We start from the raw sequence: 113582 nt of genomic DNA, 5'->3' as shown, positions 1-113582 counted from the left end.
CGCTGGCAAGATGGTTATAGGTGCTCTTCAGGCCGTTGCCATGGTCCACGACGATCCGGTTTCCACTGCCGTAGGGGCTCCACCCAGCCTCGACGACAGTGCCGGAACCTGCAGCGAAGACCGCCGTGGAACACGCGGAGGCCAAGTCAATCCCAGTATGCAGCTCGGCCGCGGCACCAGTAATGGGGCTGACCCTGAAACCGAAAGGCGAGGTGACATTTATCGATGACAACGGAGCACGCAGGCTCTGCGGTCCAGTGACGGCAGCCATGGCGGGGGCAGCTTCGGCCGGCTCTACTTTGGGTGGCTCTGCCGCGGGTTGGGAAGTGACCGGTGACCGGTCAAAAGTCAGCGCCACGCCTGCCGCCGCCGTGACGGGGGCTTCAGCCACCGGCCCTGTCCCTGCCGCGGGAGGGACGATGGCCGTGACCACCGGACCCGAATCGGCGTGACCTGCCGACAGGGCGGTGAAAGCAACCATTCCTGCAACTGTGGCAGCCACCCCCAATTGCGGTCCGCGGAGCTGAAGCAGCATCCGTGTCCCGTTACGGCGCCGTGATGGTACGGGAACTGCCCTGCGACGGCCGCGTGAAGATTGGGCAAACAAGTAAGGTCCTCTCGGGGCCAGTGAAGTTAGCTGTTGCATGCGGAACAGCGGACTGTCCTGCCACCATTGCAAGACGGGAAACGCCTCCGCGGAGGCTGAGCATCACCCACGGGAACCCAGCATGGCCTCCACCCCTGTTGCAGTAAGCGTCCAGCCACCGCCGGGGTTTGACGAGATGTTCTGCTCATCCGCTGATCTGCGAACCACTCAACCTTAGCGAAGCATTCCTGTCCGTTACAAATCCGTTATCGTTTTCGGCTTTGTTGCAGCAGGTCCTCCTGTGTTCCCTGAGCCAGTGGATAATCGTGCGGTGACCATCGTTTCAGAGACAGCCCCTGGTTCTTCCTTTCCCTTTGATGAGCCCGCTGCCCGCGACCTCATGACGCGGTGGCGGGATGACCCCTCCGGCACTTACCGCACCTGGTTCCTCTGGCCTGAGCGGATTAAAAACTTTCGATCCCTGCGCCGCGGGATCGAGCAGGTGAGCGCGGAAATCGAGGCGGGGAGTTTCGGAACGGCCTATAAGGGATCATCACTGGAAACAGTGGTCCATGGGGTCGCGGAGCAGCGCCAAATCTTCAAAGGGGCCGATCATGCCTTCCTGTGGAAGCCGAAGCTGCGCATCCCGGATATTTATGAGGACCGGGAGAACCAACTCGCGTTTGGACGAATGCTCGAAGCGTGCAGGTGCTGCACGGGGGAGGCGCCGCTGCTTTCCGCCGTGCAGGCTTTCGCGGACCGCAAAGTCAAAGGGATGGGCCCGGCGGCAGCAAATCTGCTCTATTTTCTCCACCCAACTCTCATGCCGCCGTTCAATACAGCAATCGTCCGCGGCTACAACGAACTCACGGGGAGCAAAGTGAAGCTTGGCAGCTGGGACGAATACCTGTCGATGCGGCGAGGCATCCTCACCATCAATGAACGTTTCCGGGATTTGCTCTCAAACGACCTGGGCGCCATTGCCGGTCTCCTGTTCGACATCGGCGCCGGGCGCTACCCTGCGCCCCCACGTCCCGGAGTGCCCGAGGCAGGGCTGCTGCAGTGGCGTGCCGAGCTTACGCGTGCCCGCGATGAGGCGAGGATTGACAAGGCGATAGTTGCCGCGGAGCGGGAGGACTTAACGCACGCAGAAGTGCAGGGCTGGCTCCGTGATCTTGGGCTCGCGTTGGGCTTCGATGTCTGGATTGCCAGCAACGACCGGGGGCGCAGTTATGGAGGTGGCCGGTTGGCCGACGGCTGCCTCAGCGTGCTGCCGGAGGCGCTGACGTCCCTGGCCGCAGCGGACGCAGTCCGCCTGATTGACGTCCTGTGGTTGGAAGGCGGACAGGTTTCGGCCGCTTTCGAGGTCGAGCACAGCACTTCAATTTACTCCGGGATAGTGAGGATGCTCGACCTTGCCCTCTCGGGCGAGAGCGCAGCGCTGCAAGCTCTCTATCTGGTCGCTCCGGACAAGCGCGAGGAGGACGTCCGGGCCCAACTCGTCAGGCCGGCGTTCAGCCGTGTTGCTGATCTTCACGTCCGCTATCTTCCCTACAGCGAACTGGATCAGCACCGCAACGCCATCGCACGCTTTGGCCGCGGTCTGCATCCGATCGAACAGCTGGCCAGGAGGCTCTCCTAAGAGGTCGCCCCACTGTTCCTCCTCCCTGGCCCCCGCGCCGGGTAAAAATTCATCAGCAGTCCCTGGCAGTTCATGCGTTCCCACTGTGACTCCATCCAGGGAGACCGTAAGGCAGCGCGTGGATCAGGCTCCCTCTGATCACTGTCACGTCGCTTGGGGGCCCAACACAGAACCAGGCCAAAGCTCCAGGGCAAAGGGGAACATCCTCAGTGGCCTGCAGAGACCGGGAGTCGTGCCTGGTTCTGATTCAAGCCGCAATACCGTCCTGGATCAACCTGCCAGGGCCACCCACTCCGGGCCCAGCGGAGGCCGGATGAATGACAACGTTGCAAACAGGTGAGCGCTTGTAGCTTGCCGACTTTGATGATCTTCGCGAAGAGTGAAACTGCCTCTAAGGTGCAGTTGGGTGCCGGTCCTGGAACTCCGGTGGCAACTCCTGATTCACGCGCGCTGCTGAGTCCGGATCGCAGGTGCGAAGCGCCTCCCGTGTCACCATGAGCAGTGAAAGTGTGGTGCCGGTCTCGTCGTCGATAGGAAAGCTTCCCTCGGGGAACTGCCGGACGAAGGAAACAATCGCGCCGACACCGGAAGCGACGAGGGTTGGGCGTGACTCATCGCCTGTCGACCTGCACAAATCCCCAATTCGGTGCAGGACCTCATGCACCTGCTGCACCCTCTCCGGTGGCGCTGAGCTGACCGCCTGCGGCTGGTTCGCGACGGGTCCTGAAGGTGAGGATTGGGCACGGAGATTAGCCGTGGCGAGAACCCCGAAAGCGAAGACCGACCCAAGAACCAGGGCAGCGAGTAACGCGACCAGCAGCGCCAGTAGGGGACGAGGCCTCCCCCTCGTACTCACAGCCCAGCCTGCTGCCCGCTACCCCACCAGCGCTTCACTCGACTGCCCCTGCATCGTGTCATATCAGGTGTTGGTGGCAGATATTGGGTGTCTGACGATCTCAAACGGGACTCCTTCGGGTCCCTCCAGCCTACCCGAGAGGTGTTACCGGTTCACTCGGACGAACTCGGGCAACCACGATGAAACCACACGTCACACCAGCTTGGCACAGACAGCTCCTGCCTTAGTCCGTGGCACCAGGTAAAGGCCGTCACGAGCCGACACGGTATCCTTGACGGCAGTTAACATCTGCCCGGAAGGAGGAAGGCCATGGTGGCACCAGCAGCGGGCCGGTCCATGGCCTCGGCGTCCTTAGGCCCGGCCGCCCTGATGGCAATGGTGATTGCCCTCCTCGCCGGGATCGTGGGCATGCACGCCCTGTCGGGCACCTATGGTGCGTCAGGAGCGGTCACCGAGCGAGGAATAATTGCCCTGCCAACGCCTGGCCTACAGGCCCCGACAGCCACTGGTTACACGGGCAGCTCAGCAGCCGTGGCAGCGCCTCAGGCATCCACCGAGCCTGCCTCAAGCTTCGAATTCCTGAGCTGTGCCGTGGCGGGAACGGGCGAAGGCTGCATCCTGTCCTCCAATACAACATCTTTCGCAGCTTTTCCTCCCAGCCCTGCATCCCTTCCCGTGATGCACGCCCCCACCGCAATTGGCCCCACTGCCGGAAGACGTGACACCACCCCAGGTCCTTCTCCCGGTGACCTTTCCATCAGCAGAACGTAAACGGGACCAGCAAACAGCGGCCGTTTGCCCGCAGCTCAACGCCAAGCCTACAAATAGATCCCTGGCCCATCTTCCCTCCGGGCCATTTCGCTGACCCCGGCACGTATCTCTTGCCTGCCCCGCCCCAAAAAGACTCCACAAACCCTTCCGCCGGCGCCGACCACCTCATCTTCGATGACGTGGACCTGCAACGAGGAGCACTTCCTTCGCTTTGGGCAGACCTTTCACAAGAGTCTTGTCAGGCCGCTAACTGGTTCCCTCGCCGCCTTTCGGGGAGCGGAGCCATGCTTCTCCCCTCACAAATAGAAAGGACTTTCGTGTCTGGAAGTTCACCACATCCGGAACCCCGCCTGCAGCAGGCCGCGACCGTGACCCTGCCGGCCCTTGGCGCCAGGGGCATGCTGCGCTGGGCGTGGACGCAGCTGACCAGCATGCGCACGGCGCTGTTGCTTTTGCTCCTGCTGGCGGTGGCGGCGGTCCCGGGCTCGCTGTTCCCGCAGCGGCCGGTCAATGCACCCGCAGTGGCGCGGTACCTGAAGGACAACCCCGGTGTCGGGCCGGTGCTCGATGCCCTCCAGCTTTTTGACGTGTACACCTCGGTGTGGTTCTCCGCCATTTACCTGCTCCTGTTTATCTCGTTGATCGGCTGCGTGCTGCCCCGGGCCAGGACGCACTTCAAGGCTCTGCGCTCGAGCCCGCCCCGCACGCCCCGGCGCCTGTCCAGGCTGCCCGAGTACGGAACCGTGGTCCTGCCCGCCGACGCGGGGCGCTCCGCGTCAAGTGTCATCAATGATGCCGCGGCGCTGCTGAAGAAGCGAGGCTACCGGGTGGAGGTGCGCGACGGCGGCGCGGAGCTGCCCTCCCTGGGAGCCGAGCGCGGCTTTGTGAAGGAAGCCGGTAATCTGCTCTTCCATACCTCGCTGATCGGCGTGCTGGTGTGCGTCGCTGTCGGGGGCATGTTCGGATACCGCGGACAAAAGATCATCGTTGAAGGTGACAGCTTCATCAATACCCTTGTCAGCTACGACGCCTTCACCCCGGGGACCAACTTCAACCCGGCATGGCTGAAGCCTTTCGCGGTCACTTTGGATAAGTTCGAGGTCCGCTTCGACCGGGAATCGAGAAAACAATTCGGCCAGCCCATCGACTTCACCGCCGCCCTGACCACCAGGGACGGAACAAACGCACAGCCGCGCCAACAGATCCTGAAAGTCAACGAACCCGTCTACTTCGGTGAAACCGGCATGTTCCTGGTCGGCAACGGCTACGCACCGGTGGTGACCGTCAAGGACGGCACTGGAAAGACCGCCTTCAGCGGCCCCGTGGTCTCCGTCCCCAGCGACTCCGTCTATACGTCCTCCATCGTGATCAAGGTTCCCGACGCTGCGCCCTCCCAGCTGGGCTTCGTCGGGTTCTTCCTGCCCTCGGCGATCAAAAACGACCAGGGCGTTTCCTACAGCTTTGACCCGGACCCCTTGAACCCGCAGCTGAGCCTGAACTCCTATTACGGCGATCTCGGACTGAACACAGGTGCCCCGCAGAACGTGTACGTCCTGGACGTGAAAAAACTGACCCAGCTCAACGGCCGGGACCTGCCGGCGGGCGGCATCACCCTCGCCCCGGGCAGTACCTACACCCTTCCCGACGGAAAGGGCAGCATCAGCTTTGACGGGCTCAAACGCTACGTCGGCGTCGATGTCCGCTCCACGCCCGGGCAGTCCGGCGTCCTCGTGTTCTCGCTGCTCGCCGTCGCAGGGCTCATCACCTCGCTCTACGTGAACCGCCGCCGCGTCTGGATCCGTGCCGGAACACACGACGACGGGCGCACGATGGTCGAGTACGGGCTGCTCGCCCGCGGCGAGGACCACCGCCTGGCCGCCGAGGCCGCAGCCATCCGCGAACTCCTCACCCGCCAGTGGCAGCTTGCCTCCAATCCCTCCGACTCCCTCTCTTCAACCACTACGAAGGACCAGTAATGCTCCCCCTCAACGAAACCATGGGCCAGTACAGCGAGCTGTTCATGCTGCTCGCCGCAGCCACGTACACCTTGGCGTTCATCGCCTTCGCCTGGGACCTCGCCCGCAACTCCAAGACGCTGCACTCCTGGATGCCGTCGACGCACCGGAACTCGCCTTACGCGGCGGTCCGACAGATGGGGAGGCAGAGGGTCCAATGACCCTCGACGGTGCTGCTGCCCACGACTAACCTGTCCCCGCAGGAATCCGACAACAATGACAGAAGGCTCGAAATGGGATCGCAGGAAAACGTGGAACTGGTTCGGCGTGGCTATGAAGCATTCAGTGCTGGCGACATGGATACGCTCCGGGACATCTTCACCGAGGACGCCACGTGGCGCGCCGCTGGAAACGGGCCGATATCCGGGGTCAAGCAGGGCCGGGACGAGATCCTCGCCTATTTCGGCGAGCTTGGATCCCGATCCAACGGATCGATGAACGTCACTGTGGAGGACGTCATCGTGGGCGAGAAGTACACTGTCGGCATTCAACTCACTCGTGCCGAGCGCAACGGCAAGACCCTGGATGAGCGGCAGGTCATTGTTTTCAGCGTCTCGGACGGGAAGGTGACGGAGGGCATTGAAATGGTGGAGGACACGTCCAAGGCCTCCGACTTCTGGTCCTGACATCTGGCGGAGCGGCCAGTGGCGCTGCCCCGCGGCATGCGGAACTAAGGGGCTTGAAAACCCCATCCTAGGCATGCTTACTGGAGGTGTAGCCGCACAGACCGGCTGCAACACCGTAGGAGGTGGAACCGTGGGAGCGGGAGACAAGATTCGCAACGCCGCCCAGAAGGCAGGCGGCAAGGTCAAAGAAGCTGCCGGCGCAGCCACGGGCGACGAGAGCCTGCGGGCCAAAGGCAAGGCAGAACAGACCAAAGCTGATCTGAAGCAGGCCGGCGAAAAGGTCAAGGACGCCTTCAAGAAGCACTAACCTCGACCACGGAATGGGCGCGCCCAGCTGGGTGCGCCTTTTTCGTGCCCTGGAAGGGCCAGCGGGACATCGCTGCTGCTCAAGCGCTCGCCACCGGTTGGGGACCTCCGGCGGGCCGACTGTGTGATTAATTACGTTCTCGGCGTGGTCGCTGAAACTCTCAGGTGCGCGTGGAAACCTTGAAGGTGAAGCGTCAACAGCTCGACGCGATCATTCAGAATGCCGACCTGATCGTCGGCGCGAAACTTCTGCACAAACACAAACATGGGAACCATGATCAACACCGACGATAACAACTCCGAAGGAACATCCAAGAACGCCCCCGAACCCGTGAAGAAGGGCCTTGATCTGAGTCCGACCCAGGTCATCGCCGGCGGAGGCGCGGCGGCCGTGGCCTCCGTCGTAGGCGGAAACCTCGGACTTGGCGGGACCGTCATCGGGGCCTTTATCCTCAGTGTTATCACTGCCGTTGCCGTGCCCCTGTTCCGGGCATCCCTGGAAAGGAGCCACGAGCAGCTCAAGCGCGTCGTGCCCCGCCGCGGTGCAGCCGTGACCAGGACCGCCCCGCAGGAGCCCGCAAACACGGCCAGTATCCGTGCCACGTCCAGCAAGGTGTCCGCGGCCTCTCTGCCGCTGGAGCAAGCGGCTGCACCCGTGGTCACTAAGCCGCGCAGGTCACTGCCGGGCCGGGCCCGGATGGCTTTAGGTGCAGCCGCCATCTTCGTGATCGGGCTTGGGTCCGTTGTTGGTGTCCAGGCAGCCACCGGAAGGCCCCTGTCGAACGGCACCGCCACCCTCCAATCGGGCATTACCCAGGTGGCGTCGAACGCGGCGAACACCCGCAGTACCCCTGAGAGGGATCCGCAGCCGGGCACCAAGGCAGTGGTCCCGAGTACATCGCCGACGGATGATGCAGCGAGCCCCAATGAGGAAAGCACGGCCTCACCCGCTCCCTCGAGCAAGGCAAGCCCCAAGCAAACAAACCCTGCCGGTAAGGCCACGCCGCAACCGTCGACGGCGCCGAGCCAGGCCGCACCGACGGCCGGCCCAACCAGCGAAGGGGACGGACAGGCCGATCCCGGCCTTTCGGTGGCCACCACTGCCCCCGCCGCCAAGTAGGCCACTCCCCCGGTGCCGCCGGCACAAATATCAGCTGTGCGTAGGGACACAGCCGAATCGGAAACGGCTGACACAGGAAAGAATCGGGAAGGGCGCGCTCAGCGAACGGGGCGCGCCCTTTTCGTGCCCAAATACTGCGTCTGCCCGTCGGTCCCCTTGTCCGTCCGAGTACCCTAGGGGGCAACGACTATTGGGGGTGGTTATGGATCCGATTGCGGATCGCCGAGCTGACCGGATCGTTGCAAGCATTGCCTTGAGGCCGACTACCGTCCAACGACGCAGACCAAGCGCAAAGCGCCGAACCCCGAGTGGGTCCTGATGTACCGCAGGGCATCAGCGCGCCACGCATCGATGCGGGTGCCCGGGTGCCCGGGTGGCCGAGTCGCTGGTGCGGTATCACCTGGCTATCGCCGCCAAGCAGGAACCTTCGATTCGGGCCGAGCACCAGGCCGTCCCGCCCTCCCCCCCCGGCCAGGCCGCGGATGACCCGTGCCGGCCAGAGGAATCTGGATGCCGTGCTTCCGTTCTTCGAGGCCGAGGGCCGGCTGCCGGTCAAGGGACGCTCGGCGCAAGAGACCCTTCTGGCCGAGTGGCTTGTCAGCCGGCGCGGGGAAGCCGCCGTCTGTCCCCCGCTTACGCCGCGGCCTTCGACGCCGTCCCCAACTGGCGGGCCTATCCCACGAAGCGGGACGCAGATGCGGCCCGGTGGAAGCTGCGCCTGGCCGAGGTTGCTGCACACTTGGCCGCCGCCAACGATTGGCCACTCCACACTAAGACGGAGGACCAGCACGAACGCACCCTTGGGTGTGGCTGCACACCGGGCGGATCGATTGCCGGGCTGGGAACCTCGACCCCTCCAAAGAGAAACAGCTGCACGAGGTCATCCCGGGCTGGCGGCAAGGAAGACCGCTGCGGGGCGCGAACAGCCGACGAAGCGAAGCCCAGAGGACTGGCTAACCTATCCCGCCTCCTCCGACTGGTCCTACCCAGCCGCTGAACTCTCCGCCTCCCCTCTGGCGCTCATCGTCGTCCTTTCCGCAGCGGAGACAGCGCCTAAGCTGCCGTCTTCGGCGTGTTCGACATGCCATTTATGGCTGATATTCAGCTTGCACAGCAGGACCTTCAACATAGCCTGCTCCCATCCGCGTATCCGGCACCATCAATGATGGCCACGGGCAGCCACGGCGGGCTTATTCGAACAGCTCAACGCGCGGTTCACCCTGTACGCCACTGCGCTGCATCGCGTCACGCAGGTCTTCCCTGCTAAAGAACGCCCTGGCGGTTTCCACATTGTCGAAATGATGGATGACGAGGACGTTGTTCGGATCATCAACCATCCGGTGCACCGACTCCTGGGTCACGCCGCCATCTTTCTGCATTTCACCAACGGAATCGTAGACCTTGCGCCATGCCTCATAGTCAGCGACGCGGTGAAGGATATGTGCAACACTCATGATGCTTCTCCTTGAAGCGTGCAGCGCTGCCACAGAGGCTCGGCCTGGTCTTGGTGTCAGGACGGCGGCCCCCGGACAGTGCATACACATTCCTCTGTGGACGACTCAGGACTGGGCCGCCACTGGCCGTGTTACTCCTGCCCAAGAGGGCTGTCAACAGCCTCCGCAATCGGCTCGCAGGTGTCCATGAGGCCGTGGCGGAGGAGCCGTGAGTCGGCCCCTCCTAAGGCGGATCTTCCCGGTAACAGCAGGCTACTGGGTGGTCAGTTCCGGCAGTTGATCAGGGAACACGGTGCGAGGGTCGAGGCCGACCGCCTCAAGGATCGCGCGGGCCAGGGCCGGAGCGTGATCGGCCCCCTAGGCAACGGAGGCGGTGACACCGTCCGCCTGGTCGATCTGGACTGTAGCCTCCGCTTCTCCGTGAGGGATCGGCTTCCACACATCGAGGTGGTCCTGGGCGATAATTGTGTCCCAGTGGCGGTGTACGAAGAAGGCTTCGGCGGCCATGGCAGTCCTCTCCTGAATATGGTCGAGAGAGTACTATATGCAGGCCCATGCTCCATCTGCCAGTAGTGGTCAACCAACGTTCAGCCCGCCGTCATGTGGGGCTGGTAGGGTCCGGGCATGGCTGAACTTATGACGCGCGAGGCATCAGCCGCAACCGCCCGTGATCTGGCCGGCCGCGCCGGGTACGACGCCGGTTTCCTGGGGGTCCCGGTCCCGATCCCCGAGCTGCCGGGCGTGGAAACCGTCCTGCTCCCCTACACGCACTTCTCGGTCCTTATGCGCCTAGACAAGCGGCTTGCCGCGGTTACGGCCCTGGGCGTGGACGGGAAGAAGCTGATGAACCTGGACCGTGCCGGGGTCCTGTGGCGGCTTGATCCGCGTCTGCCGGCGGACCAGCAGACCGGGGAGCGGGTCTATGCGCACAACGACATCGACCGCGGCCACCTCGTCCGGCGTGCTTCCGCTGTGTGCGGTGATACCCGGGCGGAGGCAGAGCAGGCGAACGAGGACACCTTCCATTACACGAACGCTGCCCCGCAGGCGGCCAAGTTCAACCAGGGCATGCAGCTCTGGCTGGGCCTGGAATCCTACCTGCAGGAGCACGCCGCGGACAACAGCCGGCGCATCGTCGTGTTCACCGGGCCGATCTTCGGCCCCACCGATCCGGTGTGCCGGGGCGTGGACATCCCGCTGAAGTTCTTCAAAGTCGCCGACTTTCCTCCAGGCCGGGAAGCTGGCCGCCACCGGCTACGTCGTGGACCAGACACCCTCCCTGGCCGACCTGCCGGACGTCCCCCGGCCCGGGGTCACCGACGACGCCCCACCACTCGGGCCCTTCCGGATCTTCCGGGTCCCCATCCGGGACATCGCCGCCCTCACCGGACTGGACCTGGCCCAGCTCGCGGCCGTGGACCGGGTGCCGATCGCCTCGGCCCTGCCCGGCGCGCGGGTCACCGAAACTGGCGTGAGCTGCACTCCCCCGAAGACCTGGACCTGGACTTCGACCTCGGCGGCTGATTCTGGGACATCCCCAAATGGGTCGGAGGCCGTTTTAGACCTGTCCGGCCGAGCACGCCATAACAACACCGCACGCCCATACGACAGTCACATGGGGACAAAAGGTAAGTCGACGACGTTTTCTTTTCTCGCGGGACTGGCCGTGGCGACGTTCTCGCTCTTTGCGGCCCTGTGGGTGAACGGAAACATACCTCTGCCGCCGCCATCTCCACTTCCTGCATCCTCGGGGTAGCAACATTTCTGGCTACAGCCTGAGGCACAACACGAAAATCAGGCGAACCGACCAACCGCGGGTAGCCACCGGTCCTCCCCTATCAGGGAACTCTGAAGAAGCCCTTCGGGTCGTCAGCGCCCAGGAGGTCGTGGTGGAAGGCGATGGCGTCGACGGGCCGGGTATCCACGAAAAGGACCGCGACCGTCCGGGAGTGCACCACGGTGTAGCGGGTGAGGTCCTCCACCCAGGAATGGATCCCGGTGTACTCCTCGACGAACAACCCGTCACCGAGCAAGCCCCGCTCCTCGAGCAGGTCGTAGACAAGATTCCAGGCGAGATCCATCAGTTCGTGGATCGCCGCGTCCACTGTTGGAGCCGTCATACCTTCATGGTGCTCCCGGGCGCTGACTGTCCTTCGGACGATGGCGGGGCGTGTCCTGACGAAGCCTGCCTTACGTCGTCGACGGTGAGAAGCTCGTTCGCTCAAAAGTTTTGGAGTGCCTGATGCAACATCCGGTGCCCTTGGGATTCAAACGCCTCATCGCCTACGAAACGGGCCCAGACGGCCGTCCCCACGGCTTCGCGTAGCAGATTCATCCGCCAGACACTCTGGGATCGGGGGTCTTCGCCGTACCCGCGCAGGAAGGCTGCCTCCAGGCTCGGAGCCTGCTGCCACTGCTGGACCGTCAGCCTGCAGAAATCTGTGGCGGCGGGACGAAAGTGGAAGCGGCCGAAGTCAATTGCCTTAACCGTGCCGCGGTCGGTAAGCCAGTTCCTGGGCTGCCAGTCCCCATGTGTGGGAACAACATCTACTGGTTGCGGCCGGTACTCGGCCAGCCGGCAGCGGACTTCCCGTTCCATAGCCGGTTCAATGCGATGCTGCTTGTCCAGCCAGTTGACGGATTTTGCTGTTTCCCGGAACTCGTAGTCTTCGTCGACTCTTCGTTCCTGGGCGTGCAGTGCCTTGAGTAGCCCACCAGCCTGGAAGTGAACGTCTTCGGCGAGTTCGCCGACGGTGTTCTCCAAGGGCTCACCGTCCAGATACTCGAGAACCAAAAGGTTCAGGTCCCGGCTGGAGTGCAGCATCCGCCCTGCCCGCGCCCGTTCGACGAGAGGCCTGGTATAGGACGTGTGCGCGGTGATCTCACGCCCGATGTGGTGATTCGCGGGGCCCGCGGCTTTCACGATCACCATAGAACCAGCTGCCCGAACCTGCAGGACCTGCGTATCCAGCTGCCTCCAAGACAAGTCGGCAATGAGCTCTGGCCTTTGCAGCCATGCGCTCACCACGTCAGCCTGCAGGGCCGATAACCGTCCACCATCCCATCGCAGCATGTGCCGGAGTTTACCAGCGTTGCGTCCGGTCAAGCCGTCAAGGGCCGGGGATAGACTGGGGCGGGTAAGGACGGATTGGGGGATCCAGGGCGGCTTGCCGCTGTTCCGCTGGTCGGTCGTAGCCAGCGGAATCAAAGGATCGACCGTGACCTTCTTCCAGGACTACTCAATACCCGCGCCGCCTCCCCGCCCACGGACTCCTCAGTTCACGCCGCCTCCCTGGGTGGCGCCGCCTCGGTACGAACTTCCCGCGGTCGTTCCTGTAGGACGATTCGTCCACAAATCCCCGACATTTGTGCTGGCTATTGAAGCCGTCAAGGTCTATTCCACCGGATGCATATTTGAGGTGACCTGGATGCTGCGCCGCACCGACCAGGAGGACAGGAAGTGGGCGGAGACCAACGGGGTGTTTCACCGTCCAGCTCCCCAGGTGCGCAACGGCGGGATCGCAGCCGGCTCCGTGCTTCTGTTCGGGGTCCAGTTCCCGGACGGCACCAAGGCCAGCAGTTCATCCCTGGCGATGTATGAGCTCAAATCCCTGGATCAGGAACCTGATGGGCCGGTCTTCGAATACCGGCCCAAGGGCGGCAACGGCGGCGAGGACGATATGTCCGCAAACGGCGCACTGTGGCTGTGGCCGCTGCCGCCGGTCGGCGACCTGCGGCTGGTCGCCCAGTGGACAGACATGGGGATGCCCGAATCCTCCATTACACTCGACGGAAGCCGGCTCCGGGACGCCGCTGCCAGTGCCCTGAAGTACTGGCCAGAAGAGGACGGGCAGGGATGATAGCCCTGGTCCTGCTCGTGGTCTTCGCCGCGGTTGTCTCCTACGTCGGCGGCTACGGGGATGCCGGTTCGACGGCGTCCTGCATCTTCTGAAGTGTCGCTGGACTGGCTGCAATGTCGATGACTCCGCCGTCGGATTCCAGGGTGATGATCTGGTAGCCGCCCGGCACGGCCTGCTTGTTGTCGTTGTGCGTGGCCAGCCGTGGCGGCAGGCCGGTGCTGCGGAGGCCAGTGAGAGTCCGGCTGCGGCCGCTGGGGATCAGCTCGTCGTAGACGGCGGGCTGGAAGTCGATTCGGCCTGGCGCCGGGGTTGCGATGCCCATCTGCCAGACACCGCTAAGGGAACCAGGCAGGCTGTTCGGGTACCGCAGGAACAGGAGCGACTGTCCCTGCTCATCGAGCCTGGCCTTTGTTTTCCGGAGGCGTTTCTGGGTGAAGTACAAGCCGCCGCCAACAAACAGCATGAAGAACGCCATATTGGCAATCGTTGTATCCAGTTCCTGCCCGAGAAGCAGGTCAACAGTCACGGCAACGACGCCGCCAGCCAACACAGCAAGGGTGAAAGCTAGCTCAGGATGCTTGGCGCCCCACTCCCTCATGGCGTTATCATAGGGGCGACCCGGTTCCTCCGCTACGCCCCCCTGCCTCCGACTCCCCATCATCCACGAGCTCGCCGGAGGCGATGCGTTCAGCGGTGCGCCGGTACGCCTCCGCGACGTAGTCCTCGAGATCCTGGCGGCCTATACGCCACAGGCCGCGGCCACAAGCTGTAAGGCCCGCAGCTCCCCTGTCTTGATTAGCGCGTGGATCTGGTTAGGCTTCACGTTCAGCTCGTCGGCCGCCTGTTTCGGCGTCATGAAGCGCGGTGGGGGTCCAGCCGCTGGTAGCCCGGACATGCAGGTAGCCGGCACAGACCCTCAGATAACGAAGGCCCAGACTTCCCGTGGCGTCCCTGCCCCGGGGGTGTGGCCTCGGGCTTTCTCAGCCCAGATGGCGTCGAGCATAAGGGTGAAGGACCAGCTGGTGAAGCCGATGGCCTTGATGCGGCAGGAGAGGGTTCTGGCGGTGCGACGGCACCACTTGCAGTCCGTCCGGCCCCTTGCGGCCGCTCGTCCCACGCACCTATAGGGTGGAGAAATGTGCCCGCGCCACAGCATTACCCCCGTCATTGGTCCCATCCGATGGTTCGGTCTTCCGTTGGCAGCGGCAAGCCTGGTTCTGATCACTGCGTGCTCCCCGGTCGTGGACGTAACATCGGCGAAGGATGCTGCAAACCCCGCTTGCGCACCGATGATGGTGGCCCTCCCGGACGCTATCGAGGACGCGGCGCCGCGCAAGACCAACAGCCAGGCCACGGCCGCGTGGGGAGAGCCCTCCCGCCTGATCCTCCGCTGCGGGGTCAACGTGCCTGGCCCCACGACCGACCGATGCGTCAGCGTCAACGGGATCGACTGGCTGATCAGGGAAGGGGACCCGGTATGGACACTGACCACCTTCGGTCGCGAGCCTGCAACGGAAATCCTGATGGATCCGGACAAGATCAGTTCGGCGGCAGTCCTGGCCGATCTGGCTGATGCGGTTGGGAAGATCCCGGCAACAAGGAAGTGCCTCGGGCAGGAAGACACTGGATGAGCTTGGAAGGGGCTGCCATGGTGAATTGCGCCGACCTCGCCAAAGTCGCCTATCCGGCTAAACGCAGCCCATGGCGTGATGGGTCGGGTCGAAGACATGCAGTGACGGTAGCGGCCCCGGCTTGGGGTCCCCCAGTTGGCTGTGCAGGTGCCCGCGACGGCTGGCTCGCTATACGGGCAGGTCTGCGCCCTAACGGCCGCCGGGGCACAGTTTCGGGATGCTGATTTCACGTTCACTGGTGCCTAAGCCATGATCTGCGCGTTTATGCTGAATTCCCTGGGGCACGGAAGGGCCATGACGGTCAACCAACTCGAAACCAGAGGCGACCTCGTTACCTCGACCGTGCAGGCCGAGCCTGGGAACCTACGACGACGCCGAATCTTCGCGGTCAGGTCGGCCAGGTTTTCGTGCAGTGATTTGGATTGGTGTAGCCGGATAAGCCAACGGCCCGGACCCCATTGTTCGGAAGGTCACACCCGTCTGGCCTGGCTGGATGAGGCCGGGCCGCTGCTCATAGAAAACCGTAACCCCTCCGCCGACCGAGCTGCGTGGCGGACCCTTCCGTGTGGCCGGCTCGTGGGGACCAGAAAATACGCGGCGAAGGAGGCCTGTAGCCTTGTTGGAAAAAGGTCGCACTGACGTGTGTGGTGGGACGGCGCACAGTCAAGGAGAACCCAGATGGCCGGATCCGAAAACCCCCGCAGAACCGTGGGGTCCCCGCGAGACGGCCAGGGGGTTCCGGCGCAACCGCTGACGGGAGCCCATAGTGTCGACGACGACATCGCCGGCCTGCTCCGGGATTCAGTTCCGCCAGCGGCACAAGGTGCGGACGGCGAGGGCTCAAGCAGCGACCTGCCCTCGGGTGCCGGCAGCGTACCTTCGAGGAGGCACGAGGTGGTTCCCGGGCTCTTGTTCGGCCGGTTTCTTCAGGTCGTTGTGGCAGTGTTCTTCCCGGTGATCGTGGTCGCGGGTGCCGTCCGTGCCGTGACTTCGCCGCTGTTCCTTTGGCTCGAATACCAGCGCCCCGGCTTTCCCGTAGACATTTTTGGCTTTACCACTGAAGAGCGCCTCATCTACGGCTCTTATACCCTGGATTTCGTTCTGAACTTGGCCCCGGCCGGCTACCTCGGCAGACTCGTGAACGCAGAGGGCGGCAGGCTGTTCCTTGAGAGCGAAGTGGGACACATGTCAGATGTCAAGGGTGTTCTTTCGGTATCCTTCCTCGTGGCGTTCGTGATGCTGCTGGCCGCTGTCGCCTCGTGTGTGTACCTCGCCCGGAGGTATCAGGGCGCGGTCCGGAGGGCCCTGTTCTCCGGGGCGGTGCTGACACTGGCTCTCATCGCGGCGCTGGCCGTTGCGGCGGTCCTGGCGTGGGAAGCCTTCTTTGCGCAAGTCCATGCGGTGTTTTTCGCCGCGGGTACGTGGACATTCCGAGTAGATGACACCCTGATCCGGCTTTTTCCCGAACAGTTCTGGACCGACGCGGCGATTACGACCGCCGCCCTCGTGTTCATCGTGGCCACACTTACTGTTGCTTTCTGCTGGCCTGTCCGGCAGCCACGGCTTCCCGATGACAGTAACAGCGGCGTGACTGCGCATGCCCGATGAGCTGTCGGCCGGGCGGCGACGGGAATTCCGGCTCCGCTGCCGGGAACGGGAGCCCCGGTGACAGTGTCGATACATCCCGCTGGTCCAGACCTGTTCGACCGGGTTGTTGTCCTGATGGATCAAGCCCTGGATAATGAGGCCTTGGCCGAAGCTCCCGTCCAGCGCATCAAAAACACGGCAGCAAAGCCGCCGCCCCCCAGCACCATTGAACCAAACCTTTTCAGGCGGGGGCGGAGGAACCGAACTTCGGTGCAACAGGCGCACCTTCGGTGAAGCCGGAGTTGAAGCGATATAGTTGAGGGTGCGTCCGGCATCTGTCTTCCTGCGGCCACGGGGCTCACTGCCGGTGGTTGTGGAGCGGGTGGAGACGCAAAAATTGCCTCCGGCGGGCGCCCATACGAAAGCCGGATTTGAGGATTTCGCAGTGCACCTTCACATCGCGGCCGCCGGCCTTTACGCCCTGACGGCAACGCCCGCTCCGAGCCCTGCGGGTGACGGACTTCGGCCAGGCCTTAACGCGGACCAGGTAACCCCCGGGTTTCTTGGTTTCGCGATGACGGCGTTCATGGTCATCGCTGTTGTCATGCTCATGGTTTCCATGACCCGGCGAATCCGGCGTGTACGTTACCGGGAACAGTTCGCACAGGACAGCGAGGCAGCTTCGGCACGCACCGACGAGGCCCGCAACGAGCCTCTGATCAGCCCGGCCGCACGGGCGGGCGCAGCCGAGCCGGCTCATACAGCCGACCCGGGCGGCGAAAGACCGCGACGCGACTGATACGGTGCCCCAATGTTCCTGACCCCCGTAGCGAGGATCAGGCCATGGCAGCCAGCGTGATGTCAACCACCAGAATGAGGCCGCATACCGTGGCGGTCAGTATCCGTCCCCGCCGGGTGTGGGATTGCACCCTCAGTGGAAAGAGCAGCTGGCGGCCCAGTGTGTAGGCCGCGACTGAACCCACGAAAACCAAGCCGGGAATGCGCGGTGGCACTGCAATAGTCCCCATCGTGAGTCGGTAGGGCGCCCGTAACAGCATCGGCTGAAGAAACATCCGGCCCGCCCCAAAGCCATGCCGAAGAAGAGTCCGGCTGCCGTCGCGTCCACTACCCGGCCTGTAGGTAAGCCGAAAACCAGGGATCCGAGGATGATGGTGGACAGGGCTGCGGCCAAAAACCCCTGGATGCACGCACCGGTTTTGAAGTAGCTTTTGAGCGCCTGGCCGTTCAGGATCAGTGACCAGAGCCGGGCACCTGCCGCGCCAACCCCGTTTGCCAGCACGGTCAGCCACATCGGCCCGGTCGGGCCAATGCCCTGCCCGGCCAGGAAAGGGACTGGAGCAGTACAGCCAGGACCGCTCCCAGGCCCACCAGCACAGGCCAGGACACAACATGGAGGCCGGGACCTTGGGCGAGGGCATGAAAACTTGTGTGAACCGTCGTACGTTCGGGTGCGATTCCGGGAAGTGACGGTGCGGCGCCGAGAGTTTCTCCCGGACCGCGGTACGGGTGTCGCAGTGACATCCCATAACCCGCCGACAATACCTGACACGCAGGCCGTGACGGCGATCCGCCCTGTTCCTGCCGTGACCGAATCGATGTCTTCAGACTACGAAACGTTCCGTCACCGCACCGGTTCCTCGACTGGACCGGGTACCGGAAAATTGCACAGACAGGCTCTGGGGGCCATCCCAGCTGCCGGTGTCAATCCAGTAAGTGGCGGCCAGCCCCTGCGGATCAATCGAAGAGCCCGGTGCCGGGATCCGATTGCATGGCGGGCTCAACGCCTCACCCGGCCGCCGTATGAGCACCGCAGTCAGCGCAGCACTCCCGCTCTTCGGTCGACTTAAGTTTGCATAACGGGTCCGACGGGGCGCTCCTTGTTGGGAGCTCGGCCCGGCATCAGCCAAGACCAGGTTCAGGACGGCATATCCCGCTGGGCACTCAAAGCCAGCTCTGACTCACTGGGTTGGATTTGGGGACCTTCCGCCGCGTTCAGGTCGGCTCGCCGGGCAACCCACAGGCCGCCGCCCGGCAACACCGAATCAACAAGAACAATCGCCAGTGTCCTGCCGGTCCATTCATTTTTTCGCCACAGTAAGAGAGCCAGAAGAACGTACGCGATGAACAGCGCACCGTGGAGCGGACCTAATACCTGCACTCCGACCGCCTGTCCGACCCCGTACTTCACCATAGTTGCAAAGATGAGCAGCAGCCATGACACAGCCTCAGCCAGGGCCAGCACTCGAAATACACGCAGAAAGTCCATGGACGCGAAGATAGCAGCCTGTGCTGAAAGAATGCTGGAACGTATGATCGGTCGGGCGAAGGAGACTGCAGCCTGTGCGCCGAAAAGGCGGACCGCGGGTTTTGGAGGTGTGGGGGCCTCCCGCGTTTGTGCCCGGAACGGACGCAAATAGAACCCATTCCAGTCGGGCGACCGGGTGACGGCCAACCTCTGACAGCACGGGCTGAACCGAGCTGGCTGAGGGACCCCACCGGCAGGGGTACAGAGAACGCCGCCGCGGCCATGGGACACTGAAGAGCGATTTCCATCGCCCTTATTATCTGGGAGCTGCCGGCGTGGAGTTTATTAACGAGGCCGTGCTCCATGCGGCTGGTCAATGGTGGATTTACCCCGTACTGCTTGTCTTTTTCTTTGTTGACGGATTCGCGATGGTTGTTCCGAGCGAGACCCTCATAGTCGCGCTGTCTGCCTTCTCCCGGGAAAGTGGGGAACCCAATCTGTGGGTTCTTGGTGTCACCGCCCTGCTCGGGGCGATGGCCGGGGACAATATGGCTTACATGCTTGGCCGGAAAATCGGTTTGGAGCGCTGGTGGTGGATGCGCAAACCGAAGGTCCGGAAGGTGTTTGACTGGGCCCGGTACGAGCTGGAGAAGCGCGGCGCCGTGCTGATTTTTACCGCGCGGTACATCCCGTGGGGGCGGGTGGCCGTGAATTATGTCGCTGGAACCACCGCCTTCCCGCGCCGCCGGTTCTTCTTTCTTGATGCTTTCGCGTGCATTACCTGGGTCGTGTATTCACTCGGAATCGGCATGCTGGCCAGCTCCACGCCCTGGCTGCACCGCAGTCCTCTGCTGAGTGCCGGCATTGCCGTGGTGTTCGCAATCGTTCTTGGTATCGTCATCGACCACGTCCTGCGCTGGTGGCACAAACGCCTCGCCCGCCGTGACGCCACGCCTGCCAGGGAATAGGCCGGCAGCGGTGCCCGGCGGTCTTCGTCCCGGCCACATCGGGCGCCGGTCGGGGTGGTCAGCTGCCGATAAATCAGCAGTTCATGGCTGCGTCCGCCCTTTGCCACTGCGGATTCAGTTCAGAGCCTTCCATGTCCGTCCTTGGTCCGTGCTGGCGAAGACGGCAGCGGCGGTACCTTTGGGCGCTGCGGCATATATCGTTGATCCGTCCGGGGAGAACGTCGCCGCGGCGGCGCCCCTGGGCAGCATCAAGGGGGTCCAGGTCTTGCCGCCGTCGGCACTCAGGGCGCTTTCGGCCATTCCAACGGCAACCAATCGCTGGGTGTTGGTGGGGTCCCATGCCGCCGCCATCGCCCCGCCCGGACCGTCCAGCGGCTTCCAGGTAACGCCGCCATCGGCGCTGGCCGCGAGGCCCGCTGACATGGGGGCGATCAGCCGCTGCGGGTCGGAGGGCTCGACGAGGATCACGCCCATGATCATCCTGCCGGCTTCGGCGTTGCGGTCCTCCCAGCTCGCCCCGCCGTCCTTGCTGGCCACCAGCCCCCGCGCCGCGGTTCCGGCGTAGACCGTGTCTCCGGCGCCGCCGAGCGCGTGAACATCCCCCAGTCCGCCCTGGCCCGTGACCATGCTGAAGGAGGTCCCGTCCGTGGATTTGAACAGGCCGGGGTGCCCGCCGATGAGCGTCGTGTCTCCGCTGGCTGCGGCACCCATTGGATCGGCACCGTTCAACGAGGCCAGCTGAGTCCAGGTCCTGCCGCCGTCGCTGGAGACGGCTCCGCCATCGTGGCCGCCGACGTAGAGCCGGTCCCTGATGGCGGTCAGGACGTGCAGGTCCCCGCCAACATACGGCTTGATAGCAGCCGGCGTCCCGTCCTTCGGCCTACTGCTGGTGGCCAGGAAGATGCCGGTTCCGGCGCCCAGGGCGATCACCGCGGCGATGGCGATAACCACCCAGCGCTGACTGATCATGCGCGCCGTTTTGGGGGCGGTCGGCAGGGGCTTCTTGGTGGCAGCGGGCTTGTGTGCAGCGGGCATGTACTGATCCTTGCAGTTGGCGGGAGGTGCCTGAGGGCGGCCTGTCGGGGTTAAATGGTGTGTGATGAGGGGCAGGTTGCGGCGACAGCGGCAGTTGACCGGGCCGTGGTCGATGTTATTTCTCCGCCGTCAGGTCACGGTGGCGGTCAAGGGGATTCGCGGGTCGGGGTTGCCGCCTTCAGCGCCGTGATCTTTTCGCGGAGGCGCTGAATTTCAGCCTCGCGGTCCCTCACAGCGGTTTCATGTCGCCCGGCCTGGGCCTCCCTTGGCTCACAACTTTATGTGAAGGTCTGCCAAGCGCGGGCCTTCACACTAGACCCCCAGCATGTGGTCCGGGTGCAGGGCGTCCGTGGTGACTTTGACCAGCCTGCGCACAGCCTCATGCGAAGTCAACACAGTTGCAGCACCAAGGGCATGAAGACAGAAAGCCGCCAACTCATCCGGGGCAACGTCGGTGCGGAACACTGCTGCGTCGGCCCCCTGTTCAATGAGCTCCGCCAGGAAATCCTTTAGGTGTTGCTGGGCCCGCCCTACGTGTCCTCCCTGATGCAGGCGTTCCGCCCCGGCATCGTCGTGGCCTGAACGGGACAGGAAAGCATAGGTGTGGAGAACGGCTTCGAGCTGCTGGCGGGCGCCGGCGGCCTGTTCCTTTATACGAAGGAGTTCCTCCAGATGGGTCTGGATCTGGCGTTCATGCCAAGACAGGAGGATGGACTCGACATCCGGGAAGTACTTGTAAAGGGTGGCCCTGCCGATACCGGCTTCCTGAGCGATAGCTGACATAGTCACACCCAACGCGCCATGGCCGGCAAAGAGACGCGCAGCGGCGTCAAGAACAGCACGGCGTACAGCATCCCTATGCGCCTCAATCGTGTCATTCCAAAGCCTGGGCATACCCAAATGCTACAACCCGACGCACAATAGACATAGTGACGCAGTTCAATACATACTGTTTTACAAAACCATTTTGAAGGATCACCATGACGAACCCCGGCCAGCGCCCCGCTGACAGCAGAGAAACCTCACGGCACAAGACGCCTCTATGGGTAAAGGCGTTCTTTGTCGCTGCCGCCGTCCTGGCGGTCGCCTTTGCGGTCATTCACCTTAGTGGCGGAATGGTCATGAACCACACGCCATGAAACGGATGCCCCCAGGCGTGCGGAAAGTGGCCCTGACCGTCCACATCATCTCCTCCGTGGGGTGGCTAGGCGCCATCGCCGCGTTCCTGGTCATGGCCATCGCCGGGCTCACCTCCTCTGATGCTCAGCTGGCCCGCACAGCGTACGTGGGCATGAACCTGGTGGGTTGGATGATCATCTTCCCGCTATGCCTGGCCTCTTTGATCTCCGGAGTCATCCAAGGTCTCGGCACCGTGTGGGGACTGTTCCGGCACTACTGGGTGCTAATCAAGCTTGTCATCACCGCCTTGGCCACGGCCCTGTTACTGGTACATCTGCAACCGGTCACCACAATGGCCGAAATTTCCCTTGCGACAGACTTGGGTCCGTCTGCCATGAGTGGGATGAGGATTCAACTCGTCGCCGACGCCGGCGCAGCGATACTGGCGCTGCTGGTCACAACCGTCCTGTCTGTCTACAAACCCCGCGGACTCACCCGGCACGGACAGAGAGTCCTCGCCGAACAGCAGGTTCAGACCCGGTCGGTCAAAGGCGCAAGGGCCTAAGCAACGTTGATCGGGGCGTGTTAATCGGCTGTGGTGTCGTGCTGTGCTCCTGCTTTCGCTCGCGTTCGGTTTTCCGCTGCGCCCCTGGGCCGAGGGTCCCAGGGGGCAGTGACTCCCGCATTCAACTCCGCCGTATGGCGGTTCAGGGTCTGCAACACGGGGAAGATGTGGAGGTCGAGGACCAGCGGCGCCCGGATCGGAGCATCACGAATTTCCACTAGGAACGGGTGACTATGTCAACCCTTCTTGGCCCCGCCAGGACGGTTATATCTGGCCCCACCGGTCTTTTTAGCTAGTTGACTGTTGGGCGATGGCGGGCGAGTCCCAAGTCAGGCAGAGAGGTTACCCTTCGCGGTTCCATTCCCCCGGTGGCCAGGGTGTGAATGGTGGCGGAGTTGATGTTCGGGTGGATATCGAATCGAAGTCCCCGAGTCACCCGTCCCGGGGAAAGTTCGCTGCTTTCAGGCGGCGGATGGAGGAGTGCCGGTCCCTGTCGTCGCACTCGGCCAGCAGCAGTTCGGTTAGGAAGCCTTGGTACTGTTCCTTCCCTACTGTGGCGAGGGCTTCCTACATTGGGCGAATGGCCAAATGGTCAAAGGAAGATCCATTGACATCTCTTGCTGGCGCTTGCAGAATCAGGGCACGTCTTCGTGCACTCCCGAATAGCCGCCAGATCGAGGCTATTGGGAGGCCTTCGATGGGACCGATTTTCCGTTTGGGGGCTGGATTTTCGAAGCACAAGACACCTTCTCGCGGTGGTTGGTCTTCTGACGCATGGTCATGATCACACTGGGGAAGGGCTGTTGTGATGAATAAGGTCTCTCAACGAGCAAGAATGATGTCATTATCGATGTCACTCGCTTTTGTTTTCAGTACATATCTGATGCCTGCATCGGCGGCTCCTCTTGATTCCGCTACCGATTTCGCGACCCTTGCTGCGCGTGCGGCCGCCGAAACAGATGGGGTGAATGCGTTTCCGGGATCTGTTCCCGGGGCGCCCACGTGCTCTGCCAGCAATTTGGGATATCAGCTGTGCGTCGGACAGGTTCCGCCGAGCCTCGCTCCCCCAGCCGCTCAACTATCGACTTCGTCGAGCACGGGCTCAGTTTTGCCACTTCCAAGCTGGTGCACTCAGGCTCCAGTTGGGACGCGTCTTTCTTCCCGCGTCCAGTCTTGCGAGATCGACGCAGTGTACGTGTCGAAAATCCAGTACGACAGTAACGGCAATGGCCAGGAAGTCGGCCGGGCCTACGTGAACTACTACAACTGGCAGTACACAGCCTTTGATATTCCGACAATCGCCCACCAATTCGGTTTCAGCGTCTACCAAATTCAAGGTGATGTCAGCGGGATGACCCTGTCAGGCACCGGAGCCTGCAATGGCAGCTGCGTCACCCAAACCCTGGCATCGATACCCGATGCGCCGATCGTTTTGGGCCAATGGCAGGAAGCAGCCGGCGGGTATGGCCCTACCGACACCAAGACGGGTTCCGTCTACTACTTATCGACGAACTCGACGCTGAGCGCCACCCTCAACGGCGTAACCTCATCGACCAGCGCGTCTGATTTCTCGGTCTGCTGCGACAACGCTGCCGGCGGGAGCAGTCCGAAACCAGGGTGCGCCATATGGTTCGTCCCAGGGGTCGTGGAGTACTCGCGGACAAAGCTTCCGACCTTCACAACCCATGTCAGTCAATCACTGGCTTCCGGCCTTCACGGAGGCAACGTTTATGATCCGGTCCACCGCACGACCGATGCAACCAGAGTTGCGGCGAACAGGTCCGCCGCGTGCGGCAATCCTCCGTCCGTGCCCAGTCTCTCCTGTGATGAATACCCCTTCGCTTCCACCTACGAAGGAGCAGCGTCCGGGGGCACGGCTCGATCGTTCCCGAACTGCCTGTTCCTTGACCCGCCGGCCACGGGCTCCGTTGGTTACAGCAGATGCATGATCTCAGCAACTGAGAACCTCTCGGCAGGTGCCACGTTGGGGAATGTGTACACCGGCCAGCGCGTCCTGGACGGCGACCCACTGTTCGTGTCGATCATAAACTAGAAGATGCACGAATCGATGTGCGCTGTTCCCGTCACCTATCACCTGTTTTACCTGATTGACTTCCAAGACGAAACCGTTCCTGCACCGAAGGACCTCGAGGAAAGCAACGGGCTCATCTGCCCACTCCGTTCAGGGGCAGTGGTCATCACCGGAACAGACACCGGCAAGGTCACGGTAAGCGTCGATCTCCATGACGCCGAACCGGAGCTGTCGATGGACGGCTGGGACGAAGGTGCTGACGTATCCGTCCACGCCCCCCATGGGAAGTTGAACGTCGACGCCGTTGGGTACGAGTTCCCGGGCCTCCCGGAGCTGAGCACCCAGGGCCCAGGCTGGTATCGCATACGGTGCCTAGCCCGGAACCGGCTTGCGGAACTCAACAGCATCGGGTCCGACCCCCGAAGCGAGGAGTACCTGATCGTATGTTGGCCAGCCCCGCCGGCACCAGAACGAGTGCATGCAATTCAGTGGCATATAAGCGGCAGACCGTACGCGGGAAGCTGATTCCCGATGTTGCGAGAGAGCATTGTCCGGTCCGCGAGGTGAATCCCCCGGGCTGGATGCGGGGTCAGGAATGTTAGCGTTCCGGTCCCCCCGGTATTTACGCCGTTGCGCACGTCCACCGCGGTGCTTTAGCCCACATCCCCGGGTATCTGAAGTTCCCCCGTCTTCGGGTGATGCACTCCGTACGGCCAGGTAGCCGTTGCCCAGGGCAATAAGGGTTCGGGATGCCCTTCACGCCAGCGTCAGAGCCTTCGTAGATGGGTTGCCATGGATCGCCAAGCGCGAGTTCCAGGTCCAATTCACCGACATCGTTGAGGACGGTGCCGGCTCTGGCAGCTTCAAGCCCTCGACGGGTCCCCCAGCGGTCAATCGCCACCACAAGCCCGAATCCGCACCGGTGGGCTGCCTGCAGTCCGGGGACCGAGTCTCAATAACCACCGCGCCGACGGCGTTACTCCCAGCTGGAATGCAGCGGCCAGGAAGACGTTAGGAGCGGATTTTTCCCGCAGCCCCAGGCTGTTCTCCACTCCCCTGGAGGCCAAAAACCTGAGTACTCCCTCCTCCCGGGGGACGCTGTCAACGTAAGTCCGGTAGCCAGTTCTGGAAAAGGGGGACCTGCCGGCCAGTGTCCGGTATCCGGGAGTCCTGCAGAATCATTCAAAAGCCTCTTTCCAGGCGGCCTGATGGACCAGTGCTGTGTTGGTCACCTCCCCCTCCAGACCGAAAATGACGGCAGCGAAGGGATGCCTCACGGCTGCTGCGGCGGGCGAGACGGCCACATCACAGTGCTACCAGCGGGACGGTCACCGCGGACAGTGCCGTTTGGCCTGTCTGCCCAGCCGCTGCTCGGCAACGGCGATGATGGGCAGGTTTTCAGATACGTGCTTTCATATCTGGGACTTATGCCCCTGTCGGCTTGGTCGCCCCCTCGGCCATTCTTGAGGAGATTTATCGTCCAGCACCGTCAAACGAGGAGAAACAGTGAAGGCCATTGTCTACGGCGGACCCGGGAAAAAGACCTGGACTGACGTGCCGAATCCATCGATCCGCAATCCCAGTGATGCGATCGTCAAGGTCGACACCACCACCATCTGCGGGACAGACCTGCACATCCTCAAAGGCGACGTTCCAGCCGTACAGGAAGGGAGGATTCTGGGCCACGAAGGCGTGGGAACCATTACCGAGGTGGGCTCTTGGGACTGCTGAAGGTTTAGTTGACAGCTGTGGTTGATAATTTCTTACGCGGCTGAGGCCGCGTTTTTTATTGTCTCAAACTCGATGGGTGTCAGCCGCCCGAGGGCGCGTTGACGGCGTTTGCGGTGGTAGCTGCGCTCGATCCAGGTCGTGATGGCCAGCCGGAGCTCGGCCCGGGTCTCCCATCGTTTCCGGTTCAGGACGTTCTTTTGAAGCAGGGAGAAGAACGATTCCATCGCCGCGTTGTCACCGCAGGCCCCGACCCGGCCCATCGATCCGCTCAGCCCATAGGTGTTCAGGGCCAGGACGAACTTTCTGGATCTGAACTGGGACCCTCTGTCCGAGTGGACCACCGTGCCCGCCGGTTTCCTGAGGGCCACGGCGTGGTCCAGGGCGGCGACGGCCAGGGACGCTTTCATCCGCCCGTCCATCGAGTATCCGACGATCCGGTTTGAGTGAAGGTCCTTGATCGCGCACAGGTACAGCTTGCCCTCCCCGGTGTGGTGCTCGGTGATGTCCGTGAGCCATTTCCGGTTCGGTGCCGTGGCGCTGAAGTCCCGTTCGACGAGGTCATCGTGGACCGGAGGGCCGGCCTTGAGCCCTGAGCGGCGCCGCCGGTGGATCACCGAGAGGATGCCGTTCTCCGAGCACAACCGCCAGATCCGGCGTTCGCTGGCGGCCGGGCCGGGACCGGCGTTGATCTCATCGGCGATGAACCGGTATCCGAAGGCAGGATCGTCGCGGTGGTGGTCGATGGCCGCGTTGATCAAGTGGGCTTCTTCCCAGTCCCGGGCGGGGACGGGATTGGCGGCCCACTGGTAGTAGGCCTGTCTGGAGAAATTCAGTACCCGGCAGGACACTGCCACGGGAACCCTGATCGGGGCGTCCCTGGCAGCCAGCTCGCGGACCAGCGGGTACATCATTTTTTTGGATTGATGTCCCGGGACAGATAGGCCACGGCACGGCGCATGACTTCGGCTTCCTGTTCCAGGAGCCGGATGCGTTTGTTGGCCTCCCGCAGCTTCGCGGCGTCATCGGACACCGCCCCGGACTTCACGCCATCTTCTCTATCGGCGATCTTCATCCAGCGGTGCAGGGCAGCGGGCGAGACACCGAAGTCCTTGGCGATCTGGGTGATGGGTGCTTCGCCCTTGCGGGCAACCGCGACGACATCGCGGCGGAACTCTTCGGGAAAGGCTTTGGGCATGATGAACATCCTTCCACCCGCGAGGATCAAATCCTCACAGGCAAAGTGTCAATCAAACCTTCAGCAGTCCCCGTCGCACAGAAAAAGCTGCCGGCAGAAAAGTTCGCGACCCACCATTTCCGGTTCGACGAGTTCATGGATGCCTATGACACTTTCGGCCGTGCAGCAGAGACAAACGCCCTGAAAGTAGTGATTTCCGGGTAGTCATAACGTGGTTTGGAAGTGGACCCGACAACAGGGCGAGTGAAGAAGTGACCAGCGGTTGACGGGCCAACAAAGTACGTAGTTGGAAAGCCGCCGGTTGGGTCGGCCGTGGTGATGAAGCAAGACGACGCAGCGGAGGCTCCTGAACGCATGCCAAGGGTCTATGGACCGTGCGGTTAGACGTCGGCCGTGCGACGCCCGTGATGGACGACGCTGTCATCTGAAGAGTACCTCGAGGTGACGATGGCAACGGCGGCCACGAGTACCGGAGTCCCCAAGCCGGCCGGCAGGTAGGAGTGCACCGAATTACGGCACACCCCAGCCTGAGGTCGGCGCCCCACCCGGGTCCTGTCACAAGAGAGTCCATTTCATTCTTTCCTGACAAGGTCACGAGTGGGTCATGGAACTCAACCTGACACGTGGGGGCGAAGACCCTGGGGGTCGATGCAGACGTCCGGAAGGTCGGGTCGAGGCCCAGGGCTGATGGAGTTCAGGACCATCTGAAGACTGGAGACTGCGGTGAGATCGCTTAGCCTGCCGGCCTTCATCGCCACGTCGAGGTCCGCGCTCACCGCTCGCATGTCGCCCACGGCGAACCCGGGAAGCATCTCGGCCGGGTTCGGGCAGGCGCTGCTTCCGTGCGCATGTTGGCCGTAAGTCGGCCATCGCTCGGATGCCTCACGCATACACGGTTACGGACGAAGGCCCGGAGGAATGCGAATAACAGCATGAGCGTCGATCCTTGCATTATCAGGCAGAACGGTGCGAACACCACATTAACACCAGGGTCGGACTTCTGACTTGTTTAGGCGCATGGATCTGCCAGGAGACAGCAGCCGGGGCATGGACGGAAAATGAGCGGCTATGGAACCAAATTCTGAGGTTTCCGCGGTCCCTGCCCAGGGGAAGAGTGGGCCTACAGGCTGCGTGACGATGCGCCGTCCGAGCGGGTGCACATCGTGGCGGTGCACCAGGAGGGTCGAAGATTCCGGGTCGACTTCCGCCACATGCACGGCCATCCACCGGGCAGGGAAGATAACGTCCCTCGCTCGCGGCTCAAGGTGCCGTGGGAAGACGTAGTCGCGTACGACACCTCGATGGATGGCTGGCGGCGGCTCAAGGCAGAGTCCATCGACGACCATGAGGCGTCGGCCCTGTGGACGGCCCTTGAGCTGGTTATACCTTCGGAGGTCGCTGAGCTATCTGTCGCTTCAAGCGACGATTCATCGACGGTCCACGATCACGTTGCCTTCGAAACGCTCACCGGACAGACCGTGGCCGCCTTCCAAGCCCGATTTTCCTGGCTGGTTCACGACGGCGAGGTTCCTGTCGCCGCGTGCGGCGCTGGCTGTAGTGGAGCTGGCCTGCCGCAGGAACCCGGCCCCGGTCCTGGACCTCGTCATGGCCGAGGAAGCAGTGGCACGGGAAAAGTCCAAGCAGGGCGGAACAATTGAAAACTGGGAAACCCGGGAACCGGTAACGACTTCAGCCGAGTTTGAATACGACTATTACCTGCGCCGCCAAAAGCCCGTTCATGAGATCCTCCGCCAATGGTGTGGTTATGGCTCGGTGACGGCTCATGAACGGCTCTTGGCTGCAGAAGCGGAAGTCAATCGTCTCGAAGTGCTCCTGACCTGGGCGGTGGACCACATCCGCAGGACTGACAAGAGTGCCGCAGAAATGATCGAGAGGGACACGAGACGGACCGTATCACCCCTTACACCATCCGCTCGGTTCCCCAACGTCCGCTGAAACCTAACGAAATCCCGCGGATCGAAGTCCCCACCTGCCGCGGCTGGTACCGCAGACACTTACTCAGCCGCCAAAAGTTAGGTCCTAGGGCAACCAAAAAGACCAGCGGCTAGCATGGCCGCTGGCCCGAGTTGCTTTGCTTGCAAAGTAGCCCAGGTCTTTGCGTAGATGTTGCCGATGGGGTGGGCCGGGGTTGCGGCTATGCCCTGCAGTATGGCACGGCAAGAACCGCGCTTCCTTTGGTCCAATCGCTGTTCGCGCCCAGCAACTGTAAGGTTGACGACTGAAGGTCCCGCCGGTCCCCCATCGGCGGGACCTTCACTATCACGAGCGCGTTCAGCCGCTGATGGTTTGACCGCTCAGGGGTCCCCGTCCCCGGGAAGATGTCCTGCTGTGCCGCTACAAGGCGGCCGTCTTCGGCAGCCGCGCTCATGATTTGTCCGGCGAGAGGGAACAAAGCGCCACCTCACAAGCTGAGCGAATGCTCTCAATAACGCCGAGGCCGGGTACGACGTCGGCCGATTTTGCCCACGTGCAAGAATGAAACCATGTGGACTGAAACGAGCGGCGTCATCGGTGTTGGTTACGAAGGGAAGGACATCTCGTCGTTCCTTGAGGAACTGACTGCATGGAAAATCGGGACGGTCGTGGACGTTCGATTGAACCCTATCTCACGGAAAAAGGGCTTCTCAAAGAGGGCATTGACCGAAGCGCTGGCCGAGGCCGGCGTCGGCTACAGCCACATGCCGGCGTTAGGGAATCCGAAGGACAACCGTGAAGGATTTTGGGCTCCGGGCACGGCGGCTGCAAAGGTTGCGGGCGAACGTTTCGAGTCTCTTCTTGACAGTGAAGCAGCTGCTGAAAAGATCATTGAGCTTACCGACCTTGCCGCGCGGCAGCGTGTGGCCGTGCTGTGCTTTGAGGCCAGCGAGTTGTGCTGCCACCGCAAATACGTTCTCGCTCGAGCAAAGGAACGCTTGGCTACCCTGGTGGGTCGCTAACGGGCCGCGGCTGCGTAAACGCCCAAGACACCGAACGCCTGGGGTCTTTTCAGCTGGTTGCCCAGGAAAAATACCGGGCCGCGGGCCGGAGCGCACAGCTGATCCAGGAATTTCTTCTGAATTGCCGCTTTGGCGGCTGCGTCGGTGTCCCCCGTGTGCCGCCGCTGAAGTTCGGTGAATTCCCAATCCAGCAGCCCCTGCCGGTGTCCTTTGCAGCCCTTCCCAGCGCAGCGGTAGCGATAATGACCTTCAAACCTCGGCGGGGACAGGATCGACCTGTCCGTCTTGGGTCCAAAGAGTGTGTCTTGGTTCAGATGGGCTTCCATCTTCGCTTGTTGTTCCGGGGTCCACCCGTCGAAAAGTCGCAACTCCAGCTTGTCGATGTCCGCCGGCACTACGGCAGCCAGGGATGGCCCGGCCGATCCGTTCAAAGCGCGGGAGTTGAGTTCGCAGGTGTTGAACGCACCGATAAGCGGGTCAACGTGGGGGTGCCGTGGCTTCCACGGCTCAAGGTGGGAGTCGATGGTCAAGGAATCAAGGATAGGGGTGTAGCTCTCGGGTCGTCGGTCTTTGGCCGCTGGTGTGAGCTTTAGCTTCACGATGTCGTACTTCTTGAATTTCGCGTCAGCCTGGAGATAGCGGAAAGGGATCGGGTAAAGACGGATCCATTCCGGGCCACCTTCCGTGAGTCTAAGACCTGCAACACAAACAGTGTCACCATGGTTAGCCGAGGGCTGTGGAGCGGCCTTGACCGTAATCAGCACTTTCGCCTCCGTGATACCCGCTCCGAGTTCCTTTTCATACTCAGGCCGGCCGTTGGCGAACAGCCCTTCCCCGAACATCATTTCAGCTGCCCCCAAAAAAATAACCCTCAGTCATGCGACTATCGGGAATACACCCCCCGCTCCCCGCGGTCGGCGCTACTGTGCCTTGGCGTTGCATGGGCCAAGGGCTCACTCGTAGTGATCATATACAGGATCCGCCGGCCGACCTTGAAGATGGCTCCTAACGAGCCGTGCCAGAATGTGGTCTCTGCCATCGAACCCCGGCTCCACAGCCATCGATTCAGCTGAATTTTCCCGAGGGAAGCCCGCCAGCACCTTTCTCGGTGAACCGGCGCCCAAGACCACGACGCTTACCGCCGCGATGCTGCAAGTGTTATGGCTGCATCGGCATCGGCAGGCAGCCTTTTACAGACGAAATTCCCTGCATGGCTCTGAATTAATCGCTCTTCCCCCGGCAGATTCGCGTATATCTCGAGCGCGGCGTTGTCGTGGGCCCTGAACCGGGAGCGATCGGAGTCAGTCTGTATCAGATACGTAACCCCACATTCGCATTCCCTTAGGAATGCGTAGAAACTTCCCCTCATCGCTTCCCTGAGCAAGGCCGCCGGATAGGAGACGACGTGCTTCTTACACATCGCGGGGACCGTAACCTGGTCCTCCACGAGAATGCTCTGCGCCACATCAACCGCTGGACGCCATGGATGTAACTCCAAAGGTTCGACCGTAGATCTGATCATCTTCCCGTCGGCGAAACTGAGGAACGATTCTTCAGTGCAGGGTTGTCCGCCCGGCCATTGCAGCGCCGCGCTGCTTGGCCAAAGTTGCGGCATCTGCAGCTCGGTCGTCACATCCACTTCCAAAGCCGGCGACGTGAAACGAAGCCCCTGAATGACAAGCTGACCGAGCACGATTGTGAAAGCATACCCTTGCGGTACATCTGGTTCCGGGCTCCACGGCACGCGCATGACCAGCGGTGTCACCCGAACGCCGGAAAAACCATCTGTCCCTGCGTAGTTGCCGACCCAAATCCGGCTGGCATCAAGGGGCTGCATCCGTTCCCGCTGTTCGTACAAAGCGGTGTACTCGGATGGCGCCAGGCCGTATCCCTCATCGCGCTGCTTCTCACTGGATAGGAGCATCGCCGTGAGGGCGGTCTTCTGCGCCCACATGGCTATCACTGCCTGGTCTTCGACCGCAATTGTTCCAGGCTTACCGAGGATAAATGGCGTGAGGACACGCTGGGCGGTCTTTTCCAGCTGGCTCATCCACCCGTTGTTGCAGGGTGCACAGAAGTTCTTCACCTGCAGCCGATAAGGAGGCTGCTCCCCCATGTCCCGAGGCAAACCATTCAACGCACCCGCGTGGTGGCGGGCGGGTGTTAGCGGCCATGAAAAACTGCCCATAGGCGGCCACGAAAGTGCCCACTGACGGCCAGTAAAACTGCCCGATGGTGGCCATGAGATCTGCCCACTTCTTTTACTGAACCGACCGCGCCTTAAGCGGCGGGAGCCTCTCCCTGGGGTTTGATGACGGTGTCTAAGCGCACCAAGCGAACCAGGAAGAGGCCCTGTATGAAGTCTGACGGAGAAATCATGGAAATTCTTGCTGCCTACGATCTGACCGGATCGTTGCGCGCCACCGCGGAGCTCACGGGCTGCTCGCACCACACCGTTGCCAAACACGTCGCCGCCCGGGACGCCGGCCGGCCGATCGGGGAACCAACGGCCCGGGGCCGGGTCACCGACCCGTACCTGCCTAAGATCGAAGAATGGGTGGAGGCCTCCAAGGGCCGGATCCGGGCCGATAAGGCCCACGCAAAGCTCCTCGCGCTGGGCTATACGGGTTCGGAACGCTCCACCCGACGGGCGATCGCTCAGGTCAAGGCGGCATGGCGGCTGGGTCACACCCGCGTCCACCGGCCCTGGATCACCGAACCGGGCATGTGGCTGCAGTACGACTTCGGCGACGGGCCACGGATCGGCGGGGTGAAGACCATCCTTTTCGTGGCGTGGCTGGCGTTCTCCCGCTTCCGCATCGTGATCCCGCTCAAAGACCGGACGGCGCCGAGCGTCTTCGCGGCCCTGGACCGGTGCTTCCGAATCCTCGGCGGAGCACCAACGTATGTACTCACGGACAACGAGAAGACCGTCACCACCGCCCATGTTGCCGGGGTCCCGGTGCGGAACCAGCAGACCCTGGACTTCGCCCGGCACTACGGGGTGACCGTGCTGACCTGCCAGCCCGCGGACCCGGCAACCAAAGGCGGAGTCGAAGCGTCCGTGAAACTCGCCAAGGCCGACCTCGTGCCCAAAGACACCAATCTCCGCGACGAATACGCCACGTTCGCCGAAGTCGAGGCCGCCTGCCAGGCGTTCATGGACGAGGTCAATCACCGTGAGCACCGGACGACGCGGCGGAAGCCCGCGGCCATGCTCGCCGAGGAAGCCCCGCGGTTGCACCGGATCCCGGATACTGCTCACACGGTCGCGTTCGGTCTGGCCCGCATGGTTCCGGAGAACACCCCGATGGTCACCTTCGAAAACGCCCAGTACTCTGTCCCGGCCCACCTGCTCGGGGCCCGGGTGTTCGTCCGAACCCACGGGACCGGGCCCGGCGAGCAGGTCATCATCGTCCACCACGGCGCCGGTGGTCCGGTCGAAGTCGCCCGCCACGACCGGGCCCGGCCCGGCAGCCCCGCCATCAACGACGAACACTTCCCCGGAACCCGGACCAGGGTCCCCGGCGATTACGAGGTCAGGGCCCGCAGCGCGGACGAGGCCGCGTTCCTGGCCATCGGCGAAGGCGCCAGAACCTGGCTGATCGAGGCCGCCGCGGCCGGAACGGCACGGATGAACGTGAAAATGGCCGAAGCCGTCACGCTGGCCAAAATCGCCGGCACCAACCAGGTCGACCGCGCCCTCGGCGACGCCGCCCTGCATGGCCGGTTCGCGCACCAGGACCTCGCCTCGATCCTGAACGCCAACATCCGCCGCACCACCACTCACGCGGCCAACGAAGCGAGCTCGCTGACCCAGGGAACAGGTGCGTGGGCCGCGATCGGTAACCCCGCTCTGAACACCGCAACCAACACCACGACCAAGATCACCCCGGAGGAGGCCCGATGAGCCCCGTCACCACGCCCAACACCGCCGCCCCTCCGCTACCGGCAGACCTGGAAACGTTGATGCGGTCCCTGAAAATGCCCCATGCCCGGGCGCTGGCACCGGACCTGATCGCGACCGCCCGCGCCCAGCGCTGGGAACCGGCCGAGGTCATCAGAGCCCTCTTCACCGAGGAAGCCGCTGGCCGGGCCCGGTCCATGCTCGCTTCCCGCCGCAAAGCAGCTGGGTTCCCGACCGGAAAAACCTTCGAGGCGTGGGACCAGGCAGCGTCCTCCATCCCCGCCCCGACCCAGCAAGCCCTCCGGACCTTGGAATGGATCAGCCGGCGGGAAAACCTGGTCGTCTGCGGGCCCTCGGGGACGGGGAAGACGTTCTTCCTCGAAGCCCTCGGCCAGCAGGCCGTCGAAGCCGGGATGCGGGTCGCGTGGTTCAGGCTCGAGGACCTCGGTGTCCTTATCCGCGCCCACCGCACCGATGACAGTGTCACCCGGGCCGTCGCCCGGATCCTCCGCGCCGAACTCGTGGTCATCGACGACATTGGCCTGCTGCCCGTGGCCACCGACGCCGCCGAAGGCCTCTACCGGGTCGTGGACGCCGCCTACGAAAAACGGTCCGTCGCGATCAGCTCCAACCTCCACCCCGCCGGGTTCGACGAGCTCATGCCCAAAACCCTCGCCACCGCCACCGTTGACCGGCTGCTGCACCACGCCCACGTCTGCCAAACCAGCGGCGATTCCATCCGCCTCACCCAAGCCCTCGCCGGAAAAGGAGTCACCCGACTGAACTGACCAACCCAACGATGGCCAATCCCGCCGAACCAATCAGTGGGCAGATCTATTGGCCATAACCGGGCAGTTTTACTGGCCACCAGTGGGCACTTTTAGTGGCCGTCCGTGGGCAGAAACAACTGGCCATTGACAGAAGTGCAGCAAGACTACGCCCGCCGGTTTCCGCCGCCTGAGTAGGTCGCAGGCCGAAGGTTCGCGGTTCCGCCGGCCTTGTCTCTTGGCTCCGACGTAACTGTCCGAAGCCCGGCGTATGGTTCTCACCATGACAAGCAACGGCGACGGTTCGGACTTTGGCGGAATCCAGGAGGCGATCCTTCAGAAAGAGGAGGCCATGAACAGCTGGTGCTCGTCCAGTGGCGAGAACATCGGCTCGATGATCGAGTTCCCCGGCACGGATGAGTAGCACATCGTGTGCCCTACGTGCGGTACCCGCTGGGCCGGAGGGAGCACCGTCCTCAACGACCACAACATTCCGGGTTCCCGATGAGTCCCCCTTCAATGGCAGGGAGATCTCGAGCGCGTGAGATGGCGAAGTGATGGGCACAGCATCTCACCGACCTTGTTCAGCGGCTTTCGAGGGACACGAACATGCCAGCTGGTTACCGCGACGCCCCTGACGGACGAGGACAAGCGCAAGGTCGAATCACCGTCGCTGGTCCCCGTGCGAGTCTCTAACTGCCAGGTCAAGAGGACTAGCTACTCTTGACCCTCAGATTCAGCCCCATCTTCGAGATCACCGGCCGCGATGCGCTCAGCGGTGCGCTGGTAGGCCTGGGCGATGTAGTCTTCGACATCCTGGCGGCCAATGCGCCACATGCCCCGGCCACCGACCTGAAAAGCACGCAACTCCCCCGTCCTGATGAGGCCTTGAACGAGGCTTTGCTTCACGTTCAATTCGTCGGCGACCTGGGCCAAGGTCAGAAAACGGGGCTGGTTTGCTTCATCAGACACCCGGCCATCATATGTGCTATCTCGCTGCGGGCATTCCCAGCCAAAGGAAGATGGAAAAGGATACGGATAAGGATGCCATGCCGTAACTGTCTGCATCAGAAAACAGTGTCTGACGCGTCTCTTAGTATTTGACCATGACTTTCACCTACACCTCGGCCGAATTGACCGCTATTGCCGCCAGTATTCCAACCGAGGCCGCCGAGGCAGGTCTGTTGTTTCTTCCGGGGGCGAAGTTCGAAGGTGAAAATTACGTCGCGCTGGACGGAAAACAACTTTCTGCCACCGAAGTGGTGCCTGTCGCTGCCCGGGTAGGAGCGGCATTTGTCAGTGTCAGTGCAGTGCCTTTTGATCTGAATGGGATTGTGGCCGAGCTGGTCGGTGATGACGAGGACCTGCCTGACGCAGTGAAGCAGGTTGTTGCCCGCGCCCAACCGCACGATGGTTCCACGGAGGGTGTCTCGATAACATGGGTCGCCCAGGGCCTTGCCTATGTTTGGCACGTGCAAACGGAATGGACTGACTCTTTCCTGAGCGAGTTGTACGAGGCGCAGTCGGAGTCCGAGGCCGGTGAAGACGCCGAGCATCAGGAAAGCCTGGAGAGGGAACGCCGGTATATTGCCGACGCGGCAGCAGCCCTGTTTGATTCTCCGGAGTACCGTGCCGAGTCCCGAAACAAGCGTGGCGTTCTCGCTCCGCGCATTCTCGCCGATGCAGGCCTCGGCGAAGCACATCCCGCCCTTTTGAGCGCATATGTTTTTCCCCTGGCAAACCGAAGGATCGCCGAAAAAGTGTATGAGTACGAACAAGACTTTGGGGGTCGGTAGAAGGAACTGGCGCTTGAACTGATCTCATACCCCGAATGGTTGAAGGAGACCGCGAAGGTCAGACGCAAGACTGCTGCGATCAAATTCCTGACTCGTAAAGCCGATGGTTACCGTCTAAGCACTGACTTGGCGGAGGAGATCAGTGATATAGCCGCCTTGATTCCACGCAATATGGTGCGGCTGCATCGCTGAACAGCTGAAATTCGACATCAGCGCTCAATGCCCGGGGCCTACAAAGGAGAGTGCCCCCCCGATTGCAGGACCACCCTTGAGCCGGCGGCTACCGCAACGTGGAGCGTCCGGGAGATAGGGCGTTCACTCGCTCGATAAACTGATAGCCTTAATTCATGGCCCAGAAAACAGTAGTAATTCTTTCCGACGACATTGATGGTTCGGAAGCCAATGAAACCATCACCTTCGGCCTTGACGGGTCGGAATACGAAATTGACCTGAATGAGGCCCACGCCAGCGAGCTGCGTTCAGCCTTGGAACGCTTTGCCCATGCCGGACGCAGAATATCCGGCGGCCGTCGACGCCCGACGGAACGCAAATCCGGGGGTTCCGGGGTGGATACCAAAGCAGTTCGGATGTGGGCTCTGGATAACGGGCTCAAGGTGAACACCCGCGGCCGTATCCAGCAGGAGATTCTCGAAAAGTACCAGGCAGCGCACTAAGCAATAGTCAGTACCAGCCGAATATGGGGGCCCTCGGCTGGTACTGACTACTTCCAACCGTAAACTGCCTCGCCGGATTAGCCGATATAGGAAATCAGGCAGGAATTACATGGTGTTCCTGTAGTTAATCAATTTGGCCTATGGAATCGGACTACACTAGTAGTCCATGTTGTCTATCTGCGCTTGATGGTAGTCGTGGTATTGCAGGAAGCTGTCGAAGCTCTTTTCCGCTTTCGCCACGGCAAACAGTGACCTGAACTCGTCGTCGTATCGGACGGCCAGCCCTGAGTCAATCCACTGCATGGCCTCCGGCAGCACGACGGTCAACCAGGATTCGATGTCATCGAAAAGGGCAAAGACGCCGGCGATATCGGACTCATTGGCACCGATGAACGAGACGTGCGGGCTGTCCCGGACCCGTGTCAGTCCGACTGGCACGGCTGCTCCCACGCCAGGAGTGTGCAACCAGAGCGTCGCCCCATGGCCTTTTTCGAAGCCGCCGTGAGAGTACGGGTTCCTCCACCTCTCAACGACCTCGCTAAGCCGGCTTCGGAACTCAAGCGCCTCGGCCGTCTTGCCGAGCACCCGATCCCACTTATCGCCCCAGCGCGCGCCGATGAGATCGGTGAGGTTGTCGACTTCCGGATCGAAACCGGCGAAAGGGAGCGCCAGAACGAGATCATGCTCGAGGAGGCTGAGAAATGCCGAAATAGCGGCGATCATGTCGTGGAACGAGTTGAGCTGCATCTGGATCTTGCCGCTCTTGAATGAGCTCCACTGGCCGCCGCCATTGCTCTCCCCGGTCCGGAGCTCGTCTTCGATGTGCGCAGGTTTCTCGGCCCGCTCCCGGAAGTACTCATAAGCGCGCCGGAGGGCGTGGTGCTGGTTGAGGACAGTGGCATCGCCTTTGCCGAGAATGTCCGGTGCCGCGTCCAGAATCAAGCGCTCCACAGTCCTGGTGGTTCCACGGAGCTTTTTGACGATCCGCTCGTAGGTCTTCCGCGCCTCTTCTGCAGCCCGGTCGGTTCGGAGGTACAGGCGGACGCCGAACTTCTTATGGGCGAGCGTGCAGGGTTCGTCCTGGAACGTAAAATTCACCCACCACGCGACCTTCTCGCCGGGGCCTCCGGACTTCAGTCCGGTCAGGGTGAGGGCATATCTGAGCAGCACCGGAACCCGAGCATCACCAGGCATGAGGCTGAATTTGTGTAAGGCGTGCTGCCAGCGCGGGTCATCGGGTTGCTCAGGGGCTGGGCCAAAGTCCCGTAGTGCTGTTCGTTTCAGACGCTCGCCTGCCTGGGCATCGCCGGGTAGCCCATTCATGGCGTAATCTGTCGGGCGGTCAACTGATCCTCGGCACTTTCCCATTGCCGTCGCATATGTGGTTCCCTGAATCTTCTCGCTACGGCCCGGAGCTACGTGGCTGCTACTAGGGACGTATGTCGTCGAGTGCTATGGCTCCGGGGGATTTGCTCCAAATATAGCTGGGCAGTGTCGGTAACCGGTTAGCGGCGCTTCTCGACCAGCCGGTACGGATCGGCGAAGGCAGCCAGGGTGTTTTGGAGCAGGGGCATGTTGTCAAGCATGTCAACTGGCCGGTGGCTGGCCGTAGGGGGCACCGGGCTGACCATCCAGGCCGCGAACACGAATGGGAATGGGAGTATGGTCCTATGCCTAATGATCACGTGAGCTCCATCGGCTCGGGCTCCACGCGCTCAACGCTGAGCACCGACGCCATCCCCCTCGGTGAGCGCGCCCTGCGGGGCATCCTCGACCACGTGGTCGCTGTCGGCGACGAGGCAGAGACGACGTACCTCGAGGTCAAGAGCCCTATCGACCTGAGCAGCAAGGCTAGCGTCGCCAAGGTCGCGAAGTTCCTCCTGGGCGCGGCCAATAGGCGTCCGCACGAGGCTGCCAGGCACTTCCGGGGATACGCTGTGATGGTAATCGGCGCGCAGAGGGATAGCGCTCCGGGCGTGCCCCGCGGTACCGAGGCCCATGAGCTCGAGGATCGGCTCCGTCCCTACCTCGGGCCGCAGTTCCCAGCCTTCGAGTTCGGGAGGATCGGCGTAAACGCCGAGAACGAGGTGCTGTTCGTCATCGCCCAACCGCCCCAAGAAGGGCAGACGATCTTCCCATGCCACAAGAGCTTCCAGGGAGACGACCGTCGCGACAGCCTCGAGGACGGAGCGATCTACGTGCGCGGCACGAGCAACACGAGGCCTGCCCGCTCCGGAGAAGTCCTGACCCTCGTCGAACGCGCCCGCGGCGGCGGGAAGCCGCCGATCGAACTCGAGGTCGGCGTGCTCGGCCCCATCTGTAGGGTCGACCGCGTGGAAGAGGTCCTGGGAAGCCTCCGCGATTACGAAGAGGAGCAGTTCAGGAAGGAGCCCGAACTCGCGGAGGACGCCTTCGCGTCGACCTCGATCCGTCTGGCGTCGAGCGTCTTCGGCGGCACGGCGCACCTGACAGCAGAGGACCGCGAAGAGGCGCTGGCCAAGTGGCGGAACGGGAAGACCGAGCACGTCGCGAGAGGTCGCGAACACTTTATGGGCGTCGGTTTGTCGGGCGCAGGGATCCGCGTGGTCAGCCGCGACAGGTTCGTCTCGAAGCCGCATCTCATCGTGACCTTCCACGGCTGCGAGCTGGTCGATCACCTTGATCCGGACGACGCCGACTACGAAAAGGCTGTCGAACCCGTGCTGCGATCGACGGATCCTCTCCGGCCCGCTTTAGACTATTCCACGCTCCGGCCTCTCAAACGCGACCACCCCGTGACTTGGAGCAATCGCGGCGAGGACGCCGAAGTCGTGCTCACTCCGGAGTCGTTTCGTCCGAACGTGCCGTGGATGAGCGACCAGGACGACTATGTGATCGTCGCAAGTGACCCTCAGGCTAGCTCAGTCATGGTCTCGTGGGTCCTCACCGAGGACAGCAACGATGCCGTGACGAGCGGCGAGTTGCGGGTGCCAACCGGAGAGCTCATCGACGCGGCTAACCTGTTCAAAACAGTGTTCCTGAAGGAGGAATGAACGGGCCCGGGCATCATCCGCGTCAGCGCGTAGCCGTGCCCCTCACTTAGTATTGACGCATGGACGGCGTACGTAACGAAGCTCAGGCTGCTTATAAAGCTGCAGTCGCCAAAGCCATCGCGCTCCGACCGATCCCGCAGGAGGCGATCCGCTGTGGTGCCGCTGCTGCGGCGGCCCTTGCGATCCGACGCGACCAAGAGCGCAGGGCCCCTCTTGAGCGAGACCAGGACCGGCGCTGACGGGATGCGGTCCCTAGTCGAAGGCCGCCAGAGAAGAATGTAGCCCCGGGAGTGCGAGAGGTCAAGCTCGAACGGTGCGGTAAGCGCGTCCCTCCTCGCCGTGGCCGTTCGTGCACCAGTACTCACCCACGGCAGCGGACGCTTGAGTAATCGCGTCAGTCCAGCTGCGAGCGTCCGGAAAGTCGTCTTTGCCGCGCGTGAAGACCTCGTGAATACAGCCACACTCCAGCTGGACGCGCCATCGGTGAAAGTCCTTGACCTTCGGCAATAAGATCGGCCAGAAGACGTAGCGACGATTCAGCTCCTCGATGTTCCTCTCAAACCCTTGCAGCGCCAGCGTCGGTGGTTGAGCGCGACCGGGCAGCCAAGTGAGTAGCCCGCCCGGCGAGGAGAGACCACCATCACGGCGGTCCCCGCCATCACGTCACCTCTGCATGCTCGTCCATATAGGCATGGAAGATCGCGTTGGGGTTTCGCAGGGGTCGGCGTACCGGAATCGGGTCTCATCGACCACAATCCCAAAGTTCGAGGGCTAAGGTGAGCACCCAGCTCCTAGGTTAGCAGTCACACCAGTAACTGCAGGGAGGTGGGTTTCTAACCAGGATCTTCCTTGTATGCTGAACAGGCCTCGGGCCGAAGGCGCTGCGTTTAGCCGACGTGCGCAGTCAACGCGGCAGCAGATCAAAATAGGCCGCGCCGGGATTCCAGCTAACAGGATGTAACAGTGTGCCCACCGCCGGGTTGAGAGCACTCCACATCATGCCGTCGCCCGCGTAGATGCCGACGTGGCCCCAGTTGTCAGGTCCCTGAGGATTTTGAACAACAAGGTCTCCTGGTTGCGGATCCTCAGTCCGGACACCAACGCGCCACTGTTCTACTCTCGGCAGCTCGATGCCGGCTTGCCTGTAGATCCACTGCACATAGCCAGAGCAGTCCCAGGCCTTGAACGCAGTGCCGCCCCATACATAGCGCCCACCCAAGCCTTCCTGCGTGAACTTCAGAATGTCCTGACGCAGCTGGCTCAAGTGCCGGGAACATGCCCCGGGCCGCAGCGCGGGAGCGGAATCCGTGCAAGAGGCAGGAGCAGTGCCACCCTCAAGCGCAGCCACGATTGCCGTGGCCGCCCGCTCCCAACGCGCATACAGTTCAGGAAAAGCAGACACCTGTACGGCTTGGGCCGCCAGACCTTTGTCCATTCCCTGCCAACCGGGAATGTCCAGAAGTCCTCGAGGGCTGCCGCGGTTCGGCCCCGACGGCCCACCGTAGAAGGCACGCGCGTTATAAGAGGCGTCCATTAGCTGCTCGACCGTCCCCCAGCCTGCCGCCGGACGTTGTTGTGCTGAACCGATCGAGTCGTGGTCACGTCCAACGCCGTCGTTCGGGAACTGCACTGAAGCAGGCACGCTGGGGTTCGCGAGCATGCGCAGGCTTGACTCCTGCAGCGCCATCATGATGGCGATGATCTGGCCGGAGCGCGGTATTCCAAGCTGCTGGCCTACCGCTATGTATGTTCGTGCAACGCTCTTCTGCCGAGGCGTCAGCTCGTAGACCAAGCTCCCAGCGTTGCGAACCTCCAAGGCAGTATCAGCCATGCCAGGCGCAGTGGCCACCTCGCTTCCCGCTGGCCTACAGACAACTGCGGATTTGCGCCCCGTACCAGTTAGCGCCGCCACGCCTCCGGCAAATGCCATGGCGCCAACAAGCAGGGCGAGGAAAGCGGCCGCCGATACAACCTTCATCAGTGCCCGGCGCCGCATGAGGCCTGCAACGGCCACCAGTGCAGCCACTAGTAGACGATTCTCTCTGCGGTTGCGTAGAAGCCCACCAGGGCGCAGCGCCCAGTTGGAGCGGTGGTGGCAGGAGGACAGTTGACCATCACCGTGACGGGTGCGGCATAGGCACTTCTGCCGCTGCTGGACTCGTCCACAACTTGCACCGTCACCGTGCACACGTGAAGGCCCTCCCACGGGGCCGGATACTCCTGCACTTTGGCCAACTCGAGATCGCAGCGCAGTGACTCAGCGGTCCCGCTTCGGCGAGCGGACTGGGCTGCCAAGGTGGTGAACGTCCCCGCTGTCACGCCTGTCCCCTCAAACTCTCGAACCAGCACTGATAAGGGATTGGATCCATCAGGCAGCAACTCCCACCAGGACCGCAGCTTGGCATATACATCCGAGTACGACGACGAACGGCTGTCCCAGCTATAGATTCCCTTTGCTGCCGCTACAGAGAGCGCCCGGTAATCGCGGGTACGTGGCAAACGATCCGGCGTCGCCTCCGCCGTAATGACCGGCTCGTCAGGAACACCGGACGTACTGCCTGGTGCAGTGGCAGTGCCTGATGGCTTCGTCGTTGAAGGTGCGGTTGCGGACACGGTTGGCGGGACCGGTCTACTGGGACTATCGGCAGGCCAAAGCAGGAAGAGTGCACTAATCATGAGCAGGGCAACCAGCCCTGCCGCCAGCCACTCCCGGCGGCCAACCCTACGGAACCAATTCATAGCCAACTCCCGTGCATGGCAACCATGTTTTAGAGAGCCGGTCTGTTCACTTTGTGCTGAAGCACGCGCCAAGCTGCCTGGTATAGCTGCCGGGCGAATCCGATGTTCACGGCGATGTATCGCTCGGTGACGCCGAGCTCACAGGCCAGAGCTGCTATCTGAACGGACCTATCCAGTCCTCGCAGGCCCGGACGGACTATGGTTTCCGCGACGCTCCGGAGGACGTTTGTGGGAAGGCAGTTGGCAGCGCAGCGGCAGAGATCCTCGACGCCTAATCCGGGGGCGGGGTGGCAGTTCAATGCCGTGTTGATTGTTTTGGCCGTGTGCCGAACGACGGTTACGGCATGCCAACGACGCCGGTCTTCGGGAGACGGCGGTCCGTAATGTCTCGGCCCCGTGAGGCTGGATACGGCAAGCGTCCAGGTATCCTCACTGACGCTGCGCTGGACTAGGCCCAACATGGCGTGTGCCCAGGCCTGATCGACGTAGTTCTCGACGTCGTCTCCTGCCGCGCCAGCATGGATGACAGCAAGAAGCTCCAGTGAGCTTTCCGTCGTGAAGTCGACAAGCAACGGCAACGTCTGATGGCTAAGTTCGCGCCGCATATAGGCAGCGCAGATCTTGTTGCAGACACCTTGGACCCACGCTTCAAATGGGATACCGGGCAGCTCCCGGTAGCGCCCGCGCGCAACTCCGTCCCAAACGGCGACCCGGATGTCCTGCATGACGTCGTCCACATCGCAGGATCGGCCGATCCTCGTGAGCCGAGAAACGACGTAGCGGTGCACCCCATCAACCGCGATCATGATCCGGTCGATCTGGATGACGGGTTCTCCCGGCGGCGGTGCGCTTCGCAATGAGACGTCAACGTCAGGGGACGTCTCTGATCCCTTTGTAAATTGATACGCCTTGGCTTCAATTTCCATGGCTTCACCGCTTTGACTGTTCAGATCGAGTAGTTCGCAGAGTCGCGCAAAGGGCCACCCCAGTTAGTGGATACGTAGATCCAACAACGATCAGAAGAAGCTACAGGAATTATTGTCGAAGATAACTAAAGTATCGTCAAGTGTGCTGTTCTTACTTTTTGCGCTGCCATCGGGAAGAATGACCGTATGCCGAGAATTACGCAGCCTCACGACGCCGCCTGGTCGGCCGACGTCGAGGCTGCCGTCTCAACCTTCGGCAACCGGGCGCGAAACGAAATTCTTCGATTCCTCACGGCCACGGGGCCTGCGACGCGCGGAGACATCGTCGCTGCTGTCAGCGCGGGCGATCCCAGCGTGGCCAAGCACCTGGCGGCGCTGGAAGAGGCAGGTGTGGTGATGGTCGACGTCGAGCCTGGACGTAGACACGGTCGGTCACCGCGGTATTCGGCGAACCCTGTCCGGATCAAGGAACTGCTCGACGCTCACCTTAAGTACTTGCTGGAACGGTAGGCGCAGCGCGTTGAGGAAATGAGCCCGACGTTTAGTCTGCGCGCTCCGGCGCCTCATCCGCGTCCAACCCCGGACTGGCCTCGGCCCTCTCCCCTTCTGGCCGGCGGCTGATGTCCTTGTTCAGGTACTCCGTGATCGCCCGAAGTGTCTCTGGCGACACGTCACCAAGGGTCCGAGCCGCGAACGCCTTCACCCTCGCAGCCCGGAGAGATTTCACAAACTCAAGCTGGGAATCGATGCGCTCGGGCAAATCTGTTGGGTCACTGCCCAGCAGGTAAGCCGGATCCACATTGAAGATGTCGCACAAGGCTCCCAGTAGCGCCGGGTCGCTTACCAGCCTGCCTGTGCCGTCCTTCATATAGAACCAACGGGCTCTGGAAAGCTTAATGCCCTTCTCCGCCAGCTTTTGCTGGACTTCACGGAACGTGACGGGTTGCCCTCGCTCGGCAACAACAACATCGAGCAGCAGGTTCAAGCGGCGTGCAAGTTCGGCTTGTGGAGACAGTTCCGCGCCTTTGAGACCTTCTTCGTCTCCAGACACGGTTCACCTCCCAGACCTGACTTGACTACCGTCAGCGAGTCACTAGTTGTTGCCCAGTATCGCCTTGGCCAAGTCCACAAGCAATAAGCGGGGCTTCGTCCTTCCATCCGTATGTGGATGAGCGTAGTGTTTTGCTGTAGACCCGTCTACAGCGGGCCACAGGAAATCCCCTCGTCACTGATTGTGGTCTTCATGGCGAACATCTTGATGAACCGAACGCGAAGCCGCCTCATTCGCTACCTGAGCACATATGGCCCGGCGACTTGCCCAGAGGTCGCTGCAGCCCTCACCCTGTCTGCTTCCTCAGTCCGCAAGCACCTCAGGCTTCTATGCCAAGCAGGTCTAGTCGCCCTCGGGTCGGGAACGTATACAGTACGACCGGATGAGATCGAACGGGAACTTGCGGACCTTGCAGCCACTTTTCAGTCAGTGGGCAGCGACTTCAGGAATCCCGTGACGGACGACTCCCACTTCTCCGTATCGGCGTTCCACTCGAGTGAATGCCCCGGAACATCGAAGCGAACCAACTGAACGAGGTCGGGTCGTAGCTCGGCGAATCGTTCGGAGACTGCGACCGGTGTCGATTTGTCGTTGATCCCATGCAATATGAGGGTCGGTGTGTTGAGGTCACCAGCGCGGCTTACCCAGTCCAGCGCGGAGAGGTCAATGGATTGGTTGAGGCCCGTGACCCAGCGGCCTGCATTCGAACTCAACAATCTCAGCCCAGCCCTGGCGATAGCTTCAGGCAATCCGCTGGCACTCCCGTTAGACGTCAGAGTCTCAGCCCAATCCAGGACGGGAGCCACTAGCACCAGGCCGATGATCCGATCAGCGTGGGCTGAGAGATTTGCTGCACGCAAGGCCATGGAACCGCCCAGAGACCATCCAAACAATACGAGCCGCACAGCGCCATGGTCCACGGCGTACCTAATGGCCCCCTCGACATCCAACCACTCATTCTGGCCCAATGAGTACCGCGAATCGTTCGACGGCGGCGCTTCGCCGTCGTTCCGGAACGACACGACCAGCGATGTGATGCCGAGTCTGCTCGCAACAGGAACACCGCGAAGGGCGCCGGACCGTTTTCCACCCAGTCCATGCGCGTGTATGGCCCATAGCGAAGACACCGGACCAGCTACCCTGGGCGCGAATTTCCAGGCTGGTGCCGTACCGCCGTCGACCTGAATCTCAACCTCCTCAAAAGGCAGACTTAGCTGTCCCGGTTCGGAGTAGGCGTATCCGCTCCAGATGCCAGCGGTGGCAGAGCGCAAGTCCCCGGAATCGACTCGTTCCACGAGCCGAATCACTGTTTCCTTGTTCGTCTCTTCGTCTACCACAGGACCGATGCAGGCGTGGCCCTTGCCGTTGCCGAACCACAAGCTGTATCGGCCTGGCGCTCTCGTTAACGGGGTCGCCGGCAGTTCAATCCTCAGGGATCCGTCCTCGCCGGAGAAGACTTGTCGGATGCAAAGATCCTCCCGTCGTGTAGTGCTCGGTACCACCACCCGGCGCGCAAAGTAGGCGGCACCGAGGAACGATATTGAAGATGCACATACTGCTGCAAGGGCTAGCGGGCCCAGCACTTTAGGAGCCTTCATCTTCGCTCCTGACATGCATGTCAATGAGCTCCCTGAGTCGCGCCAGCGTTTCGGGAGATAACTCCTGCAATTGCCTTGCTGCGAAATTTTTCACGCGAGCCTCCCGCATCGACTTAAGGAGACTGAGCTGGGCTTCCACTAGTTCGGGTAACTCTGTTGAGTCATCCAGAAGGTACCGGCGATCCACGCCGAAGAATGCCGCGAGGTTCTGCAGCAGATCCTGGTCCATAGCCAGGGAGCTGTCACCGCTTCGCATGTAGGCCCATCTTGACCGCGACAACGGCGTGCCATGTTGAGACATTGCTTCACTGACTTCCCTGTAGGACAAGGGCCCTGTTCCTCGGGACTCATACAAATCCAGCAAGAGGTTGATCTTGCGAGCGAGTCTAGCCTGCGGCGACTCCGAGGGTTCTACAGCATCATCTGCCACTTGGGTTCTTTCCCCTCCCCCATCGCGCCATTCCCAATCGAGCACCCTGCGTGTCCCTGTGGGAAGCGAGGTAAGTCTCTGTTCGAGTCAATGTTTGAAAATCAGCTTCGTCCAGCAACTTAGCAGCAGCGGGATCCATCAGAAGTGCATCCTCGATCTCGACGAGCATCCGATGAAGCTTCCGCGTCTCTGGGTCTCCCCGCTCGATCACTCCAGCGGGAGTCGCCAGGCGACCATCCTTGCGCGTAGCTGTCGCTTTTTCCCAAGTGGATGTGAGGTCTTCGAGTAAGCCAGCTCGAGTCCTCTGTTGTGTTCGTTGAACGATCCGCCGCGCTACTGGTGGGAGGGCGAGTCCAGCGCACAGAAACAACATCGCACCGACAAAACTGCTGTCGTAGATAGCCGCCAACTGCTGCATGGTCGCCTCGTCTCCGAGTAAATGGGCTAGGTCCATTCCCAAGACTGAGATCACTACGACGAGAGCCAGGAAGCAGCCAATGCCGATGAGGGTGAAGGCGATGCGAAAGTAGGAAGAGGCCATCCGCCGTCGGAATTTAAAGCACAAGTATCCGGTGACGCCGACGACCACCCCGATGTAAACAAACTGGATGGCGGAATACAGGGCGGCAGCAGGCTGGTCCCCGTAGTCCAACATGAATTTCGTCGAGGACGCCGGTGCTTCGATGCGGAGGAAGGCAAGGACCAACCCAACGGAGACTAGACCCAAAACTAGGAGGCCGCGACGGTCTCTGCGCACTGGTGCATCCGTAAGCTCGGCAGCCCGGAGGATTGCTTGGGAAAGGAAGTAGATTCCCACGACCATCAAAATGTTCGCGAGAAGATCCAGGAGGTTGTGGCCGCCGAGGGCTCGATCACCCACGAGATAGATTGGATCGACATTCAAGGAGAGCGCGGTTGCAATCGCAACGGCGGCAACGAGGATGCTGTGGTCTTTCCTGGTACGCGCGCCGGGCAGCAAGCACAGAACAAGGCCCCAGATGACCGCAGCCGCGACTGCCTGGATCACCCGAAAACCTGTTCAAAAGACCTTGGCTCCATGGTGCTGTCGCGGATAGCGCCGGCAAGAAGATCTGCGAGAGTCTCAGCTGCGGCCTCAAGACCGTCGACGAAGCTGCTCCGCGCCAAAGCTCGTGACACCATCTCTCCGTCAAGATTGGGGAAGAGGCTGCCTGCATAGTCGGAGGAGATCCCCAACTCATCGTGGCGAAGGATCATATGTCCAAGTTCATGAAGGATGAACTGCTGCCGATGGAGCGCTGAGTCCGTCACAGCGTGCAAAATGATTTCCCGAGTATCTGTGGACAACCAGAGACCGCAGACGGACGTGCCGTTGAGGATCGTGGTGGCTTCGATCTCGATTCGGCGCCGACGTCGGGCGGCCACTATGGCAATGAGCCTCTCCAGCGTCAGGTGGATCGGTAGCCGCAGTGATAAGAATGCCTGGGCCGCTACCTGAGCTGGCCCCAGTTCTTGCGATTTTTGCTGGTCCATACCGCCCCCTCCTTGCAGCGGACAGCAAGTGTGACTGCGTCAACAACAGCCGCCCTGTGGCGTCGGACGCCCCAACTTCAATTGAACGCCTCGGCTCTGGACATGTCCAGAGGCGAGGCGTTCTGATGCTCGATTCAAATCCAGCAGGGCTGTCCGAAAAGTTGGCTAGACAGATACTGTCAACGCCAGCGCCTGGGCGCGTCCCCGTGGACATCAGTGCCGCGACGGTTTGATAGGGCAAGCTTTCAGCCGGATGCCCTATGCATGAACCACTTAGCTAACCCGTAAAGCGTAGGTGCGACGCCGCGAGCCTCGGTCACAGAGCCAGCGCTTCTACGAGTTGATCTGCGGCAGTGCTGTCCTCAAGGTTTATTGTTTGGGCGATTTCTTCCAGTGGGTGCAGCAGCGCATCCATTTTGTCTTCGCTTTCCCTGCCTGTCCATTCAGTTATAGCTATGAATTTCGTTCTAGGATCTCGCAGCTGGACGGCATCTCGCCTGCCTTTGAAGCTGAATACGGGGGTGTCTCTAAGCGGAACTTTCTCAATGACGCCGCCCTGGCCTTGCTGAACGCCGAAGTCAAACCTGATGCGATGGACGGGGCCGCCGGGTGTCCAAAGTCCCTCCATCTCCACGTTCTCCTGCGGCGTGATATTGGCAGCACGGAAGAGCTTCCTTACCCGGCTGTCGAAGTCATCACCCGGCTTTGGAGCAGGATCGGCGACAAGTTCTCCGAAAAGACGAGCTGTGAAAGCTTGCCAATTTGTCTCTGTCTCAAGCTGCACCCCGCCCGTCGATATGGCGAAGTTATGCGGTCGTCGCTGTTGGAGAGTCAGCGCGTCCTCCCACGTGTCTGACTCCGCCGAACGCCGGTAGTACTTCACCCATGATTCGAAGTAATCGCGCTCCAGCTTAAAGCTCTTCAACTTATGACCGTCGAAGCCTCCGTCCGGACGTTCGCCGACGAACTGAAGGTGCCATCCCGCCGGAGATTTAACAGCTATTCCTACATTCCGGGGTTCGTGGCGCCGCAGGTCATGGGTGTACTGAATGAGGAACCATTCTGCGTGCAGGGGAAACACCTCCAACGTTAGTTAGTAAGCTACAGCGTAATCGAACACACGTTCTAATGGAGCGGCTCAGTGTATGCGCCACCCGGAAGCGGAAAAGATTCGGGATGAGCCCTTAGCTCCAAGCTGTGCTCCACTAGCTTCGCTATGTTTTTGGCGCGCCGCTCGAGGAAATTTAAGTAATGAGCTTTGGCGTCCAGCGTCAGCAACGCTCGAGTGTGGCAGATGTCCAGCGCGTGAGCAGCAATGGCCGCGCCTTGCCGTGAAATAAGCTTAGTCCAAGCCGAGCAATCTTCAGGTTTGAAAGCTATGGCCTTGCGGCCCGGATAGAGGAAACCCTCATCCGCAAGTTCTTTGAGTTCCGCCGGGTCACTCCGATGCTCGCCGAGGAATGCCCCTTCGTGGTCAATGGCCCACAGACCGATGTTGGGGTGCCAGACGAGATTCTCAGAGACCCTGTCCGGGTTGTATATCCAGACGTCGAACACGGCTACGCCAGCCATTATGTGGGGTTCTTTGGAGTAGACCTCGCTGAGATCGGGGGGACCATAGAACTTCCCCGTCCGCCCTGCTACGGCGGATGTCCATGCCTCGCGACCATTCATCACGTCGGACACTTCGCCAAAAGGGACGGGTATACCAAGGGAGTTGGCGAGTCGAGCCGCCAGGAATTCATGCAAGATCAAAGCATGCCCAGCCTTTCGCGGCGCTTTCACAAACACCTGAGCACGGCCCTGCCATAAGTCCTTTGAGCCATGGTCCGAAGTGACCAGATCGAGAACCTTTAGCCCAGGTTTAGCCGCCTTTTTCCCCAACTCATCCCCCTATACATTGGTCCGAACAATATCATTTAGCTCCCCCTGTTAGCTTGGGAGACCATCTGCCCCCCGGTTCTTCGGCTGCCGCGGACTGAGCAATCCGGGGTGGGCAGCCCGTCTACTACCATCCGTTTACACGCAGATGGCCGTAGGGAACCTTTGATATTGTCCGACGACACGCTCGAATATCTCGTGATTGTTGGCCGCCTGTGCGCTCATCCTGAGCCCCTACCTGACGGCTGGCGCACCGTTTCATGTCTGTCTTCGGCCCAAGTAAAACAGCCCAACGCTGCCCTCCGCATATGAAACTAAAGACGCCGCGCCGACTCGCCCACCGCCGATGGATTTAGTTGCAGATTTCGAGAATGCCGACAATCGCGTCATGCTCGGCTTGAGTGACCCAGAGACGGTATTTTGCCTCGACGGAAGTTTGGCGGGCGACGTATTCGCACCGGAAGGCTTTGTTCGGCGGTAGCCACGTCGCGGCGTCGCTGTCGCCCTTGGCGGCGTTGGTCGGTCCATCCACAGCCATGAGGTTCATCGGGTCATTGGCGAGCTCCATACGCCGCTCGTCGCTGAGTTGCTGTGCACCCTTCTGCCACGCATCACTCAGGGGCACGACATGGTCGATCTGGACCTTTGAGCTCGTGTCCTGGCCGCGGACGAAGGTAATCGTTCTGCCGGTGTATTTGTCGGCCAAGGTGCCGCTGGCAACTACGCAGTTGTTGCTGCCAGCTTTGAAGGTCTTGTCGATTAGGTCCCGGGCAAGAATGTCATTGCGGGTATCGCAACCGTTGTGGTCAACGTCCGCCCAGGCTGGCCCGAACTCATCGCGCGTATAGCCTGTCTTGGGAGCCCGACCTTTCACCGGGATGGTCTCCAGTTGGACGAGGGCCCTTGCGGCGTCACCTGCAGCTTCGGGATCTACCGTCTCTCGCCCAGGAATGCCTGGAGCAGATTGGACGGCTTCGAAGGCGTGGGCTGTAACGTCACAACCTACTAATGACGCAGCCAGCATCAAGGCAGTAACGGCGGTCAGAACTTGGGCGGGCGAGCAGGTGGTCTTCATGGTCCTCTGAATCATGGGGTCGTTCCACGCTAGCTTCGACCCGCGCCTGGCGCGGGCAACCATTTCCGTGGTGCCTGCCACACACCAGGGGCCGTCACCATCTGGGAGCATCCGCACTGGGTGTACTGTGCACATCGTGGGCAGGAAACAATCACGCATATTCAGTGGGCCGTAGCCAGCCTGACTTTGGAGCGGGTACCGATCAACCGTTCGTTTGTCCCGGGCAGACTGCCAGAAGGCGAACCAGTGCTGCCGGGAAGGATCTCACTGAGCTTGGCAATTTCGAGGATGTGTTCGGAGGTGAAGATGATCTTTCCTTTGCCCCAGCACGCGTGGGGGAAGCGTCCGCTGGTTGCGCCGTCCCGAAGCCATGACTCGGTGCAGCGCATGAGAGCAGCAGCTTCGGCCGGTTCAAAAAACTCGATATCCACGGAAACCTCCGACAGAATGGGACCTGTTTCCATGTTCATGCCAGCAGGAAGACCCTCCGACATGACCTTAGGCCTGCCTGTCACCTCTGGAAGGCAGTGACCGAGCGCTCTGTGGCGTCAGCACCGGCCTGAAGCGCCTCCGGCATCAAGTGCCCGTAAACCTGTTCCGTTGTCCTTGTGGACGCATGTCCCAGTCGGCGCGAGATGGTAAACAAGGGCACGCCGTCCTGAATTAGCCATGATGCGTGAGTGTGGCGGAGGTCGTGGATCCGAGGGTCTTTAGTTAGGCCGTTCCCCTGGGCCGTTCGAACGGCTGGGATCCAGTAGTGGTGCCAGTACAGCTTGTGGATGATTCGCTCACCCTTGGGCGTGGTGAACACAAGTTCCTTACCAGGCCGGCTCGCCACCAGCGGTATCAGCAGCTCCACCAAGGCAGGGTTGAGTCCTATGGTTCGCTTACCGGCACCTGTCTTCGTCGCCCCGATGTAGAACTGATTCTGGCCGTCCCGCTTCCATGCCTTGTTGATCCGGGCGGTAGGCGGCTTGGACAGCAGATCAACGTCCGCCACGGTCAGCGCGGTGGCCTCTCCAAAGCGGGTACCGGTCATGACAAGGAAGTTGGTGAAAGCCTTGTACCGCTCCCCCATGCCCTCCATGATGAGGCTGAACTCGCCATGGGTCAGGAACATTGCCTCGTCCTCGGCTTTCTCAATTCCGGGAAGCTGCACGCCGCGGCAGGGGTTCCGCGTGATGTAGCCGAGCATCTCCGCGGTATTCATGGCTGCCGAAATCAGGCCGTGCACGTTATGGATGGTCTTCGGCGCCTTGCCCTTGGCCATCATCGACTTCACCCAGTGCGCGATCAGACGGTAATCCAGCTTGTCCACCGGTACATGGCCGATGACGTTCCGGATATGAAGGTCCAGCATGGTCTGGTACGTCTTCGTGGTTCCGCTTGAGGGGCGGATCAACAGGTCGATGTGCTCCTGGATGACTTCGGCCACAGTAGGCGTGCGTTTCTCATTCGACAGAATGGCATGCTGGGCGATCTCGAAGGACTGGCCGTTGGCGTCAAGAAGCCTCTTCAGGGTCTCGGCTTCGACGATCGTGGCAACTGTCAGGCCCTGCTGCTCGCGGCTCTTCGGGTCCCGCCACAACACCATGTAGGACGATGTGCCGTCCTTTTTGGTGCGTTTACGAATGCTTGCCACATCAAAAACGGTACGCCGCTGTCAACACTTTAGGGGTTTTTGTCAACACACAAAGTGGTAAGTGCCGCTTGACCTGCGGAAACACTGTGCCCGAGGTGGGACTCGAACCCACACACCTTTCGATACCGCATTTTGAGTGCGGCGCGTCTGCCAATTCCGCCACTCGGGCGCGGAATACGAGGAGCGAAAGTACGCCCACAGCTGACTGTGAGCAACGCGATCGCTTCACGTACGCGGAATTACTCTACATGCAGATAGGCTGAATTCCAGAATCGCGCCGCCGTCGCCGCAACCGAACCCCTGCAAGCCAAGTACAGCCGCGGTGGCACCTAAGATAGTGATGTCCCGCCGTACCTTTTCAAGGAGATCCCGTGACTGAACAGACGGAGTCCAAGCCCACGTCCCAGCCGGCGCGCCGCGTCATTGTGGCAGAGGATGAAACCCTCATCCGCCTCGACATCATCGAGATCCTGCGCGGTGAAGGCTACGACGTCGTGGGCGAGGCGGACAACGGCGAGAAGGCCGTCCAGCTCGCCGAGGAACTCAAGCCTGACCTGGTCCTCATGGACGTCAAGATGCCCGTCATGGACGGCATCTCGGCAGCGGAAAAGATCGTCAAGGCCCGCATCGCCCCTGTGGTCCTGCTGACCGCCTTCAGCCAGAAGGAACTGGTGGAGCGGGCCCGTGACGCCGGCGCCATGGCCTACGTGGTCAAGCCGTTCACGCCCGCAGACCTCATCCCGGCGCTGGAGATCGCACTCTCCCGCCACGAGGAAATCAAGGCCCTCGAGGGCGAGGTTTCGGACCTGCAGGAGCAGTTCGCCACCCGCAAGCTCGTGGAGCGCGCCAAGAGCCTGCTGACCACCAAGATGGGCCTGACGGAACCGGAAGCCTTCCGCTGGATCCAGAAGACGTCCATGGACCGCCGCCTCAGCATGCGCGAGGTCGCCGAAACCATCATCAACCAGGTCAACTAGCGCGCAGGCCGGGCCCGGAGGAATTACGACGACGGCCCGGCCACCAACCGGGAACGGTAACCACAGTGGCCGGTCACCAAAGCAAGACAGCGAAAAGGACCCCTGCCAGAAGGCAGGGGTCCTTTTTGCTTTGTCAGAAGGCTAGGCCTCTGCGGCCTGGTTCTTCTTCTTCTTTTCCGGCCAGGGGCCGAGCTTCTCGCGGTTGCTTGCGATCTCTCCCCCGCGGGTGGAGTCGGCGAGGTCGCCCACCTTGTGCACCTTCAGGGAGTTGGTGGAGCCGGCCTTTCCGGGAGGCGAACCGGCGGCGATGACCACCAGGTCACCGTCCTGGACCAGGCCCATCTCTTCGAGGCTGCGGTCAACCTGCGCGGTCATGGCGTCCGTGTGGTCCACCATCTGCACCAGCACCGGCTGGATGCCCCATGTGAGGGCCATCTGGTTCCAGACCTGCTCCACTGGGGTGAAAGCGAAGACCGGCTTGATCGGCCGCAGGCGGGACAGGCGGCGGGCCGAGTCACCGGACTGGGTGAACGCACAAATGTACTTGGCGTCCAACTGGTCGGCGATTTCGACGGCGGCACGCGTAATGGCACCGCCACGGGTCCGCGGCTTGGTGCCCAGCGGGGGGACGCGCTCCAGGCCGTGGACCTCGGTGGACTCGATGATCCGGGCCATGGTCTTCACGGTCTCAATGGGGTACTTCCCCACGCTTGTCTCACCGGAAAGCATGACAGCGTCGGCACCGTCGAGCACGGCGTTGGCGCAGTCCGAAGCTTCTGCACGGGTGGGGCGCGGGTTATCGATCATCGATTCGAGCACCTGCGTGGCCACGATGACCGGCTTGGCCCACCGGCGTGCCAGTTCCACGGCGCGCTTCTGGACGATCGGCACTTCCTCCAGCGGCAGTTCCACACCGAGGTCGCCACGGGCCACCATGATGGCGTCGAACGCGTCGATGATCTCGGGCAGCTGCTCCACGGCCTGCGGCTTTTCGATCTTGGCGATGACCGGTACGCGGCGGCCTTCCTCGTCCATGATCTCGTGCACGCGGCTGATGTCCGATGCGTCGCGGACAAACGACAGAGCCACCAGGTCAACACCGCGGCGGATGGCCCAACGGAGGTCGTCCTCATCCTTTTCGCTCAGCGCGGGAACGTTGACGGCCACGCCGGGGAGGTTGATGCCCTTGTTGTTGGACACCATGCCGCCAACGGTCACCTCGGCAACCACTTTGACGTCGTCGACCTCAATGGCGCGCAAGGCCACCTTGCCGTCGTCGATCAGCAGGGCATCGCCCACCTTGACGTCCTCGGTGAGGCTCTTCAGGGTGGTGGAGGCGATCTCCTGGGTACCGGGAACGTCCTCGGTGGTGATGGTGAAGATGTCACCGACGGCCAGCGCGTGCGGGCCGTCCACGAAACGGCCCAGGCGGATCTTTGGTCCCTGGAGGTCGGCCATGATGGCCACGGCCTTGCCAAGGTCGGACGCTGCCTTGCGGACGTTCTCGTAGGTGTTGTCATGCACGGTGTAGTCACCGTGGCTCATGTTCATGCGGGCGACGTCAACGCCGGCTTCCAGCACCGCGAGGGTGTTTTCGTAGCTGGCAATTGCCGGGCCGAACGTAGCCACAATTTTTGCGCGTCTCATATACCTACCCTATTGGTCACTTGCATTGTTTAAGTTGTCGGCGAGGTGAACCCTCGGTGCAGTCCTAGAGGACGGCGATGGCGCGGTCCGTCGGTGCGACGGGGGCGGGAAGGATGGTGCTTCCCATCAGGTACTTGTCCACTGCGGCAGCGGCGGCACGCCCCTCGGCAATGGCCCACACAATCAGGGACTGCCCGCGGCCGGCGTCACCGGCAACAAACACGCCTTCGGTGTTGGTCATGTAGTAGCCGTCGCGGGCAACGTTGCCGCGGCCGTCGAACTCGGCATGCACCTGGTCGCTGATGCCCGCAGGCTCAGCGCCGGTGAAGCCGAGCGACAGGAACACCAGGTCGGCCGGGATGATCCGTTCGGTGCCGGCCTTCGGGAGCCGCTTGCCGTCGACAAACTCGGTCTCGGCCACCTTCACGCCGGTCAGCTTGCCGTTCTCGCCAACGAACTCGACAGTGGAGGCGAGGTAGGTGCGTTCGCCGCCTTCCTCGTGCGCGCTGGCCATCTCGAACAGGGTGGGGAACGTCGGCCACGGCTGGTGGCTGGCACGCTCCGACGGCGGCTGCTTGCCAATGGCAAGGGTGGTCACTGATGCGGCGCCATGCCGGTGCGCGGTACCCAGGCAGTCGGCACCGGTGTCGCCGCCGCCCAGGATCACCACGTGCTTGCCGTTGGCGTTGATCTGGTTTTCGATGGTTTCACCGGCCACCGCGCGGTTGGCGGGCACCAGGTAGTCCATGGCGAAGTGGATGCCGTCAAGGTCACGGCCCGGGATGGGCAGGTCACGAGGAACGGTGGCACCGGTGCAAATGACGACGGCGTCGTAGCGCCTGCGCAGCTGCTCCCAGGTCACGTCGGTGCCCACAGCGACGCCGGTCCGGAATCGGGTGCCTTCGGCCTTCATCTGCTCGACGCGGCGGTCCACCTGCTCCTTTTCCATCTTGAAGTCGGGGATGCCGTAGCGCAGCAGGCCGCCGATCTTGTCGTCCCGCTCGTAGACGGCGACGGTGTGGCCCACGCGTGTGAGCTGCTGGGCGACGGCGAGGCCGGCGGGGCCGGAACCGACCACCGCAACGGTCTTGCCGGTGAGGCGGGCGGGCGGCAGCGGGTTGACCCAGCCGTTGTCCCATGCCTCGTCGATGATGGAGACTTCCACCTGCTTGATGGTCACTGCGGGCTGGTTGATTCCCAGCACGCAGGACGCCTCGCAGGGGGCGGGGCAGAGCCGGCCGGTGAACTCGGGGAAGTTGTTCGTGGCGTGCAGGCGCTCGATCGCTTCCTCGCCCTTGTCCCGCCACATGAGGTCGTTCCACTCGGGAATGAGGTTCCCCAGGGGGCAGCCCTGGTGGCAGAACGGGATACCGCAGTCCATGCAGCGCCCGGCCTGGGCTTTCAGCGTGCCCTTTTCCTGTGCCTCGTAGACCTCTTTCCAGTCCATGATGCGGACAGGGACGGGACGGCGCGGCTGGGTTTCACGCTGGCGTACTTTCAGAAATCCGCGTGGATCAGCCACCGGTAACCTCCAGGATTCGGGACCATACTTCTTCGCCGTCGGGGTCAAGGCCCTCTTCAATGGCGTCGAGGCGGGTTTGCAGCACGGCCGCGTAATCGCGCGGCAGCACCTTGGTGATGCGGGCAGCGGTGTCGTCGAAATTCTCGAGGAGGCGCGCAGCCAGCTGGGAGTCAGTTTCTTCCACGTGCTTGACCAGCAGGCCGTGGACAATGTCGCGGTCCTCGGCGTCCAGCTCGCGCAGCTGCAGCTCACCGGATTCCAGTGCCTGCTTGTTGACGCGGGTGGTCCGCAGGTCCAGGACGTACGCGGTTCCGCCGGACATGCCGGCGCCGAAGTTGCGGCCCGTGCGTCCGATGATCAGCGTCTGGCCGCCGGTCATGTATTCGCAGCCGTGGTCACCAATGCCTTCGACGACGGCGGTGGCACCGGAGTTGCGGACCAGGAAGCGTTCGCCCACCTGGCCGCGCAGGAACAGCTCGCCGCTGGTGGCGCCGTAGCCGATCACGTTCCCGGCGATCACGTTGGTCTCCGCCTTGAAAACGTTGGTGCGGTCCGGTCGGACGATGATCCGGCCACCGGACAGGCCCTTGCCCACGTAGTCGTTGGAGTCACCGAACAACCGCAGGGTGATGCCCGCGGGCAGGAAGGCGCCCAGGGACTGGCCGGCGGTGCCGTTCAGCGTGACGTCGATGGTGTCCGTGGCAAGGACGTCGGTACCAAAGGTCTTGGTGACAACGTGGCCCAGCATGGTGCCCACCGAACGGTCGGTGTTGATGACGTCGACGGTGATCTTCACCGGGCTGCGGTCCGTCAGCGCCTCGGTGGCCATGGTGATCAGGCGCTGGTCGAAGTGCTTGTCCAGCTCGTGGTTCTGGCCGGTCATGTTGCGCAGCGGCGCGTCGTCGTCGAACTCCAGGCCGTGCAGGATCGGGTCCAGGTCCAGCCCGTCGGCCTTCCAGTGGTTGACCGCTTCGCGGGTGTCCAGCACCTCGGCGTGGCCGATCGCCTCCTCGAGGCTGCGGAAACCGAGCTCTGCCAGGATCTCCCGGACTTCCTCAGCAAGGAATTCGAAGAAGTTGACCACGAACTCGGGCTTGCCACTGAAGCGTGCACGCAGCTCGGGGTTCTGCGTGGCAACACCTACGGGGCAGGTGTCCAGGTGGCAGACGCGCATCATGATGCAGCCTTCCACCACCAGCGGGGCGGTAGCGAAGCCGAACTCCTCGCCGCCCAGCAGGGCAGCAATGACAACGTCGCGGCCGGTCTTGAGCTGGCCATCCACCTGCACCACCACGCGGTCGCGCAGGCCGTTGAGCATCAGCGTCTGCTGCGTCTCGGCCAGGCCCAGCTCCCAGGGAACACCGGCGTGCTTGAGCGAGTTCAGCGGCGAGGCGCCGGTGCCGCCGTCATGTCCGGAGACAAGTACGACGTCGGCCTTCGCCTTGGTCACGCCGGACGCCACGGTGCCGATCCCGACTTCCGACACCAGCTTCACATGCACCCGCGCCGAGGGGTTGGCGCGCTTGGCATCGTAGATGAGCTGCGCGAGGTCCTCGATGGAGTAGATGTCGTGGTGCGGCGGCGGGGAGATGAGCCCGACGCCGGGGGTCGAGTGCCGCGTCCGGGCCACCCACGGGTAGACCTTCTGGGCCATCAGCTGGCCGCCTTCGCCGGGCTTGGCACCCTGCGCCATCTTGATCTGGATGTCGTCGGCGTTGGTCAGGTAGAGGCTGGTGACACCGAACCGGCCGGACGCGATCTGCTTGACCGCGGAGCGGCGCTTCGGATCCAGCAGGCGCTCAACATCCTCGCCGCCTTCACCGGTGTTGGACTTGCCGCCCAGCTGGTTCATGGCGATGGCCAGCGTCTCGTGTGCCTCCTGCGAGATGGAGCCATAGCTCATCGCACCGGTGGAGAACCGCTTGACGATGCTGGAGACCGGCTCCACTTCCTCAAGGGGAACAGAGGGGCGCTCGTTCTTGAACTTGAGGAGGCCGCGAAGGGTCATCAGGTTGGTGGACTGGTCGTCCACGCCCTTGGTGTACGACTTGAAGATGTCGTAGCGGCGCTCACGCGTGGCGTGCTGCAACCGGAAGACGGTCTCCGGGTTGAAGAGGTGGGGTTCGCCGTCGCGGCGCCACTGGTACTCGCCGCCACCCAGCAGGGGGCGGTGCGGCTGCTCGATGCCGCCGTCCGGGTAGGCCATCTGGTGGCGCGCGGAAACCTCGGCTGCGATGACGTCCAGGCCGACGCCGCCAAGCTGGGAGTGGGTACCGGCGAAGAATTCGTCCACCAGTTCCTGGCCCAGGCCCAGTGCCTCGAAGGTCTGGGCTCCGGTGTAGGAGGCCACGGTGGAGATGCCCATCTTGGACATGATCTTCAGGACGCCCTTGCCCAGGCCCTTGATCAGGTTGTAGACGCCGTCCTGCGGGGTCACTCCGGTGACGTCGCCGGCGGCGATGAGCTGCTCCACAGACTCCATGGCGAGGTACGGGTTGACGGCGGAGGCGCCGTAGCCGATGAGCACGGCCACGTGGTGCGTTTCGCGGACGTCACCGGCTTCAACCACAAGGGCGGTCTTGGTGCGGTTGGCGCTGCGCAGCAGGTGGTGGTGCACGGCGCTGACCAGCAGCAGCGACGGGATGGGCGCCCACTGGGCGTTGGAGTCACGGTCGGAGAGCACGATGTACTGCACGCCGCGGTTGATGGCGCCGGAAACCTGCTCGCAGATTTCCGTGAGCCGTGCACGCAGCGCGTTTTCGCCGCCTTCGGGCCGGTACAGGCCGCGGACCTTCATGGCCACGCGGTTGCCGTCGGCGTCCTCGATGTTGGCGATCTTGGCGAGCTGGTCGTTATTGATCACCGGGAACGGCAGCTGGACCTGCGGCTGGCGGACCTGCTTGGTGTCCAGGAGGTTGCCATTGGGTCCGATGGCGCAGGTGAGCGAGGTGACCAGTTCTTCGCGGATGGCGTCCAGCGGCGGGTTGGTGACCTGCGCGAAGGACTGCACGAAGTAGTCGAACAGCAGGCGCGGGCGCTTGGACAGCACGGCCACGGGAGTGTCGGAGCCCATGGCGCCAAGGGGCTCGGCACCGGTGCGGGCCATCGGCCCCAGCAGGATCTTCAGTTCCTCGGTGGTGTAGCCGAAGGTGCGCTGGCGGATGTTCACGGACGCGGCCGTGTGCACCACGTGCTCACGTTCGGGCAGGTCGTTGAGGTCGATCAGGTTGTCCTTGACCCACTCGGCCCACGGATTGGCCGCGGCTACTTCGGCCTTGACCTCTTCGTCGTCGATGATGCGGCCGGCCTCGGTGTCCACCAGGAACATCTTGCCCGGGGACACGCGGCCCTTCTTGACCACCTTGGAGGGTTCGACGTCGATCACGCCCACCTCGGAGGCGAAGACGATCAGGCCGTCCTCGGTGATCCAGAAGCGGCCGGGGCGCAGGCCGTTGCGGTCAAGGGTGGCGCCGACCAGGTTGCCGTCGGTGAAGGAGACTGCAGCGGGGCCGTCCCACGGTTCCATGAGCAGCGAGTGGTACTCGTAGAAAGCGCGCCGGGCCGGATCCATGGTGGCGTGGTTTTCCCAGGCCTCGGGGATCATCATCATGATCGAGTGCGTGATGGGGCGGCCGGAGAGCCAGAGCAGCTCCGCAACTTCGTCAAAGGACGCGGAGTCGGAGGCGCCGGGGGTGCAGATGGGGTACAGCTCTTCCGGCGAGTCACCCAGCAGCGGGTTGGCGAGCTGTGACTGGCGGGCCCGCATCCAGTTCCGGTTGCCCTTGACGGTGTTGATCTCACCGTTGTGGGCGATGGTGCGGAACGGCTGCGCCAGCGGCCACGACGGGAAGGTGTTCGTGGAGAAGCGCGAGTGCACGATCGCCAGCTTGGTCTTGAACCGCTTGTCGGAGAGATCCGGGTAGAACGGCTCCAGCTGGGCGGTGGTGAGCATGCCCTTGTAGACGATGGTCCGGGAGGACAGCGACGGGAAGTACACGCCGAACTTGTTCTGGGCCCGCTTGCGGATCCGCCACGCACGGGAGTCCAGCTCGTTGCGGTCCAGTTCCTCACCGTTGGCCGATGCCAGGAAGGGCTGGGAGAAGTAGGGCATGCAGGCGCGGGCCATGGCACCGACCAGATCGGCAACGATGGGCACTTCACGCCACCCGAGGACCTTCAGGCCCTCATCGGCAGCCAGGCCCTCGATACCGGCCTTGGCGGCGTCGGCTTCCCGCTGCTCGGCAGGCAGGAAGGCGGTGCCGGCCACGTACTGGCCGGGGGCCGGCAGTTCGAACTCCGTGACGGCCCGGAAGAACTCGTCCGGAATCTGCATGAGCAGGCCTGCGCCGTCGCCGGTGCCCTCGTCGGCACCCACGGCGCCACGGTGCTCGAGGTTGCGAAGCGCAGTCAGCGCGGCGTCGACGATGTCGTACCCGGGTTCGCCGCGCAGCGTCGCGATAATCGCAAGCCCGCAGGCGTCCTTCTCCTGCTCCGGGTTGTACAGCCCGGCGGCTTCCGGCATGGCTGCGAAGCGCTTGAACGGCGACAGTGCAGTCTCAGGCTGGTCCGGTTCGGACCAGCTGGGAGTGTTAAGAGTTTGGGTCATGGGAGACGTCCTTCCTCCTGATCGTGCGTATGGAAGGGACACCGTTGGCCCCACTCGTCGGCGCCGCTGCGATGGGCACAACAAAGTGTTGATTACTGGAAATTGTAGGTCAGCGCGGCCTGCGGAACTAAAGGTTACGCAGGCCCCTGCCCAGGGCAGCACCGGTGGCCATTACTGGCTGTCCGGACTGCCCCATGCCACGACGTTGTGGTTCTTCGGGCCCTTCGAGCGGTGGCTCTGCTGCCCTGCCTGGCCGGCGCCCTACTTGACGGTGCCTGCCTCCGACGCGGGTCCGGTGGCTGTGCTGCCGGAGTGTCCGGCAGCGGTGGCATCCGTTCCGGGCTTTGAGCCTTCCGGTGCCGCCGCGGCGTCTTCCGTGGGGTCGGAAGCATGCCTGGAACCGCTGTGGTTATCAGGGAGATTACCACGCGAATCACTATCTGAGACACCGCGGTCCGTATCACGGACTTCATGACTGGCGCCTGAGTCCGTGGAGGCTTCCACGGACCTCTCCGGTTCATGGCCGGGCAGATAGACGGTGTCCGGATCGGGGCGGCCCTTGAGGCCCAGGAGAATGAAGGCGATCAGTGCCGCGAGGAAGACGAAGATGCTGGTCCACACGTTGAGCCGTGTGGTGATGCCAAAGATGCTGATCTGCTCTGCGTCATCGATGCGCATGGCTTCGATCCAGACACGGCCCAGGGTGTAGTACATGGCGTACAGCCAGAAGTGCCGGCTCCGGCGGAAGTGGAAGCGCCGGTCCAGGGCGAGCAGGATCAGTACGCCGGCCAGGTTCCACAGCGACTCGTAAAGGAAGGTGGGGTGGAACAGGGTGTCTGCAGGCATGCCTGCGGGAAAGTTGGGGTTGTTGGGGTCGATCTGCAGGCCCCACGGCAGGGTGGTGGGTCCGCCGAAGAGTTCCTGGTTGAAGTAGTTGCCCCACCGGCCGATGGCCTGGGCCAGGAGCAGCCCGGGTGCCGCGGCGTCAACGAAGGCACTCAGCTTGACCCCGCTGCGGCGGCAGCCAATCCAGGCGCCGACGGCCCCGAGGACGACGGCGCCCCAGATTCCCAGCCCGCCGCGCTGGATTTGCGGGATCAGGGAGAGGTCACCGGTGCCGTCAAAGCCGGGTCCGAAGTAGGCGTCCGGCGATGAGACCACGTGGTAGAGGCGGCCGCCGATGATGCCAAAGGGGATGGCCCAGATAACGATGTCCCAGACACTGCCTTCAGGGGCGCCGCGCTTGGCCCACCGCACGGAGGTCAACCACAGGCCAACGATGATTCCGGCCAGGATGCACAGCGCGTAGGCGTGGATCCGCAGGCTGCCCCATGGCAGGGGGATGTCGAAACCGGACCAGTCCGGGCTGGGGATGCTCGCCGGAACCAGGGCGGGAGCCAGTGCGGTTGCCTGAAGGAGTGCCTCCATGGACTAGGCCCCGCTTTCCTGCGTGGCCCCGTTGACCTTCGCCAGGCCGGTGCTGAGGTCCTTGGTGAGGGTGGCAACTGCGTCCACGCCGCCGTCGCCCAGGGTCTTCACCAGGGCGGTGCCCACGATGACGCCTTCTGCGTAGGCGGCAATCTCGCGCACCTGGTCGGCATTGGACACACCCAGGCCTACGCAGACACGTTCCGCGCCGGCACCATGTGCTGCGGCGACAACATCCTTGGCGGCACTGCTCACGGACGTACGGGCACCTGTGACGCCCATGATGGAGACGGCGTAAACGAAGCCACGGCTCGCGTCCACGGTGCGCTGCATGCGCTCCGGGGTGGACGACGGGGCAACGAGGAACACACGGTCCAGGCCGTACTTGTCCGAGGCTGCCATCCATTCGGCGGCCTCGTCAGGAATGAGGTCCGGGGTGATGAGCCCCGCTCCCCCGGCTTCGGCCAGCCGGCGCGAGAATTCATCCACACCCATGCGGACCACGGGGTTCCAGTAGGTCATGACCAGGACGGCGGCGTCGGTTTGGCTGGTGATGCCGGCAACCACGTCGAACACCTGGCTGACGTGGAAGCCCTTGGCAAGCGCCTCCGTGGTGGCGGCCTGGATGACCTGGCCGTCCATGACGGGATCCGAGTACGGAATGCCGATCTCGATCAGGTCGGCGCCGTTCCGGGCCGCTGCGATGCCGGCGGTGATGGATTCCTCAACGCTGGGGTAGCCGGCGGGCAGGTAGGCGATTAGGGCGGCGCGGCCCTGGTCGCGTGCCCTGTCGATGGCGGCAGCAGCTTTGCTGGTGCCTGGTGCCGGGTTGGCCGTTCCTGCCGTGCCGTTGATCTCTGCGCTGCTCACAGCTGCTCCCCCTCTTTGCCGATCTCGGATTCGGCGGAATTCTTGTCCAGCAGGTCAAACCATTCGGCGGCGGTGGCCACGTCCTTGTCACCGCGCCCGGACAAGTTGACGATGACGATCTTGTCGCCCGCGGCGGCAGGATCCTCGGCGGCAAGCCGCTGGCCCACCTTGATGGCGCCTGCCAGCGCGTGCGAGGACTCGATGGCGGGGATGATGCCCTCGGTGCGGCACAGGAGGCGGAAGGACTCCATCGCTTCGCTGTCGGTGATGGGCTCGTAGCTGACCCGGCCAATGTCGGCCAGGTACGAGTGCTCCGGGCCGACGCCCGGGTAGTCCAGGCCGGCGGAGATGGAGTGCGACTCGATGGTCTGCCCGTCGTCGTCCTGCATGAGGTAGGAGCGGGCGCCGTGCAGCACGCCGGGCTTGCCCAGCGTGATGGTGGCGGCGTGGCGTCCGGTTTCAACGCCCTCGCCGCCGGCCTCGAAGCCGTAGATCTTCACGGAAGGATCGTCCAGGAAGCCGTGGAAAATGCCGATGGCGTTGGAGCCGCCGCCGATGCAGGCGCAGACGGCGTCCGGAAGGCGCCCCTCCTGTTCCAGGATCTGGGCTCGGGCTTCCTCGCCGATCACCTCGTGGAAGTACCGGACCATGGCCGGGAACGGGTGTGCGCCCGCCGCGGTCCCCAGCAGGTAGTGGGTGTTGGCGACGTTGGCCACCCAGTCACGGAGGGCGTCATTGATGGCGTCCTTGAGGGTCTGCGATCCGCTGGTGACGGGGATGACCTTGGCGCCGAGGAGTTCCATGCGGGCAACGTTCAGCGCCTGCCGGCGGCAGTCCTCGGCACCCATGTACACCACGCATTCCATGCCCATCAGCGCGGCTGCCGTGGCGCTGGCCACACCGTGCTGGCCGGCGCCGGTTTCAGCGATGATGCGCGTCTTGCCCATGCGCTTGGCAAGCAGCGTCTGGCCCAGGACGTTGTTGATCTTGTGCGATCCGGTGTGGTTCAGGTCCTCGCGCTTGAGGAACACACGCACTCCACCGGCGTGCTGGGAGAACCGCTTGGCTTCCGTCAGCAGGGACGGACGGCCGGAGTAGTTCTTGTTCAGGTCCGCGATCTGGGCCCGGAACTCGGGATCGTCCTTGGCCTTGTTGAACGTCTCTTCGAGTTCGTCCAGGGCGGCGATGAGGGACTCCGGCATCCATCGCCCGCCGTAGTTGCCGAAGTACGGCCCCGGGGCGTGGCGGAGGGATCCGCCCTGCAGGAATGCTTCCGCGGTGTTGTTGTCAGCGTTTCCTGAGGGTGCTTGAGCCATCAGTCCTGTCCTCTTCGAAGTTGGCGGTCAAAAGTCTTCTGCTCCGGCGTGGAGCCGGAGTGCGGTCCTGCGCGGCCGGCTGGCGGCCCCACAGGATCAGGTTCGCGTGCCTCAGGCGCGGGCCGCGATGGCGGCGGCGCCCGCGGCAGTGAACTCGGCGATTCGTTCGCGCGGGGTCGCGTGGCTTACCAGCGCCTCGCCCACCAGTATGGCGTTGGCCCCGCTGGCGGCGTAATGCGTGACGTCGTCAGCGTCACGGACGCCGGATTCTGCGACCACGACGGCCTCAGCAGGGATCTTCCCCGCCAGTGAGGCAAAAACTGAACGGTCGACGTCGAGCGTCTTCAGGTTGCGCACGTTGACGCCGATGATGCGCGCCTTGGCCGCGACCGCACGCTCGATCTCTTCTTCCGTGTGCGTCTCCACCAGTACGTTCATGCCAAGTTCGTGGCTGAGGGCGCTGAACTCGGCGAGCTGGGCGTCGGAAAGGGCCGCCACGATCAGGAGGATGAGGTCGGCACCATGGGCTCGGGCTTCCCAAATCTGGTACTCGTCGAGGGTGAAGTCCTTGCGCAGCAAGGGGGTGTCGACGGCGGCACGAACGGCGTCCAGGTCGGCCAGCGACCCGTTGAAGCGGCGCTGCTCGGTGAGCACGCTGATGACGGAGGCACCGCCGTCGGCGTACTGCCGGGCGAGCGACGCCGGATCTCCGATGCTGGCGAGATCGCCCTTGGAGGGGCTGCGGCGCTTGATTTCGGCAATGACCTTCAGCTGTTCCCGGGTTGGGGAGCTTCCGCCGAGAGCCGCCCAGGCGTCGCGGGCAGGTGCCGCGGCCTGGGCCAGGTCCTTCAGCTCAGCCAAGGAAACGAGCCGCTTCCTGGCCTCCATATCCTCCCTGACACCGGCGTTGATGTCATCGAGAACAGTCGCCATCAGTGGCCGGAGTTCTTCAGCTTGCTGCCTTCGACGCCGTAGCCTGCCTTGCGCATGATGTAGCCGAGGATCAGGCCGACGACCATGACGACGGCACCGCCGATGAAGATGGGGGTGCTGGCGATGACGAATGCGATGGCTGCGATGAGTGCGCCTACGAGCATGACGATGACGCAGGTCCAGGCTGCCGGGCTGTTGCCGTGGCCCAGTTCCTGGCTGTGGTCAATGGCGCCGGGGGCAACCGTGCGGGTGCCTGACTTGGAAACGGACGCAGGTGCTTTGCTCATGGAAAATCTCCTCAGGATGGATACTGCTTACATTCTGCCATTTTTTGACTGCCGCCCGCGTACCGCCGGGCTTCAACGCCCGGCCCGGCGCTGGCAAACCCAGCCTTAAGTGGGGTCCTCGCCCCGGGAAAGCCGGTCCCAGCTGTCAATCTCGTCCACCGGGCCGGCCGGTGCAGCGCTGCCGGCGGTGGCCGGGGCGTCGTATTTGGTGCGCGTCTTCCAGTAGCGGGACGCGGGCAGGATCAACAGGGCCGCCAGGGCCAGCAGGCAGCCGGCGACGACGGCGAGAACAGGAAAGGCGGTGACCTCAACGTGGGCCTGGCTGCCTGAGACGCCCGTGGCGCCTGCGATGGTTCCCTGCGCCGCGGCGAGGGGGTCGGCCAGGACCATGGCCGCGGCGGTCACCACGCCGGCTGAAGCAAGAAGGATGATGGCGGTGATGACCCAGCGGGCGATCCTGCCGGCGATGGCCGCGGCGAGGCCGCCGGCCAGCGCCACCAGGGCCAGGGCCGTCACGGTGGTGGCGGCCTTGCTGCCCTGCACCTGGATCGCGTATTGGGTTGCTGCCGCCTGGCCCAGCTGGTTGGGGTCGAGTGTGGCCGTCATCCAGGTCTGCGTAGTGGTCCCGAAGGCGGCCAGGGCCAGGACGGTGATCAGCAGCACCACGTTGGACTTGCGCGCCCACACGGGCACAGCCCGGGACCTCGAGGACTCGGCCGCCTTCCCTGCCTGGCCTGGCTTACCTGCCTTACCTGGCTGGCCTGCGGCTACTCCGGAACCGGGCATCAGGACTCCGCCCCACCGGGGAGTGATTCCGCGGAGATGTTGTGCAGGGAGCCTGCCGTGTGCACCGCACGCAGCGGCGCGGCTGCCTTGTTGACGGTTTCCAGGGCCTCTGTGGGGTTCACGGAGTCGGCCACGATGCCGCCGCCGGCCTGGACGTACGCGCGCCCCTCCCGGATCAGGGCGGACCGGATGGCGATGGCCATGTCCATGTCACCGGCGAAGTCCAAATAGCCCACCACCCCGCCGTAGATGCCGCGGCGGTGCGGTTCCAGCTCGTCAAGGAGCCGCAGGGCGCGCGGCTTCGGCGCCCCGGAAAGGGTACCGGCCGGGAACGTGGCCTTTAGGACGTCGTACGCCTTGGCCTGCGGGGAGAGCGTGCCCACCACCGTGGACACCAGGTGCATGATGTGGCTGAAGCGCTCCACCTCCATGAACTGGGTGACATCCACGGTACCGGCAACACAGACCTTGGAGAGGTCGTTGCGGGAGAGGTCCACCAGCATCAGGTGCTCCGCGCGTTCCTTCTGGTCCGCCAGGAGTTCCTCGGCCAGGGCCTTGTCCGCTTCCACGGTCTTCCCGCGCGGACGGGAGCCCGCGATGGGGTGGGTGATGACTTCCTCGCCCGTCACCGTCACCAGTGCTTCCGGGGAGGACCCGACGATGGAGTACTCCCGGCCCTCGGCGTCGGCCAGGCTGAAGATGTACATGTACGGGCTGGGGTTGGTGTTGCGCAGCACGCGGTACACGTCCAGTGCGGACGCGTTGCATTCCATCTCGAACCGGCGCGAGATGACCACCTGGAAAACCTCGCCGTCCACGATGGCTTCCTTGCCGCGGTCCAGCGCTGCGAGGTATTCGGCTTCATCCCAGCGTTCCTGCACGCTGGAGGCAAAGTCCAGGGCCGCAGGCTCCAGCACGGAGACCGGCTGCACCACGGGCGCGCTGATCTTGGCCAGGAGTTCCTTGACCCGGGCCACGGCGTCGTGCCAGGCCTCGTCGACCCGCTCGGAGCTGTTGTCGAAGTTGATCGCGTTGGCGATCAACAGCACCGTGCCGTCCACATTGTCATGCACAGCCATGTCGGTGACCAGGTTAAGTGCCATTTCGGGCAGCTGCAGGTCGTCCTCGGGCGGGCTGACCAGCCGTTCCCAGTGCCGGACGGTTTCCCAGCCAAGGAAGCCCACCAGGCCGGAGGTGAAGGGCGGCAGTCCTTCGAAGCGGTCGGTACGCAGGGCGTCGATGGTGTCGCGGATGGCATCCACGGGGCTGCCGCTGACCGGCACACCGGCCGGGGGCTCGCCCAGCCAGTGCGCCTGGCCGTCCTTGGTGGTCAGGGTGGCGCGGGACCTGGCGCCGATGAAGGAGTAGCGGGACCAGGCTCCGCCCACCGCCGCCGATTCCATGAGGAACGTGCCGGGCTGGCCCTGCGCCAGCTTCCGGTACAGGCCGATGGGGGTCTCGGCGTCGGCCAGGACCTTGAGCCTGACGGGGATAACACGGCTGTGGCCGGCGAGTTCCCGGAATTCCTCAAGGCTCGGGCTGATGGTTCCAAGGTCCTGCATGGCTATGCTTGTCCGCCTGTTCTTCGAGAGGGCCGGCCGTGCCGGCACCTTGGGTGTGCTTGCTGGGTGGCTGCAGCCTCGATGGGGCCTGCCCGGGCAGCGGTTCTGCCTAGCCCGCCTGGCCTTCCACCACGGCCAGGTCCCTGCCGTCAAAGCAGGTCCGGGTGCCCGTATGGCAGGCGGCACCCACCTGGTCGACGCGCACCAGCAGTGCGTCGCCGTCGCAGTCCATGGCCACGGATTTGACCCACTGGACGTGCCCCGAGGTGTCGCCCTTGCGCCAGTACTCCTGGCGTGAGCGGGAGTAGAACGTCACCCGGCCGGTGGTCATGGTGCGGTGCAGGGCTTCATCGTCCATCCAGCCGAGCATCAGCACTTCGTTGGTGTCGTACTGCTGCACCACTGCTGCCACCAGGCCTGCGGCGTCGCGCTTGAGTGCCGCGGCGATCCCTTCCGGAAGGGGGCTGGCGGAGGGCGCTTCAACGGACGACGACGGCACGTGAGGCACGTCGGGTCCTGCGGTTTGGACGGGGGTTGGCTGCTCAGACATCGGGTCAAGTCTAGTGCCTTCACGCACCCGCTCTCCTGTTGTGAACAACGGCACGCCACCGGCCGCTCCAGTGCTGCCCAACTCCACAGCTCTCGTGCTAGTTTCACAAGTGATGCATTTCGTCGAACCGTCCCGAGAAGTCCTGGCCGAAACCCTGCTTGCGGCGGGCCCTGATGCTCCAACGCTGTGCAAGGGCTGGCGCACCAGGGACCTTGCCGCGCACCTGTACCTGCGCGAGCGCAAGGCTGCCGTCGGTCTCGGCCTGGTGATCAAGCGGCTGGCCAAGGCATCGGACCAGGCCACGGCCAAGCTGGCTGCCAAGCTCACCGGCAGCGACGACTACGCCCGGCTGGTAAACACCTTCCGCGCGGGCCCGCCCGCGCTCTCTCCGATGAGCATCAAGGCGCTGGACGAAAGCGCCAACCTGATCGAGTACTTCGTGCACACCGAGGACGTCCGGCGCGCCGTGGACCGGTGGGCCCCCAGGGCACTCGATGAGGCCTACTCCGACGCGCTGTGGGACGAACTGGTGAAGCGCGCCGCCATCCTGTACCGCGGCGTGGACCTTGGCATTGTGCTGGTGCGCCCGTCCGGCCCCCGCCACGTCGCCAAGCGCGCGCCTGTTTCCGTGGCCATCGTCGGCGAGCCGGGCGAACTGCTCATGCACGCCCACGGCCGCACCCGCCACGCCCTGGTCACCTTCGAAGGCCAGCCGGACGCCGTCGCCCTCCTCCAGTCAGCCGAAGTAGGGCTCTAGAAAACAAGGCCTACGACCACAGAGGACGAAATGGGCCCACGCCCGCAGGGGTTCCCTGGCCGAGCTTGCGAGGATAGGGGGCGGGCGGGCATTACCTGACTTCGAAGCCGGCTTCGCGGATGGCGTCCTTGACCTGGTGCATCATGTTGTCCGGGCCCCAGTGGAAAATCGAGGCGGCCAGGACTGCGTCCGCGCCGGCCGCTACTGCGGGCGGGAAGTGGGCAGGCTCCCCTGCCCCGCCGGAGGCGATGATGGGGACCTTGACGGCGGCCCGGACCAGCTTGATGAGCTCGAGGTCGAAGCCGTCCTTGGTGCCGTCGGCGTCAATGGAGTTCAGCAGGATCTCCCCCACCCCCCGGTCCGCAGCTTCCCTGGCCCACTCGATCGCGTCGATCCCGGTGCCGGTGCGCCCGCCGTGGGTGGTCACTTCGAATCCCGACGGCGTGGGCTGGGATCCCGGGCGGGTGCGCCGCGCGTCGACGGACAGGACGAGCACCTGGGAACCGAAGTGCCGGGTGATCTCGTCGATGACGTCGGGCCGGGCCACGGCCGCGGTGTTGATCGAGGCCTTGTCGGCGCCGTAGCGCAGGAGCTTGTCCACTTCGGCCACGCCGCGGACGCCGCCGCCCACGGTCAGGGGGATGAAGACTTCCTCGGCGGTGCGGCGGACCACGTCGAAGGTGGTCTCGCGGTTGCCGGAGGACGCCGTGACGTCGAGGAACGTCAGTTCGTCGGCACCGGCATTGTCGTAGCGGTGGGCGAGCTCCACGGGGTCGCCGGCGTCCCGGAGGCCTTCGAAGTTGACGCCCTTGACCACGCGCCCGGCGTCGACGTCGAGGCAGGGAATGACTCGAACTGCTACTGCCATGGGAACTCCTGGATGTTCTGTGCTGCTGAAGGGTGCCGGTTGTCAGATGCGGCAGGCGTGGATGCTGCTGACCAGGATGGCGCGGGCGCCGAGGTCGTACAGCTCGTCCATGATCCGGTTGGTCTCCTTCTTGGGCACCATGGACCGGACGGCCACCCAGTCGGAGTCGCGCAGCGGCGAGACCGTGGGCGACTCGAGGCCGGGGGTCAGGCTGGCCGCTTTTTCCACCAGTTCCTTGCGGATGTCGTAGTCCATCAGCACGTACTGCCGTGCCACCAGGACGCCCTGGAGGCGGCGGATCAGGACTTCGATCTCCTTGGCCGTGCCGTTGGCGGCCCCGCCGTTGCCGGTGCGCCGGATCAGGACTGCTTCGGATTTGAGGATGGGGTCGCCGAAGATTTCCATTCCGGCGGCCTTCAGGGTGTTGCCGGTTTCCACGACGTCGGCGATGGCGTCGGCGACCCCGAGGCGGACGGAGGATTCGACGGCGCCGTCCAGGCGGACCACCTTGGCGTTGATGCCGCGCTCGGCAAGGTAGTTCCGGAGCAGGCCGTCGTAACTAGTGGCCAGGCGCTTGCCTTCCAGCTCCGCGGCGGAGCTGAAGTCGCCTACCGGGCCGGCGAAGCGGAAGGTGGAGGCGGCGAATCCCAGCGGAAGCAGCTCTTCGGCTTCCACCTCGGCATCCAGCAGCAGGTCGCGGCCGGTGATGCCGACGTCGAGCGTTCCCTGCCCCACGTACACGGCAATGTCGCGGGGGCGGAGGAAGAAGAACTCGATGTCATTGTCGGGGTCCACCATGACCAGCTCGCGGCTGTCGCGCCGCTGGCGGTATCCGGCTTCGGAGAGCATGGCGGAGGCGGCTTCGGACAGGGAGCCTTTGTTGGGGACGGCTACTCGCAGCATGGGAAGTTCTTTCTGGATTTAGAGTTGTCTAGGTGTTCAAGCAGTGCAGGCCACGGCAGGAACCGGCGGCAAAAACGCGCCGGACCGGTGGCTACAGATGCTTGTAGACGTCTTCCAGGGTCAGGCCTTTGGCGAGCATCAGAACCTGCAGGTGGTACAGCAGCTGGGAGATTTCCTCGGCCGCGGCTTCATCGGATTCATATTCGGCAGCCATCCAAACCTCGGCTGCTTCCTCAACGACTTTTTTGCCGATGCCGTGAACACCGGACTCCAATTCAGCGACGGTGCGGGAGCCTTCCGGGCGGGTGGCTGCCTTCTCGCTGAGCTCAGCGAACAGCGTCTCGAAATTCTTCACGCCCTCCAGCCTACTTGCTGCGGCCGCACGGGCGCTTCCCGGGCCCTTGCATGACGGGCGCGATGTGAGGGAATACACACCGCACCCGTCCGCTGCAGCGTTTAGCTGCGGTACTGCTTGAGGACGACGGCGGTGGCCAGCGCTGCGGTCACGGCTTCGTGGCCCTTGTCTTCCTTGGAGCCGGGGAGCCCGGCGCGGTCCAGGCCCTGCTGTTCGTTGTCGCAGGTGAGCACACCAAAGCCCACCGGCACTCCGGTGGAGACGCTGACGTCGGTCAGGCCCGACGTCGCGGCCTGGCAGACGTAGTCGAAGTGCGGGGTTCCGCCGCGGATCACGACGCCGAGGGCAACGACGGCGTCAAAGTGCGGTGCCAGCCGCGCGGCAGCCACCGGAAGCTCAAAGCTGCCGGGGACGCGCAGGACGGTGGGCTCGGCGATGCCGGCGTCCTTGGCCGCCCGGAGCGCGCCGTCCAGGAGCCCGTCCATGATCTGGGTGTGCCAGCTGGCTGCGATGATCGCCAGCTTCAGCTGTGAGGTTTCGGCTGGGTTGAGGGTGCTCAGGTCAATGTCGGGGGCGCCGTGTCCGCTCATGGGTTCTTCTGTTCCGTTCGTTCTTGAAGACGTCAGTCTTGTTCGTGGTCGTAGGGGGCTTCGGGGGCCGGCACGGAAACGGGGGCCGCCTGCGTGTCCAGCAGCAGGCGGTGTTCCATGCGGTCCTTCTTGGTGCGCAGGTACCGGATGTTCTGTTCGCGGGACGGCACCTCGGTGGGCACCATTTCCACGACCTTCACCCCGGCCTTGGCCAGCCTGTTCTGCTTGTCCGGGTTGTTGCTCAACAGCCGCACCTCATGCAGCCCCATCTCGGCGAGGATCTGGGCCGCGGCCTTGTAGCACCGGGCGTCAACGGGCAGGCCCAGCTGCTCATTGGCTTCCACGGTGTCGAAGCCAGCTTCCTGCAGCGCATAGGCCTTGATCTTGTTGGCCAGCCCGATGCCGCGGCCTTCCTGGCCCCGGAGGTAGAGCAGGGTGCCGCCGTTGTCCCGGATCAGTTCCAGTGCGAAGGCAAGTTGTTCACCGCAGTCGCAGCGGTAGGAACCGAAGACATCGCCGGTCAGGCACTCGGAGTGCAGGCGCACCAGGGGAGCTTTTCCGTCGGTGGGAGGGTTGGGGGAACTGACGGCGAGGTGCTCAACGCCGGTCACGAGGTCCGTCCATGCCTGGGCTACGAAGTCGCCAAAGGCGGTGGGGAGTTGGACGATGGGCCCTCCGCTGACGGGATGGGGCGCTTCACCGGACACCGCGTGGGGCTTCCGGTGGCCGTCCTGGTGGCTGTCGTCGCTGGCTGCCGCTGCCGTCATGGCTTCTCCTTCTCTTCGCCCGGGACCGCCCGGGCATCCTCCTGCGGGACTCCCCCGGCCCCGGCTTCAAGATACGCCACCAGGTCCTCGATGGAGATCAGGGGGCATCCATGTTCAGCTGCGAACGAACGGAGCCCGTCCAGGCGCATCATTTCACCGTCGTCGTACACCACTTCCGCGATCACCCCGACAGGCTCCAGGCCTGCCAGGCGGCACAGGTCCACCGCGGCCTCCGTATGGCCCTGGCGTTCCCGCACACCTCCGTCAACTGCCCGGAGCGGGAAAATATGCCCCGGCCGGGTCACGGATGCCGGACCGGCATTCGGGTCCGCGAGGACGCGGGCGGTCAGGGCCCGGTCGGTGGCGGAGATTCCCGTGCTGACACCGGTGGCGGCGTCACAGGACACGGTGTAGGCGGTGCCCTTCGCGTCCTCGTTGACGGCCGTCATGGGCGGCAGGGCCAGGGCATCGGCACGGACTCCCGTCAACGGCACGCAGATGACGCCGGAGCTGTAGCGGATGGTCCAGCCCATCAGTGCCGGCGTGGCGTGTTGGGCGGCGAAGATAATGTCGCCTTCGTTTTCGCGGTCCTCGTTGTCCACCACCAGAACGGGGTGGCCGGCGGCCATGGCGCGCACGGCGTCCTCGATGGTGTCCAGTCCCCTGGCCGGTGCGGCCGGCGCTGCGGCGGACACCAGATCGGCGGCAACCTGGGATTCCAGGTGTACTGCGGCGTTCACCGGGCACCTCCGGCAATTGCGGCTTCGCCGGCGGAGGTTGCTTCGCCTGCGCCGCGGAAGGCAAGCAGGCGTTCGGTGTATTTGGCCAGCACATCCACTTCCAGGTTCACCCGACTGCCGGTGGTCTTGGTTCCCAGACCGGTTTCGGCCAGGGTGGTGGGAATCAGGCCCACTTCGAACCACGGCTCCTGCTCGGCTGCCGGGCTGACTGCCGTCACCGTGAGGGAGACGCCGTCGATGGCGATGGAGCCCTTCTCGGCGATGTAGCGGGCCAGGTTGGCGGGCACGCCAAAGCGCAGCCGCTCCCAGTTGCCCTGGGGTTCGCGTTCCAGCAGGACGCCGACGCCGTCCACGTGTCCCTGCACCACGTGCCCGTCCAGGCGGCCGCCGGCGGGAACGCAGCGCTCCAGGTTCACGGTGTCCCCGGCGGTAAGCTCGCCGATGGTGCTGCGGACCAGGGTTTCGCCCATGACGTCCACGCTGAAGTCCTTGCCGTCAATCGCTGTTGCCGTGAGGCAGACCCCGTTGACGGCGATGGAGCCACCCAGTGCCAGGCCCTCGGTCGAGCCGGGCGCGTGCAAGCGGAGGGTGGCGCTGGTGTCGCCGTCACGCTCCACGGACAGCACCTGCCCCTGCTCGGCAATAATTCCGGTGAACATCAGTAGCCTCCCTGGGCTTGCTCCGCGGTGGCGCGGGTTGGTTGGTGGTCGAGTGCAACTTTGCGCTGCGGTCTCAGGTGCAGTCGAAGGTCCCGGCCCAGCGTACGGACAGCGCCGCCGTCGGACGGGTCCCATTCCCACTGCTGGGCGTCCGGGAGGCTGGTGATGCCGAGCCCGTTCAATGAGGGGGTGCCGGATCCCAGCAGGGTCGGCGCCAGGTACACAATGAGTTCATCCACCAGGCCTGTGGCGAGGAAGGAGCTCAGGATGCTGGAGCCGCCCTCCACCATGACGTGGCGGGTGCCGGCGTCGTAAAGCATGGACAGCGCCTCGCGCGGGTCGCGGGTGGGAAGGTGCACGGCCAGGCCGTCGTCGCCGTGGATGGCGGCGTCCGCCGGAATTCCGCGGAGCCCCATGACGGCCCGGACGGGCTGTTTGGGCGAGGGATTGCCTGAAGCGTCCCTGGCGGTCAGCCGGGGGTTGTCCACCAGCACGGTCTGGGTACCTACCAGGATGGCGTCGATGCGGCTGCGGATCCCGTGGTTGTCCGCAAGGGACTCGGGGCTGGAGATCCATTGGCTGGTGCCGTCTTCCGCGGCGATCCGGGCGTCCAGCGTCTGGGCGATGTGGAGGGTGACGAAGGGGCGCTTGGCGGCCACGGCCTCGAACCACTGGCGGTTCAGGTCCAGCGCTTCCTCGGCGCCAAGGCCGCTCCTGACTCGGATGCCCGCCGCGCGCAGGGTTGCGGCGCCGCCGGCGGCGGGGTCGTGGGGGTCGTCAACCGCGTAGACGACGTCGGTGATCCCCGCGGCGATGATCGCCTCCGTGCACGGGCCAGTGCGGCCTACGTGGTTGCAGGGTTCCAGCGTGACCACCATGGTGCAGCCGGAAAGATCCAGGCCGACGGCGGCAGCCTGGGCAATGGCGTCGGCTTCGGCGTGCGCGGTGCCGGCTCCGCGGTGGTAACCCGTTACGAGGTCCTTCCCGTCAGGACCGACGACGACTGCGCCCACCAGGGGGTTTGCACCGCGCGGTCCCTGGAGGGCTGCCTGGAGGGCATGATCCATGGCCCGGGTTTCGTCTGCGGTGAAGGCGGTGACCACCCCGGCGGCGGGGTGCAGTTCCACGGCGCCCGTCATGCGGCGGCCGTTGTTGGCAGCGCGGACGCGGGATGTGGGCCTGCCATCAAAGCGGCAGGAGTTTCGGCGTTAAAGAGCCATCGCTGGGGGTTCATTCGTGTGTCGTTCCTTCCCTGTCGAACCGCGATGGCTCCGGGGATACGACAGCAGAACGCTGCGCGGCGCAAGGCTGCACAGATACAGCTGTACGTGCTTCTCTCATCCAGACTTTAACTGTCGGTACCGGAATTCCACCGGTTCAACCGTCCGCCGGGATCCCCCTGAAGAGAACACCGGCTCGCGGGTCGCGGACTGTCACCGCCGGTTCGGACTTACACCGACCCCGGAGCACGTATGTGTGTTGTTATTGTGCCACAACCTGCAGGGGCTCCCGGTTATTCCGTCGCCGCACGTAATGTCCGCGCACCCTTGGCGCGCAGCAGGTCGATGGCGGCGGCGGGATCGTCCGCGCCGTAAACGGCGGAGCCTGCCACGAAGACATTGGCGCCGGCCTCAGCGGCGCGCTCAATGGTTTCCTCGGTGATGCCGCCGTCCACCTGGATGGCCACGGCAGCCCCTGATCCGTCCACGGCTGCGCGGGCCCTGCGGATCTTGGGCAGGGTGACGTCCAGGAAGGCCTGGCCGCCGAAGCCTGGCTCCACCGTCATAATGAGCAGCATGTCCAGCTCGGACAGCATGTCCAGGTACTGCTCAACCGGCGTGGCAGGCCGCAGGGCCATCCCCGCCTTGGCTCCCCTGCTGCGCAGCTCCCGGGCCAGCTTGATGGGTGCAATGGAGGCCTCGGCGTGGAACGTCACCGACGCCAGGCCCGCGTCGGCGAACCCGGGTGCCCAGCGGTCGGCATCGGCAATCATGAGGTGGGCGTCGAGCGGAACCGGGCTGACGGCCTGGATCCGCTGGACGACGGGAAGCCCGATGGTCAGGTTGGGGACGAAGTGGTTGTCCATGACGTCTACGTGCACGGCGTCGGCATTGCTGATCCGCTGAAGTTCAGCTTCAAGGTTGACGAAGTCGGCGGAGAGGATGCTCGGGTTGATGCAGCATTGCGTCAAGGGTGTGCCTTTCGCTGAAGGTGCGGTGGTACCACGGACAAATACGTGGGTGGTTTGAAAGCTGCACGGGTTTTCCTCCCGTTCAGGCCTTCTTCTTGATCAGGGCCAGGAACATGGCGTCGGTGTGGTGGATGTGGGGCCAGAGCTGGGCCGTCATGTCGTGCCCGGCCTCAAGGCTTCCGGTCAGGCTGACAGCGTCAAGGGCGGCGCCGGCGTCGAGGAGTTCCAGGTCATCGCGCTTGCGCAGGACGTCCGCCACCACAGCAGTGGTCTCCGCCGGATGCGGTGAACAGGTCACGTAGGCCACCACTCCCCCGGGACGGACTGCCGCAAGGGCGGAGGCCAGCAGTTCGCGCTGCAACGGGCCGAGGTCCGTGATGTCCTTGGGCGAGCGCCGCCACCGGGACTCCGGCCGGCGCCGCAGTGCTCCCAGGCCGGTGCAGGGAACGTCCACCAGCACACGGGTGTACCGTTCCGGCTGCTCGGCCCCCACTTCCCGGCCGTCACCGGTGCGAACCTGCCAGGTGTCGTGCGGAACGGCAGACAACGCCTGGCTGACGAGCTTTGCCCTGTGCGGCGCGGGTTCGTTCGCCAGCAGTGTGGCACCGCGCTGGTGCGCCAGGGCACCAAGGAGCGCAGCTTTTCCACCGGGTCCCGCGCAGAGGTCCAGCCAGGCCTCCTTCGTTGAGTCCGGCGCTGTGCCGTCTGCGCCTGCACGGTCCGACGCCCCGCCGAGGTCCACGGCAGCAAGGGCCCTGGCCACCAACTGGGACCCAACGTCCTGCACCCGCGTGGTGCCGGCCCGCACGGACGCGAGGCGGCCCAGGTCCCCGCCGCTGGAGAGCGCGGAGCCTTCCACCAGTTCGCCGGGGGCGGCACCGTTTTCCAGGGCTTCGTCCAGGCTGCCCAGCCCGGGCAGGGCCACCAGGTTGACCACCGGGGCGGCATTGTCCGCTTCCAGCAGGCCGTCGACTTCGGTGGCGGGCCTGCCGTGTGCCACAAGCGACTGGCGCATGGCCCGCACGATCCACTCGGGGTGGGCGAACCGCAGCGCGGCAATCTTCGTCTGGTCGGTTTCGCCCTCCACCAGCAGGTCCAGCCACTCTTCAAGGGTGCGGGCGGACACCTTGCGCAGGACGGCGTTGATCAAGGCGGAGGGACCGGCGCCAATGACTGCACGGGCCAGCCCCACGGTCTGGTCCAGTGCCGCGTGCGCCGGGACCCGCATGGCCAGCAGCTGGTGCGCGCCGATGCGGAGGGCGTCCAGGACGGCGGGATCGAGTTGGGACAGGGGCCGGTCCACGCAGCGTGCCAGGATGGCGTCGTAGGTGCCCTGGCCGCGCAGGGCCCCGTAGCTCAGCTCGGTGGCAAAGCCGGCGTCCCGCTTGTCCAGGTGGTGGTGCCGGATGCGGGCGGGCAGCACCAGGTTGGCGTAGGCGTCCTCCTGGGCCACGGCGCGAAGGACTTCGAAAGCCACCAGGCGCGCGGGGTCGGCGCGCCTGGTCCGCTGCGACGGCGCCTGCTCGGTGAAGTTTCGTTTGGGCCCGCGGTTGCGTTCCCGTCCCTGGGCATTGCGCCTGCTGGTGTCCGGAGGTCCGCCCCTGCCGCGGCCACCGGCGGGTCCGCCGCTGCTGCCTTGGCCGTTCCTCCCGGCGCCACCCCGCCCTCCGGCGTTGCCTTGTCCGCCTGCGTTGCCGCCGGAGCTGCTCATTCGAACACCACACTTTCCAGAGAAGCCAGGCCGCGCGCCCAGTCGGCTGCGGCCATCATCTTTTTGCCGGCTGGCTGGATCCGGGTGAGTTCCACGGCGTGGGACCCTGTTCCAACCAGCACAGCTTTCCCGTGGAACGCCACTGCGCCAGGGGCCAGGTGGGTCACCTCGGGGCGGAGCCGGACCGGCTCGAGTTTGACCCGTTGTCCGTCCAGCAGGGTCCAGGCGCCGGGCTCCGGGGTAACGCCGCGTGCCTGCCTGCTGATGGCCAGCGCCGGATGGGCCCAGTTGAGATGGCCGTCCTCCAGGGTCAGCTTGGGCGCAAGCGACACCTCGCCGGCCTGCGGCTGGGGGGAGGCCTTTCCGGCATCGATGGCCGACAGTGTCTGTGCCAGCAGCACCGCGCCGCTGTGGGAAAGCCGCTCCAGCAGGTCCCCTGCCGTGTCCTGGGGTTTGACGGCTTCCGTCAGGGTGCCAAAGACGGGGCCTGTGTCCAAGCCTTCCTCGAGTTGGAAGGTAACAGCACCGGTGACGTCGTCACCGGCCATGACGGACCGCTGGACGGGGGCGGCACCGCGCCAGGCGGGCAGCAGGGAGAAATGCAGGTTGACCCAGCCGTGCCGCGGAATGTCCAAGGCTGCAGGTGGGACCAGGCCGCCGTAGGCGACGATGGCAGCAACGTCCGGCTGCACTGCGGAGATTTTGGCGATGGCCTCAGCGTCCAGGCGGGCTGCGTGGATGACGTCGATGCCAAGTTCAGCGGCCCGCTGCGCAACGGGCGACGGCGTCAGCACGCGTTTCCGGCCGATGGGTGCATCGGGGCGGGTCAGGACGGCGACGACTTCGAACCCGGCGTTGACGAGTGCGTCAAGGGATGGGACTGCGACCGCGGGGGTTCCCGCAAAGAGGACCCTCACCCGGCTGCGCCGAAGCTGGCGCCGGGGGCGCTGTTTCCGCCAAAGCTTGACCCGCCGAAACTCGACCCCACGCTCTTGGCGCGCGTGGCCGTGGTGCGTTCGGTCACGGCGTCATAGTTGGCGTTGCGGATGGACCGTAGTGCAGCCTTCCGGTCCTCGCCCTCAAGCCGGTCGGTGTAGAGGATGCCGTCCAGGTGGTCGTTTTCATGCTGGAAGCAGCGTGCCAGCATGCCCTCCCCTTCGATGGAGACGGGGTTGCCATGCATGTCCACGCCGGTGACCCGTGTGGACCGGAAGCGGCGGACCGGGAACCCGAGGCCCGGAATGGAGAGGCAGCCTTCCACATGGTCCGGCTGGTAGTCCTCGCTGTTCTCCAGGACCGGATTGATGATGTGTCCTTCGACGCCGTCGATGCGGTAGGTGAAGACGCGCTTGCTGACGCCGATCTGCGGAGCGGCAAGCCCGGCGCCGTCGACGTCCTCCATGGTCTCGGTCATGTCGGCGACCAGCTTGGCAAGCTCGGGTCCGAATTCCGTCACTGGATCGGCGACTGTGCGCAACACAGGATCGCCGATGATGCGGATATTCAGAATAGCCATGCGCTGTTTGTCCTCACGGTTGGCGGCAATTGGAACCTATCCAGTTTAGGTGCAGTCCTGGTGGCTGCACGGAGCTAAGCCGTGCGCGCCTGGACAGCTCCTGCCTGGGCGAGCGGCGGGGGTGCGATGGGCAGCAGCGCCGTGCCGGCACTGATCGTGTCGGCGTTCAGTTCCCAGACCCGGCGCAGCGCGCAGAATTTCCACCAGTGGTGCTTAAGGACTTCAGGGTTTGCCCGGACGGGCCGGACCTCTGTCTCACCGATGGCGACGGCAAGCAGGACGGGATTTTCCCCATACTTCCAAGGCTCCCAGGTTCCCGCCTCCGCATCCACGAGGCTCTCTTCCGCCTTCATCCCGGCCACCAACTGCATGACCACTTTGTTATCCAGGGGCTTGACCAGCCCGTCCCGGGTGGTGCCCTTGGTCTTGTAGTCAATCAGGCAGACGCGCCCGTTGATACGTGCTACGAGGTCCAGGGTTCCGGCGTAACCGACGGAATCGTTCCACACCGTGATCTCGGGAGCGATGGGCTCCACCCGGAAAAGTTCCCACCATTCATCGAAGCGCACCGCGAAGGCTTCCTCGCCGTTGGCGGCCAGGGCTTCGCGGGCTTCCTTCATGGCATGCGGGCGCCCCAGTGCGCGCAGCGCCACCTGTTCGCAGTAGTTATGGACGCGGTCGCCGCGCCGGGCGGCGTCATCCCGGTAGGTTTCGGCAGCCTTGGCGGCGCGGTTGATGGCCTGCTTGATCTTGGCAGGGCTGCCCAGGCAGTCCGAGAGCAGCGGGTCATTGGCCAGGCTGCTGGCACCCATGTAACCGAACCAGCCGTCGAGGCCGTGTGGCTGCTGGCTGATCACGGTGGTGATGGAAGGGACGGCGAACTGCTCAGACGTTGACCGTGCGTACATCCGACCGTATTCGGTGGCATGGGCGAGAAGCGGATCAGTCATACAAAAGACTCTTTCACAGGGGGCCGACAAAAGCTCCGGGAGCCGGAGCTGCACACGAAAAAAAGGTCCGCTTCCGCTGCTGATGAGCGGAAACGGACCTCTGCGGGTGGGCGATACTGGGTTCGAACCAGTGACCTCTTCGGTGTGAACGAAGCGCGCTACCACTGCGCCAATCGCCCCGATGCATTTGAATGCTAGCCCACCTCTGCCGCATTTCAAAAATCGGCCTCGGCGGCCTCGGCGCCTCCCGGCAAAAGTGCCTCCAGCAGCACCTCCCACCCGCAACCCGGCCGCAGGAGGCCGCCAGGCGCCGTCGTAAAATTACACGCCTGTAAGTCACTAAACCCGCGGAATCACGCGGAAGCGGGGGCATCCCGCATCAGGCGGCCGGAGCGATTTGGAGTTTCCCGGAACCTCCTATATTGTTTTTACTCGTTGGAACGCGAGGAAATGCCGGAAACGGCAGGGAATCAACCTCCAAAGTGCGGACGTAGCTCAGCTGGTAGAGCACCACCTTGCCAAGGTGGATGTCGCGAGTTCGAATCTCGTCGTCCGCTCGCAGGACACTGTCACAGCAAACGTTCCCAGGAACCGGAGCTAACACGGTGGGTTGGCCGAGAGGCGAGGCAGCGGCCTGCAAAGCCGTATACACGGGTTCGAATCCCGTACCCACCTCGGTGAAAACCATGGATTCCGGATCTTTCGGATTCAATGGGCGATTGGCGCAGCGGTAGCGCGCTTCCCTGACACGGAAGAGGTCACTGGTTCGATCCCAGTATCGCCCACTGGCAAGGAAACTTGCCCGCAGTACCACCGGTTTACCGGAACATCCTGCATCCGCGGACGTAGCTCAGCTGGTAGAGCACCACCTTGCCAAGGTGGATGTCGCGAGTTCGAATCTCGTCGTCCGCTCTCTTTTTATCCCACTTACCGGTCTTCCGGTTCGGGGCGATTGGCGCAGCGGTAGCGCGCTTCCCTGACACGGAAGAGGTCACTGGTTCGATCCCAGTATCGCCCACCACGAAAAGCAGCTCTCCGGAGCTGCTTTTGTCGTTTCCGGGTATCCGCTGCTGGCGAACGCGATTCCCTTGGCACCCCTTCTCCGCCCCGATAGGATCGAATGCGCGAGGAGCAACCTGGCTCCGCGATAGAAGGGAGGTGCTCGTGGGTTTGATTGACGATCTAAAGGGCAAGGCTCAGGGTCTCATCCGCGGTAACGAGCAGGCCATCAAGAACGGCATCAGCAAGGCCGGCGATTTCGTCGACACCAAGACCGGCGGCAAGTACGCAGGCCACGTCGACAAGATCCAGGATGGCGCTTCCAAGCTCGTGGACAAGAACGGAACCCCGGGCCAGGCACCTGCCACCGGGCAGGTTCCCCCGGCTGCTCCTGGAAATCCGGTTCCGCCGGTTGACAGGGCTCCGTAAAGGATTTGGCCAGGGCCTTGCCCTAGCACGTCAACGGGGCGCGGGTCCCGCCGCGAGGCGGCGCCCGCGCCTTTGGCGTTTAAGGACTGTCTATACGCGGCACAGTTGAGGCCGGTTGACCGCGATGCCGTTGCAATTCCCGCTTCCCCAAGCCCCACCGGTAACCTGCGGATATGCCCAAGCCCCCCGCACCTTCCACCACTCCACCTGCCGGCCGGACCCGGATCGAGTCCCGTCCGGTGGTGGCCGGAATCGTCACCGCGCTGGTGGGCTTCACCTCGTCGTTTGCCGTCGTCCTGGCCGGGCTCAGGGCAGTGGGCGCCGATCCCGCGCAGGCAGCGTCCGGCCTGCTGGCGCTGACGCTCGCCGTCGGCCTTGGCGTCCTTGTCCTCGCCTGGCGCTCCAAGGTTCCGGTAACGCTGGCCTGGTCCACGCCGGGCGCGGCGCTGCTTGCGGCGTCAGGGATGCCCGACGGCGGGTGGCCGGCTGCCGTCGGGGGCTTCATTGCCGCCGGGGTGTTGCTGGCCCTGACCGGCCTTGTGCCGGCGCTCGGCAGGGTGATGGCGAAGATCCCCTCCTCCCTGGCCCAGGCGATGCTGGCCGGGGTCCTGCTGCAACTCTGCCTGGCCCCCTTCAAGGCGCTGGGCACGGTGCCCGTGTTTGTGGCGCCGGTAATTCTCTGCTGGCTGGTGATGATGAAGTTCGCTCCGCGGTGGGCCGTGCCCGCTGCCTTGCTTGTGGCCCTGGCCGTGATCGGTGTTACGTCGGCCTCTGCCGGCACGTCCGTGGATTCGGGTGCCCTGATGCCTGCACTAACGTGGACCACGCCCGCATTCAGCCTTCAGGCCATGGCAGGGATCGCCCTCCCGTTGTTCGTGGTGACCATGGCCTCGCAGAACGTGCCCGGCGTAGCGGTGCTTCGTTCCTTCGGGTATGAAACACCCTGGCGGCCGGCCATGCTGGTCACGGGAGCGGGAACTGTTGCGGCGGCGCCATTTGGCGGCCACGCCATCAATCTAGCGGCGCTGAGCGCGGCGCTGGCCGCCGGCGATGAGGCCGGCGCCGACCGCAGCAGGCGATGGGTGGCCGGCTTCACGTCCGGACTGACCTACCTGGTGCTGGCCGCCTTCTCCACCGCCCTGGTCTCCGTGGTGAACCAGGCGCCGGCGGGAATGCTCGAAGCCGTGGCGGGTCTGGCCCTGCTGGGCACGCTGGCGTCAGCCGTGTCTGCCGCGCTGGCGGACCCGGAGGACCGCATCGCCCCGCCGTCACCTTTTTGATGGCAGCTTCGGGCCTGGCCTTTGCGGGCATTGGCTCAGCATTCTGGGCACTCCTGGCCGGCCTGGTGGTCCGGGCAACTCTGGTCAGCCGGCAGAAGCCGGAACGCAGCGGCGGCGAACCGGGAACCCGCTAGGAAGGTTCGTGGTTCTGGCCTTCGCGCGCCAGGGCTGTAAGGCGGGACACGGCGCGGAAGTACTTCTTCATGTACCCGCCGGTCATCATTTCCTCGGTGAACAGCTTGTCGAACGGAACACCGCTGGCCAGGATCGGAACGTCCTTGTCGTAGAGGCGGTCCGCCAGCACCACGAAGCGCAGCGCCACAGCCTGCTCGGTAATGGTTTCCACGTTGCGCCACACCACACCGTCAATGCCGTCGATCAACTGGCGGTAGCGGCTGGGGTGCACGCCGGCGAGGTGGTGGATGAGCGTGGAAAACTCGTCCTGTGCCACGGTCTTGCCGTCGAACTCCGCCTTCATGTGGGCATTCAGCTCGCTGTTCCTCAGCGGGGCCGGTGCCGCGGGGAGGCCGCGGTGCCGGAAGTCCTCGCCGTCGATGCGGATGACCTCGAACTGGTCTGCCAGCACCTGGATTTCGCGCTGGAAGTCCACGGCGGCGAACCGGCCGTCGCCCAGGGAGCCCGGCAGGGTGTTGGAGGTGGCGGCAAGTTTGACGCCGGCGTCGGCCAGTTCCCGCATGAGCCGGGACATCAGGACGGTGTCGCCCGGATCGTCCAGTTCGAATTCGTCGATGCAGACCAGTTGGTAGCTGCTCAGGGCGTCCACGGTCTTGCGGAAGGAGAGGGCGCCCACCAGGTTGGTGTACTCCACAAAGGTGCCGAAAGCCTTGGGGCCCGGGGCTGCGTGCCACAGGGACGCGAGCAGGTGCGTCTTGCCCACGCCAAAGCCGCCGTCCAGGTAGATGCCGGCCCTGGACTCGTCCTTCTTGCCGAACAGCTTCTTGAAAAGCCCGCCCCCGTTGCCCGACCCCACGCCGTCAGCGAATCCCTGCAGTTCACGCACTGCGGCGGCCTGGCTGGGCTGTTTGGGGTCCGGGCGGTAGCTCGAAAAGGAGACCTCGCCAAACCGCGGCGACGGGTAGAAGCCCTTCAGGAGTTCGTCCACCGAAACTGCCGGGGTGCGGGCGGCAAGCTGTTCGATCTGTACCAAGGTGGTCCGTTCTGCTGGTGGTTGGTCCCCAGAAAGGATACCGGCAATGCTGACCGTACCCGGGCGGGAGGCCGTCCTGCCGCCCGGCACGTGATGAAGGCAACATTTCCCCCTGTTAACGGAATACGGACAACCTCCCGGGCGCTGGCTAGGGTGGGAAGAGGTTCCAACGCATGTTCCGCGGTTTCCCGTGCTCTTACTGAAAGGCCAAGCCATGCCCTACCCGGTTGAACAGAATGAGAAGTTCGCAGCCTATGCCCACCCGGAGCGGCTCGTTTCCACCGAGTGGCTCGCAGCTGCCATCGAAGGCGGCGCAGTGGCAAACGGCGAACTCGTCGTGGTGGAGTCCGACGAGGACGTGCTGTTGTACGAGACCGGCCACATTCCGGGCGCGGTCAAGATCGACTGGCACACCGACCTGAACGACGAAGTGTCCCGCGACTACGTTGACGGCGCCGCATTCGCCGAACTGGCCGCATCCAAGGGAATTTCCCGGGACAGCACCGTGGTGATCTACGGCGACAAGTCCAACTGGTGGGCTGCCTACGCCCTCTGGGTGTTCACGCTCTTCGGCCACCAGGACGTCCGGCTGCTCGACGGCGGCCGGGACAAGTGGGTTGCCGAAGGCCGGGAACTGACCAAGGACAAGCCATCGCCTGTCCGCGGCGACTACCCGGTGGTCGAGCGCGATGACGCTCCCATCCGGGCCTTCAAGGACGATGTCCTGGCCCACCTGGGCAAGCCGCTCATCGACGTCCGCTCCCCCGAGGAATACACCGGCCAGCGCACCCACATGCCCGCCTACCCGGAAGAGGGCGCGCTGCGCGGCGGACACATCCCCACCGCTGCGTCCGTCCCGTGGGCCCGCGCCGCTGCCGCCGACGGCACCTTCCGCAGCCGGGAGGAACTTGAGGCGATCTACCTTGGCGAGGCCGGCCTGGCCCAGGGTGACGACGTGGTGGCTTACTGCCGCATCGGCGAACGTTCCAGCCACACCTGGTTCGCGCTCAAGTACCTTCTGGGCTTCGATTCCGTCCGCAACTACGACGGATCCTGGACCGAGTGGGGCAACGCCGTGCGCGTTCCCATCGTCAAAGGCGCTGAGCGCGGGTCCGTACCCGTCGCCGTCGGAGCCTGACCCTCTGCTCCCCCGCGTAGACTTGGACCGATGACTACTCAAGCTTTGCCTTCCGCCCTGGCGGCGATTGTGGACGACTTCCAGGCCCTGTCCGAACCCGAAAGGCTTCAGTTGCTGCTGGAGTTCTCGGAAGGACTGCCGGAGCTCCCCGACCGGCTCAAGGACCACCCTGAGCTCCTTGAGCAGGTGGTGGAGTGCCAGTCGCCGCTGTTCCTCACCATCGAGACAGAGTCCAACGACGCCGGTCCCGCCGGCGAAGTGCGCCTCTACTTCAAGGCTCCCGCCGAGGCTCCCACCACGCGGGGTTTTGCCGGTGTCCTGCACGAGGGGCTGGACGGCCTTTCCGCAGCAGAGATCCTGTCCGTCCCGGATGACATGCCGGAACTGCTGGGGCTCACCCGCGCCATCACGCCGCTGCGCATGCGCGGCATGACCGCCATGCTGGGCAGGATCAAGCGCAAGGTGGCCGCCGCGTCCGGCGCCCAGTCCTGACCGCCCATTCATGGCGCGCAGAAACTCAGCCCAGGGAACCCCGGCTACAGCGGCATTGACCGCGGCCGGGGTTCCCTTTGTGCTGCACCCGTACACCCACGATCCCTCCGCCACGAGCTACGGCGCCGAAGCTGCGCAGGCCCTGGGCATGGATCCGTCCCGCGTCTTCAAGACGTTGATGGTGGACGTTGAGGGCAGGCTCGCGGTGGGCATCGTTCCGGTGAGCGGGACCCTCGACCTGAAGGCCATGGCCGCTGCCATGGGCGCCAAAAAGGCTGCCATGGCCGATCCTGCTGCAGCCCAGCGGCGCACCGGATACGTCCTGGGTGGCATCTCCCCGCTGGGCCAGCGCCAGCCGTCCCCCACGGTGCTGGATTCCAGTGCCCTGGCCCTGGACACCGTGCTGGTGTCCGGCGGCAGGCGGGGCCTGGATATTGAGCTCGCCCCAACTGACCTGGTCCGCCTGACGGGCGCGGTCACCGCGCCCATCAGTTCACTTCCGGCCGGGTAAACCTCCGCCGTTCGCAGACTTTTCAGGACCAGTGTGCCGGCCGGTGAAATTGTCCATGGTCCGGTTGACTCCGAGGACGTCCATGAGCCGGTCAAAAACGCTGACCGGAAGGATACGGAGGACCGGAAGCAGGTTCACCAGGGGCGGCAGGACCAGCTTCCTGTGGCCGGCCTCGATGGCATCGAGGACCTTGGCGGCCACGTCCTCTTCCTGGAGGATCGGCAGGAGCATGGGCCAGCGGGTCTGGACGCCGGCGAACATCCCGGTGTCGATGTAATACGGGCACACCACCAGCGTGTTGACCCCGAGTTGGGCGGCACGGACCTCGGCGCGCAGAGACTCATTGAAGCCGAAGGCGGCGAACTTGCTGGCGGAGTAGTCAGTCTGCCGGGCGACCCCCACCAGTGCGGCGGCGCTGGCAACAGTGACGACGGTTCCGTGGCGCCGGCTTGCCATCCCGGCGAGGAACGCGCGCGTTACCCAATACAGCGCCATGACGTTGACCTTCATGGTCCGTTCGATGGCCTCATCCGTGGCATCAAGGAGCGGTTGGCCGCTGACCACCCCGGCATTGTTGACCAGGACATCCACGGGCCCGGCCGCGGCGGCGGCCGTCGCCACGGCTTCCCTGTCGGTGACGTCGACAATATGGGCCTCGGCCGACCCTCCTGCCGCGCGGATCTCGTCACGAACCGCTGCCCCTGCTTCAGCATCTAAATCCCAGATCACCACCCGGCTTCCGCGCCGCGCCGCTCCCAGCGCCAGGCGGCGGCCCAGCCCGCTTCCACCTCCCGTAATCAACAGTGTTGCCCCGGAAAGTCGGGTTCCTCTGGCCATGTCGGTTCTCCTGGTGTTTGGTGGAACGGGTGTGGGCAGGGCAAGCCCTACCGGCTGCGGGGGAAGCGGCCCATGAGGGTGACTGCGCCCTTCATGATTCGGGCGTAGGCGCGGTTGGACATGCCGGGGGTTGGCGCCACCCTGAGCAGCCGCTGCACGGCAACGGTTTGCGGCTCGGTGTATTTGAGGATGCCTTCCCGGCCGTGGCGGCGTCCGGCGCCGGAGTCCTTCATCCCGCCAATCGGCGCGTCATGGGAAGCCCAGGTTGCGGCATAGCCTTCGTTGACGTTGACGGTTCCCGTCAAAAGCCGGCGGCCCACCTCTTCCCCGTGGCGGGCAGACCAGACGCTGCCGTTCAGCCCAAAGTCGGAATCATTGGCCATTGCCACGGCTTCGTCGTCGTCCGCTGCCCGGTAGACGGCCACCACGGGACCGAACGTCTCCTCCCGGGCCAGGAGCATCTCCGGGGTGACTCCTGCCAGGACGGTGGGTTCGTAGAACAACGGTCCCAGGTCCGGCCGCCGCCGTCCGCCGGCGAGGAGTTGTGCCCCCTTGTCCAGCGCGTCCTGGACGTGGCGGTCCACGCGCTCCACCTGCGCCACGCTGATGAGTGACCCCATGCCGATGTCCCAGTCCGGTCCCGGGCCCATCCGGATCGCCTTCACCTGGTCCGTAAACGCCGCGAGGAAACCGTCATGCACGTCAGCATGGACGTAGATCCGTTCGATGCTCACGCACAGCTGCCCGGAGTTGGAAAAACAGGCGTGGACGGCGCCGCTGGCTGCTTTGGCAACGTCCGCATCGGCCAGCACCAGCATGGGGTTCTTGCCGCCAAGTTCGGCGGAGAAGCCGATCAGACGCTCACCGCATTGCCGGGCCACGGTCTTGCCGGTCTGCGAGGAACCGGTGAACATCAGGAAGTCCACCCGCCCGATCAAGGCGGGGCCAATCTCTGGGCCTGGTCCGGTGACGATCTGGAACAGGTCCGCTGGCAGGCCGGCCTCGCGGAGCAGTTTGAGCATCAGCAGGGCCGTGAAGGGCGTCTGGGAATCCGGCTTCAGGACGATGCCGTTGCCTGCCAGGAGGGCGGGCAGGGCGTCGGAGACCGCGAGGGTAAGCGGATAGTTCCAGGGGCTGATGACCCCCACCACTCCCTTGGGCACACGGTATTCGGTGGTGCGGGTCAGGACAGGGGCGGCCCCCTTCCGGCGCCGCGGCCCCAGGTACCGCTCGGCGCTGCGCTCGTAATAGTTGGCCGTCAGCACGACGTCCGCGAACTCCTCAAAGGCACTCAGCCGGGCCTTGCCGCTTTCGGCCTGCACCAGGTCCAGGATGTCCTGTTCCCGGTCCAGCAGCAGCCTGCGGAAGCTGCGCACCACCGCCCGGCGTTCGGTGACCGGGAGCCCGGCCCAACGCTGCTGGGCGAGGCGTGCGCGGTCAACGGCGGCGCCGACGTCGTCCGTGGTGCACACGGGCACTTCGCCCACCAGGGTCCCGTCGAAGGGGGCGTGGGAAGCCTGGCTTGGCCGGCCTGCTGCGGCCGCCACCAGTTGGGAAAGATCCGCAGCCAGGAGCCGCCCCCGGTCAATCAGCGCCCCGGTCCCCTGTTGTTTCGCCATGTCACGCCCCCGTTGCGGTGTGTTGTGCCGCTGATTCCGGGCCAGGCCTGGAACCGGGATTGAGGCGCGGCGCAAGCTGTTGACGGAGCCACGCCTTCACCAGCCGCTCCCAGCGTTCGGGATCGACGTTCCATTCCTTGGTGTGCCGCGCATGGTTGAACGTTTCGAAGGTCACCATCTCCGGGTTCCGTTCAGCCAGCAGGGCGGAGGGTCCGTACGGTACGTACTCGTCGTCGACGCTGTGGATGATGAGGGTGGGCGTCCGCAGTTCGACGGCCCGGGACACCCAGTCCATGACTTTGAGGTCCACTGGTGCGGACAGGCCGGTGAGCCTGCGTCCCAGTGGATGGCCCAGCATCAGCTGCCCGTACCTGCCCACCAGCGACGGGATCCGGTTCAGCTGCGCATGGTGCGCCAGGACGGTGACCCAGTCGATGACCGGCGCGTCGAGCACCATGGCCCGGATCAGGTGCCGGTGGCGGGAGAGGTCTGCGGTCTGCAGGCAGATGGCTCCGCCCATGGACCAGCCGAACAGGACCACTTCCTCGGCACCGTGGGCCAGGGCGTATTCGATGGCGGCTTCGATGTCCTGCCATTCCGTTGAACCCAGGCCATACCGTCCATCGTCAGCCGAGGGCGCCAGTCCGTCGTTCCGGTAGGACACCAGCAGGCTGGTCAGTCCCAGTTCCAGGGCCGGGCCCACGGCCCGGAGGGCCTCCTGCCGGGTGGCACCGCGGCCGTGCACCATGATGGCCCAGGTGCGGGCCGTTCCCTTGGCGCGCACCAGCCAGGCGGGCGCTTCGCCCCGCTCGACGGGAATCAGCACATCTTCGGCAGGAATCCCGACGGCGGCCGGGTCCGGGTAGGTGGCGCCGCTCCACCATCCCCAGCGCGCGGTCGAGAGGTCCCCGCTGTAGACGGCTTCGACCTCGCGCAGGACCGTCCGTTCCGCCGGTGAGTAGGAAATGATGCGGCCGATGCGCGCGTGGCCCTTGCCGCCGTCGAAAAAGAATCCATAGACCCCATCCACCGTGGTGTCATCGTTGGCAGCCAGGATCACCTGCTGCTTTTGCCCGTCACGGATCACGGCCAGCACTTCCTTGTCCGCCGCCCGTTGCCGGGCCGGGGTGATCACGCGGCGGGCGAAGTACACGGCGAGCGCTGAGGACCCTGCTCCCAGCAGGCTTGCCACCGAGCCGCCGGCAATCGCCCCGCCGATGGCCCACTTCGCCCCCGGCGACATGCCGCCGGAGTCCCGGGTGGGTGCAGTCATTGCAGGGCGCGCTCGCCGGAAAGGTGCCATGGGACTATTCTTACCGGCCCTGCCGCCGATACCTGCATTCCAGGACGGGACCGGCACGTCGCCCGGCGGCGTGCGGCGTGCACCGGAAGTGCAGTGCAGGCCTCCCCGCGCGGCGCTAGGCTAAGGCCATGAGTGATCCCATCGTCATCCTGACCGAAGAACCACTGGGCGCGGAAGACCGCCTGAACATTGAACGGCTGGTGGATGGCGGGGACAGCCGCCTGCTGGTCCTGGTGCCGGCAAACACGGAGCGGCACCTGCTGGTGGACTTCCTCGAAAACCTGTCCCTGCTGGACGTTGCCAAGGCATTCCGTGAGCTCGCGGCACGCAACCCGGACGCCGCCGTCGAACGGGCCCACGCGGACGAAACCCTTGCGGCATCACTTGCTGCGCTGGAGGGGCTGGGTTCCGGGGTGACCGGCCAGGTGGTGGACGGCAAGGCCGTGGACAGCCTGGTGGCCAAGGTCCGGGAAACCGGAGCGTCCCAGGCCGTGGTGATCACCAGGCCGCATGCCGTGGCCGACACCTTCCACACGGACTGGGCCAACAAGGCACAGGACCAGCTGGGCGTCCCTGTGCTCCATCTGTACGCCGGTTCGGGATTTATCGGCGACTCCTGAGCGTTGGAAATGCTATGAGCATCTTTGGAAACAGCATCTTCGGTAACAAGGCAACGGACATGATTGGTGGCGGCCAGGAAAACGCCGCACCGGCAAACGCGGTCCAGAAAACCGACGCCCAGTGGCGGGAGGAGCTGACCCCGGAGGAGTACCACGTCCTCCGCCAGGCCGGGACGGAACGGCCTTACACCGGCGAGTACTGGGACACCCATACCGAGGGCGTGTACCAGTGCCGTGCCTGTGGTGCCGAACTGTTCACCAGCAACGAGAAGTTCGATTCGCACTGCGGCTGGCCCTCCTTCTGGGCTCCGCTGGCTGAGGGGAAGGTCCGCTACATCCACGACCGCACCCTGGGTATGGAACGGATCGAGGTGCGGTGCGGGTCCTGCGACTCCCACCTGGGCCACGTGTTCGAGGGCGAGGGCTATGGCACACCCACCGACCAGCGCTACTGCATCAATTCGGTGTCCCTCCGGCTGGTCAGCAAGGACGACGCCGAAGGCGGTTCGCAAGGCTAAGGCGCACCCCCGGCCCCCGGGCCAGGCGGGCCCAGGCGCACCATCACAGGCCAAGCACCAAGCAAGGCCTCCCCAGCCCCCGCGCTGTTCCAACAGCCGGGGGCTGGTCTCGTACCAGGCCCGCACCCACCGAGCATAAGTATTTCTTACTCATCCCCCCTTCGGGCATAAGCCGTTCTTGCCGCTTGTTACGCTCACCAGAGAGACGCAAGCACCCAGAAAGGCTGCCGACGATGACAGAGACCCTGACCACCGCTGTTACCGGTATTTCCCCCCAGAACCAGGACTGGCTCCGCCTGAAGACGGCAGCCACGGCGCTGCAGGCGCTGCAGGTCAAGGACGGGTCCATCCCGGACCCTGCCGATCACATCGGGGCAGCCGGCCACGTGGAAACCATCGTGACGGCGATCAGGGCCCTGTCCCCCGCCTTCCCGCACGACGCCGCTTACCTCGAGGCTGCCTGCGCCGACTTCGAGGCATGGGCCGCCGGCGGCTTTGCGGTGCCGGACTTCCTGTCCTCCTTGCTGGCGTTCCAGCCGCAGGAACTGCGCCAGGACGGCCTGCAGCACCTGGTGGTCTTTCCCATGTACACCCAGAACGGCAGCAGCAACCGCCTGGTGGAGGCCGTGCTGGTCGAGGTGATCTGGCCGGAGTTCATCAACGGGCTGGAAGCAGGGGAATACTCCAACAAGCTGTTCGTCCCCATCCGGTTCGTCGACTTCACCCCGGGCTACGACACGAACTCTGCCGTCCTGTTCCCCGAGACGGTGGCGGTCAGCCAGACCCCTACCTTTACCTGGGGTGCCATCTTCGCCGACCGCGAGGCCGCCCGGTTCCGCCGCGTCCTGAAGGCCGCCGCCGAGATCACCTCCCTGGAGCTGCCGGAAGGCGCCGCGGAACTCCTGGCGGACCAGGACCTCACCGAGGCCACCTTCGTGATGTGGGACCTGATCCACGACCGGACCCACATGCGCGGCGACCTGCCGTTCGACCCCTTCATGATCAAGCAGCGGATGCCCTACTTCCTGTATTCGCTGGAGGAACTGCGCTGCGACCTCACCGCTTTCCGCGAGTCTGTGCGGATCGAAAAGGACGAGGACGCCGACCCCGAAGCCCGGCGGCACGCGAAGCTGGTGCAGTACGCCATCATCTTCGACCGCATCTTCCGCTTCGCCATCACCGGCAGCCGGATCCGCAACTACGACGGCCTGGGCGGCCAACTCCTGTTCGCGTGGCTGCACCAGCAGCACGTGCTGCACTGGACGGACACGCGGCTTACCATCGACTGGGATGAGGTGGCGGACGCCGTCATCGCTTTGGGAGCCGGCATCGACGAACTGTACTGGCGTTCCATCGACCGGCCCAAGACCGCCCACTGGCTGGCGGCCTATAAGCTGGTGTCCGCCACCGTCACCCCGAACCCGGCCTCCGTGTGGGCCAAGGGCCCCGATGCACTGCCGTTGGCGGGGACACCCCGCGGCCTCACGGACCAGGTCTTGGATGACGAATTCCCGCTGTCCATGTTCTACGAGGCACTGGAGAAGAAGATGCGCCCGGTTATTGAGTCCACCGCCGGCATCACCGGCCGTTCCGCGCTGTGACAAGTACGGCCACAGGCGCCGCGACTGGCTCTGCGCCGGCGCGCGTCCTGGTCACGGGCGGCAGCGGCGCCTCGGGGATCGCCGTGGCCCGCGCCCTCGCCTCGGCCGGCCACCGCGTGGCGACGGTGGGCTCGGATGAGGCCAGGATCAGGGCGGCCGCGGAGAAAGCGGGCGACGGCGTCACCCCCTTCACGTGCGACCTGGCGGATTTGGAAAATGTCAGGAAGCTGCGCGGCGAGGTCGGCGCAGCCTTCGGGCCCGTGGACGCCGTGATCCACCTGGTGGGTGGCTGGCGCGGGGCCAAAGGGATCCCCGACCAGACCGACGACGACTGGGACTTCCTGGAACGCGGCGCCGTCACCACGCTGCGGAACGTGTCGCGGGTCTTCTTCGAAGATATCGCGGCGTCCGCCTCCGGCAGGGTTGCGATAGTGTCGTCCACCGCGCTGGACAAGCCCACCGCGGCAGTAGCCAGCTATGTCGCAGCGAAGGCAGCGGCGGAAGCCTGGACCATGGCCGTAGCCGACGGCTTCCGCCGGGCGTCCGAGGCCGGCGGCGGCAACGCCGCTGCCACCATCCTGGTGGTCAAGGCGCTGGTGGACGACGAACTCCGCCGCGCCCACCCGGAGCGGAAGTTCCCGGGAGCGACGGACGTAGCCGACCTTGCTGCCGCCGTCGTACGGCTTTTCGACACCCCGTCCACCGAACTCAACGGTGCCCGGCTCCGGCTGGCGGACTGACGGCCGTGACTGTCCCTAAACTGAAAGCGTGAGCAACCCTATGACGACAACAGCAGAAACCGGCACGGCGCTGCGGCTGCACGATCCCAACGTGCGCGGCTTCGCTTCGGACAACTATTCCGGCGTCCACCCTGAGGTTTTGGCGGCCCTGGCCGCGGCCAATGAAGGGCACCAGGTCTCCTACGGCGAAGACGACTACACCGCACGGCTGCAGGAACTGATGGTTGAGCACTTTGGGCCCGGCATTGAATGCTTCCCGGTGTTCAACGGCACCGGAGCCAACGTCCTGTCCCTGCAGTCGCTGCTCCCCCGCTGGGGTGCCGTGGTCTGTGCCTCCACCGCCCACATCAACATGGACGAAAACGGTGCTCCGGAACGCATCGGCGGCCTCAAGCTCCTGCACGTTCCCACCCCCGACGGCAAGCTGACCCCCGAACTGATTGACCGGGAGGCCTGGGGCTGGGGCGACGAGCACCGGGCCCAGCCGCTGGCCGTGTCCATTACCCAGACCACGGAACTGGGCACCTGCTACACACCGGAAGAGATACGCGCCATTGCCGACCACGCGCACGCCAAAGGCATGAAGCTGCATATGGACGGCGCGAGGCTGGCCAATGCGGCCGCCCACCTTGGCGTGCCCCTGCGCGCCTTCACCAGGGACGCCGGGGTAGACATCCTGTCCTTCGGCGGCACCAAGAACGGACTGCTCTTTGGCGAAGTGGTCGTGGCGCTGAACCCGGAAGCAGCCCACGGCCTGCTCTACCTGCGCAAGATGGACATGCAGCTCGCCTCCAAGATGCGCTTCATGTCCGCCCAGTTCATCGCTTTGCTGGAAGGCGACCTGTGGCTGCGCTCGGCCGCGCACGCCAACGCCATGGCTGCCCGGCTCCGCGCCGCCGTCGACACCATCGACGGCGTACGGCCCACCCAGAAGACCGAATCCAACGGCGTCTTCGCCGTCCTGCCTCCCGGTGTGGCGGACAGGCTGCGCAACTCCTTCCGGTTCTACGACTGGGACGAAGCCACAGGGGAAGTCCGGTGGATGTGTTCCTTTGACACCACCGAGGAGGACGTTGATGCCTTTGCCGCAGCAATCCGCCATGAGCTCCGGGATTACCGGGACCCGCAGGCCGGCTGAGCGTCCGCTGACGGCGAGCCTTCCTGCCCCGCACCGCCCCGCACCGTAATCTGCCAAGGTGAACGCACTTGACCAGGTTCCCCCGGATTTTCTCCATGCCTTGGGAACCCTCAGGAAAGCCCGGTGCCGCAAGGAACTGCGGCTCGCGGAGATCCCTGCCCCTGCACGCCTGGCACCCTTCGCCGTCGCGCTGGGCGCCGAAGTCATGGCGCCCGGCGTTGCTACGCCTTCCACCCCCGTGCACGGACCGGCGGCGCTGGCCTTCGCCGCCGCCTCCGGAACGGCCGGCCCTGCGGCGGATGAGGACGAAACGGAACTCGCCACCGGGCGCTTCATCCTGCTGCACGACCCCGAGGGCTCCGCGGTGTGGGGCGGGGAATTCCGCATCGTCACCTACATCCGCGCCGAGCTGGAACCGGAGATGGGTAACGACCAGATGCTGGGGACCGTGGCGTGGACCTGGCTGGTGGAGGCACTGGAAAACCACAAGGCCGGCTACCGGGCAGCGGGCGGCACCGCAACCCGGGTCCTCTCCGAAAGCTTCGGCACCCTGGCGGAGCGGCCGGGGTCGATCGACATCGAACTCCGGGCCTCCTGGACCCCCGATTCCTCCGACGTCCAGGCCCACCTTGAGGCCTGGTCCGACATGGTGTGCACGTTCGCCGGCCTCCCACCGCTGCCCGACGGCGTCACCGCGCTCCCGCCCCGGCGCCGAAGCCAACAGAACGGTTATGGCACAGCCCGGTAAACTGGGGGCATCATGACCCTAAACACTCCGGAAAACACCACAGCCGGCGTCCCGGCTGCTGCTGCCGCACCCCACATCACCGTGGAGGGCTTTGACAGCCCCATCCCCGAAATCATCGACCTTGACGCTCCACGGGATGGCGTTCCGCTGGTTATCGAGACCCAGTCCGGCCTGGAGCGCTGCGCCGCTGCCATCGCCGCCGGGACCGGACCCGCGGGCGTGGACGCCGAACGCGCTTCCGGCTTCCGCTACGGGCAACGCGCCTTCCTGGTGCAGATCCGCCGCGAGGGCGCCGGCACATGGTTGATCGATCCGGAGCCGTTCGGAAACCTGGAGATTATCAACGACGCCCTGCGCGGCGTCGAGTGGATTTTGCACGCTGCCAGCCAGGACCTGCCCTGCCTGTCCGAGCTGGGCATGTGGCCGGACAAGCTCTTCGACACCGAACTCGCCGCCCGGCTTGCGGGGCTGCCCCGCGTAGGGCTGGCCGCGGTCATCGAACAGCTGCTGGGGTTCGGGCTGGCCAAAGAGCACTCCGCGGCCGACTGGTCCACCCGCCCACTGCCTGAGCCATGGCTGCGCTACGCTGCACTTGACGTCGAAGTCCTGGCCGAACTGCGCGAGGAACTCATCGAACTGCTGCAGGCCAACGGAAAACTGGAGTACGCCGAGCAGGAATTCGCAGCCATCCTGGCAGCCGGCATCGCTCCCCCGCGCGTGGACCCGTGGCGCAAGACCTCCGGCCTGCACCAGATCCGCGACCGCCGCCAGCTCGCCGCGGTCCGCGAGCTGTGGCTGGAACGCGATTCGCTGGCGCAAAAACGCGACGTGGCCCCCGGCAGGCTGCTTCCCGATTCAGCCCTTGTGGCAGCGGCGAAGGCCATGCCGACCACTGTTCCGCAACTGCTCACCACCAAGGGGTTCCACGGCCGAGCCGCACAGCGCGAAGCTCCCCGCTGGCTGCGCTGCATCTCTGCGGCCCGCGCCTTGGAGGAACTGCCTCCGCTGCACCTGGCCACCAACGCTCCGCCGCCGCCCCGGGTCTGGGCTGACCGGGATCCGGAAGCAGCCGCCCGCCTGGCCACGGCCCGGCCCCTGCTCCAGGCGAAGGCCGAGGAACTGGACCTGCCGCTGGAAAACCTTTTGACCCCTGACTACCTGCGGCGGGTGGCGTGGCGGCCGCCGGCCGAGGTCACGGAGGATTCGATCGCCGCAGAGCTGCTGGCGCTCGGCGCCCGAAAGTGGCAGGTTGAACTCACCGCTCCCCTGATCGCCGGTGCGTTCCTGGACCCGCAGCCGCTGCCGCCCAAGGAGGCCAAGGCGCCCGCAACGGCGGGCGGCCAGTAGCCCGCGCGATTCCAGCCCTTGCAGGCTAAGTTACTCACGAGTAACATCGATGTGACCCACGTCAGGCTGCTGCCGTCCTTCGGCATGCACCGGCGCGTTACGTCTCGATGAGGAGTTACACGTGAGCCAGCACGGAAGCGGCGCATCCCAGCGCACTGTCCGCGACGTCGTCTTTGTGGACGGCATCCGCACACCCTTCGGCAGGGCCGGCGAGAAAGGAATCTACGCCGGAACCCGGGCCGACGACCTGATCGTGAAATGCATCCGCGGCCTGCTGCGCCGCAACCCGTCCCTCCCGCCGGAGCGGATCGATGAGGTGGCCATTGCCGCCACCACCCAGACCGGCGACCAGGGCCTCACGCTGGGCCGGACCGCGGCCCTGTTGGCCGGCCTGCCCCGCTCCGTCCCCGGGTTCGCCATCGACCGCATGTGCGCCGGCGCCATGACTGCTGTCACGACGACGGCCGGCGGCATCGGCTTCGGCGCCTACGATGTGGTGATTGCCGGCGGCGTGGAGCATATGGGCCACCATCCGATGGGCTCCGGGGCGGACCCCAATCCGCGGTTCATGTCCGAACGCCTGGTGGACCCTGCGGCCCTGAACATGGGCAACACTGCAGAGAACCTGCACGACCGCTTCCCCGCCATCACCAAGCAGCGCACCGACGCGTACGCGGTGGCCTCGCAGGACAAGCTGGCAGCCGCCTACCAGGACGGGCAGATCCAGCCCGACTTGGTTCCCGTCGCCGCCCGCAAGCCCGGCGAGGGCTGGACGGTGCACAGCAAGGACGAGCCTCCCCGGCCCGGCACCACCCTGGACGACCTGGCCGGTCTGCGTACGCCGTTCCGCGCACACGGCCGGGTCACCGCCGGAAACGCGGCCGGCCTCAACGACGGCGCAACTGCGGCGGTCCTGGCATCCTCCGACGCCGCCGCAGAACTGGGCCTGCCGGTGAAGATGCGGCTGGTCAGCTACGCCTATGCCGGCGTGGAGCCCGAAGTCATGGGCATCGGCCCCGTCCCCGCCACCGAAAAGGCGCTGCAGAACGCAGGACTGACCATTGATGACATCGGCCTGTTCGAAATCAACGAGGCATTCGCCGTCCAGGTCCTGAGCTTCCTGGACCATTACGGCATTGCCGACGACGACCCCCGGGTCAACCGGTACGGCGGCGCCATTGCGGTGGGCCACCCGCTCGCTTCCTCCGGCGTGCGGCTGATGATCCAGCTGGCCCGCCAATTCGAGGAAGACGCGTCCGTCCGTTACGGGATCACCACCATGTGCGTCGGCCTGGGCATGGGCGGCACCGTGATCTGGGAAAACCCGCACCACCCCGACTACAGTGGAACCCCCTCCGGCGAGACCGCCGCCGCTACCGTTTCCGAAGGAGCCCTGGCATGAGCGCCGCAGACTTCCGCAAGTTGGCCGACCTCTTCCCCAACGAAACCGTGACCCATTCCTACGTGCAGGACATCACCCTCCCGGCCACGGCAGGAAAACCAAGCCCCGGCACCTTCGCCCTGGTCACCCTGGACAACGACCTGGACCACACCAAGCCCACCACCCTGGGCCCCAACACCCTGGTGGAGCTGGGGACCGTGCTGGAGGGCCTGCGGGGCCGCGCGGCCCGCGGCGAAATCGTGGGCGTCGGCGTCACCGGCAAGCCGCATTACCTGGTGGCCGGCGCGGACCTCTCCGCCGTGAAGTCACTGGAAGAACGCGAGCACGGACTGTGGATGGCACAGCTGGGCCATGACGTCTACGCCACACTGGCCAACCTGGGCGTCCCCAGCTTCGCGTTCATCAACGGCGCTGCCCTGGGCGGGGGCCTGGAGATCGCCCTGCAGTCCACTTACCGCACGGTCTCCACGGGGGCCGGCGCCCTGGCGCTGCCGGAGGGATTCCTTGGCCTGGTGCCCGGCTGGGGCGGCGTCTACATCCTGCCCCGCCTGGTGGGTCCGGAGAACGCGGTCAAGGTCATGATCGAGAACCCGCTCAGCAACAACCGGACCCTCACCGGCACCCAGGCCTTCGCCATGGGCATCGCGGACGCCGTCTTCGAGCCCGCCGACTTCCTGGAACAGTCACTGGCCTGGGCAGCCGGCGTCATCTCCGGCGAGGTGGTCCCGGAGCGGCCCAACGCCGTCGACCCTTCCTCCCCCGACGCTGCGGCCCGCTGGACCGCCGCGGTTGAAGCCGGCCGCAGGTTCGTGGAGGGCAAGACCTCCAATGCCTCCCCGGCCCCCGCCAAGGTCCTGGAACTCCTCGAGGCCAACCGGACCATGACGGCCGCGGAATCCGCCGCCCTGGAATGCGAGACGCTGGCCGGACTCATGCAGACGGACGACTTCCGTTCCACGGTCTACGCGTTCCTGGACCTGGTGCAGAAGCGTGCCAAGCGCCCCGCCGGAGCCCCCGACCGCAAGTTGGCCCGCCCCGTCACCAAGGTGGGCGTGGTGGGCGCCGGGCTGATGGCCGGCCAGCTGGCACTGCTGTTCGCCCGCCAGTTGAAGGTGCCGGTGGTCCTGACCGACATCGACCAGGCGCGGGTGGACAAGGGCGTGGCCTACGTCCATGCCGAGGTGGACAAGCTGCTGGCCAAGCAGCGCATCAGCCAGGACGCCGCCAACCGCACCAAGGCACTGGTGACGGGATCGGTGTCGAAAGAGGTGTTCGCGGACGCCGACTTCGTGATCGAGGCGGTCTTCGAGGAACTGCACATCAAGAAGCAGGTGTTCGCCGAGCTGGAGGGGATCGTGGGGCCGGAGTGCATCCTGGCCACCAACACGTCCTCCCTGTCCGTGACGGAGATGGCCGCCGACCTGCAGCACCCCGAGCGGCTGGTGGGTTTCCACTTCTTCAACCCGGTCGCCGTCATGCCGCTCCTGGAGATCGTCCGGGCCCCGCGGACCGATGACGCTGTCCTGGCCACCGCCTTCGAACTGGCCAAGGCCCTGAAGAAGACGGGCGTTCTGGTCAAGGACGCCGCGGCGTTCGTGGTCAACCGCATCCTGCTCCGGCTCATGGGCGAAGTGACGGCTGCGTTCGACGAAGGCACCCCGGCGGAAGTGGCAGACACCGCGCTGCGTCCCATGGGCCTGCCTATGACGCCTTTCACGCTGCTGGCCATGGTGGGCCTGCCGGTGGCACAGCACGTCCAGGAATCGCTGTATGCAGCTTTCGGGGAACGCTTCCCGGTGTCCGACAACCTGAAGAAGCTCATCGACAACAACGTCAAGGCGTTGTGGGAGGCTGCGCCGGACGGCTCGCGGGCCATCCCGGCTTCCACGTTGGAGCTGATGTCCTTCGGTACCAGCCCTTCCACTGGAGAGCAGGTGCTGCGCCGCGTCCAGGATGCCCTGGCTGAGGAAATCGGACTGATGCTGGACGAGGGCGTCGTGGCAGGGCCCGAGGACATCGACCTTTGCATGATCCTTGGCGCGGGCTGGCCGATGTTCCTGGGCGGCATCACGCCGTACCTGGACCGCGTGGGCGCCTCGGAACGGGTCAACGGCAAGCGTTTCCTGGCCCCCGGCGTCGCCTCACCGGCGCAGGGCTAGCAGCGGCAGGCTGCCTGGCCCGCAAGGGCCAGGCAGCACACGCGGTCAGGCCGGCACCAGCCGGCCGCCGTCGAGCGCCAGAATGCGGTCCGCCGCCGAGCGTGCATAGGCCAGGTCATGGGTGACCAGCACGACGGCGGCGCCCCCCGCCGCTGCTGACCGTACGGCGGCGTCGAGCAGGGCCAGCCCGTCCCCGTCCAGCGCCACGGTGGGCTCGTCCAGCGCCAGGACGGCGGGTTTGCGGGCCAGGACGGTAGCCAGGGCCAGGAGGCGCTGGGCTGACGCCGGCAGCTCGGCCGGATGGTCTTCAGCCGCAGCCGCCAGGCCCACCGCCTGCAGTGCCGAGGCGGCACGGTCCTTCGCCGCTGCCGGGCCCACCAGGCGGTCCAGCCCGAAGCTGACCTCCCGCTGCAGGGTCCGCTCAAACAACTGGTCACGCGGCTGCTGGAACAGCAGGCCCACCGAGGCCGCCGTCCTCCCCACCGGGGTTCCGGCGATGTCAGCGCCGCCGACTGCCACGCTGCCCGATGTAGGCCGCAGCAGGCCGTTGAAGTGCCGCAGGAGGGTCGACTTGCCGGCGCCGTTGGGTCCGGTCACGGCCACGATCTCCCCCGGATGGACGACCAGGTTTATGTCCTGCAGCACCGGGGCGGGATGGTTCGGCCCTAACACTTTCCGCTGTCTCCTGCCCCTGGGCGGTGCCGGGTAGCCGAAAGACACGCCCTGCAACTGCAGCGAAGGGGCACCGCGCTTGACTGTCAGTGTCCGCGGAAGGGCGCTTGCCGGAGCCTGCACGGTGCCAGGGCGCCGCATCGATGCCGGCAGCGACCCTGGACTGCTTTCCATGGCCGCCGGCGGACCGCTGGCGGTGACCGTACCGTCCGACAGCACCAGCCAGGAGCCGGCACCCTGCAGCAGGGGATCAATGGTCTGGCTGAGGATCACGACGGCGGTGCCGCGGTTCAGGAGGTCGCGTACCAGGGCTGCAAGCTCCGCAGTCCCTGCCGCGTCCAGGGAGGCCAAAGGCTCGTCCATGACCAGTACCGGCGGCCCGGCGATGATCGCGCAGCCAATGGCCAGGCGGCGCAGTTGGCCACCGGAGAGCCGTGCCGGGTCCTCGTCCAGTTTGCTCCGCAGTCCCAGCAGCCCCGCGGTGCGTTCCACCGCCGCCACCATGGCGCCGCGCTCGATCCCGGCGTTTTCCAATCCGAACGCCAGCTCCTCGGCCACCGTCGCCCGGACGGTGGACAGCACAGTGGCGGGGTCCTGCGGGACGAAACCCACCTGGCGGCCCCACTCGGCGGGATTGATCCGCGGATCCCCCGGGCCGCCGTCGAACTCCAACCTGGTGCCTGACAGCTCAAGGAATCCTGACAGGGTCCCATGGCCGCCCGGTGGCAGCCAGCCGGCCAGGAGACGGCCCAGGGTGGATTTGCCGCTCCCCGAGGCGCCCAGGACGGCTGTGAAGGACCCGGGCGGAAAGGAAACACCCACCTCCCGCAGTGCCGGGGCTTGCCCGTCATGGAAGGTGAAATGCCGGATCCCGGCCGCGAGCACAGGCGCGGCAGCAGCACTGTCATTGCCCGCACTACTGTCATTGCCGGCCTTGCCTGCGTTCCGTGGGCCTTCCGTGGCCATGCGCTCAGCCACCCGGACCTGCCTGCACCAGGCGGAGCACCACCGCTGCCAGGGCCATCAACACCAGGACCGCGCGTGCGGCCCGCTGCAGCCTGGAATCAGGAACCTGGCGGAAGCTGGTCCGTGGGCCGGGATTGTTCAGTCCCCGCGCCTCCAAAGCCGCCGCCCTGGTTCCGGCATCCTCGATCAGGGACAGCACCAGGGGGACGGCCTGCAGCCGGAACGCGCCAACCCGGGACACCAGGCTGCGGGTGACCACCAGGCCGCGTGATTCCTGGGCCTGCCGGATCCGTTGTGCGCGTGCGGTGATGGCAGGCAGCAAGGTCAGGGTGGACGCCAGCACGAATGCGAACCGGCCCTGCACGCCGCGGGCGGACAACGCGGCCACAAGGTCAGGCACCCTAACGCTGAAGGAAAACAGCAGCAGCGCCAGAACGACGGCGGCCAGCTGCAGGATCCGCCGGCCCGCGAAGTCCAGGCCCTCTGCCGTGATGCGGGCAGGTCCCCACTCGGCCAGGACCGTGCGGCCTTCAGGGAAAAACAATCCGTGCAGGACAAGCAGTGACAGGCCAAGCGGAACCAGGACCGCTGCGGCCGCGGGCAGCACGCGGCGGGCTGTGCCACCTGCCAGCGACAGGCCAAGGGACGCGGCAACCACGGCGACTGACAGCTGCCAGCTTGCTGCCGCCGTCGTAATGGCCGCCGTGCTGCCGGCAGCCGCCAGCAGGGTCAGCGGATTAAGCCGCGTCCGCCTGGCGCCCGCCGCGGTCCTGCGTGCCGGGGATGCTGTCACAGGGTCCGGTCAGCCTTTCGCAGCTGTACCCGGGGCCGGGGCGTCCGTGCGGGCCTCGGCAGACGAGGCGTCTCCGGCAAGGACGCGGTGGCGCCGGATGAACGGGAACTGCTGGCGTGCCCGGCGGGGCAGCGCGTAGGCCAGGATGGCGACGACGGTGAACACGATCGCCTTGTCCATGGGATCGGAGATCAAGGCCTGCTTGGTGATGGCACCCAGCAGGCTGTCCCCCATGGCCCGGAAGGCGCTGACGATGGCGCCCGTCGCTACACCGGAGGTTCCGCCGAAAACGAAGGCGGCCACCGGAGCGGAGACCACGCCCGCGACGATCCCGGTGATGAAGCCGGCGATCGGAGCCAGGTAGAAACGGCGGAACAGTCCGTAGCGTGCCGCCAGTCCTGCCAGGCAACCGATGAGCGCGGCGCCGGCAGCGAACGGCAGCACCGTGGGGTTGAAGAAGGACCAGACGATGCTGCTGAGGGCACCGGTGGCTGCGCCGGCTGCTGGTCCGGCCAGGACTGCGATCAGCACCGTGCCGATGGCATCGAGGTAGAAGGGCACCAGGGTGCTGCCGACGAACTGCCCCAGCACGATGTTGAGGACCAGGGCCACGGGGATCAGCACCAGGGTGGACGCGGGCAGGGTGGGCAGGACGGCGACGATCAGCAGGACGGCCCCCGCAAGGAAGCCGGTGAGGGCAATCAGGGCGGACGCGCTGCCCGGGCCGCCGGTGATATCGGCTGGCTGGTTGAGCACAAGGTAGATGTAGGTGGCGGCGATGGCCAGGGCGCCGAGGATCTCCAGCAGGCGGCGGCGCGCCGGTGAGCGTTCCTGTGACGGGAGCGTCAGAGAGGGCGATGACATGGGGAATGTTCCTTTGGGGTGCAGGCAGTGGCCCGGCCAGTACCGGGCCGGAGTGTGGCTGCCTATGTCACCTCGGCAGCAGCCGGCGGCAACTGCGCCGGGCCGGTCCGGTGCCCATTCTACCGGCCATTCCCCGGCAGCGTCCCGTGGAGGACCACCACCCGGTGCAGCCCGTTTTACCCCTGTTCGCCTGCCCTCCGGCTACCCCACGCGGCGGGCCAGTCTCCCGACGGCGGACACCAGCTCACCAAAGGCCTGCCGGGGGTTGTTCCCGGACACTACCCGGGCGTTCGGCGGCGCGCCCCACAGCCCGCGGAAGTCAGCCACGGTGGTCCCCACCAGGAGCGGTGAGTCCGTTTCCACGTCCACGGTGGCGGGCCGGGCGGTGTACTCGAGCGTGCCGGCGGCGACTCCGGCGGCGAAAAAATCGTGGACGTGGGCCAGGTACCCCTGGTCGTAATGCCGGTGGAATTCGAAGTAGAAGCGGAGCGCATCCGACAGGTGCCTGACCAGGCTGTTGTCGGAGGTGCTGCGCCGGCCCTCCGGGTCTTCGGGGAGAACCAGTTCAGGGACGGTGGCCCCGGCGGCCTCGGCAAGCGCCTGGACGTGGGCGGGGTGCAGCTCCATGCGCTCCGTGGTGTCCAAAGAGCAGACGATGGGCAGCTTCTCCTCCCGCCGGCCCCGGTATGCGGCGTAGACCTCCTTGGCGGCGTGGGGATCCACGTGGGTGTTCCACTCGGCCGTGGGCGTGGTGTTGCCCTGGTGGTAGAAGGCGCCACCCATGATCACAACGTTGGCCAGGAGATCGGGAAGTTCCGGTTCCTTCCGCAGCGCCAGGGCGAAGTTGGTCAGCGGGGCCGTGATCAGCGCAGTGAGTTCCCCCGGCCGGGCCCTGGCGTGTTCGATCCAGAGGTCCACGGCGTTCCGGGTGCTGAGCTGCCCCAATGGTTCAGGCAGCACGGCGTAGCCGATGCCCTGGGGTCCGTGGGTTTCGGGGGTGGTGAGCAGCGGGATGGACAGCGGCTTGCGCGCCCCTACCGCCACCTCTACTCCGGGCCGGCCGCACAGTTCCAGCAGCGCCAGGGTGTTGCGGGCCACCTGGTCCGCGTCCACGTTCCCCGGCGTGGCCGTCACCGCCACGAATTCGGTGTCCGGGAGGGCGGCAAGGTAGGCAAGCGCCAGGGCGTCGTCGATGCCGGTATCGACATCCAGCAGGTAGGCGGGCACGGCTGCCTAGAAGAGCGCCACCTTGGGCACTGCGGGGAAGATCTCATCCAGGGCGGCGAGCTCGTCCGGGGTGGGGACCCAGTTGGCCGCTTCCGCGTTCTGCCTGACCTGCTCCGGCCTGGTGGCGCCGGCGATGACGCTGGCCACCGAGGGCTGGGCGGCGAGCCAGGAGAAAGCCACCTCAATTTCCGTCAGGCCGCGCTCCTTGGCGAAGGCGCTGTACTGGCCCAACTGGTCCCAGTCGGCGTCGTTCACCAGGTTGGTGCGGGTGTGGCTGAGGCGGGACCCCTCTGGCGCGTGGCCCGGCGCGTACTTGCCGGTGAGCAGCCCGTTGGCCAGCGGGAAGTACGGCAGCACGCCCAGGCCGAACTCCTCGGCGGCCGGGGTCACTTCGAGTTCGGCGCGCCGGTCCAGGAGGTTGTAGTGGTTCTGCGAGGAGATGAAGCGTTCAGTGCCCAGTTCCCGGGCCACGTACTCCGCCTGGGCAATCTGCCAGCCGGACCGGTTGGAGTGCCCGATGTAGCGGACCTTGCCGCTGCGGACCAGGGTGTCCAGCGCTGCCAGGGTCTCATCGATGGGAGTCAGCGGGTCCGGGGTGTGGAACTGGTACAGGTCAATCCAGTCGGTGCCCAGCCGGCGCAGCGAGGCTTCCACCGCCTCCATGATGTAACGCCGGGAGCCGCGGGCGCCGAAGTCCGGGCCATTGGCGCCTTTGGCGTCCATCCCGAACTTGGTGGCCAGGACCACGTCGCCACGCCGGGCGCCGAGGGCCTTGCCGAGCATGGTCTCGCTGAGGCCAGGTTCCCGGCCGTAAGTGTCTGCGACGTCGAACAGGGTGATGCCGGCGTCGAGGGCGGCATGGACGACGGCGTCAGTTGCGTCCTGCGACTCCGTGGCGGTGTTCGCCCGGCCCAGGTTGTTGCAGCCAAGTCCCACGGTGGAGACGGTAAGGCCTGATTTTCCGAGGCGGCGGTAACTGGTCAAGGCTGTCTCCTAGAGGCTGAAGCCGCCGGCGGGCTTGGCTGAGTGCTTGAGTTTGAAATGGTCCGGGTCATTGTAGGGAGCGGCACCGATGCTGAGCTTGGTGAAGTCCAGGTCCTCGCCGCGGATGCAGACCTTGATGGCATTGACCGCTTTGTTCACATCCGGGCACAGGCAGAAGATGTTGAGCTTGTAGTCGGTGAACTCGGAGCGTTCCACCGTGCCCAGGCCGCGCCATGCCAGGTGGCTGATCAGCGCGTCCTTGGCCTTCTGCTCCAGGTAGCGGTCCCGCTCCGTGCCTTCCTTGGTCTTGAGGGCGAACTGGGCCACCACCCAGGACTGCTCCTCATTGGGGATTTCGACGTAGCCGTCCTCGGCGCACTGGGCCGCGAAGGCGTCCAGGAGCGCGTCGGCAGCAGCGGCGTCGGGGACGTCGGTCTCCTCCGTCTTGCTCTGGTGCCCCACGGCACCGAAATTCATCACGAACTGGGAGTAGTCCTCGTCGAACCAGGCCTCCCTGAACTGGAGGGCGCCCTCGTCGTCGCGCTTGTAGACCCTGACAATGCCGCTCATATGTTGCGTCCTTTGGTAAACCAGTCGACGTCGGTGCCGTCGAAGGGCGCCTGCTGCGCCTTTACTGCGTGGTAGAGATCGTCCGCTGCGGCCTGGATGTCCTGGATCAGCCGCTCCGGGTAGTGCATGGAGACGCTGTGTTCCGCGAATTCGTCCTGGTCGTCGATGAAGACACCGCGGCTGTCGGTCCGGATAACGTCGAGGTCCATGTCGATCACATGGAACTCGGTCACGGTGGGACGGATGTGCGTCCACTCGTGGCCGACGGCGAGATCAATGTACACGCGGACGCCGCCCGGGTGGGCTGAGTCGTAGAACGTGGCCACCCAGTCACCCTGGCGCGGCACCAGCAGGACCGCGTCGGAGCGCGTGTAGAAGGCAGCGCCGGGGCGGGAGCAGAACTCGTTGGTGCCTTGGAAGATCCACCATCCGTGCTGGTCTTCGCCGATGTACTGCCCGGGCACCACCCAGTGGGCCTTCCCGTTCCACTTGCGGTTCCGGGAAACCACCAGCTGGCCCGGCTGCAGTCCGTTGGGGACCCTGGTCGTGGTGGTGTGCAGAACCGGTCCGGACTCCCCGGCAGGGCCGGGATACTTCAGTTCGTCCTCGTCCCTCACAGGATCGGAAGGCTGCCGGTGGTGGGGTGCTGCTGCCCGGGGAGGGGACGCGCAAACGGAACCTTCGTGCCCAGGACCTGCGCCACGACGTCGTGCGTGATCTGCTGGGCGGTGAGCCCGACACGCTCCAGCACCTGGTTGCGGGTGCCGTGGTCCAGGAACTCGACGGGCAGGCCCACCTCGTTCAGGGCGGTGTCCACTCCTGCCGCCCGCATTTCCTGGCGGATGCGGGAGCCCACGCCGCCGGCCCGGACGCCGTCTTCGATGCAGATCACCAGGCGGTGGTGTGAGGCCAGCGCAATGATGGAGCGGCGGACCGGGAGGACCCAACGGGGGTCCACCACGGTGGTGCTGATGCCTTGGGCGCCGAGCCGGTTGGAGACATCGAGGGCCAGCTCCGACATGGCCCCGACGCTGACGATCAGCACGTCATTTTCGGTGGAGCCGGAGGGACGGCGGGCCAGGACGTCCACGCCGTCGCTGAGCCGTTCCAGGGCCTCCACTGCCGGGCCGACGGATCCTTTGGAGAACCGCACCACGCTGGGAGCGTCACTGATGGCAACGGCCTCGCGGAGTTCCTCGCGGAGCCGGGTGGCGTCACGGGGCGCGGCCAGGTGCAGTCCGGGAACGATCTGGACCATGGCCATGTCCCACATGCCGTGATGGCTGGCACCGTCGGGTCCGGTGACGCCGGCGCGGTCCAGGACGATGGTGACGCCTGCCTTGTGGAGGGCGACATCCATGAGCAGCTGGTCGAAGGCGCGGTTCAGGAACGTGGCGTAGACGGCCACGACGGGGTGCAGCCCGCCGAAGGCCATGCCTGCGGCGGCGGTCAGGGCATGTTGTTCGGCGATGCCGACGTCGATGACCCGTTTGGGGTGCTTGGCTGCAAACTTGTGCAGGCCCACCGGGATCAGCATGGCCCCGGTGATGCCGACGATGTCGTCGCGTTCGTCGGCGATGGCGGCGATCTCGTCCGCGAACACCGAGGTCCAGGACTGTGCGCTGCCCGTGCCGGTGGGCTCGCCGGTTTCGGGGTCGATGATGCCGACGGCGTGGAACTGGTCGGCTTCATGGGCGCGGGCCGGAGCGTAGCCGTGGCCCTTTTCGGTCATCGCGTGAACGATGACCGGGCCGCCGTAGTTCTTCGCAGTGGACAGTGCATTCTCCATCGCCTGGAGGTTGTGGCCGTCCACGGGGCCGATGTATTTCATGCCGAGGTCCTCGAACATGCCCTGCGGTGCCCACCAGTCCTTGATGCCCTTTTTCATGGCATGCAGGCTCTTGTAGGTGAACTGGCCTACGGGGCCGCCGTTCTGCAGCCTCTTCTTCCACCAGTCCAGGGCGCCCTCGTAGGCAGGGGCGGCGCGGAAGGAGTCGATGGTGGGGCGAAGTGAGGCAAGGTAGTCAGCAAATCCGCCCACGGTGGGTGCATAGGAGCGGCCGTTGTCGTTGACCACGATCACCACGCGGCGCTTCTTGTCGGCTGCGATGTTGTTGATGGCCTCCCAGGCCATGCCGCCGGTGAGGGCGCCGTCACCCACGATGGCCACCACGTGCCGGTCACCTTCACCGGTGAGCTGGCGGGCGCGGGAGATGCCGTCGGCCCAGGACAGGGACGATGACGCGTGGGAGCTTTCCACGATGTCGTGTTCGGATTCGGCCCGGGCAGGGTAGCCGGAGAGGCCGCCTTCCTGCCGGAGGGTGCTGAAGTCCTGGCGCCCGGTGAGGAGCTTGTGCACGTAGGACTGGTGGCCCGTATCAAAGACGATGCTGTCACGGGGAGATTCGAAGATGCGGTGCACGGCCAGCGTCAGTTCCACGACGCCGAGGTTGGGCCCGAGGTGGCCGCCCGTCTGGGAGACGTTCGTGATCAGGAAGTCCCTGATCTCCGAAGCCAGCTGTTCCAGCTGTTCCTCGGTCAACTCGTTCAGGTCCTGCGGATTCCGGATGGTGTCCAAGATTCCCAATGACCCCTCCTTCGGATGGTAGACGTGCCGTTTAACTCTAACGCCTCGGTTCGCAGGGCCGGACGTGGCTGAAAAGCCGAAGCCCCGGCTGGTCGGTGACCGGCCGGGGCTTCGGGAGGATGCTGCCTGCTGGCAGAGCCCGCTAGTTGGCGGAAATCTGGCGCAGCACGTACTGCAGGATGCCGCCGTTGCGGTAGTAGTCCGCTTCACCCGGGGTGTCGATGCGCAGGACGGCGTCGAACGTCTTCGATGAGCCGTCCTCGGCGGTGGCGGTGACCTTCAGGGTCCTGGGCGTGGTGCCCTCGTTAAGGGCGGTGACGCCCTCAACCGAGAAGGTTTCGGTGCCGGTCAGGCCCAGGCTGGCAGCGTTCTCGCCGGCCGGGAACTGCAGCGGCAGGACGCCCATGCCGATGAGGTTGGAGCGGTGGATACGCTCGTAGCTCTCGGCGATGACGGCCTTGACGCCCAGCAGCGCGGTGCCCTTGGCGGCCCAGTCACGGGATGATCCGGAACCGTACTCCTTGCCTGCCAGGACCACCAGCGGGGTGCCGGCTGCCTGGTAGTTCTGGGCGGCGTCGTAGACGTAGGCCTGGGGGCCGTCTGCCTGCGTGAAGTCGCGGGTAAAGCCGCCCTCAACGCCGTCCAGGAGCTGGTTCTTGATGCGGATGTTCGCGAACGTACCGCGGATCATCACTTCGTGGTTGCCACGACGCGAGCCGTAGGAGTTGAAGTCCTTGCGCTCCACGCCATTGGCCAGCAAGTACTGGCCGGCGGGGGTGTCGGACTTGAACGAACCGGCCGGGGAGATGTGGTCGGTGGTGACGGAGTCGCCGAGCTTCAGGAGCACGCGGGCACCGGTGATGTCCTTGACCGGTTCCGGCTGCGCCTGCATACCCTCGAAGTACGGGGGCTTCCGGACGTAGGTGGACTTCTCGTCCCAAGCGAAGGTGTCACCTGCGGGGGTGTCCAGCGCCTTCCAGCGGTCGTCGCCTTCGAAGACGCCCTCGTAGCCCTTGGCGAACATGTCCTTGTCGATCGAGGAATCGATGACCTGCTGGACCTCAACCGGGTTGGGCCAGATGTCCTTCAGGAAGACGTCGTTGCCTGCTTCGTCCTGGCCCAGGGGGTCGGCTTCGAAGTCGAAGTCCATGGTGCCGGCCAGGGCGTAGGCGATGACCAGCGGCGGGGAGGCCAGGTAGTTCATCTTGACGTCCGGGTTGATGCGGCCTTCGAAGTTTCGGTTGCCCGAGAGGACTGCAGTGACCGAGAGGTCGTTGGCCTGGATGGCCTCGGAGATCTCTGCGTCGAGCGGTCCGGAGTTGCCGATGCAGGTGGCGCAGCCGTAGCCCACGATGAAGAAGCCCAGCTTCTCCAGGTAGGGGGTCAGGCCCGACTTGTTGTAGTAGTCGGTGACCACCTTGGAACCGGGAGCCACGGAGGTCTTGACCCACGGCTTGGCAGTGAGGCCCTTCTCCACGGCGTTGCGTGCCAGCAGTGCGGCGGCCAGCATAACGGAGGGGTTGGACGTGTTGGTGCAGGAGGTGATCGAAGCGATCGACACCGCGCCGTGGTCCAGTTCGAATTCGCGGCCGTCGGCGGTCTTGACCGCTACCTTCTTGGAGGGGCGGCCATTGGACTTCGGTCCGTGGGCGTGCGGGGCTTCCTCGGAGAGGTGGGTGGCCGTGGCGGTGAACGACGGCGAGTCGGAGGCCGGGAAGCTCTCGTCGATCGCTTCGTCCAGGCTGCCGTCAGCGAGGTCCACCTTGACGTAGTTGCGGAGGTCCTCGCGGAACTGGGCCTTGGACTCGGAAAGGATGATGCGGTCCTGCGGGCGCTTGGGGCCGGAGATCGACGGAACAACCGTGGACAGGTCCAGTTCCAGGTACTCGGAGAACTTGATGTCGCGGGAAGGATCGTGCCAGAGGCCCTGTTCCTTGGCGTACGCCTCGACGAGGGCGACGTTCTGGTCCGGGCGGCCGGTGAGGCGCAGGTAGTCCAGGGTGACGTCGTCGATGGGGAACATGGCAGCGGTGGAGCCAAACTCGGGGCTCATGTTGCCGATGGTGGCGCGGTTTGCCAGCGGCACCGCGGCCACGCCTTCGCCATAGAACTCAACGAACTTGCCCACCACGCCGTGCTTGCGCAGCATCTCGGTGATGGTCAGCACCACGTCGGTGGCGGTGGCGCCGGCGGGGATGCTGCCGCTGAGCTTGAAGCCCACGACGCGCGGGATCAGCATGGAGACGGGCTGGCCGAGCATCGCTGCCTCGGCTTCGATGCCGCCAACGCCCCAGCCCAGCACACCCAGGCCGTTGACCATGGTGGTGTGCGAGTCGGTGCCGACGCAGGTGTCGGGGTAGGCGCGGAGCGCACCGTCCACTTCACGGGTCATCACGGTGCGGGCCAGGTATTCGATGTTGACCTGGTGCACGATGCCGGTTCCCGGGGGAACCACCTTGAAGTCGTCGAATGCGGTCTGGCCCCAGCGCAGGAACTGGTAACGCTCACCGTTGCGCTGGTATTCGATCTCCATGTTGCGCTCCAGCGCCCCGGCGTTGCCGAAAGCGTCGATCTGGACGGAGTGGTCGATGACCATTTCGGCCGGTGCCAGCGGGTTGACCCGCTTGGGGTCGCCGCCCAGGTCCTTGACCGCTTCACGCATGGTGGCAAGGTCGACCACGCAGGGGACGCCGGTGAAGTCCTGCATGATCACGCGTGCCGGCGTGAACTGGATTTCTGTATTGGGCTCCGCATTGGGATCCCAGCCTGCCAAAGCGCGAACGTGATCGGCAGTGATGTTCGCGCCGTCCTCGGTCCTCAACAGGTTTTCAAGCAATACCTTGAGGCTGAACGGAAGGTTTTCTGCACCTTCAACGGAGTTCAACCGGAAAATTTCGTATTCGGTTCCGGCTACATTAAGTTTGCCTTTTGAACCGAAGCTGTCCACAGTGCTCATCGCAGGACTCCTCTCGCAACAGTTTCATCTTTGTCGCGCGGTTGACCGCCTGCTAGTTAGGACGCCCTAAG

106 protein-coding genes, 7 tRNA genes, 4 pseudogenes and 1 riboswitch (1 of these 118 running past the window's edge) are annotated in these 113582 nt (G+C 64.6%); of the genes and pseudogenes, 49 read left to right on the top strand and 68 right to left on the bottom strand.

Going from position 1 to position 113582, the window contains the following annotated elements; translation table 11 throughout:
• On the bottom strand, positions 1-481 hold the 5' portion of the coding sequence (locus LFT44_RS08415; protein ID WP_236802170.1) for a M23 family metallopeptidase. The gene continues 140 nt to the left of window position 1, outside the view; only the first 481 of its 621 coding nucleotides appear in the window; the start codon lies at positions 479-481; its stop codon lies off the left edge, out of view.
• A gap of 607 nt (positions 482-1088) precedes the next feature.
• On the opposite strand from LFT44_RS08415, the gene LFT44_RS08410 reads away from it, so the two are divergent.
• The 7 genes and pseudogenes from LFT44_RS08410 (at position 1089) to LFT44_RS08380 (ending at position 7922) form a co-directional block, all read left to right on the top strand.
• Entirely contained in the window at positions 1089-2228 is a 1140-nt protein-coding gene (locus LFT44_RS08410; protein ID WP_236802169.1) for a type II restriction endonuclease, read from the top strand.
• 1165 nt (positions 2229-3393) lie between these two features.
• A complete protein-coding gene (locus LFT44_RS08405) occupies positions 3394-3855 on the top strand; it encodes a DUF6153 family protein (protein WP_236802168.1) in 462 nt (153 codons plus the stop codon).
• 398 nt (positions 3856-4253) lie between these two features.
• Positions 4254-5831: a cytochrome c biogenesis protein ResB gene (gene resB, locus LFT44_RS08400; RefSeq protein WP_236802837.1), complete on the top strand. Its 1578-nt coding sequence runs from the start codon at positions 4254-4256 to the stop codon at positions 5829-5831.
• Positions 5831-5959 (top strand): annotated as a pseudogene (locus LFT44_RS08395) (c-type cytochrome biogenesis protein CcsB); the annotation flags it as partial. The gene resB and the pseudogene LFT44_RS08395, both read left to right, overlap by 1 nt.
• 144 nt (positions 5960-6103) lie before the next feature.
• Positions 6104-6496: a nuclear transport factor 2 family protein gene (locus LFT44_RS08390; RefSeq protein ID WP_236802167.1), complete on the top strand. Its 393-nt coding sequence runs from the start codon at positions 6104-6106 to the stop codon at positions 6494-6496.
• 130 nt (positions 6497-6626) lie between these two features.
• Complete coding sequence (locus LFT44_RS08385; protein ID WP_236802166.1) at positions 6627-6803, top strand: CsbD family protein; 177 nt, start codon at positions 6627-6629, stop codon at positions 6801-6803.
• Positions 6804-7076: 273 nt separating this feature from the next.
• Positions 7077-7922 carry a hypothetical protein gene (locus tag LFT44_RS08380; RefSeq protein WP_236802165.1) on the top strand — a complete coding sequence of 282 codons (846 nt, stop codon included), beginning with the start codon at positions 7077-7079 and terminating at the stop codon, positions 7920-7922.
• 1190 nt (positions 7923-9112) lie between these two features.
• On the opposite strand, the gene LFT44_RS08375 is transcribed toward LFT44_RS08380, so the two are convergent.
• Entirely contained in the window at positions 9113-9376 is a 264-nt protein-coding gene (locus LFT44_RS08375; RefSeq protein ID WP_236802164.1) for a hypothetical protein, read from the bottom strand.
• A 357-nt stretch (positions 9377-9733) separates the two neighbouring features.
• A complete protein-coding gene (locus tag LFT44_RS08370) occupies positions 9734-9883 on the bottom strand; it encodes a hypothetical protein (RefSeq protein ID WP_236802163.1) in 150 nt (49 codons plus the stop codon).
• Between the two features lie 117 nt (positions 9884-10000).
• Between LFT44_RS08370 and LFT44_RS08365 the strand changes: the two genes are divergently transcribed.
• Positions 10001-10900 carry a DNA/RNA non-specific endonuclease gene (locus tag LFT44_RS08365; protein WP_236802162.1) on the top strand — a complete coding sequence of 300 codons (900 nt, stop codon included), beginning with the start codon at positions 10001-10003 and terminating at the stop codon, positions 10898-10900.
• A gap of 314 nt (positions 10901-11214) precedes the next feature.
• On the opposite strand, the gene LFT44_RS08360 is transcribed toward LFT44_RS08365, so the two are convergent.
• Together LFT44_RS08360 and LFT44_RS08355 are read right to left on the bottom strand one after the other, a co-directional pair.
• The gene (locus LFT44_RS08360; RefSeq protein WP_236802161.1) at positions 11215-11496 is read right to left on the bottom strand and encodes a hypothetical protein; all 282 of its coding nucleotides are present in this window, start codon (positions 11494-11496) and stop codon (positions 11215-11217) included.
• A gap of 101 nt (positions 11497-11597) precedes the next feature.
• Positions 11598-12401, bottom strand: a complete 804-nt coding sequence (locus LFT44_RS08355) for a phosphotransferase family protein (RefSeq protein ID WP_236802160.1) — start codon at positions 12399-12401, stop codon at positions 11598-11600.
• 343 nt (positions 12402-12744) lie between these two features.
• Between LFT44_RS08355 and LFT44_RS08350 the strand changes: the two genes are divergently transcribed.
• A complete protein-coding gene (locus LFT44_RS08350) occupies positions 12745-13236 on the top strand; it encodes a hypothetical protein (protein ID WP_236802159.1) in 492 nt (163 codons plus the stop codon).
• A 52-nt stretch (positions 13237-13288) separates the two neighbouring features.
• On the opposite strand, the gene LFT44_RS08345 is transcribed toward LFT44_RS08350, so the two are convergent.
• Positions 13289-13834, bottom strand: coding sequence for a hypothetical protein (locus LFT44_RS08345; protein WP_236802158.1), 546 nt, complete (start codon positions 13832-13834; stop codon positions 13289-13291).
• A 538-nt stretch (positions 13835-14372) separates the two neighbouring features.
• On the opposite strand from LFT44_RS08345, the gene LFT44_RS08335 reads away from it, so the two are divergent.
• The 3 genes from LFT44_RS08335 to LFT44_RS08325 all read left to right on the top strand — a co-directional run bounded on the left by LFT44_RS08335 (position 14373) and on the right by LFT44_RS08325 (position 17253).
• Positions 14373-14867, top strand: coding sequence for a DUF3515 domain-containing protein (locus LFT44_RS08335; RefSeq protein ID WP_236802157.1), 495 nt, complete (start codon positions 14373-14375; stop codon positions 14865-14867).
• Between the two features lie 894 nt (positions 14868-15761).
• On the top strand, positions 15762-16475 hold the full coding sequence (locus LFT44_RS08330) for a lipoprotein intramolecular transacylase Lit (RefSeq protein ID WP_236802156.1): 714 nt from the start codon (positions 15762-15764) through the stop codon (positions 16473-16475).
• 424 nt (positions 16476-16899) lie between these two features.
• A complete protein-coding gene (locus LFT44_RS08325; protein ID WP_236802155.1) occupies positions 16900-17253 on the top strand; it encodes a hypothetical protein in 354 nt (117 codons plus the stop codon).
• Positions 17254-17385: 132 nt separating this feature from the next.
• Here the strand turns inward: LFT44_RS08325 and LFT44_RS22130 are convergent, their stop codons facing one another.
• Both LFT44_RS22130 and LFT44_RS08320 read right to left on the bottom strand, forming a co-directional pair.
• Positions 17386-17766, bottom strand: coding sequence for a prolipoprotein diacylglyceryl transferase family protein (locus LFT44_RS22130; protein WP_442863774.1), 381 nt, complete (start codon positions 17764-17766; stop codon positions 17386-17388).
• A gap of 624 nt (positions 17767-18390) precedes the next feature.
• A complete protein-coding gene (locus LFT44_RS08320) occupies positions 18391-18741 on the bottom strand; it encodes a DUF3817 domain-containing protein (protein WP_236802154.1) in 351 nt (116 codons plus the stop codon).
• A 314-nt stretch (positions 18742-19055) separates the two neighbouring features.
• Between LFT44_RS08320 and LFT44_RS08315 the strand changes: the two genes are divergently transcribed.
• The gene (locus LFT44_RS08315) at positions 19056-19688 is read left to right on the top strand and encodes a DedA family protein (RefSeq protein WP_236802153.1); all 633 of its coding nucleotides are present in this window, start codon (positions 19056-19058) and stop codon (positions 19686-19688) included.
• A 114-nt stretch (positions 19689-19802) separates the two neighbouring features.
• Here LFT44_RS08315 and LFT44_RS08310 read toward each other — a convergent pair whose 3' ends face one another.
• Positions 19803-20723 (bottom strand): WD40/YVTN/BNR-like repeat-containing protein, encoded by a 921-nt coding sequence (locus LFT44_RS08310; protein WP_236802152.1) that lies wholly within the window; start codon positions 20721-20723, stop codon positions 19803-19805.
• A 312-nt stretch (positions 20724-21035) separates the two neighbouring features.
• The gene (locus LFT44_RS08305; protein ID WP_236802151.1) at positions 21036-21506 is read right to left on the bottom strand and encodes a TetR/AcrR family transcriptional regulator; all 471 of its coding nucleotides are present in this window, start codon (positions 21504-21506) and stop codon (positions 21036-21038) included.
• Positions 21507-21858: 352 nt separating this feature from the next.
• On the opposite strand from LFT44_RS08305, the gene LFT44_RS08300 reads away from it, so the two are divergent.
• The 4 genes and pseudogenes from LFT44_RS08300 to LFT44_RS08280 form a co-directional block, all read left to right on the top strand.
• Positions 21859-22407: a DUF2269 domain-containing protein gene (locus LFT44_RS08300; protein WP_236802150.1), complete on the top strand. Its 549-nt coding sequence runs from the start codon at positions 21859-21861 to the stop codon at positions 22405-22407.
• A 1195-nt stretch (positions 22408-23602) separates the two neighbouring features.
• Positions 23603-24460 (top strand): NucA/NucB deoxyribonuclease domain-containing protein, encoded by an 858-nt coding sequence (locus LFT44_RS08290; RefSeq protein WP_236802149.1) that lies wholly within the window; start codon positions 23603-23605, stop codon positions 24458-24460.
• A 3-nt stretch (positions 24461-24463) separates the two neighbouring features.
• Positions 24464-24964, top strand: a complete 501-nt coding sequence (locus LFT44_RS08285; RefSeq protein ID WP_236802148.1) for a hypothetical protein — start codon at positions 24464-24466, stop codon at positions 24962-24964.
• Between the two features lie 981 nt (positions 24965-25945).
• A pseudogene (locus LFT44_RS08280) lies at positions 25946-26158 on the top strand (alcohol dehydrogenase catalytic domain-containing protein); the annotation flags it as partial.
• Between the two features lie 44 nt (positions 26159-26202).
• Here the strand turns inward: LFT44_RS08280 and LFT44_RS08275 are convergent.
• Positions 26203-27365, bottom strand: a protein-coding gene (locus LFT44_RS08275; RefSeq protein ID WP_236800145.1) for an IS3 family transposase whose coding sequence is annotated in 2 segments (ribosomal slippage) — positions 26203-27084 and positions 27087-27365 — 1161 coding nt in all. Because the reading frame shifts where the segments join, the coding sequence is not laid out codon by codon here.
• A gap of 72 nt (positions 27366-27437) precedes the next feature.
• Here LFT44_RS08275 and LFT44_RS08270 point away from each other — a divergent pair.
• Positions 27438-27569: pseudogene (locus tag LFT44_RS08270) on the top strand (alcohol dehydrogenase); the annotation flags it as partial.
• A 1223-nt stretch (positions 27570-28792) separates the two neighbouring features.
• Here the strand turns inward: LFT44_RS08270 and LFT44_RS08265 are convergent.
• Positions 28793-28972 carry a hypothetical protein gene (locus LFT44_RS08265; RefSeq protein ID WP_236802147.1) on the bottom strand — a complete coding sequence of 60 codons (180 nt, stop codon included), beginning with the start codon at positions 28970-28972 and terminating at the stop codon, positions 28793-28795.
• On the opposite strand from LFT44_RS08265, the gene LFT44_RS08260 reads away from it, so the two are divergent.
• Positions 28971-29321, top strand: a complete 351-nt coding sequence (locus LFT44_RS08260) for a hypothetical protein (protein WP_236802146.1) — start codon at positions 28971-28973, stop codon at positions 29319-29321. The genes LFT44_RS08265 and LFT44_RS08260 overlap by 2 nt on opposite strands.
• A gap of 548 nt (positions 29322-29869) precedes the next feature.
• Entirely contained in the window at positions 29870-30322 is a 453-nt protein-coding gene (locus LFT44_RS08255; RefSeq protein WP_236802145.1) for a DUF488 domain-containing protein, read from the top strand.
• Here the strand turns inward: LFT44_RS08255 and LFT44_RS08250 are convergent.
• Both LFT44_RS08250 and LFT44_RS08245 read right to left on the bottom strand, forming a co-directional pair.
• Positions 30319-31086 (bottom strand): hypothetical protein, encoded by a 768-nt coding sequence (locus LFT44_RS08250; protein ID WP_236802144.1) that lies wholly within the window; start codon positions 31084-31086, stop codon positions 30319-30321. The genes LFT44_RS08255 and LFT44_RS08250 overlap by 4 nt on opposite strands.
• 371 nt (positions 31087-31457) lie before the next feature.
• Complete coding sequence (locus tag LFT44_RS08245; RefSeq protein WP_236802143.1) at positions 31458-32372, bottom strand: hypothetical protein; 915 nt, start codon at positions 32370-32372, stop codon at positions 31458-31460.
• Between the two features lie 306 nt (positions 32373-32678).
• Here LFT44_RS08245 and istA point away from each other — a divergent pair, with 306 nt between their 5' ends.
• The 3 genes from istA to LFT44_RS08230 all read left to right on the top strand — a co-directional run bounded on the left by istA (position 32679) and on the right by LFT44_RS08230 (position 35420).
• On the top strand, positions 32679-34232 hold the full coding sequence (istA, locus tag LFT44_RS08240) for an IS21 family transposase (protein ID WP_236801303.1): 1554 nt from the start codon (positions 32679-32681) through the stop codon (positions 34230-34232).
• On the top strand, positions 34229-35017 hold the full coding sequence (istB, locus tag LFT44_RS08235; RefSeq protein ID WP_236801304.1) for an IS21-like element helper ATPase IstB: 789 nt from the start codon (positions 34229-34231) through the stop codon (positions 35015-35017). The genes istA and istB overlap by 4 nt, the downstream gene beginning before the upstream one ends.
• Positions 35018-35279: 262 nt before the next feature.
• The gene (locus LFT44_RS08230) at positions 35280-35420 is read left to right on the top strand and encodes a hypothetical protein (RefSeq protein WP_236802142.1); all 141 of its coding nucleotides are present in this window, start codon (positions 35280-35282) and stop codon (positions 35418-35420) included.
• 293 nt (positions 35421-35713) lie between these two features.
• Here the strand turns inward: LFT44_RS08230 and LFT44_RS08225 are convergent, their stop codons facing one another.
• Positions 35714-35968 (bottom strand): helix-turn-helix domain-containing protein, encoded by a 255-nt coding sequence (locus LFT44_RS08225; RefSeq protein ID WP_236802141.1) that lies wholly within the window; start codon positions 35966-35968, stop codon positions 35714-35716.
• Between the two features lie 134 nt (positions 35969-36102).
• On the opposite strand from LFT44_RS08225, the gene LFT44_RS08220 reads away from it, so the two are divergent.
• Both LFT44_RS08220 and LFT44_RS08215 read left to right on the top strand, forming a co-directional pair.
• Positions 36103-36792: a hypothetical protein gene (locus LFT44_RS08220; RefSeq protein WP_236802140.1), complete on the top strand. Its 690-nt coding sequence runs from the start codon at positions 36103-36105 to the stop codon at positions 36790-36792.
• A 347-nt stretch (positions 36793-37139) separates the two neighbouring features.
• The gene (locus LFT44_RS08215; RefSeq protein ID WP_236802139.1) at positions 37140-37466 is read left to right on the top strand and encodes a histone-like nucleoid-structuring protein Lsr2; all 327 of its coding nucleotides are present in this window, start codon (positions 37140-37142) and stop codon (positions 37464-37466) included.
• A gap of 156 nt (positions 37467-37622) precedes the next feature.
• Here the strand turns inward: LFT44_RS08215 and LFT44_RS08210 are convergent, their stop codons facing one another.
• Positions 37623-38789 carry a hypothetical protein gene (locus tag LFT44_RS08210; protein WP_236802138.1) on the bottom strand — a complete coding sequence of 389 codons (1167 nt, stop codon included), beginning with the start codon at positions 38787-38789 and terminating at the stop codon, positions 37623-37625.
• 362 nt (positions 38790-39151) lie between these two features.
• On the opposite strand from LFT44_RS08210, the gene LFT44_RS08205 reads away from it, so the two are divergent.
• Positions 39152-40498: a hypothetical protein gene (locus LFT44_RS08205; RefSeq protein WP_236802137.1), complete on the top strand. Its 1347-nt coding sequence runs from the start codon at positions 39152-39154 to the stop codon at positions 40496-40498.
• 904 nt (positions 40499-41402) lie between these two features.
• Here LFT44_RS08205 and LFT44_RS08200 read toward each other — a convergent pair.
• From LFT44_RS08200 to LFT44_RS08190, 3 genes are all read right to left on the bottom strand, one after another.
• Entirely contained in the window at positions 41403-42290 is an 888-nt protein-coding gene (locus LFT44_RS08200) for a C40 family peptidase (protein ID WP_236802136.1), read from the bottom strand.
• 233 nt (positions 42291-42523) lie between these two features.
• On the bottom strand, positions 42524-42817 hold the full coding sequence (locus LFT44_RS08195) for a hypothetical protein (RefSeq protein ID WP_156400247.1): 294 nt from the start codon (positions 42815-42817) through the stop codon (positions 42524-42526).
• 449 nt (positions 42818-43266) lie between these two features.
• Positions 43267-44163: a sigma factor gene (locus tag LFT44_RS08190; protein WP_236802135.1), complete on the bottom strand. Its 897-nt coding sequence runs from the start codon at positions 44161-44163 to the stop codon at positions 43267-43269.
• A 186-nt stretch (positions 44164-44349) separates the two neighbouring features.
• On the opposite strand from LFT44_RS08190, the gene LFT44_RS08185 reads away from it, so the two are divergent.
• On the top strand, positions 44350-44673 hold the full coding sequence (locus LFT44_RS08185) for an ArsR/SmtB family transcription factor (RefSeq protein WP_056393697.1): 324 nt from the start codon (positions 44350-44352) through the stop codon (positions 44671-44673).
• A 31-nt stretch (positions 44674-44704) separates the two neighbouring features.
• Here LFT44_RS08185 and LFT44_RS08180 read toward each other — a convergent pair whose 3' ends face one another.
• Positions 44705-45214, bottom strand: coding sequence for a hypothetical protein (locus tag LFT44_RS08180; protein ID WP_235509882.1), 510 nt, complete (start codon positions 45212-45214; stop codon positions 44705-44707).
• 111 nt (positions 45215-45325) lie between these two features.
• On the opposite strand from LFT44_RS08180, the gene LFT44_RS22125 reads away from it, so the two are divergent.
• Entirely contained in the window at positions 45326-45745 is a 420-nt protein-coding gene (locus LFT44_RS22125) for a winged helix-turn-helix domain-containing protein (protein ID WP_442863773.1), read from the top strand.
• Here LFT44_RS22125 and LFT44_RS08175 read toward each other — a convergent pair.
• From LFT44_RS08175 to LFT44_RS08130, 10 genes are all read right to left on the bottom strand, one after another.
• Positions 45637-46812, bottom strand: a complete 1176-nt coding sequence (locus tag LFT44_RS08175) for an alpha/beta hydrolase family protein (protein ID WP_236802134.1) — start codon at positions 46810-46812, stop codon at positions 45637-45639. The genes LFT44_RS22125 and LFT44_RS08175 overlap by 109 nt on opposite strands.
• Positions 46799-47041 carry a hypothetical protein gene (locus tag LFT44_RS08170; protein WP_236802133.1) on the bottom strand — a complete coding sequence of 81 codons (243 nt, stop codon included), beginning with the start codon at positions 47039-47041 and terminating at the stop codon, positions 46799-46801. Before LFT44_RS08170 ends, LFT44_RS08175 begins: the two co-directional genes overlap by 14 nt.
• Before the next feature lie 190 nt (positions 47042-47231).
• On the bottom strand, positions 47232-48269 hold the full coding sequence (locus LFT44_RS08165; protein ID WP_236802132.1) for a hypothetical protein: 1038 nt from the start codon (positions 48267-48269) through the stop codon (positions 47232-47234).
• Positions 48266-48754 (bottom strand): hypothetical protein, encoded by a 489-nt coding sequence (locus LFT44_RS08160; RefSeq protein WP_236802131.1) that lies wholly within the window; start codon positions 48752-48754, stop codon positions 48266-48268. Before LFT44_RS08160 ends, LFT44_RS08165 begins: the two co-directional genes overlap by 4 nt.
• Before the next feature lie 316 nt (positions 48755-49070).
• Positions 49071-49841 (bottom strand): hypothetical protein, encoded by a 771-nt coding sequence (locus LFT44_RS08155; protein ID WP_236802130.1) that lies wholly within the window; start codon positions 49839-49841, stop codon positions 49071-49073.
• A 38-nt stretch (positions 49842-49879) separates the two neighbouring features.
• Complete coding sequence (locus tag LFT44_RS08150; RefSeq protein ID WP_236802129.1) at positions 49880-50503, bottom strand: hypothetical protein; 624 nt, start codon at positions 50501-50503, stop codon at positions 49880-49882.
• 484 nt (positions 50504-50987) lie between these two features.
• On the bottom strand, positions 50988-51710 hold the full coding sequence (locus LFT44_RS08145; protein WP_236802128.1) for an HNH endonuclease family protein: 723 nt from the start codon (positions 51708-51710) through the stop codon (positions 50988-50990).
• A gap of 161 nt (positions 51711-51871) precedes the next feature.
• Positions 51872-52180: a hypothetical protein gene (locus LFT44_RS08140; RefSeq protein WP_236802127.1), complete on the bottom strand. Its 309-nt coding sequence runs from the start codon at positions 52178-52180 to the stop codon at positions 51872-51874.
• A gap of 41 nt (positions 52181-52221) precedes the next feature.
• On the bottom strand, positions 52222-53352 hold the full coding sequence (locus LFT44_RS08135) for a tyrosine-type recombinase/integrase (protein ID WP_236802126.1): 1131 nt from the start codon (positions 53350-53352) through the stop codon (positions 52222-52224).
• Between the two features lie 87 nt (positions 53353-53439).
• Positions 53440-53521: transfer RNA gene (locus tag LFT44_RS08130), tRNA-Leu, on the bottom strand.
• A gap of 202 nt (positions 53522-53723) precedes the next feature.
• Between LFT44_RS08130 and LFT44_RS08125 the strand changes: the two genes are divergently transcribed.
• Positions 53724-54329 carry an ANTAR domain-containing response regulator gene (locus tag LFT44_RS08125; protein WP_141940978.1) on the top strand — a complete coding sequence of 202 codons (606 nt, stop codon included), beginning with the start codon at positions 53724-53726 and terminating at the stop codon, positions 54327-54329.
• A gap of 141 nt (positions 54330-54470) precedes the next feature.
• Here LFT44_RS08125 and pyk read toward each other — a convergent pair whose 3' ends face one another.
• The 11 genes from pyk to hisI all read right to left on the bottom strand — a co-directional run bounded on the left by pyk (position 54471) and on the right by hisI (position 69836).
• On the bottom strand, positions 54471-55976 hold the full coding sequence (gene pyk / locus LFT44_RS08120; RefSeq protein WP_236802125.1) for a pyruvate kinase: 1506 nt from the start codon (positions 55974-55976) through the stop codon (positions 54471-54473).
• Positions 55977-56040: 64 nt separating this feature from the next.
• Positions 56041-57498 (bottom strand): glutamate synthase subunit beta, encoded by a 1458-nt coding sequence (locus LFT44_RS08115; protein ID WP_236802124.1) that lies wholly within the window; start codon positions 57496-57498, stop codon positions 56041-56043.
• Positions 57491-62104 (bottom strand): glutamate synthase large subunit, encoded by a 4614-nt coding sequence (gene gltB, locus LFT44_RS08110; RefSeq protein WP_236802123.1) that lies wholly within the window; start codon positions 62102-62104, stop codon positions 57491-57493. The genes LFT44_RS08115 and gltB overlap by 8 nt, the downstream gene beginning before the upstream one ends.
• A gap of 261 nt (positions 62105-62365) precedes the next feature.
• The gene (gene lgt, locus LFT44_RS08105) at positions 62366-63532 is read right to left on the bottom strand and encodes a prolipoprotein diacylglyceryl transferase (protein WP_236802122.1); all 1167 of its coding nucleotides are present in this window, start codon (positions 63530-63532) and stop codon (positions 62366-62368) included.
• 3 nt (positions 63533-63535) lie between these two features.
• A complete protein-coding gene (gene trpA / locus LFT44_RS08100) occupies positions 63536-64402 on the bottom strand; it encodes a tryptophan synthase subunit alpha (protein WP_236802121.1) in 867 nt (288 codons plus the stop codon).
• Positions 64399-65718, bottom strand: a complete 1320-nt coding sequence (gene trpB, locus LFT44_RS08095; protein ID WP_236802120.1) for a tryptophan synthase subunit beta — start codon at positions 65716-65718, stop codon at positions 64399-64401. Before trpB ends, trpA begins: the two co-directional genes overlap by 4 nt.
• Before the next feature lie 111 nt (positions 65719-65829).
• The gene (trpC, locus tag LFT44_RS08090; protein ID WP_236802119.1) at positions 65830-66651 is read right to left on the bottom strand and encodes an indole-3-glycerol phosphate synthase TrpC; all 822 of its coding nucleotides are present in this window, start codon (positions 66649-66651) and stop codon (positions 65830-65832) included.
• Complete coding sequence (locus LFT44_RS08085; protein WP_236802118.1) at positions 66651-66938, bottom strand: HGxxPAAW family protein; 288 nt, start codon at positions 66936-66938, stop codon at positions 66651-66653. The genes trpC and LFT44_RS08085 overlap by 1 nt, the downstream gene beginning before the upstream one ends.
• Positions 66939-67043: 105 nt before the next feature.
• Positions 67044-67724 (bottom strand): Trp biosynthesis-associated membrane protein, encoded by a 681-nt coding sequence (locus LFT44_RS08080; RefSeq protein WP_236802117.1) that lies wholly within the window; start codon positions 67722-67724, stop codon positions 67044-67046.
• Positions 67724-69286: an anthranilate synthase component I gene (locus LFT44_RS08075; protein ID WP_236802116.1), complete on the bottom strand. Its 1563-nt coding sequence runs from the start codon at positions 69284-69286 to the stop codon at positions 67724-67726. The genes LFT44_RS08080 and LFT44_RS08075 overlap by 1 nt, the downstream gene beginning before the upstream one ends.
• A 109-nt stretch (positions 69287-69395) precedes the next feature.
• Positions 69396-69836, bottom strand: a complete 441-nt coding sequence (gene hisI, locus LFT44_RS08070; RefSeq protein WP_236802115.1) for a phosphoribosyl-AMP cyclohydrolase — start codon at positions 69834-69836, stop codon at positions 69396-69398.
• A 112-nt stretch (positions 69837-69948) separates the two neighbouring features.
• On the opposite strand from hisI, the gene LFT44_RS08065 reads away from it, so the two are divergent.
• Positions 69949-70593 carry a TIGR03085 family metal-binding protein gene (locus LFT44_RS08065; protein WP_236802836.1) on the top strand — a complete coding sequence of 215 codons (645 nt, stop codon included), beginning with the start codon at positions 69949-69951 and terminating at the stop codon, positions 70591-70593.
• A 91-nt stretch (positions 70594-70684) separates the two neighbouring features.
• On the opposite strand, the gene hisF is transcribed toward LFT44_RS08065, so the two are convergent.
• From hisF to LFT44_RS07995, 14 genes are all read right to left on the bottom strand, one after another.
• A complete protein-coding gene (gene hisF, locus LFT44_RS08060; RefSeq protein ID WP_142134148.1) occupies positions 70685-71461 on the bottom strand; it encodes an imidazole glycerol phosphate synthase subunit HisF in 777 nt (258 codons plus the stop codon).
• 42 nt (positions 71462-71503) lie between these two features.
• Positions 71504-72364, bottom strand: a complete 861-nt coding sequence (hisG, locus tag LFT44_RS08055; RefSeq protein ID WP_142134150.1) for an ATP phosphoribosyltransferase — start codon at positions 72362-72364, stop codon at positions 71504-71506.
• Positions 72365-72455: 91 nt separating this feature from the next.
• Positions 72456-72719 (bottom strand): phosphoribosyl-ATP diphosphatase, encoded by a 264-nt coding sequence (locus tag LFT44_RS08050; RefSeq protein WP_009358176.1) that lies wholly within the window; start codon positions 72717-72719, stop codon positions 72456-72458.
• A gap of 101 nt (positions 72720-72820) precedes the next feature.
• Positions 72821-73309 carry a 6,7-dimethyl-8-ribityllumazine synthase gene (gene ribH / locus LFT44_RS08045; RefSeq protein WP_018770776.1) on the bottom strand — a complete coding sequence of 163 codons (489 nt, stop codon included), beginning with the start codon at positions 73307-73309 and terminating at the stop codon, positions 72821-72823.
• A gap of 32 nt (positions 73310-73341) precedes the next feature.
• Positions 73342-74076 carry a GTP cyclohydrolase II gene (gene ribA, locus LFT44_RS08040; protein ID WP_236802114.1) on the bottom strand — a complete coding sequence of 245 codons (735 nt, stop codon included), beginning with the start codon at positions 74074-74076 and terminating at the stop codon, positions 73342-73344.
• Positions 74073-74816 carry a 3,4-dihydroxy-2-butanone-4-phosphate synthase gene (gene ribB / locus LFT44_RS08035; protein WP_373993258.1) on the bottom strand — a complete coding sequence of 248 codons (744 nt, stop codon included), beginning with the start codon at positions 74814-74816 and terminating at the stop codon, positions 74073-74075. Before ribB ends, ribA begins: the two co-directional genes overlap by 4 nt.
• A complete protein-coding gene (locus LFT44_RS08030) occupies positions 74813-75475 on the bottom strand; it encodes a riboflavin synthase (RefSeq protein ID WP_236802113.1) in 663 nt (220 codons plus the stop codon). The genes ribB and LFT44_RS08030 overlap by 4 nt, the downstream gene beginning before the upstream one ends.
• Positions 75475-76614 carry a bifunctional diaminohydroxyphosphoribosylaminopyrimidine deaminase/5-amino-6-(5-phosphoribosylamino)uracil reductase RibD gene (ribD, locus tag LFT44_RS08025; protein ID WP_236802112.1) on the bottom strand — a complete coding sequence of 380 codons (1140 nt, stop codon included), beginning with the start codon at positions 76612-76614 and terminating at the stop codon, positions 75475-75477. Before ribD ends, LFT44_RS08030 begins: the two co-directional genes overlap by 1 nt.
• Positions 76615-76799: 185 nt before the next feature.
• Positions 76800-76949, bottom strand: a riboswitch (FMN riboswitch).
• Between the two features lie 39 nt (positions 76950-76988).
• Positions 76989-77666 (bottom strand): ribulose-phosphate 3-epimerase, encoded by a 678-nt coding sequence (rpe, locus tag LFT44_RS08020; protein WP_236802111.1) that lies wholly within the window; start codon positions 77664-77666, stop codon positions 76989-76991.
• Positions 77667-77748: 82 nt separating this feature from the next.
• Positions 77749-79377: an RsmB/NOP family class I SAM-dependent RNA methyltransferase gene (locus tag LFT44_RS08015; RefSeq protein WP_236802110.1), complete on the bottom strand. Its 1629-nt coding sequence runs from the start codon at positions 79375-79377 to the stop codon at positions 77749-77751.
• The gene (gene fmt / locus LFT44_RS08010) at positions 79374-80294 is read right to left on the bottom strand and encodes a methionyl-tRNA formyltransferase (RefSeq protein ID WP_236802109.1); all 921 of its coding nucleotides are present in this window, start codon (positions 80292-80294) and stop codon (positions 79374-79376) included. The genes LFT44_RS08015 and fmt overlap by 4 nt, the downstream gene beginning before the upstream one ends.
• Positions 80291-80893 carry a peptide deformylase gene (def, locus tag LFT44_RS08005; protein WP_236802108.1) on the bottom strand — a complete coding sequence of 201 codons (603 nt, stop codon included), beginning with the start codon at positions 80891-80893 and terminating at the stop codon, positions 80291-80293. Before def ends, fmt begins: the two co-directional genes overlap by 4 nt.
• A 74-nt stretch (positions 80894-80967) precedes the next feature.
• The gene (locus tag LFT44_RS08000) at positions 80968-81843 is read right to left on the bottom strand and encodes a cytochrome (RefSeq protein WP_236802107.1); all 876 of its coding nucleotides are present in this window, start codon (positions 81841-81843) and stop codon (positions 80968-80970) included.
• A 107-nt stretch (positions 81844-81950) separates the two neighbouring features.
• Positions 81951-82022, bottom strand: a tRNA-Val gene (locus LFT44_RS07995).
• A 305-nt stretch (positions 82023-82327) separates the two neighbouring features.
• On the opposite strand from LFT44_RS07995, the gene LFT44_RS07990 reads away from it, so the two are divergent.
• From LFT44_RS07990 to LFT44_RS07960, 7 genes and pseudogenes are all read left to right on the top strand, one after another.
• Positions 82328-82400, top strand: a tRNA-Gly gene (locus tag LFT44_RS07990).
• Positions 82401-82447: 47 nt separating this feature from the next.
• Positions 82448-82518 (top strand) — tRNA-Cys (locus LFT44_RS07985).
• Between the two features lie 38 nt (positions 82519-82556).
• Positions 82557-82628: transfer RNA gene (locus tag LFT44_RS07980), tRNA-Val, on the top strand.
• A gap of 54 nt (positions 82629-82682) precedes the next feature.
• Positions 82683-82755 (top strand) — tRNA-Gly (locus LFT44_RS07975).
• 34 nt (positions 82756-82789) lie between these two features.
• Positions 82790-82864 (top strand) — tRNA-Val (locus LFT44_RS07970).
• A gap of 137 nt (positions 82865-83001) precedes the next feature.
• Complete coding sequence (locus tag LFT44_RS07965; RefSeq protein WP_442863681.1) at positions 83002-83271, top strand: antitoxin; 270 nt, start codon at positions 83002-83004, stop codon at positions 83269-83271.
• Positions 83272-83444: 173 nt separating this feature from the next.
• Positions 83445-84685, top strand: a pseudogene (locus LFT44_RS07960) (benzoate/H(+) symporter BenE family transporter).
• Here LFT44_RS07960 and zapE read toward each other — a convergent pair.
• Positions 84682-85719, bottom strand: a complete 1038-nt coding sequence (gene zapE, locus LFT44_RS07955; RefSeq protein WP_236802105.1) for a cell division protein ZapE — start codon at positions 85717-85719, stop codon at positions 84682-84684. The pseudogene LFT44_RS07960 and the gene zapE sit on opposite strands and share 4 nt — an antisense overlap.
• Positions 85720-85933: 214 nt before the next feature.
• Between zapE and LFT44_RS07950 the strand changes: the two genes are divergently transcribed.
• The 3 genes from LFT44_RS07950 to ybaK are packed head-to-tail and all read left to right on the top strand — an operon-like array spanning position 85934 to position 87860.
• On the top strand, positions 85934-86857 hold the full coding sequence (locus LFT44_RS07950; RefSeq protein ID WP_236802104.1) for a sulfurtransferase: 924 nt from the start codon (positions 85934-85936) through the stop codon (positions 86855-86857).
• A 30-nt stretch (positions 86858-86887) separates the two neighbouring features.
• On the top strand, positions 86888-87349 hold the full coding sequence (locus LFT44_RS07945) for a SufE family protein (protein ID WP_236802103.1): 462 nt from the start codon (positions 86888-86890) through the stop codon (positions 87347-87349).
• 10 nt (positions 87350-87359) lie between these two features.
• A complete protein-coding gene (gene ybaK, locus LFT44_RS07940) occupies positions 87360-87860 on the top strand; it encodes a Cys-tRNA(Pro) deacylase (protein ID WP_236802102.1) in 501 nt (166 codons plus the stop codon).
• Here the strand turns inward: ybaK and LFT44_RS07935 are convergent.
• From LFT44_RS07935 to LFT44_RS07925, 3 genes are read right to left on the bottom strand one after another with little or no spacing between them, the layout of a single operon-like run.
• Positions 87843-88697, bottom strand: a complete 855-nt coding sequence (locus LFT44_RS07935; protein ID WP_236802101.1) for an SDR family oxidoreductase — start codon at positions 88695-88697, stop codon at positions 87843-87845. The genes ybaK and LFT44_RS07935 overlap by 18 nt on opposite strands.
• A 47-nt stretch (positions 88698-88744) precedes the next feature.
• Positions 88745-90316: a succinic semialdehyde dehydrogenase gene (locus LFT44_RS07930; protein WP_236802100.1), complete on the bottom strand. Its 1572-nt coding sequence runs from the start codon at positions 90314-90316 to the stop codon at positions 88745-88747.
• A gap of 1 nt (position 90317) precedes the next feature.
• Positions 90318-91589 (bottom strand): alpha/beta hydrolase family protein, encoded by a 1272-nt coding sequence (locus LFT44_RS07925; RefSeq protein ID WP_236802099.1) that lies wholly within the window; start codon positions 91587-91589, stop codon positions 90318-90320.
• Positions 91590-91747: 158 nt separating this feature from the next.
• On the opposite strand from LFT44_RS07925, the gene LFT44_RS07920 reads away from it, so the two are divergent.
• From LFT44_RS07920 to LFT44_RS07880, 9 genes are all read left to right on the top strand, one after another.
• Positions 91748-92239: a hypothetical protein gene (locus LFT44_RS07920; protein WP_236802098.1), complete on the top strand. Its 492-nt coding sequence runs from the start codon at positions 91748-91750 to the stop codon at positions 92237-92239.
• A 59-nt stretch (positions 92240-92298) separates the two neighbouring features.
• On the top strand, positions 92299-92757 hold the full coding sequence (gene msrB / locus LFT44_RS07915) for a peptide-methionine (R)-S-oxide reductase MsrB (RefSeq protein WP_236802834.1): 459 nt from the start codon (positions 92299-92301) through the stop codon (positions 92755-92757).
• 233 nt (positions 92758-92990) lie between these two features.
• A complete protein-coding gene (locus tag LFT44_RS07910; RefSeq protein WP_236821829.1) occupies positions 92991-94358 on the top strand; it encodes a DUF6421 family protein in 1368 nt (455 codons plus the stop codon).
• A complete protein-coding gene (locus LFT44_RS07905) occupies positions 94355-95098 on the top strand; it encodes an SDR family oxidoreductase (protein ID WP_236802097.1) in 744 nt (247 codons plus the stop codon). Before LFT44_RS07910 ends, LFT44_RS07905 begins: the two co-directional genes overlap by 4 nt.
• Before the next feature lie 40 nt (positions 95099-95138).
• Positions 95139-96236 (top strand): threonine aldolase family protein, encoded by a 1098-nt coding sequence (locus LFT44_RS07900; RefSeq protein ID WP_236802833.1) that lies wholly within the window; start codon positions 95139-95141, stop codon positions 96234-96236.
• A 58-nt stretch (positions 96237-96294) separates the two neighbouring features.
• Positions 96295-96984, top strand: coding sequence for a DUF3000 domain-containing protein (locus tag LFT44_RS07895; RefSeq protein WP_236802096.1), 690 nt, complete (start codon positions 96295-96297; stop codon positions 96982-96984).
• Between the two features lie 12 nt (positions 96985-96996).
• Positions 96997-98331: an HRDC domain-containing protein gene (locus LFT44_RS07890; protein WP_236802095.1), complete on the top strand. Its 1335-nt coding sequence runs from the start codon at positions 96997-96999 to the stop codon at positions 98329-98331.
• Positions 98332-98452: 121 nt separating this feature from the next.
• The gene (locus tag LFT44_RS07885; RefSeq protein WP_236802094.1) at positions 98453-99733 is read left to right on the top strand and encodes a thiolase family protein; all 1281 of its coding nucleotides are present in this window, start codon (positions 98453-98455) and stop codon (positions 99731-99733) included.
• Positions 99730-101892, top strand: a complete 2163-nt coding sequence (locus LFT44_RS07880) for a 3-hydroxyacyl-CoA dehydrogenase NAD-binding domain-containing protein (RefSeq protein WP_236802093.1) — start codon at positions 99730-99732, stop codon at positions 101890-101892. The genes LFT44_RS07885 and LFT44_RS07880 overlap by 4 nt, the downstream gene beginning before the upstream one ends.
• 45 nt (positions 101893-101937) lie before the next feature.
• On the opposite strand, the gene LFT44_RS07875 is transcribed toward LFT44_RS07880, so the two are convergent.
• The 9 genes from LFT44_RS07875 to LFT44_RS07835 form a co-directional block, all read right to left on the bottom strand.
• On the bottom strand, positions 101938-103542 hold the full coding sequence (locus LFT44_RS07875) for an ABC transporter ATP-binding protein (protein WP_236802092.1): 1605 nt from the start codon (positions 103540-103542) through the stop codon (positions 101938-101940).
• Positions 103535-104323, bottom strand: coding sequence for an energy-coupling factor transporter transmembrane component T family protein (locus tag LFT44_RS07870; RefSeq protein ID WP_236802091.1), 789 nt, complete (start codon positions 104321-104323; stop codon positions 103535-103537). Before LFT44_RS07870 ends, LFT44_RS07875 begins: the two co-directional genes overlap by 8 nt.
• A gap of 9 nt (positions 104324-104332) precedes the next feature.
• A complete protein-coding gene (locus tag LFT44_RS07865; RefSeq protein WP_236802090.1) occupies positions 104333-105187 on the bottom strand; it encodes an ECF transporter S component in 855 nt (284 codons plus the stop codon).
• Between the two features lie 201 nt (positions 105188-105388).
• Positions 105389-106414 carry a nucleoside hydrolase gene (locus LFT44_RS07860; RefSeq protein ID WP_236802089.1) on the bottom strand — a complete coding sequence of 342 codons (1026 nt, stop codon included), beginning with the start codon at positions 106412-106414 and terminating at the stop codon, positions 105389-105391.
• Between the two features lie 6 nt (positions 106415-106420).
• The gene (locus tag LFT44_RS07855) at positions 106421-107398 is read right to left on the bottom strand and encodes an aldo/keto reductase (protein ID WP_236802088.1); all 978 of its coding nucleotides are present in this window, start codon (positions 107396-107398) and stop codon (positions 106421-106423) included.
• 9 nt (positions 107399-107407) lie between these two features.
• Positions 107408-107968 (bottom strand): hypothetical protein, encoded by a 561-nt coding sequence (locus tag LFT44_RS07850; RefSeq protein WP_236802087.1) that lies wholly within the window; start codon positions 107966-107968, stop codon positions 107408-107410.
• Positions 107965-108585 carry a DUF402 domain-containing protein gene (locus LFT44_RS07845; protein ID WP_236802086.1) on the bottom strand — a complete coding sequence of 207 codons (621 nt, stop codon included), beginning with the start codon at positions 108583-108585 and terminating at the stop codon, positions 107965-107967. Before LFT44_RS07845 ends, LFT44_RS07850 begins: the two co-directional genes overlap by 4 nt.
• Positions 108582-110555: a 1-deoxy-D-xylulose-5-phosphate synthase gene (gene dxs, locus LFT44_RS07840; protein WP_236802085.1), complete on the bottom strand. Its 1974-nt coding sequence runs from the start codon at positions 110553-110555 to the stop codon at positions 108582-108584. The genes LFT44_RS07845 and dxs overlap by 4 nt, the downstream gene beginning before the upstream one ends.
• A gap of 142 nt (positions 110556-110697) precedes the next feature.
• A complete protein-coding gene (locus LFT44_RS07835) occupies positions 110698-113511 on the bottom strand; it encodes an aconitate hydratase (protein ID WP_236802084.1) in 2814 nt (937 codons plus the stop codon).
• Positions 113512-113582 lie beyond the last annotated feature (71 nt).

Origin of the sequence: Arthrobacter sp. FW306-05-C, from assembly GCF_021801725.1 — a bacterium.
Taxonomy (GTDB): Bacteria; Actinomycetota; Actinomycetes; order Actinomycetales; family Micrococcaceae; genus Arthrobacter.
This window is presented reverse-complemented; position numbering and strand designations above follow the sequence as displayed.

Coding starts and splice junctions, on each gene's coding strand:
- LFT44_RS08405 (WP_236802168.1), top strand. CDS start 3,394: ATGGTGGCACCAGCAGCGGGCCGGTCCATGGCCTCGGCGTCCTTAGGC.
- resB (WP_236802837.1), top strand. CDS start 4,254: ATGCTGCGCTGGGCGTGGACGCAGCTGACCAGCATGCGCACGGCGCTG.
- LFT44_RS08390 (WP_236802167.1), top strand. CDS start 6,104: ATGGGATCGCAGGAAAACGTGGAACTGGTTCGGCGTGGCTATGAAGCA.
- LFT44_RS08380 (WP_236802165.1), top strand. CDS start 7,077: ATGATCAACACCGACGATAACAACTCCGAAGGAACATCCAAGAACGCC.
- LFT44_RS08375 (WP_236802164.1), bottom strand. CDS start 9,376: ATGAGTGTTGCACATATCCTTCACCGCGTCGCTGACTATGAGGCATGG.
- LFT44_RS08370 (WP_236802163.1), bottom strand. CDS start 9,883: ATGGCCGCCGAAGCCTTCTTCGTACACCGCCACTGGGACACAATTATC.
- LFT44_RS08365 (WP_236802162.1), top strand. CDS start 10,001: ATGGCTGAACTTATGACGCGCGAGGCATCAGCCGCAACCGCCCGTGAT.
- LFT44_RS08360 (WP_236802161.1), bottom strand. CDS start 11,496: ATGACGGCTCCAACAGTGGACGCGGCGATCCACGAACTGATGGATCTC.
- LFT44_RS08345 (WP_236802158.1), bottom strand. CDS start 13,834: ATGAGGGAGTGGGGCGCCAAGCATCCTGAGCTAGCTTTCACCCTTGCT.
- LFT44_RS08335 (WP_236802157.1), top strand. CDS start 14,373: ATGTGCCCGCGCCACAGCATTACCCCCGTCATTGGTCCCATCCGATGG.
- LFT44_RS22130 (WP_442863774.1), bottom strand. CDS start 17,766: ATGTGGCTGACCGTGCTGGCAAACGGGGTTGGCGCGGCAGGTGCCCGG.
- LFT44_RS08320 (WP_236802154.1), bottom strand. CDS start 18,741: ATGGACTTTCTGCGTGTATTTCGAGTGCTGGCCCTGGCTGAGGCTGTG.
- LFT44_RS08310 (WP_236802152.1), bottom strand. CDS start 20,723: ATGCCCGCTGCACACAAGCCCGCTGCCACCAAGAAGCCCCTGCCGACC.
- LFT44_RS08305 (WP_236802151.1), bottom strand. CDS start 21,506: ATGTCAGCTATCGCTCAGGAAGCCGGTATCGGCAGGGCCACCCTTTAC.
- LFT44_RS08300 (WP_236802150.1), top strand. CDS start 21,859: ATGAAACGGATGCCCCCAGGCGTGCGGAAAGTGGCCCTGACCGTCCAC.
- LFT44_RS08285 (WP_236802148.1), top strand. CDS start 24,464: ATGCACGAATCGATGTGCGCTGTTCCCGTCACCTATCACCTGTTTTAC.
- LFT44_RS08260 (WP_236802146.1), top strand. CDS start 28,971: ATGGCCGAGGAAGCAGTGGCACGGGAAAAGTCCAAGCAGGGCGGAACA.
- LFT44_RS08265 (WP_236802147.1), bottom strand. CDS start 28,972: ATGACGAGGTCCAGGACCGGGGCCGGGTTCCTGCGGCAGGCCAGCTCC.
- LFT44_RS08255 (WP_236802145.1), top strand. CDS start 29,870: ATGTGGACTGAAACGAGCGGCGTCATCGGTGTTGGTTACGAAGGGAAG.
- LFT44_RS08245 (WP_236802143.1), bottom strand. CDS start 32,372: ATGAGCCAGCTGGAAAAGACCGCCCAGCGTGTCCTCACGCCATTTATC.
- istA (WP_236801303.1), top strand. CDS start 32,679: ATGAAGTCTGACGGAGAAATCATGGAAATTCTTGCTGCCTACGATCTG.
- istB (WP_236801304.1), top strand. CDS start 34,229: ATGAGCCCCGTCACCACGCCCAACACCGCCGCCCCTCCGCTACCGGCA.
- LFT44_RS08230 (WP_236802142.1), top strand. CDS start 35,280: ATGACAAGCAACGGCGACGGTTCGGACTTTGGCGGAATCCAGGAGGCG.
- LFT44_RS08220 (WP_236802140.1), top strand. CDS start 36,103: ATGACTTTCACCTACACCTCGGCCGAATTGACCGCTATTGCCGCCAGT.
- LFT44_RS08215 (WP_236802139.1), top strand. CDS start 37,140: ATGGCCCAGAAAACAGTAGTAATTCTTTCCGACGACATTGATGGTTCG.
- LFT44_RS08210 (WP_236802138.1), bottom strand. CDS start 38,789: ATGAATGGGCTACCCGGCGATGCCCAGGCAGGCGAGCGTCTGAAACGA.
- LFT44_RS08190 (WP_236802135.1), bottom strand. CDS start 44,163: ATGGAAATTGAAGCCAAGGCGTATCAATTTACAAAGGGATCAGAGACG.
- LFT44_RS08185 (WP_056393697.1), top strand. CDS start 44,350: ATGCCGAGAATTACGCAGCCTCACGACGCCGCCTGGTCGGCCGACGTC.
- LFT44_RS22125 (WP_442863773.1), top strand. CDS start 45,326: ATGTGGATGAGCGTAGTGTTTTGCTGTAGACCCGTCTACAGCGGGCCA.
- LFT44_RS08175 (WP_236802134.1), bottom strand. CDS start 46,812: ATGAAGGCTCCTAAAGTGCTGGGCCCGCTAGCCCTTGCAGCAGTATGT.
- LFT44_RS08170 (WP_236802133.1), bottom strand. CDS start 47,041: ATGGACCAGGATCTGCTGCAGAACCTCGCGGCATTCTTCGGCGTGGAT.
- LFT44_RS08160 (WP_236802131.1), bottom strand. CDS start 48,754: ATGGACCAGCAAAAATCGCAAGAACTGGGGCCAGCTCAGGTAGCGGCC.
- LFT44_RS08145 (WP_236802128.1), bottom strand. CDS start 51,710: ATGAAGACCACCTGCTCGCCCGCCCAAGTTCTGACCGCCGTTACTGCC.
- LFT44_RS08140 (WP_236802127.1), bottom strand. CDS start 52,180: ATGAACATGGAAACAGGTCCCATTCTGTCGGAGGTTTCCGTGGATATC.
- pyk (WP_236802125.1), bottom strand. CDS start 55,976: ATGAGACGCGCAAAAATTGTGGCTACGTTCGGCCCGGCAATTGCCAGC.
- gltB (WP_236802123.1), bottom strand. CDS start 62,104: ATGACCCAAACTCTTAACACTCCCAGCTGGTCCGAACCGGACCAGCCT.
- lgt (WP_236802122.1), bottom strand. CDS start 63,532: ATGGAGGCACTCCTTCAGGCAACCGCACTGGCTCCCGCCCTGGTTCCG.
- trpB (WP_236802120.1), bottom strand. CDS start 65,718: ATGGCTCAAGCACCCTCAGGAAACGCTGACAACAACACCGCGGAAGCA.
- trpC (WP_236802119.1), bottom strand. CDS start 66,651: ATGGCGACTGTTCTCGATGACATCAACGCCGGTGTCAGGGAGGATATG.
- LFT44_RS08085 (WP_236802118.1), bottom strand. CDS start 66,938: ATGAGCAAAGCACCTGCGTCCGTTTCCAAGTCAGGCACCCGCACGGTT.
- LFT44_RS08080 (WP_236802117.1), bottom strand. CDS start 67,724: ATGCCCGGTTCCGGAGTAGCCGCAGGCCAGCCAGGTAAGGCAGGTAAG.
- LFT44_RS08075 (WP_236802116.1), bottom strand. CDS start 69,286: ATGCAGGACCTTGGAACCATCAGCCCGAGCCTTGAGGAATTCCGGGAA.
- hisI (WP_236802115.1), bottom strand. CDS start 69,836: ATGTCTGAGCAGCCAACCCCCGTCCAAACCGCAGGACCCGACGTGCCT.
- LFT44_RS08065 (WP_236802836.1), top strand. CDS start 69,949: ATGCATTTCGTCGAACCGTCCCGAGAAGTCCTGGCCGAAACCCTGCTT.
- hisF (WP_142134148.1), bottom strand. CDS start 71,461: ATGGCAGTAGCAGTTCGAGTCATTCCCTGCCTCGACGTCGACGCCGGG.
- hisG (WP_142134150.1), bottom strand. CDS start 72,364: ATGCTGCGAGTAGCCGTCCCCAACAAAGGCTCCCTGTCCGAAGCCGCC.
- ribH (WP_018770776.1), bottom strand. CDS start 73,309: ATGAGCGGACACGGCGCCCCCGACATTGACCTGAGCACCCTCAACCCA.
- ribA (WP_236802114.1), bottom strand. CDS start 74,076: ATGACGGCAGCGGCAGCCAGCGACGACAGCCACCAGGACGGCCACCGG.
- LFT44_RS08030 (WP_236802113.1), bottom strand. CDS start 75,475: ATGTTCACCGGAATTATTGCCGAGCAGGGGCAGGTGCTGTCCGTGGAG.
- ribD (WP_236802112.1), bottom strand. CDS start 76,614: ATGACGGGCGCCGTGGAACTGCACCCCGCCGCCGGGGTGGTCACCGCC.
- LFT44_RS08015 (WP_236802110.1), bottom strand. CDS start 79,377: ATGAGCAGCTCCGGCGGCAACGCAGGCGGACAAGGCAACGCCGGAGGG.
- def (WP_236802108.1), bottom strand. CDS start 80,893: ATGGCTATTCTGAATATCCGCATCATCGGCGATCCTGTGTTGCGCACA.
- LFT44_RS08000 (WP_236802107.1), bottom strand. CDS start 81,843: ATGACTGATCCGCTTCTCGCCCATGCCACCGAATACGGTCGGATGTAC.
- LFT44_RS07950 (WP_236802104.1), top strand. CDS start 85,934: ATGCCCTACCCGGTTGAACAGAATGAGAAGTTCGCAGCCTATGCCCAC.
- LFT44_RS07945 (WP_236802103.1), top strand. CDS start 86,888: ATGACTACTCAAGCTTTGCCTTCCGCCCTGGCGGCGATTGTGGACGAC.
- ybaK (WP_236802102.1), top strand. CDS start 87,360: ATGGCGCGCAGAAACTCAGCCCAGGGAACCCCGGCTACAGCGGCATTG.
- LFT44_RS07935 (WP_236802101.1), bottom strand. CDS start 88,697: ATGGCCAGAGGAACCCGACTTTCCGGGGCAACACTGTTGATTACGGGA.
- LFT44_RS07930 (WP_236802100.1), bottom strand. CDS start 90,316: ATGGCGAAACAACAGGGGACCGGGGCGCTGATTGACCGGGGGCGGCTC.
- LFT44_RS07925 (WP_236802099.1), bottom strand. CDS start 91,589: ATGACTGCACCCACCCGGGACTCCGGCGGCATGTCGCCGGGGGCGAAG.
- LFT44_RS07920 (WP_236802098.1), top strand. CDS start 91,748: ATGAGTGATCCCATCGTCATCCTGACCGAAGAACCACTGGGCGCGGAA.
- msrB (WP_236802834.1), top strand. CDS start 92,299: ATGATTGGTGGCGGCCAGGAAAACGCCGCACCGGCAAACGCGGTCCAG.
- LFT44_RS07910 (WP_236821829.1), top strand. CDS start 92,991: ATGACAGAGACCCTGACCACCGCTGTTACCGGTATTTCCCCCCAGAAC.
- LFT44_RS07900 (WP_236802833.1), top strand. CDS start 95,139: ATGACGACAACAGCAGAAACCGGCACGGCGCTGCGGCTGCACGATCCC.
- LFT44_RS07890 (WP_236802095.1), top strand. CDS start 96,997: ATGACCCTAAACACTCCGGAAAACACCACAGCCGGCGTCCCGGCTGCT.
- LFT44_RS07880 (WP_236802093.1), top strand. CDS start 99,730: ATGAGCGCCGCAGACTTCCGCAAGTTGGCCGACCTCTTCCCCAACGAA.
- LFT44_RS07865 (WP_236802090.1), bottom strand. CDS start 105,187: ATGTCATCGCCCTCTCTGACGCTCCCGTCACAGGAACGCTCACCGGCG.
- LFT44_RS07850 (WP_236802087.1), bottom strand. CDS start 107,968: ATGAGCGGCATTGTCAGGGTCTACAAGCGCGACGACGAGGGCGCCCTC.
- LFT44_RS07835 (WP_236802084.1), bottom strand. CDS start 113,511: ATGAGCACTGTGGACAGCTTCGGTTCAAAAGGCAAACTTAATGTAGCC.